Origin of the sequence: Ewingella sp. AOP9-I1-14 (assembly GCF_052375995.1) — a bacterium.
Classification (GTDB): domain Bacteria; phylum Pseudomonadota; class Gammaproteobacteria; order Enterobacterales; family Enterobacteriaceae; genus Ewingella; species Ewingella allii.
In genome coordinates this window covers 397104-512446 of sequence record NZ_JBQSVA010000002.1, presented here as the reverse complement: position 1 = coordinate 512446, position 115343 = coordinate 397104, and the positions used below count along the sequence as shown (strand labels likewise).

The 115343-nt window shown below is 53.4% G+C and carries 89 protein-coding genes and 1 pseudogene (1 of these 90 only partly in view); 48 read left to right on the top strand and 42 right to left on the bottom strand.

What is annotated here, in order from left to right:
* Positions 1-56: 56 nt before the first annotated feature.
* The 5 genes from artM to ACT3RT_RS07485 all read right to left on the bottom strand — a co-directional run bounded on the left by artM (position 57) and on the right by ACT3RT_RS07485 (position 3772).
* Positions 57-725: an arginine ABC transporter permease ArtM gene (artM, locus tag ACT3RT_RS07505; RefSeq protein WP_353501518.1), complete on the bottom strand. Its 669-nt coding sequence runs from the start codon at positions 723-725 to the stop codon at positions 57-59.
* Positions 725-1441 carry an arginine ABC transporter permease ArtQ gene (artQ, locus tag ACT3RT_RS07500; RefSeq protein WP_496202758.1) on the bottom strand — a complete coding sequence of 239 codons (717 nt, stop codon included), beginning with the start codon at positions 1439-1441 and terminating at the stop codon, positions 725-727. The genes artM and artQ overlap by 1 nt, the downstream gene beginning before the upstream one ends.
* Positions 1442-1453: 12 nt before the next feature.
* Positions 1454-2185 carry an arginine ABC transporter substrate-binding protein gene (gene artJ, locus ACT3RT_RS07495; RefSeq protein ID WP_353501520.1) on the bottom strand — a complete coding sequence of 244 codons (732 nt, stop codon included), beginning with the start codon at positions 2183-2185 and terminating at the stop codon, positions 1454-1456.
* 20 nt (positions 2186-2205) lie between these two features.
* Positions 2206-2934, bottom strand: a complete 729-nt coding sequence (gene artP / locus ACT3RT_RS07490) for an arginine ABC transporter ATP-binding protein ArtP (RefSeq protein ID WP_396132075.1) — start codon at positions 2932-2934, stop codon at positions 2206-2208.
* Positions 2935-3196: 262 nt separating this feature from the next.
* Positions 3197-3772 (bottom strand): lipoprotein, encoded by a 576-nt coding sequence (locus ACT3RT_RS07485; protein ID WP_353501521.1) that lies wholly within the window; start codon positions 3770-3772, stop codon positions 3197-3199.
* A gap of 214 nt (positions 3773-3986) precedes the next feature.
* Between ACT3RT_RS07485 and ACT3RT_RS07480 the strand changes: the two genes are divergently transcribed.
* Positions 3987-4832, top strand: a complete 846-nt coding sequence (locus ACT3RT_RS07480; RefSeq protein WP_485902720.1) for an N-acetylmuramoyl-L-alanine amidase — start codon at positions 3987-3989, stop codon at positions 4830-4832.
* A gap of 11 nt (positions 4833-4843) precedes the next feature.
* On the opposite strand, the gene ACT3RT_RS07475 is transcribed toward ACT3RT_RS07480, so the two are convergent.
* From ACT3RT_RS07475 to ACT3RT_RS07445, 7 genes are all read right to left on the bottom strand, one after another.
* On the bottom strand, positions 4844-5878 hold the full coding sequence (locus ACT3RT_RS07475; RefSeq protein ID WP_353501523.1) for an NAD-dependent epimerase/dehydratase family protein: 1035 nt from the start codon (positions 5876-5878) through the stop codon (positions 4844-4846).
* A gap of 157 nt (positions 5879-6035) precedes the next feature.
* Positions 6036-7478 (bottom strand): DUF2867 domain-containing protein, encoded by a 1443-nt coding sequence (locus ACT3RT_RS07470; protein WP_496199821.1) that lies wholly within the window; start codon positions 7476-7478, stop codon positions 6036-6038.
* 90 nt (positions 7479-7568) lie between these two features.
* A complete protein-coding gene (gene ltaE / locus ACT3RT_RS07465; protein WP_353501524.1) occupies positions 7569-8585 on the bottom strand; it encodes a low-specificity L-threonine aldolase in 1017 nt (338 codons plus the stop codon).
* Positions 8586-8684: 99 nt separating this feature from the next.
* Positions 8685-10406, bottom strand: coding sequence for a ubiquinone-dependent pyruvate dehydrogenase (gene poxB, locus ACT3RT_RS07460; protein WP_496202757.1), 1722 nt, complete (start codon positions 10404-10406; stop codon positions 8685-8687).
* A gap of 238 nt (positions 10407-10644) precedes the next feature.
* A complete protein-coding gene (hcr, locus tag ACT3RT_RS07455; protein ID WP_496202756.1) occupies positions 10645-11658 on the bottom strand; it encodes an NADH oxidoreductase in 1014 nt (337 codons plus the stop codon).
* Between the two features lie 45 nt (positions 11659-11703).
* Positions 11704-13356 (bottom strand): hydroxylamine reductase, encoded by a 1653-nt coding sequence (gene hcp / locus ACT3RT_RS07450; RefSeq protein ID WP_496202755.1) that lies wholly within the window; start codon positions 13354-13356, stop codon positions 11704-11706.
* A gap of 171 nt (positions 13357-13527) precedes the next feature.
* The gene (locus ACT3RT_RS07445; protein WP_485902713.1) at positions 13528-14427 is read right to left on the bottom strand and encodes a LysO family transporter; all 900 of its coding nucleotides are present in this window, start codon (positions 14425-14427) and stop codon (positions 13528-13530) included.
* Between the two features lie 164 nt (positions 14428-14591).
* Between ACT3RT_RS07445 and ACT3RT_RS07440 the strand changes: the two genes are divergently transcribed.
* Positions 14592-16325: a DUF2813 domain-containing protein gene (locus tag ACT3RT_RS07440; protein ID WP_496202754.1), complete on the top strand. Its 1734-nt coding sequence runs from the start codon at positions 14592-14594 to the stop codon at positions 16323-16325.
* Here ACT3RT_RS07440 and ACT3RT_RS07435 read toward each other — a convergent pair.
* Positions 16322-17299 carry a VirK/YbjX family protein gene (locus tag ACT3RT_RS07435; protein ID WP_496202753.1) on the bottom strand — a complete coding sequence of 326 codons (978 nt, stop codon included), beginning with the start codon at positions 17297-17299 and terminating at the stop codon, positions 16322-16324. The two genes, ACT3RT_RS07440 and ACT3RT_RS07435, sit on opposite strands and share 4 nt — an antisense overlap.
* Positions 17300-17626: 327 nt before the next feature.
* Complete coding sequence (cspD, locus tag ACT3RT_RS07430; RefSeq protein ID WP_034789106.1) at positions 17627-17848, bottom strand: cold shock-like protein CspD; 222 nt, start codon at positions 17846-17848, stop codon at positions 17627-17629.
* Between the two features lie 388 nt (positions 17849-18236).
* Here cspD and clpS point away from each other — a divergent pair, with 388 nt between their 5' ends.
* Both clpS and clpA read left to right on the top strand, forming a co-directional pair.
* Entirely contained in the window at positions 18237-18557 is a 321-nt protein-coding gene (gene clpS / locus ACT3RT_RS07425) for an ATP-dependent Clp protease adapter ClpS (RefSeq protein ID WP_034789108.1), read from the top strand.
* Positions 18558-18584: 27 nt separating this feature from the next.
* Positions 18585-20867 (top strand): ATP-dependent Clp protease ATP-binding subunit ClpA, encoded by a 2283-nt coding sequence (gene clpA / locus ACT3RT_RS07420; protein ID WP_353501531.1) that lies wholly within the window; start codon positions 18585-18587, stop codon positions 20865-20867.
* Between the two features lie 231 nt (positions 20868-21098).
* On the opposite strand, the gene infA is transcribed toward clpA, so the two are convergent.
* The 5 genes from infA to trxB form a co-directional block, all read right to left on the bottom strand.
* Positions 21099-21317, bottom strand: a complete 219-nt coding sequence (infA, locus tag ACT3RT_RS07415; RefSeq protein WP_002211347.1) for a translation initiation factor IF-1 — start codon at positions 21315-21317, stop codon at positions 21099-21101.
* Positions 21318-21410: 93 nt separating this feature from the next.
* Complete coding sequence (gene aat, locus ACT3RT_RS07410; protein WP_496202752.1) at positions 21411-22145, bottom strand: leucyl/phenylalanyl-tRNA--protein transferase; 735 nt, start codon at positions 22143-22145, stop codon at positions 21411-21413.
* 31 nt (positions 22146-22176) lie between these two features.
* Positions 22177-23898 (bottom strand): heme ABC transporter ATP-binding protein/permease CydC, encoded by a 1722-nt coding sequence (gene cydC / locus ACT3RT_RS07405; protein ID WP_496202751.1) that lies wholly within the window; start codon positions 23896-23898, stop codon positions 22177-22179.
* A 2-nt stretch (positions 23899-23900) separates the two neighbouring features.
* Positions 23901-25673: a heme ABC transporter permease/ATP-binding protein CydD gene (gene cydD, locus ACT3RT_RS07400; protein WP_496202750.1), complete on the bottom strand. Its 1773-nt coding sequence runs from the start codon at positions 25671-25673 to the stop codon at positions 23901-23903.
* A 313-nt stretch (positions 25674-25986) separates the two neighbouring features.
* Complete coding sequence (gene trxB, locus ACT3RT_RS07395) at positions 25987-26952, bottom strand: thioredoxin-disulfide reductase (RefSeq protein WP_353501535.1); 966 nt, start codon at positions 26950-26952, stop codon at positions 25987-25989.
* A 736-nt stretch (positions 26953-27688) separates the two neighbouring features.
* Here trxB and lrp point away from each other — a divergent pair.
* The 12 genes from lrp (at position 27689) to ACT3RT_RS07335 (ending at position 44596) form a co-directional block, all read left to right on the top strand.
* Positions 27689-28183: a leucine-responsive transcriptional regulator Lrp gene (gene lrp / locus ACT3RT_RS07390; RefSeq protein ID WP_013574775.1), complete on the top strand. Its 495-nt coding sequence runs from the start codon at positions 27689-27691 to the stop codon at positions 28181-28183.
* Positions 28184-28304: 121 nt separating this feature from the next.
* Positions 28305-31778, top strand: coding sequence for a DNA translocase FtsK 4TM domain-containing protein (locus ACT3RT_RS07385; protein WP_496202749.1), 3474 nt, complete (start codon positions 28305-28307; stop codon positions 31776-31778).
* A gap of 180 nt (positions 31779-31958) precedes the next feature.
* A complete protein-coding gene (gene lolA, locus ACT3RT_RS07380; protein ID WP_034789137.1) occupies positions 31959-32570 on the top strand; it encodes an outer membrane lipoprotein periplasmic chaperone LolA in 612 nt (203 codons plus the stop codon).
* Positions 32571-32577: 7 nt separating this feature from the next.
* Positions 32578-33921, top strand: a complete 1344-nt coding sequence (locus ACT3RT_RS07375) for a replication-associated recombination protein A (RefSeq protein WP_485902695.1) — start codon at positions 32578-32580, stop codon at positions 33919-33921.
* Positions 33922-34027: 106 nt separating this feature from the next.
* Positions 34028-35320 (top strand): serine--tRNA ligase, encoded by a 1293-nt coding sequence (serS, locus tag ACT3RT_RS07370; RefSeq protein WP_353501538.1) that lies wholly within the window; start codon positions 34028-34030, stop codon positions 35318-35320.
* A 286-nt stretch (positions 35321-35606) separates the two neighbouring features.
* Positions 35607-38060 carry a selenate/tellurate reductase subunit YnfE gene (gene ynfE / locus ACT3RT_RS07365; RefSeq protein ID WP_496202917.1) on the top strand — a complete coding sequence of 818 codons (2454 nt, stop codon included), beginning with the start codon at positions 35607-35609 and terminating at the stop codon, positions 38058-38060.
* A gap of 92 nt (positions 38061-38152) precedes the next feature.
* On the top strand, positions 38153-40600 hold the full coding sequence (dmsA, locus tag ACT3RT_RS07360; RefSeq protein ID WP_496202748.1) for a dimethylsulfoxide reductase subunit A: 2448 nt from the start codon (positions 38153-38155) through the stop codon (positions 40598-40600).
* An 11-nt stretch (positions 40601-40611) separates the two neighbouring features.
* The gene (locus ACT3RT_RS07355) at positions 40612-41229 is read left to right on the top strand and encodes a DMSO/selenate family reductase complex B subunit (RefSeq protein WP_100937623.1); all 618 of its coding nucleotides are present in this window, start codon (positions 40612-40614) and stop codon (positions 41227-41229) included.
* A 1-nt stretch (position 41230) separates the two neighbouring features.
* Positions 41231-42088 (top strand): dimethyl sulfoxide reductase anchor subunit family protein, encoded by an 858-nt coding sequence (locus ACT3RT_RS07350; RefSeq protein ID WP_353501540.1) that lies wholly within the window; start codon positions 41231-41233, stop codon positions 42086-42088.
* Positions 42089-42142: 54 nt separating this feature from the next.
* Positions 42143-42751 (top strand): Tat proofreading chaperone DmsD, encoded by a 609-nt coding sequence (gene dmsD / locus ACT3RT_RS07345; RefSeq protein WP_496202747.1) that lies wholly within the window; start codon positions 42143-42145, stop codon positions 42749-42751.
* Positions 42751-43311 carry a ferredoxin-type protein NapF gene (napF, locus tag ACT3RT_RS07340; RefSeq protein ID WP_496202746.1) on the top strand — a complete coding sequence of 187 codons (561 nt, stop codon included), beginning with the start codon at positions 42751-42753 and terminating at the stop codon, positions 43309-43311. Before dmsD ends, napF begins: the two co-directional genes overlap by 1 nt.
* 139 nt (positions 43312-43450) lie before the next feature.
* On the top strand, positions 43451-44596 hold the full coding sequence (locus ACT3RT_RS07335) for an MFS transporter (protein ID WP_485902683.1): 1146 nt from the start codon (positions 43451-43453) through the stop codon (positions 44594-44596).
* Between the two features lie 73 nt (positions 44597-44669).
* Here the strand turns inward: ACT3RT_RS07335 and pflA are convergent, their stop codons facing one another.
* The 4 genes from pflA to ycaO form a co-directional block, all read right to left on the bottom strand.
* Complete coding sequence (pflA, locus tag ACT3RT_RS07330; protein ID WP_034789169.1) at positions 44670-45410, bottom strand: pyruvate formate lyase 1-activating protein; 741 nt, start codon at positions 45408-45410, stop codon at positions 44670-44672.
* 312 nt (positions 45411-45722) lie between these two features.
* Positions 45723-48005: a formate C-acetyltransferase gene (gene pflB / locus ACT3RT_RS07325; RefSeq protein ID WP_353501544.1), complete on the bottom strand. Its 2283-nt coding sequence runs from the start codon at positions 48003-48005 to the stop codon at positions 45723-45725.
* A 75-nt stretch (positions 48006-48080) separates the two neighbouring features.
* Positions 48081-48938 (bottom strand): formate transporter FocA, encoded by an 858-nt coding sequence (focA, locus tag ACT3RT_RS07320; RefSeq protein WP_396132005.1) that lies wholly within the window; start codon positions 48936-48938, stop codon positions 48081-48083.
* A 493-nt stretch (positions 48939-49431) separates the two neighbouring features.
* Positions 49432-51195, bottom strand: coding sequence for a 30S ribosomal protein S12 methylthiotransferase accessory factor YcaO (gene ycaO, locus ACT3RT_RS07315; protein ID WP_353501546.1), 1764 nt, complete (start codon positions 51193-51195; stop codon positions 49432-49434).
* A gap of 283 nt (positions 51196-51478) precedes the next feature.
* Between ycaO and serC the strand changes: the two genes are divergently transcribed.
* The 13 genes from serC to ACT3RT_RS07250 all read left to right on the top strand — a co-directional run bounded on the left by serC (position 51479) and on the right by ACT3RT_RS07250 (position 66689).
* Positions 51479-52564 carry a 3-phosphoserine/phosphohydroxythreonine transaminase gene (gene serC / locus ACT3RT_RS07310; protein ID WP_353501547.1) on the top strand — a complete coding sequence of 362 codons (1086 nt, stop codon included), beginning with the start codon at positions 51479-51481 and terminating at the stop codon, positions 52562-52564.
* Between the two features lie 94 nt (positions 52565-52658).
* Positions 52659-53942 carry a 3-phosphoshikimate 1-carboxyvinyltransferase gene (aroA, locus tag ACT3RT_RS07305; RefSeq protein WP_485902680.1) on the top strand — a complete coding sequence of 428 codons (1284 nt, stop codon included), beginning with the start codon at positions 52659-52661 and terminating at the stop codon, positions 53940-53942.
* A gap of 214 nt (positions 53943-54156) precedes the next feature.
* The gene (cmk, locus tag ACT3RT_RS07300) at positions 54157-54855 is read left to right on the top strand and encodes a (d)CMP kinase (protein ID WP_485902678.1); all 699 of its coding nucleotides are present in this window, start codon (positions 54157-54159) and stop codon (positions 54853-54855) included.
* Between the two features lie 158 nt (positions 54856-55013).
* Complete coding sequence (gene rpsA, locus ACT3RT_RS07295; RefSeq protein ID WP_100935605.1) at positions 55014-56687, top strand: 30S ribosomal protein S1; 1674 nt, start codon at positions 55014-55016, stop codon at positions 56685-56687.
* A gap of 63 nt (positions 56688-56750) precedes the next feature.
* On the top strand, positions 56751-57035 hold the full coding sequence (gene ihfB, locus ACT3RT_RS07290) for an integration host factor subunit beta (RefSeq protein ID WP_034789191.1): 285 nt from the start codon (positions 56751-56753) through the stop codon (positions 57033-57035).
* A 279-nt stretch (positions 57036-57314) separates the two neighbouring features.
* On the top strand, positions 57315-59246 hold the full coding sequence (locus ACT3RT_RS07285; protein ID WP_496202745.1) for a DNA internalization-related competence protein ComEC/Rec2: 1932 nt from the start codon (positions 57315-57317) through the stop codon (positions 59244-59246).
* Positions 59247-59581: 335 nt separating this feature from the next.
* On the top strand, positions 59582-61330 hold the full coding sequence (msbA, locus tag ACT3RT_RS07280) for a lipid A ABC transporter ATP-binding protein/permease MsbA (protein ID WP_353503933.1): 1749 nt from the start codon (positions 59582-59584) through the stop codon (positions 61328-61330).
* On the top strand, positions 61327-62310 hold the full coding sequence (gene lpxK / locus ACT3RT_RS07275; RefSeq protein ID WP_353501551.1) for a tetraacyldisaccharide 4'-kinase: 984 nt from the start codon (positions 61327-61329) through the stop codon (positions 62308-62310). Before msbA ends, lpxK begins: the two co-directional genes overlap by 4 nt.
* Positions 62311-62813: 503 nt before the next feature.
* Complete coding sequence (locus ACT3RT_RS07270) at positions 62814-63026, top strand: cold-shock protein (RefSeq protein WP_441656179.1); 213 nt, start codon at positions 62814-62816, stop codon at positions 63024-63026.
* A 94-nt stretch (positions 63027-63120) separates the two neighbouring features.
* On the top strand, positions 63121-64350 hold the full coding sequence (locus ACT3RT_RS07265; RefSeq protein ID WP_485902672.1) for a winged helix-turn-helix domain-containing protein: 1230 nt from the start codon (positions 63121-63123) through the stop codon (positions 64348-64350).
* Between the two features lie 357 nt (positions 64351-64707).
* Positions 64708-64890, top strand: coding sequence for a Trm112 family protein (locus ACT3RT_RS07260; protein WP_034789208.1), 183 nt, complete (start codon positions 64708-64710; stop codon positions 64888-64890).
* Positions 64887-65636, top strand: coding sequence for a 3-deoxy-manno-octulosonate cytidylyltransferase (gene kdsB / locus ACT3RT_RS07255; protein ID WP_353501553.1), 750 nt, complete (start codon positions 64887-64889; stop codon positions 65634-65636). Before ACT3RT_RS07260 ends, kdsB begins: the two co-directional genes overlap by 4 nt.
* Before the next feature lie 159 nt (positions 65637-65795).
* Complete coding sequence (locus ACT3RT_RS07250) at positions 65796-66689, top strand: YcbJ family phosphotransferase (RefSeq protein ID WP_396132012.1); 894 nt, start codon at positions 65796-65798, stop codon at positions 66687-66689.
* 2 nt (positions 66690-66691) lie between these two features.
* Here the strand turns inward: ACT3RT_RS07250 and elyC are convergent, their stop codons facing one another.
* A complete protein-coding gene (elyC, locus tag ACT3RT_RS07245) occupies positions 66692-67462 on the bottom strand; it encodes an envelope biogenesis factor ElyC (RefSeq protein ID WP_496202744.1) in 771 nt (256 codons plus the stop codon).
* A gap of 173 nt (positions 67463-67635) precedes the next feature.
* Between elyC and cmoM the strand changes: the two genes are divergently transcribed.
* The 4 genes from cmoM to mukB are packed head-to-tail and all read left to right on the top strand — an operon-like array spanning position 67636 to position 74894.
* On the top strand, positions 67636-68421 hold the full coding sequence (gene cmoM, locus ACT3RT_RS07240) for a tRNA uridine 5-oxyacetic acid(34) methyltransferase CmoM (RefSeq protein ID WP_353501556.1): 786 nt from the start codon (positions 67636-67638) through the stop codon (positions 68419-68421).
* On the top strand, positions 68418-69740 hold the full coding sequence (mukF, locus tag ACT3RT_RS07235; RefSeq protein WP_034789221.1) for a chromosome partition protein MukF: 1323 nt from the start codon (positions 68418-68420) through the stop codon (positions 69738-69740). Before cmoM ends, mukF begins: the two co-directional genes overlap by 4 nt.
* A complete protein-coding gene (gene mukE / locus ACT3RT_RS07230) occupies positions 69721-70449 on the top strand; it encodes a chromosome partition protein MukE (RefSeq protein WP_034789231.1) in 729 nt (242 codons plus the stop codon). Before mukF ends, mukE begins: the two co-directional genes overlap by 20 nt.
* On the top strand, positions 70446-74894 hold the full coding sequence (gene mukB / locus ACT3RT_RS07225; protein WP_353501557.1) for a chromosome partition protein MukB: 4449 nt from the start codon (positions 70446-70448) through the stop codon (positions 74892-74894). The genes mukE and mukB overlap by 4 nt, the downstream gene beginning before the upstream one ends.
* Before the next feature lie 89 nt (positions 74895-74983).
* On the opposite strand, the gene ACT3RT_RS07220 is transcribed toward mukB, so the two are convergent.
* The gene (locus tag ACT3RT_RS07220) at positions 74984-75994 is read right to left on the bottom strand and encodes a glycosyltransferase family 9 protein (RefSeq protein ID WP_353501558.1); all 1011 of its coding nucleotides are present in this window, start codon (positions 75992-75994) and stop codon (positions 74984-74986) included.
* 413 nt (positions 75995-76407) lie between these two features.
* Between ACT3RT_RS07220 and ldtD the strand changes: the two genes are divergently transcribed.
* From ldtD to ACT3RT_RS07205, 3 genes are all read left to right on the top strand, one after another.
* A complete protein-coding gene (gene ldtD / locus ACT3RT_RS07215) occupies positions 76408-78258 on the top strand; it encodes a L,D-transpeptidase (protein WP_496199681.1) in 1851 nt (616 codons plus the stop codon).
* A 178-nt stretch (positions 78259-78436) separates the two neighbouring features.
* Positions 78437-78985, top strand: coding sequence for a peptidoglycan L,D-endopeptidase MepK (locus ACT3RT_RS07210; RefSeq protein ID WP_353501560.1), 549 nt, complete (start codon positions 78437-78439; stop codon positions 78983-78985).
* Positions 78986-79069: 84 nt separating this feature from the next.
* Entirely contained in the window at positions 79070-79717 is a 648-nt protein-coding gene (locus ACT3RT_RS07205) for an MBL fold metallo-hydrolase (protein WP_353501561.1), read from the top strand.
* A 91-nt stretch (positions 79718-79808) separates the two neighbouring features.
* Here ACT3RT_RS07205 and ACT3RT_RS07200 read toward each other — a convergent pair whose 3' ends face one another.
* The 5 genes from ACT3RT_RS07200 to ACT3RT_RS07180 all read right to left on the bottom strand — a co-directional run bounded on the left by ACT3RT_RS07200 (position 79809) and on the right by ACT3RT_RS07180 (position 87309).
* Complete coding sequence (locus ACT3RT_RS07200) at positions 79809-80999, bottom strand: amino acid aminotransferase (RefSeq protein WP_496202743.1); 1191 nt, start codon at positions 80997-80999, stop codon at positions 79809-79811.
* Positions 81000-81233: 234 nt separating this feature from the next.
* Positions 81234-82379: a porin OmpC gene (ompC, locus tag ACT3RT_RS07195; protein WP_353501563.1), complete on the bottom strand. Its 1146-nt coding sequence runs from the start codon at positions 82377-82379 to the stop codon at positions 81234-81236.
* A gap of 302 nt (positions 82380-82681) precedes the next feature.
* Positions 82682-84082 (bottom strand): asparagine--tRNA ligase, encoded by a 1401-nt coding sequence (gene asnS, locus ACT3RT_RS07190; protein ID WP_496202742.1) that lies wholly within the window; start codon positions 84080-84082, stop codon positions 82682-82684.
* A 290-nt stretch (positions 84083-84372) separates the two neighbouring features.
* Complete coding sequence (pncB, locus tag ACT3RT_RS07185; protein WP_353501564.1) at positions 84373-85578, bottom strand: nicotinate phosphoribosyltransferase; 1206 nt, start codon at positions 85576-85578, stop codon at positions 84373-84375.
* Between the two features lie 318 nt (positions 85579-85896).
* Positions 85897-87309, bottom strand: a complete 1413-nt coding sequence (locus ACT3RT_RS07180; RefSeq protein WP_353501565.1) for an MFS transporter — start codon at positions 87307-87309, stop codon at positions 85897-85899.
* Positions 87310-87655: 346 nt separating this feature from the next.
* On the opposite strand from ACT3RT_RS07180, the gene pepN reads away from it, so the two are divergent.
* Positions 87656-90271 carry an aminopeptidase N gene (gene pepN, locus ACT3RT_RS07175; protein ID WP_496202741.1) on the top strand — a complete coding sequence of 872 codons (2616 nt, stop codon included), beginning with the start codon at positions 87656-87658 and terminating at the stop codon, positions 90269-90271.
* A gap of 95 nt (positions 90272-90366) precedes the next feature.
* On the opposite strand, the gene ssuB is transcribed toward pepN, so the two are convergent.
* The 5 genes from ssuB to ssuE all read right to left on the bottom strand — a co-directional run bounded on the left by ssuB (position 90367) and on the right by ssuE (position 94741).
* A complete protein-coding gene (gene ssuB / locus ACT3RT_RS07170; RefSeq protein ID WP_353501567.1) occupies positions 90367-91140 on the bottom strand; it encodes an aliphatic sulfonates ABC transporter ATP-binding protein in 774 nt (257 codons plus the stop codon).
* Complete coding sequence (gene ssuC / locus ACT3RT_RS07165; protein WP_353501568.1) at positions 91137-91934, bottom strand: aliphatic sulfonate ABC transporter permease SsuC; 798 nt, start codon at positions 91932-91934, stop codon at positions 91137-91139. Before ssuC ends, ssuB begins: the two co-directional genes overlap by 4 nt.
* Before the next feature lie 11 nt (positions 91935-91945).
* Positions 91946-93100, bottom strand: a complete 1155-nt coding sequence (gene ssuD / locus ACT3RT_RS07160) for an FMNH2-dependent alkanesulfonate monooxygenase (RefSeq protein WP_353501569.1) — start codon at positions 93098-93100, stop codon at positions 91946-91948.
* A 62-nt stretch (positions 93101-93162) separates the two neighbouring features.
* Positions 93163-94137 (bottom strand): sulfonate ABC transporter substrate-binding protein, encoded by a 975-nt coding sequence (locus ACT3RT_RS07155; RefSeq protein WP_485902648.1) that lies wholly within the window; start codon positions 94135-94137, stop codon positions 93163-93165.
* 22 nt (positions 94138-94159) lie between these two features.
* A complete protein-coding gene (gene ssuE, locus ACT3RT_RS07150; protein ID WP_353501570.1) occupies positions 94160-94741 on the bottom strand; it encodes an NADPH-dependent FMN reductase in 582 nt (193 codons plus the stop codon).
* A gap of 280 nt (positions 94742-95021) precedes the next feature.
* On the opposite strand from ssuE, the gene pyrD reads away from it, so the two are divergent.
* Positions 95022-96032 carry a quinone-dependent dihydroorotate dehydrogenase gene (gene pyrD / locus ACT3RT_RS07145; RefSeq protein WP_034789270.1) on the top strand — a complete coding sequence of 337 codons (1011 nt, stop codon included), beginning with the start codon at positions 95022-95024 and terminating at the stop codon, positions 96030-96032.
* A gap of 200 nt (positions 96033-96232) precedes the next feature.
* Positions 96233-96781, top strand: a complete 549-nt coding sequence (locus ACT3RT_RS07140) for a cell division protein ZapC (protein ID WP_353501571.1) — start codon at positions 96233-96235, stop codon at positions 96779-96781.
* A gap of 30 nt (positions 96782-96811) precedes the next feature.
* On the opposite strand, the gene ACT3RT_RS07135 is transcribed toward ACT3RT_RS07140, so the two are convergent.
* Positions 96812-97915 carry a YcbX family protein gene (locus ACT3RT_RS07135; protein ID WP_485902645.1) on the bottom strand — a complete coding sequence of 368 codons (1104 nt, stop codon included), beginning with the start codon at positions 97913-97915 and terminating at the stop codon, positions 96812-96814.
* A gap of 115 nt (positions 97916-98030) precedes the next feature.
* On the opposite strand from ACT3RT_RS07135, the gene rlmKL reads away from it, so the two are divergent.
* The 6 genes and pseudogenes from rlmKL (at position 98031) to rmf (ending at position 106064) form a co-directional block, all read left to right on the top strand.
* A complete protein-coding gene (gene rlmKL, locus ACT3RT_RS07130; protein WP_496202740.1) occupies positions 98031-100151 on the top strand; it encodes a bifunctional 23S rRNA (guanine(2069)-N(7))-methyltransferase RlmK/23S rRNA (guanine(2445)-N(2))-methyltransferase RlmL in 2121 nt (706 codons plus the stop codon).
* Positions 100152-100156: 5 nt separating this feature from the next.
* Positions 100157-102061, top strand: coding sequence for an ABC transporter ATP-binding protein (locus ACT3RT_RS07125; RefSeq protein ID WP_496202739.1), 1905 nt, complete (start codon positions 100157-100159; stop codon positions 102059-102061).
* 80 nt (positions 102062-102141) lie between these two features.
* Positions 102142-103407 (top strand): membrane integrity-associated transporter subunit PqiA, encoded by a 1266-nt coding sequence (pqiA, locus tag ACT3RT_RS07120; RefSeq protein ID WP_496202738.1) that lies wholly within the window; start codon positions 102142-102144, stop codon positions 103405-103407.
* Positions 103394-105049 (top strand): intermembrane transport protein PqiB, encoded by a 1656-nt coding sequence (pqiB, locus tag ACT3RT_RS07115; protein WP_396132027.1) that lies wholly within the window; start codon positions 103394-103396, stop codon positions 105047-105049. The genes pqiA and pqiB overlap by 14 nt, the downstream gene beginning before the upstream one ends.
* Positions 105049-105620 (top strand): annotated as a pseudogene (pqiC, locus tag ACT3RT_RS07110) (membrane integrity-associated transporter subunit PqiC). The gene pqiB and the pseudogene pqiC overlap by 1 nt, the downstream one beginning before the upstream one ends.
* A gap of 276 nt (positions 105621-105896) precedes the next feature.
* Entirely contained in the window at positions 105897-106064 is a 168-nt protein-coding gene (gene rmf / locus ACT3RT_RS07105; RefSeq protein ID WP_072009867.1) for a ribosome modulation factor, read from the top strand.
* A gap of 156 nt (positions 106065-106220) precedes the next feature.
* On the opposite strand, the gene fabA is transcribed toward rmf, so the two are convergent.
* Together fabA and ACT3RT_RS07095 are read right to left on the bottom strand one after the other, a co-directional pair.
* The gene (gene fabA, locus ACT3RT_RS07100; RefSeq protein ID WP_353501577.1) at positions 106221-106739 is read right to left on the bottom strand and encodes a bifunctional 3-hydroxydecanoyl-ACP dehydratase/trans-2-decenoyl-ACP isomerase; all 519 of its coding nucleotides are present in this window, start codon (positions 106737-106739) and stop codon (positions 106221-106223) included.
* 68 nt (positions 106740-106807) lie between these two features.
* Positions 106808-108574, bottom strand: coding sequence for an AAA family ATPase (locus ACT3RT_RS07095; protein WP_496202737.1), 1767 nt, complete (start codon positions 108572-108574; stop codon positions 106808-106810).
* A gap of 210 nt (positions 108575-108784) precedes the next feature.
* Between ACT3RT_RS07095 and matP the strand changes: the two genes are divergently transcribed.
* Positions 108785-109240, top strand: coding sequence for a macrodomain Ter protein MatP (gene matP, locus ACT3RT_RS07090; protein ID WP_353501579.1), 456 nt, complete (start codon positions 108785-108787; stop codon positions 109238-109240).
* Positions 109241-109402: 162 nt separating this feature from the next.
* Here matP and ompA read toward each other — a convergent pair whose 3' ends face one another.
* A complete protein-coding gene (gene ompA, locus ACT3RT_RS07085; RefSeq protein ID WP_353501580.1) occupies positions 109403-110482 on the bottom strand; it encodes a porin OmpA in 1080 nt (359 codons plus the stop codon).
* 360 nt (positions 110483-110842) lie between these two features.
* On the bottom strand, positions 110843-111355 hold the full coding sequence (sulA, locus tag ACT3RT_RS07080; RefSeq protein ID WP_185688126.1) for an SOS-induced cell division inhibitor SulA: 513 nt from the start codon (positions 111353-111355) through the stop codon (positions 110843-110845).
* 218 nt (positions 111356-111573) lie between these two features.
* Here sulA and ACT3RT_RS07075 point away from each other — a divergent pair, with 218 nt between their 5' ends.
* Positions 111574-112200: a TfoX/Sxy family DNA transformation protein gene (locus tag ACT3RT_RS07075; RefSeq protein WP_353501582.1), complete on the top strand. Its 627-nt coding sequence runs from the start codon at positions 111574-111576 to the stop codon at positions 112198-112200.
* Positions 112201-112248: 48 nt separating this feature from the next.
* Here the strand turns inward: ACT3RT_RS07075 and yccS are convergent, their stop codons facing one another.
* Entirely contained in the window at positions 112249-114390 is a 2142-nt protein-coding gene (gene yccS, locus ACT3RT_RS07070) for a YccS family putative transporter (protein ID WP_496202736.1), read from the bottom strand.
* 88 nt (positions 114391-114478) lie between these two features.
* Positions 114479-114940, bottom strand: coding sequence for a YccF domain-containing protein (locus ACT3RT_RS07065; protein WP_353501584.1), 462 nt, complete (start codon positions 114938-114940; stop codon positions 114479-114481).
* A gap of 191 nt (positions 114941-115131) precedes the next feature.
* On the opposite strand from ACT3RT_RS07065, the gene helD reads away from it, so the two are divergent.
* Positions 115132-115343 carry the beginning of a DNA helicase IV gene (gene helD, locus ACT3RT_RS07060; protein WP_485902628.1) on the top strand. The gene runs 1843 nt beyond the window's last position, so only the first 212 of its 2055 coding nucleotides appear in the window; its start codon is at positions 115132-115134; the stop codon falls past the right edge of the window.

The window sequence follows — 115343 nt, the reverse complement described above, 5'->3', positions numbered from 1 at the left end:
GACCCGCAGGTCGCTTTTTAATCAAGGCGGAGCTTGCCGTGCAGTTTAGCTGCGGCTTAGTTGCGGCGTTCAAACGCCAGCGCGCGGCGCTCGATCAGGCGCATCATCAGCGTCAGCAGGCCGTTAACACACAGATAAACCAGACCCGCCGCGCCAAACACCATCACATCATAGGTTCGGCCATACATTAATTGGCTGTGGCCCATCACGTCCATCAAGGTAATGGTGTACGCCAGCGACGTACTTTTAAACACCAACACCACTTCGTTCGAATAGGACGACAGGGCGCGTTTAAAAGCAAACGGCAGCAGAATGCGCAGCGACTGTTTCTTCGACATGCCCAGTGCTTCGCAAGATTGCCACTGACCCGACGGAATAGCGCGCATGGCACCGGCAAACAGCTGGGTAGTGTAAGCCGCGCTGTTCAGCGCCAGCGCAAACATCGCACAAAGCCAAGGCTGTGACAGCAAGTCCCACAACCAAGGGATTTCGCGAATCGAGGGGAACTGGCCCGGCCCGTAATAGATAAGGAAGATCTGCACCAGCAGCGGCGTGCCGGTGAACAGCGTGATGTAACCTTTCACTATTTGGCTGAGTACCGGCACTTTGAGTGTCAGCACCACGGTAAAAATCAGCGCCAGCAGCAGCGCGACGATCAGCGCCGCAATGGTCAGCGTCAGGCTGGTGTGCAGCCCTTTGACAACTTCGGGTAAGTAATCCCACATCAGGAAGCACTCCGTTCAAAGCGGGTGGTACGGAGTTCGATGCGTTTGATGACAAACTGGCTGAACAGGGTAACTAACAGATAAATCGCGGCGGCAATCATGTACCAAGTGAAAGGTTCTTGAGTGCGGGTCGCGATGCTCTTGGTTTGCAGCATCAGGTCGTTGACGCTAATCAGCGACACCAGCGCGGTATCTTTCAACAGCACCAGCCACTGGTTGCTCAAGCCCGGCAGGGCGTGACGCCACATTTGCGGCATGATTAAGCGGAAGAAAATTGCTGTTTTCTTCATGCCCAGCACTTGTCCTGATTCCCACTGGCCTTGCGGCACGGCTTTCAGCGCGCCGCGCAGGGTCTGCGAAGCATAGGCCGAATAGAGCAGGGAGAGGGCAATTACGCCACAAACAAAGGGGCTGACTTCAAAGTTATCATTAGGCAGCTTCACCGGGATTTGGAACAGGCCCAAGTTGATGTTGAAGCCGTCGGCCAGCACCACTAATAGCTGCGAAGAGCCGAAATAGATAAACAGCACCACCAGAATTTCCGGCAGGCCGCGCAGAATCGTCACCCACGCCGTACCCAGCCAGCTGACGGGTTTCCACGGTGCAGATTCCCACACCGCAAAAATCATCGCCAAAAACAGGCCGAGGACCAGCGCACAAACGGCAAGGCCGACGGTCATCCCGGCGGCGCTTGCGAGAGGTAGAAGTTCAGTCATTGATGGCAAAACTTACTGTTGGAACCATTTTGAATACAGAGTCTGGTAAGTGCCGTCAGCCTTCACTTTTGCCAGTCCGTCATTCAGTTTTTTCAGCAACTCGGTGTTGTTCTGGCGAACAGCAATGCCCAGACCCACGCCGAAGTAGTCTTTATCGGTGATTTTGTCGCCGACGGATGAGAGGTTAGGATTCTGTTTCAGCCACTCGTTCACCACGGCGGTGTCACCGAATACGGCGTCAAGACGACCATTTTTCAGATCCAGCACGGCGTTCTGATAGCTGTCGTAAGGCACGGCGGTGATCTCAGGGTGTTTTTCCATCAGGTATTTCTGGTGGGTACTGCCGTTTTGCATCCCAACGCGTTTGCCTTTCAGCGCGGCGAGGTCAGCGAACTTACCTTTCTCAGCGATGAACAGCGCGGAGTTTTCATAGTAAGGCGTGGAGAAGGCAACCTGCTTTTCGCGGTCAGGCGTGATGTCCATGCCGGAGATTACCGCGTCAAAACGGCGGAACTTCAGGCTTGGGATCAGGCTGTCGAACGCCTGATTGGTGAAGGTACAGTTAGCCTGAATCTCTTTACAGACGGCATTCGCCAGGTCAACGTCAAAGCCCTGAATCTTGTTGCCGGAGTCCACAAATTCAAACGGAGGATAAGAGGCTTCCATCGCGAAACGAATGTTTTCAGCTGCGCTGGCAGACAGAGTGACGCTCGCCAAAACAGCAGCAATTAATAATTTTTTCATCGCAAACTCCGTAGTAAACATCAATGAGACAGATAGCTGGCAAACTCTTTGGTTTGCGGCTGGGTAAAGCAGGTGGCATCGCCTTGTTCAACGACGCGACCGTTTTCCATGTAAACCACGCGGCTGGCGGTTTTACGCGCAACTTCCACTTCGTGGGTCACGATAACCTGAGTAATGCCGGTACCGGCCAGTTCGCGAATAATGCTGACGATTTGCGCGGTGATTTCTGGATCCAGCGCGGCGGTCGGCTCATCAAACAGCAGCACCTGCGGCTCCATCATCAGGGCGCGGGCAATGGCAACGCGCTGCTGTTGGCCACCGGAAAGATGCAGTGGGAAGCGCGACGCGTAGTCAGTCAGGCGCAGGCGGGTCAGCAGCTTTTCTGCCCGCTTCATGGCGACATCTTTGCTTAAACCCAATACGCGGATTGGCGCTTCAAGCAGGTTGTCGAGCACCGTGCGGTGCGGCCATAAGTTATATTGTTGGAAAACCATCCCGACGTTTTGGCGTAGTTCACGCACCGCCTTTTCGTCAGGTTTTTTGGTGAAATCGAAGGTGTTCCCGGCTATCTGCAACGTGCCTGAACGCGGCATTTCTAGCAGGTTTAACACGCGCAGAAGAGAACTTTTCCCGGCACCGCTTGGCCCGAGCAACACGAGGGTTTCTCCGGCTGGGCAGTCGAGCTGAATGTCGAACAACGCCTGATGTGCGCCGTAGAAGCAGTTGATGTTATTTAGTTGAATACTCATGCGCAAATAGTGAATAGCCATTGATGCCGCGGATGTTAACTTCTGTAGCATAGTTATGCAACGATCGCGGCTTAAAATTTATGAGTGAGGTGCTTTAGTAGTAAACCATAGCACATCATATTGTCTCCCCTTCATCCTTCAAGCCGTTTCTGCGTTGGCTGCCTTCACTCACCCCGGTCACTTACTGGAGTAAGCTCCCGGGGATTCGCTCAGTTGCCGCCTTGATCCAACTCGAATGATTTAGGGGAGCTACTCATCGCGATTATTGATTTTCCAGAACCTGACGCAGGGTACCGCTGGAGGCGAAGTCGAGGTCGGCCATGTAGCGCACGTCGTCGACAGTCCAGCATTGGCCTTCGCGCACCATCAACACTTCATCTTTCCAGGTTGAATTCGCGCCGTTGTCTTTGGCGTGGGTCATGGTCACGCGCAGCGGGATGTTGCGGGCGTCGGTATTCGGAATAGTGGAGGCATCATCAACCCAGGCCGAAGTCGGGCCGTCGAACAGGCTGGAGAACACGTCGCCGTCGCTAGCACCCTGTTTTTCATTCGGCGTGGCGGCGATATCTACTTTACGTTCAGACTGTGCCTTGAGCAGCGCGTTATACAGGCCGGTGCTCAGGTAAGGGCGGTATTGCGCCAGCTGGCTGCTATTCGGCAGGCCAGAACCGCCATTTTTAATGCGTAAATCATAGAATTTCTGCGCGACGGTGTCCGGGCCTCCATCAACGCAGGGCGCAGTGCGGCTGCCAATATCCTTAAAAGCCGGTTCAACCGTAGTACATGCGCTGAGGGTCAGCACCAGGGGGATCGCGGCGGCAAGTGTTTTATATTTCATCGTATTCCTTACTGAAAGATTGAACGTTTTCACCATGACTTTCTTTAGCATACAGTATAAAACCGATTTGGATTGATGCACGGTGCGGTGCGAAATCAACCTCAGCTCATAAGCTATACTCAAGGCTTTGGCCGATGACTGGCTGGCAAACGGACGAAAACTAATAAGGAATACTTATGCAACATTTCCTCACTGCTTCCTTTGAATTCTGCTTATGAAGGCGTTATGGCGCAACGGCGGAGCGATGATTGCCGCCATAATGCTGCTGACGGGCTGCCAAACCTCGCCGTCTTCCGAGCAGAATTTACCCTATCGGCTAGAAAGCCAGCGCCAGGCGCAGGGCGCTGACCAGCGCGTGCGTTTTCTGGTGATCCATTACACCGCCGAAGATTTCCACAACGCATTAAATACGCTTACTGATGAGCACGTCAGCGCACATTATTTAATTCCGGCGCACCCGCCGGTGGAAAACGGCAAACCCGTGGCGTGGCAGCTGGTGCCAGAGTCGCAGCGCGCCTGGCACGCCGGGGCCAGCGGCTGGCGCGGGCGCACCAATCTCAATGACACCTCTATTGGCATTGAGCTGGAAAATAAAGGCTACAGCCGCCATCTGCTGGGCAAGCATTTTTACCCATTCCCGCCCGCGCAAATTGACCTGCTTGCCGATCTCAGCCAGCAAATTATCCAGCGCTACCAGATTGAGCCGCGCAACGTGGTCGGCCATAGCGATATCGCGCCGCTGCGCAAAGACGATCCGGGGCCGCTGTTCCCATGGCGTGAACTGGCGAAGCGCGGCATAGGCGCGTGGCCCAACGCCCAGCGAGTCAGGGATAATCTGGCGGGGCGCGATCCGCATCAGTCAGTGGATAAAGCCGACCTGCTAGCGAAGCTTCAGCAATACGGCTATCCGGTGACGCCAGACATGAACCAAGCCCAGCAGCGGCGGGTGATTGCCGCTTTCCAGATGCATTTTCGCCCGGCGGATTATCGCGGCGAGGCCGATGCTGAATCTGACGCCATTATCAGCGCGCTGTTACAACAGTATCCGGCAGGGAATTAAGAAGGGTGGGGTTAGTCGCGCTTATTACCGACGCCCTGCAAACCTTGCAGACGGCCGTGGTCGCGCAGCCAGTTGGCGGTGCGGATAATGCCCTGATCGAGTGAGATCACCGGGCGATAGCCCAATTCATCCTGCGCGCGCTGCGTGTCGAGGGTGAGATCGAAATTGAGCTTGGCGACGCTGTAGTGGGTCAACACCGGCTCTTTGTGCGAGTTCTTGCTGATCTTCTCCATGCCGCGCGCCATCATGTCCAGCAGCGGATAGGGCACCGAGCGAATGCGGTAATTCATCTCCAGCGCGTCCATCAAATGCTCCACCATGGTTCGCAGCGGTCGCGGCTGCTGGTTGGTGATGTTGAAGGCGCGGCCGGATTCGGTCTTTTGGGTCTGCGTCGCCAGCCACATGGCGTGCACGGCGTTTTCCACATAAGTCATGTCGACCAGCGCTTCACCACCGCGCGGCAGCATCAGCGTCCCGCCGTATTTCAACATTTGCAGCAGGCGCGGCAGCAGCACATTGTCGTGCGGCCCAAACACCCCCTGCGGGCGTAAAATCGTGAAGTGAGTCTGTGGATTGGACAGCGCCAGCGTGGTGATCACCTGTTCGGCCGCTGCCTTGCTGCGAGCAAAGGAGTTAGCAAAACGGTTGGGGCGAAAATCTTCTTTTATATTGCGATGATGGTGGAAGTCGAAGTAGATCGCGGGCGAAGAGAGGTGGACGAAGTTTTCGACACCGTAGGCGGTGGCCCATTCGCCAAGGCGGCGCGTGGCGCGCACGTTGGCCAGTTCGAACTCCTGCTCGCTGCCCCATGGGGAAATCATCCCCGAGCAGTGCCACAGGGTGTCCACATCCGCCAGCAGTACTTTGGCCTGCGATGACACCAGGCTGGTGAGGTCCGCGTGGACGAACTCCGCGCCCATTTTTTGCAACAGCGAGCCCATTGCAGCGTTACGCCCCGTCGCCCTGACGCTAATGCCTTTGTTACGCAGAAATTCTACGGCATTGCGGCCAAGACCGCTGCTGGCGCCTGTCACGAGTACTTTCATAAATAGGTCAATTCCAACGCTTTTTTACGGGGCTGAGGTTCAATCCAATACCCATGAGCAATAAGGGTGCCATTCTTTCGTGAAATTGTGCTACTTGCAATCGGAAAGGCGGAAAGCGTGACGCCAGCCGGTGCGACTGCGCGGGAAATAATCCGCGTCACAGGCCGCAGCGATCTTTTTGCCGGGCGAGGCTGGCAATGCGCTTCGCCATGCCACGAAAAATAAACTGATGAGCGGGCATCATGCTGAACCAGTAGAGCAAACCGCTAAAGCCCGCCGGGTGCCACCATGCCCGGACGTCGATGCTGCGGCTGTCGCCGTGATCGGTAATGGTGAAGGTGAGCCGCCCCAGCCCCGGCGCTTTCATGCCAAACAGCAGCGACAGTTCGCGCTGGGGCTGCAGCCCAATCACTTTCCAGCCGTCAATCTTGTCACCCAGCCGCAGCTGCGGGCGATCCGGTCGGCCATACTTCACGCGCCCACCGAGCAAATCATCGATTCTGGCGCGCAGCCGCCACAGTTTGTTGGCGTAGAAATAACCCTCTTTGCCGCCTAATTGCTGAATGACCTGCCACAGCGCAGCTTTAGATGCCGTGGTTTCCAGCTTAAATCCGGCCTGCTTCGGGTAGTAGCCGTAACCCGGACGCCAGCGGGCGCGGGCGTCAGCGTCGTAATGCCAGTCTGAGGAGTCGAGCACCTGCTGCTCTTCCTGCGCCAGCGTAGCGCGAATCGACTCGTTTACCGTGATGAGTTTCTGCGGAATAAGCTGGCGCAGCGCCGCGCTGTCGGCGGGTAAATCATGTTTCAGCCCCTGGATCAGCGCCTTCGCCAGCGGCGTCGGCACCGAGGTAATAAGACTCAGGAAGTAGACTGAAATCAGCGATGTCGGCAGAGGTAACGGCAGCAGCCAGCGGCGTTTACCACTGATGGCGATAAAGCGTTCAAACAGCGTCTGGTAACTCATATATTCCGGGCCGCCCGCGTCGAAATGGCGATGTGACTGCGGGGGAAGGGCAATCAGCCCGCTGAGATAATTCAGCAAGTTTTCCAGTGCCAGCGGGGATGATTTCGAGCGCACCCAGCGCGGCGGCGTGAGGATTGGCAAGTTGTAGACCATGTCGCGCATTACTTCGAAGGCAGCAGATCCTGCGCCGATCACAATGCCCGCGCGCAGTTCCGTCACCGGAATATCGCCACGTCGCAGCAGGTCGCCGGTGAGTTTTCGCGCTTGCAGATGGGCGGAGTGGCTGGCTTGCGGCTGCATCGAGCCGAGATAGACAATGTGTTTGATGGAGGACTCTTTCAGCGCCAGCAGGGTGTTTTGCGCCGCCTGTCGCTCTTTCTCCAGCAGGTCGTCATCCTCGCTCATGGAGTGAACCAGATAGACCAGCACGTCGGCACCTGCGAACGCTTCTTTCAAACTTTTGCTGTTATACACATCCGCGAAGCAGCAGCGCACATTGGGCCATTTCTGCTGCTGTAGCCACTCGACGCGCCTTGCTGCCGCAGTGACCTGATAGCCCTGCTGGCTGAGATGTGAAGTCAGATGCTGGCCGATGTAACCGCTGGCCCCAAGCACCACGACCCTTGTGGTTGGTATTGACACTGGCATCATCCATTTCGCTCATTGAGGAAAAAATCGATGATAAAAAAGCGGCGCTTAAGCCGCTTTGTTTATTCATCGCAAAGCTTACTTGGCGTGATGTTGCAGGAAGTCTTGCCACAGAGACACGACTTTTTGCAGATCAGCCCGACTAATGTCGATATGTGTGATCAGACGAGTCAGCGGACCGGCGCTGAGGATCACCCCACGCTCGCGCATCCACGGGCCAAGTTTGGCGGCCAACTCGGCAGATTGCTTGATGTACAGAATGTTGGTCTGCGCGCCCGGCGCGGCGATTTCCACGCCAATCGCCCGCAACTGCTGCTCAAGCCAGACCGCGTTGTCGTGGTCTTCTTTTAGGCGTTCAACGTTGTTTTCTAACGCATAAATCCCCGCTGCTGCCAGAATGCCCGCCTGACGCCAGCCACCGCCGGTCATCTTGCGCCAGCGATTGGCGCGGGTAATGTACTCGCGGCTGCCGCACAGCACCGAGCCAACCGGCGTCCCCAGACCTTTCGACAGGCAGATGGTCAGGGTGTCGCAATATTGGGTTATCTCGATCAACGGCACGTTCAGCGCGACGCTGGCATTCATGATGCGTGCGCCGTCAATGTGCAGCGCCAGCCCTTTTTCGCGGGTAAATTCAAAGGCTTTTTGCAGGTAATCCAGTGGCAGTACCTTGCCGCTGTGGGTATTTTCCAGACTCAACAGACGAGTCCGCGCGAAGTGAATGTCGTCCGGCTTGATGGCGGCAGCCACTTTGTCGAGAGGAATGGAGCCATCGGCGTCCATCTCCAGCGGCTGGGGCTGGATACTGCCGAGCACGGCGGCACCACCGGCTTCATACATATAGTTGTGGGCTTTTTGGCCGACAATGTACTCGTCGCCACGCTGACAATGGGTCAGCAGAGCCACCAAATTGGCCTGAGTGCCGGTCGGCATAAACAGCGCGGCTTCTTTGCCGGTAAGCCTGGCGGCCAGTTCTTGCAATGCATTAACCGTCGGGTCATCCCCGTACACATCGTCGCCCACTTCTGCATGAGCCATAGCCTGACGCATTGCTTCGCTCGGGCGAGTCACTGTATCACTGCGTAAATCGATCAACGTCGGAGTCCTTTTAGAAAAGTGGAGAAGGGGCGGAAGCTGCGCGGGCCGTTTTGCAACAACCCGCGCAGTACTCACAGCACTATATCCCCGACGGGGTTATCGCAGCCAGTTGGTTTTCGCCAGTTCTACCACTTCGTCGCCACGGCCGTTGATCACCGCGCGCAGCATATACAGGCTGAAGCCCTTGGCCTGCTCAAGTTTGATTTGCGGCGGCATCGCCAGCTCGTCGGTGGCGGTCACCACGTCAACCAGCACCGGGCCTTCGTAGGCAAAGGCGTCTTGCAGCGCGGCATCGACGTCGGAAGCTTTCTCCACGCGAATGCCTTTGATGCCCGCGGCTTCAGCCATGGCGGCGAAGTTCGGATTTTTCAGCTCGGTGCCGTCGGTCAGATAGCCCCCGGCCTTCATCTCCATCGCCACAAAGCCCAGCACGCTGTTGTTGAAGATGATGATTTTCACCGGCAGCTTCTGCTGCGCCAGCGTCAGGAAATCCCCCATCAGCATGGTGAAGCCGCCGTCGCCGCACATGGCGACCACTTGACGGTTACGGTCAATGGCCTGTGCGCCCAGTGCCTGTGGCATGGCGTTAGCCATCGAACCGTGGTTAAAGGAGCCAATCAGGCGGCGCTGGCCGTTCATCTGCAAGTAGCGGCAGGCCCAGACGGTCGGGGTACCCACGTCACAGGTGAACACCGCGTCGGCATCGGCAAAGCGGCTAATCTGTTGCGCCAAATACTGCGGGTGGATCGCCTGTTTGTCATTCATCGTGGCGAGGCCATCGAGGTCTTTGCGCGCCTCTTGATAGTGTTTCAGCGCCTTGTCGAGGAATTTACGGTCGCTTTTCTCCTGCAACTTCGGCAGCAGCGCGGTCAGCGTGGTTTTAATATCACCCACCAGCGCCATGTCCACCTGACAGTGCGCCCCAATGCTGCCCGGATTGATATCAATCTGGATGATAGTGGCGTCTGTTGGGTAGAAGGCGCGGTAAGGGAACTGGGTGCCGAGCAGGATCAGCGTGTCGGCATTGATCATGGCGTGGTAGCCGGATGAGAAGCCAATCAGGCCGGTCATCCCGACGCTATAAGGGTTGTCCCACTCAATATGCTCTTTGCCACGCAGGGCGTGAACCACCGGCGCTTTGAGGGTTTCTGCCAGTTTCACCACTTCATCATGGGCACCGGCACAGCCACTGCCGCACATCAGGGTGATGTTTTTCGCACCCTTGAGCACTTCCACCAGCTTTTCCATTTCGGACAGATTTGGCAGCACCAGCGGCAGCTGCGGCGGATACCATTTGGCCGTCGCGTCTTCCGGTGCAGGCTTTAGCGCCACGTCGCCCGGCAGCACTATCACCGACACGCCGCGATTGAGAATGGCTTTGCGCATGGCGATGCCCAGCACCTGCGGCAACTGGTCGGGATGGGTGATCATCTCACAATAGTGGCTGCACTCGCGGAACAGCTCGGTAGGGTGAGTTTCCTGGAAATAGCCGGTACCGATTTCGCTCGAAGGGATGTGGGCGGCAATCGCCACCACCGGCACGTGGTTGCGGTGGCAGTCAAACAGACCGTTGATTAAGTGCAGGTTGCCGGGCCCGCAGGAGCCGGCGCATACCGCCAGTTCGCCCGTCAGCTGGGCTTCCGCGCCGGCGGCAAAGGCGGCCACTTCTTCATGTCGGGTGCCCATCCATTCGATGGTTCCCATGCGGTTTAAACTATCGCTAAGCCCATTAAGGGAATCGCCGGTGACGCCCCAAATCCGTTTAACGCCAGCTTCTTCAAGTGTTTTTGCCAGCAGCGAAGCCACGGTGTGTTTCATAGATCCCTCCAGATAGACTGTTTAATCGATCGCATCGATAAGTTAAAAGCTCCGCTAATCATAGTTCATGATGCAAATGTGATTTGTTTCGAGAATGCTTTTAAGATTTCGATAGATTTCCGTATTGGTCTTCAACCTTACAGAAAAGGTCAGGGAGTGGGTTGTAGTTTTGTAAATCTATCCGGCCTAACTGTAAATCTAGATGTCTACAGGCAGGCCGGGAGTCGGGGAAAGGGAATTAGGCTAAGGTCACGTCGCCATGCAGCTGGCAGCTACAGGCCAAGACGTAGCCTTCGGCTATCTCGGCGTCGGTCAGGGTCATTTGGCTAGTGGTCGTGAAATCGCCGCCGATCACGCGGGTTTTACAACTGCCGCAGACACCGGCGCGGCAGGCGGCATTGACCGGCATTTGGTGCTGCTCCATCGCCGCCAGCAGGGTAGAACCGACGGGCACCTTGTAGTGGGCAAGCGGCGTCAGGCGAGTCATCGTCAGCAGCTTATTGCTTTGTGGCTCGGCAATCGGCTGGTGGAACTGCTCGGTGATGACGCTATTGTCCGCCGCGCCAAGGGCTTTAACCCACTGTTCAGCTAGCCGCATATAAGGCGCCGGGCCGCAAATCATCACCCGTCGCGCCGCCATGTCCTTCACACCAGTCTCCAACAGGTCTTGGCTCAGTCGCCCGGCGACAAAGCCCTCTGTTGCATTGTTCTCGGATAATAACGTTAAGTTTAACTGTGGGTGGCGTGCGGCCAACTTCCGCCACTGATCGGCGAAAATCACATCCTGTGGGCTGCGCACGCTGTAAAACACCGTCACGGGTCTGGCGGGCGTTTGCTGTAGAACCGCGCGGCAAATCGACATAATTGGCGTCACGCCGCAGCCCGCCGCCAGTAGCAGCAGGGGCTGGTCGCCGTCGCAGACAAAGCTGCCCTGAGCATCTGAAAGCCAGAGATAGTCGCCCACTTTCACCTGTTGAGTCAGCCAATTCGAGCCTTGGCCGTCGGCAATTTGGCGAACCGTCAGGGTGATAAACGGACTGACGCCGGGCGTGGAGGAGAGGGTATATGCCCGCTGCACCTGGCCGCTAGTGCCAATATTCACCAGCGCAAACTGGCCGGGCTGGTAGTCATAAGGCACATGGCTGAACAGAGATAAAGTCCAGACATCGGCGGTTTCTTGTTGAATGTCATGCACCTGCAGGCGATTGGGGCACAGCAGCGTGGGTTGGTCGGCAAACAGAGGGAAAGTCATGGCGCGTTCCTCGAGGGGCCGGTGTCGCGCACCGGCCGGGTGAAATTATTGTGGCAACATCTGGCGCAGGTCGTCCTCAACCGAGGTGATGGCGCGCAGGCCGAATTTTTCCTTCAGCACGTTCAACAGGTTTTCTGTCAGGAAGGCCGGAGCCGTCGGGCCGGTGGCAATATTCTTCACCCCGAGCGAAAGCAGAGTCAGCAAAATAACAATCGCTTTCTGCTCAAACCATGACAGCACCAGGCTCAGCGGCAGGTCGTTGACGCTGCAGCCCAGCTTGTCGGCCAGATGCACCGCCAGCATGATGGCCGAGTAGGCATCGTTGCACTGGCCGACGTCCAGCAGGCGGGGCAGCGGGCCGAGGGTGCCGAAGTCCAGCTTGTTGAAGCGATATTTGCCGCAGGCCAGCGTCATGATCAGGCAGTCGTCGGGCACGGCGCGGGCTAAGTCGGTGAAGTAGCTGCGTTCGCCACGACTGCCGTCACAGCCGCCAATCAGGAAAATGTGGCGCAGCTGTTTGCTGGCCACCAAGTCAATTACCGTGTCGGCCGCGCCGAGCAGGGTTTCGCGGCCAAAGCCGACGGTGATCTCCTGCTCGATTTCACTGTATTTGAATCCCGGCTCGGCCAAGGCTTGAGCAATCACCGGCGCAAAATCTTCCCCTTCCAGATGCTTCACGCCCGGCCAGCCGACAATGCTGCGGGTCCAGATCCGGTCACCGTAGTTGCCGACATTCGGGTCAATAATGCAGTTGGAGGTCATCACCACCGTCCCCGGGAATTTGGCGAATTCAATTTGCTGGTTCTGCCAGCCGCTGCCGTAGTTGCCCGCCAGATGCGGATACTTCTTCAACTCCGGGTAGCCGTGGGCGGGAAGCATTTCACCATGGGTATAGATGTTAATGCCAGTGCCGGCGGTCTGTTCGAGCAGCATCTGCAAATCTTTCAGGTCATGGCCGGAGATCAGAATGGCTTTCCCGGCGCGAGGCTTGACGTTCACCGCCGTCGGCTGCGGGTGCCCGTAGGCGTCCGTTTCGCCTTTATCGAGGATCTCCATCACGCGGAAATTCATCTTGCCGATGCCCATGGCATTTTCCAGCAGGGTGGCCATGTCGGCAGGCCGGGTGCCGAGCCACGCCATGAGGCGGTGATAATCGGCATAGATATGGGTGTCGGACTGGCCCAGCACGTGGGCGTGTTCCATATAGGCGGCGGCCCCTTTCAGGCCATACAGGCAGAGCAGGCGCAGGCCGTGGATATCGTCACCGACTTCGGCTTTATCGCTGTTTAAGGCAAACTGCTGGGCCTGAATCTGTAGCTGGTCGATGGCGTCGCTGGTCAAAGTCAGATTTGCCAAAGGGTGCGGGTTGCTGATGGCCGGATCCATCAGGCGGCAGCGGCTGGCAAGGGATTCGCGATAGCTAATGGCTTCGCGGGCATAAGCCACGATGCGCGCCGAGTCAAAGTTAACGTTGGTTAAGGTTGAGAAGAAGGCGCGGGGCGCAAAGGCATCAATTTCGGCATCAATGATGTCATAGCCCCGGGCGATGAGCGCCCACGAGGATAGGCCCTGTAGCACCGCCACCAGCAGGTCTTGCAGGTCAGAGGTTTCAGCCGTTTTGCCACACATCCCCTGCGCATAGGCGCAGCCGCTGGTGGTCGGGGTTCTCACCGTTTGTTCACATTGCACACAAAACATTATCCACTCCTTTTATAAGTTGCATTTATAATGCATGTTCTAAGTTAAGCCTAAGACGCAACAGGAAAGAATTGAAGTGCTTTGTGGAATAAGTGCAGATGGGTTGATTTAGCGCAATTTCTGAAGAAAGGCCGTCGCGCTGGCGCAGAGGCCAGCGCGAGGTAAAACAGGTCAGGCGGAGAAGAAGGCCATCAGGATTGGCGCGATCAGGCTCAGCAAGAAGCCGTGCACCACCGCCGGTGGCACCATGTCCAATCCACCGCTGCGTTGCAGCACCGGCAGGGTGAAGTCCATGGAGGTTGCGCCACACAGGCCCAGCGCCGAGGAGCGGCTGGAGCGCACCAAGGTTGGGATCAGCATAATGGCGCACAGCTCGCGGGCTAAATCGTTAAAGAACGCCGCGCTGCCGACCACCGGGCCGAAAGCGTCCGTCAACACAATGCCGGAGAGGGAGTACCAGCCGTAGCCGGAGGCCATCGCCAATCCGGTATTCAGCGGCAAGCCGAGCAGCAGCGCGGCCAGCGCGCCGCCGACCAGTGAGCTGACGGCCACCACCGACGCCACTAATATGCCACGGCGGTTAAGGATGATTTGGCGCAGCGTCATGCTGCTATTGCGCAGCTGCATCCCCACTAGCGCCAGCAGGAAAATCAGCGCCACTTCGCTGGCTTCTGAGGCGTAAGTCAGCCAGTGCCACTGGGTCAGGCCGAGCATGAAACCGGCGATCACCACGCCGCACAGCTTGAGTGAATCAATCGCCATATTCAGGCGAGAAGGCAGGGACTCTTGCTGATGATTGGATTTCCAGGGTTTACGCTTTTCCAACAGCCAAAGTGCGACAAAATTGAAAATGAAAATGCACAAGAAACAGACCGCCGCGTATTTGAAAATCAGCAGCAGATTCGTACTCAGATTATCGAGAAAGGCTAAGCTGACGCCCATGATGAATAGGATCACATACACCATCCAACTCAGCAGGCGGTTAATGGCATAAAGCAAAGCCGATTTTTTTAATGGAATGAGATAGCCGATGATCAGCGGCAAAAGAATGATCAGTAAACCTGAATACATGAAGCTTTCCGTGTAGTTGCGAGTCCTGAAGGGGCGGTCAACACGCTAACCAAAAGCCGTGTCGCTGTAAAGTCGCTTTAACCAGCAAATGGCGCGGCAATATCTTGACCAAACAGCATTTTTAACGCCATGCTGAACACAGGTGAAGCAGAAGGGAGCGCCCGATGTATCTGGAACATATCGATATTGCAGGATTTCGTGGTCTAAATCGGTTATCGCTAACCTTGACCCAACCCACGCAGCGCGGCGCCTCCATCAGCGGCCCGCTGGGCGAGGAGGGCGTCTCTTCCGTCACCACCAATACCGTGCTGGTGGGGGAAAATGCTTGGGGTAAGTCCAGCTTGCTGGATGCCCTGACGCTGCTGCTTTCGCCTGAACCCAAACTCTACTGCTTCAAAGAGGAAGATTTCTATTTCCCCGCCGGGGAACAGCAGTCCAAATCGAAATATCTGCACGTGGTTTTCACCTTCTGCGAGAATCAGGCCGGGCACCACACCTCGCCGCGATTCAACCCGCTTTCTCCTTTATGGGTGAAGTGCGCGGACAAGCTCACGCGCATCTATTATCGGCTCGAAGGGGAGCTGGACGATGACGGCAGCGTGCTGACGCTGCGCAGCTTCCTTTCTGCCAACGGCCAGCCGCTGAACTTGCAAACTATTGATCCGCTTGCGCAGGCGTTAATCACTTTAAATCCGGTGCTGCGGCTGCGCGATGCGCGGTTTATTCGCCGTTTACGTAGTGAAACGCTGGCCCCGCGCCTTGCTAAAAATAATGAAGAGATGGCTAAGCAGCTCGACGACCTGACGCGCGGGCTGATCCACAACCCGCAGAACCTGACCAACAGTGAGTTGCGCAGCGGGCTGGCGGCGATGCAGCAGCTGTTAGAACACTATTTTGCCGAGCAGGGCACCAGCAGCAGCGCGCCGTGGCAGCAAAAGCGCCACGGCCGGGCCGAGAGCCGCCGCGCATGGCGCTCCCTCGACAATATCAACCGAATGATTGCCGAGCCGAACAGCCGCAGTATGCGCGTTATGCTGCTGGGGATGTTTTCCACATTATTGCAGGCTAAGGGTTCGGTGGTGCTGCATCCCGATGCTCGCCCGCTGCTATTAATAGAAGACCCGGAAACCCGTCTGCACCCGATTATGCTGTCGGTGGCGTGGGGGCTGCTCGACCAGCTTCCCTTGCAGCGCATTACCACCACCAACTCCGGCGAGCTGCTGTCGCTGGTACCGGTAGAGCAGATATGCCGATTGGTGCGCGAGTCGGGGCGAGTGGCGGCCTACAGCATTGGCCCGGAAGGGCTAAGCTCGGAGGACAGCCGCCGCATCGCGTTTCATATTCGTTTCAACCGCCCGTCGTCGCTGTTTGCCCGCTGCTGGCTGCTGGTCGAAGGGGAAACGGAAGTGTGGCTGCTCAACCAGTTGGCGCGCCAGTGTGGTTACCACTTCGAGTCAGAAGGTATCAAGGTGATTGAGTTCGCCCAGTGCGGCCTCAAGCCATTAATGCGCTTTGCTCGTCAGATGGGAATTGAGTGGCACGTGCTGGTGGATGGCGACGAGGCTGGGAAGAAGTATGCCGCAACGGTGATCAGCAACGTTGAGAAATACGACGACACATTGCGCTATCGGCTGACGGCGCTGCCTTCGCAGGATATAGAGCATTTCCTCTATCGCGGCGGCTTCGAAGATGTCTATCGGCGCAACGCGGCACTGCCAGACACGCTACCCATGTCACCACGGCGTATCATCGACAAAGCGATTCACCGCACGTCGAAACCCGACTTGGCCATCGACGTTGCGCTGGCGGCGTCTCAACGCGGCGTGGGGTCTATTCCACCATTGCTGCGGCAAATGTTTTCCCGCGTCGCGTGGCTGGCGCGGGGCAGGGCTGACTAATCGTCGGTTTTACGAGGTGCGGCAAAACCCTGCGAGAAGGTTTGGCGAATTTGCGCTTCCAGTGAATCCAGCAGCTGGTAACGACGGCGGTACTCAGAGCGGCGCTTGCTGGCGATCTCTTCCAGCGGACGGTGTGGGATCTGACGAGGCAAATGGTAATAATCGTCTTCCTCTAGCTCGCCCTGCAGCGTTTCCCAGAAGCTGTCGTAATCAGCGAAGATCATGCCCCTGCGTTTCTTATAGCGGGCATTTTCATAGATGTGGGTTTTATTGGCGACGGCAACAATTTGCGTCATTTGAGTCAGCTCGGCCAGTAGCAGGGTGGCCTCCATCACCAGTTTCTTCGGGAACAGGCCGTGACAGGCTTTGGTCGCTGATTGAATCTGCGAGTGCTCAACGTGGGCGCGCGGGCCTTGGATTGCTCCAATAAACAGCGTCGGCTGATCTCGGTAGTTAATCAACGCGAAGGTGACGGTAGCCAGCGGCTCGCCGTTTTCCAGCGTGAACATCAGCGTGGCTTCGCCTTCTTTATCCAGACGCCCGGCGGCGTTGAACTGAATAAAGTAGCGCTGGCCTTCTTTACCTTCTAACGTGGCAATGTGCAGCGGCTGGTCGGAGAAATGCGCATGCCCCAGCGCGGGCGGCACCTGCGCCGCGAAGTGGTCGTAGTGGGCAATAATATTTTTCAAGGCTATCTCGCGGTTCACCTTCACTGACTGATAAACGCGGTGCAGCTTGCAAGGCAGAGACGGCGCTGCGCGCAGCATCTCGTCGCGCATCGGGTGGCTTGCCAGATAATCCAGCAGCGACAGCGTGGATTTCGGCGCCAACAGCGTGCGCAGTAAAAACTTCAAGCGATAGCTGGTCCGGTTCCAGGCAGGGCCAGGCACCATGCGGCGGGAAACCAATGCGGATAACATCTGCATACCAGAGTGTATTTTTCTATTTTCGATTGGGTAGCTGATTGCACTCATCGTTATGTACCTGCTCTTCACAAGCCTCCAAGGCTGAATGACGTTATTTGAGCAGTTGGTGAATAAACCAAATATCAACGGTGATTTTGATCACAGCGGAATACTTACAATTGTTTGGGTTCTGTTTAGCTGAAGTTACAAAGTGTAAATCGTTAGCCTGCGAGGGATAAACGGCGGGTCAAAACTGACAATAATGTGCTTTTTTATTTTTCGGGGCTTGAAGGCCAATCGTTTCTCCCCCATAAATAAAAATGCCAGTCAAGATGAGACTGGCATTTGGCAAAGAGTACGCAACATGATGGTGCGGCAAAAAGGCAATGAGTACGGTCAGGCGACCGCTTCACTTTCCACCGGAATAATGAGGCTTGCATGATTTCCTTTTGGCCCTTCATGGACATCGAAGCTGACTAGCTGCCCGGCTTTGAGGGTGCGATAACCCTCCATCTGGATAGTGGAATAATGAGCAAAGATGTCTTCACCGCCGTTTTGCGGACAGATGAAACCAAAGCCCTTAGCATTATTGAACCATTTAACAGTACCCGTCTCCATGCTTCTACTTCCCTCTCAAGACTATTTGGTGAGTTGAAGAGATTGAGCTAATAAGTGAGCACGAATGCCCGTACGTCGCTGAATACAGGCACTTATCGCCGGTATTTTGCACACGAAATTACACTCTAGTGGAATTGATTTGGACGTCAAGGGAAGGGCATTTGTCATGCCTGAGCAGATAGCCAAACTTTGAAGCAGGTAACGATCCTGAAATAATGTGGTCATTATTTCAACGATTTTACCGATAGCAAAGAGTGGAAGATGCGCGGGGGCATGATGCTTTAAGAGATGGTAAAATGAATGTTAAACGTCATGACGAAAGCTAAGGCGCAAGGGTGCCAGACAATGCTGACGTCATAACAGACCTTCAGAAGGTGATGGACAGGCAATGGGTAACAATCAAGACTGGCTAAATTTCGAACACTTGGCGGCGGATAAGCTAAAGGATGAGGTAAAACCGCCATCTATGTATAAAGTTATATTAAACAACGACGATTACACTCCGATGGAATTTGTGATTGACGTTCTGCAAAAGTTCTTTTCTTATGATATTGAACGTGCAACGCAACTGATGCTCCAGGTGCACTATAAAGGCAAAGCTATTTGCGGAGTCTATACCGCTGAAGTAGCCGAAACCAAAGTCGCACATGTGAATAAGTACGCCAAGGAGAACGAGCATCCGTTGCTGTGTACGCTGGAAAAAGCCTGATTAAGGCAATCTATTTGGGAGGTGCCTATGCTCAATCAAGAACTTGAACTCAGTCTCAACATGGCTTTCGCAAGAGCCCGTGAGCACCGGCATGAGTTTATGACCGTGGAGCACCTGCTGTTGGCGTTGCTAAGCAACCCTGCAGCCCGTGAAGCGCTTGAAGCTTGTACCGTTGACCTGGTGGCGTTACGCCAGGAACTGGAAGCGTTCATCGAACAAACCACGCCCACCTTACCTGCCAGTGAAGAAGAGCGCGACACCCAGCCTACGCTGAGTTTCCAGCGCGTTCTGCAACGTGCGGTATTCCACGTGCAATCTTCCGGTCGTAGTGAAGTGTCTGGCGCAAACGTTCTGGTCGCGATCTTCAGCGAACAGGAATCCCAGGCCGCATATCTGCTGCGCAAACATGACGTTAGCCGTCTCGACGTGGTCAACTTCATCTCTCACGGTACCCGTAAAGATGAGCCAGGTCAGGCGCCAAATAACAACGCAGAGAACCCAGTTAACGAAGAGCAGTCGGCGGGGGAAGATCGTATGGAGAACTTCACCACAAACCTTAACCAGTTGGCGCGCGTGGGTGGTATTGACCCGCTGATTGGCCGTGACAAAGAGCTTGAGCGTGCGATTCAGGTTCTCTGCCGTCGTCGCAAAAATAACCCACTGCTGGTGGGCGAGTCAGGCGTCGGTAAAACCGCTATCGCCGAAGGCCTTGCTTGGAGAATCGAGCAGGGCGACGTTCCTGAAGTGATGGCCGACTGCACGCTGTACTCACTCGACATCGGCTCACTGCTGGCGGGCACCAAATACCGCGGTGACTTCGAAAAACGTTTTAAATCACTGCTCAAGCAGCTTGAGCAAGACAAAAACAGCATCCTGTTTATCGATGAAATCCATACCATCATCGGGGCGGGCGCGGCGTCTGGCGGCCAAGTTGATGCAGCCAACCTGATTAAGCCACTGCTTTCTAGCGGCAAAATTCGGGTTATCGGCTCAACGACCTATCAGGAGTTCAGCAACATCTTTGAAAAAGACCGTGCCTTGGCGCGTCGCTTCCAGAAGATTGATATTACTGAGCCAACCGTCGAAGAGACCGTGCAGATCATTAATGGTCTGAAAACTAAATACGAAGCTCACCACGACGTGCGTTATACCGCGAAAGCCGTGCGCGCCGCGGTTGAGCTGTCAGTGAAATACATTAATGACCGTCATCTGCCGGACAAGGCGATTGACGTGATTGACGAAGCGGGCGCGCGCAGCCGGTTGATGCCGGTCAGCAAGCGTAAGAAAACCGTTAACGTCAGCGACATCGAAAGCGTGGTGGCGCGCATCGCGCGTATTCCAGAGAAAACAGTATCGGCCACCGACCGTGACGTGCTGAAGAATCTGGGCGATCGCCTGAAAATGTTGGTATTCGGGCAAGATCCGGCGATTGAAGCACTGACCGAGGCGATCAAAATGAGTCGCGCCGGTCTGGGTCAGGATCACAAGCCTGTCGGTTCCTTCCTGTTCGCAGGTCCGACCGGGGTCGGTAAAACCGAAGTGACCGTACAGCTGGCGAAAGCGTTAGACATTGAGCTGCTGCGTTTCGATATGTCCGAATACATGGAGCGTCACACCGTCAGCCGTTTGATTGGTGCACCTCCGGGCTATGTCGGCTTCGACCAAGGCGGTTTGCTGACCGACGCCGTGCTGAAGCACCCGCACGCGGTTGTGCTGCTGGATGAAATCGAGAAAGCGCACCCGGACGTCTTCAACCTGCTGTTGCAGGTAATGGACAACGGTACGCTGACCGATAATAACGGCCGTAAAGCGGATTTCCGTAACGTCATTCTGGTCATGACCACCAACGCCGGCGTGCGTGAAACTGAGCGCAGATCTATTGGTCTGGTGCATCAGGATAACAGCCCGGACGCAATGGAAGAGATTAAGAAAGTCTTTACGCCAGAGTTCCGTAACCGTCTGGACAACGTGATCTGGTTCAACCACCTGTCTACTGAAGTTATTCAGCAGGTTGTCGACAAATTCATCGTTGAACTGCAGGCGCAGCTGGATGCGAAAGGCGTGTCTCTGGAAGTCAGCGACGAAGCGCGCGACTGGTTGACAGTCAAAGGCTACGACCGCGCCATGGGCGCACGTCCAATGACCCGTGCCGTTCAGGAAAACCTGAAGAAACCGTTGGCTAATGAACTGCTGTTTGGTTCGCTGGTTGATGGCGGTTCAGTCTCCGTGGGCCTCGATAAGAGTGCCGATAAACTGACGTACCATTTCATGAGTGCGCAGAAGAAAAAAGCGGAAGGCGCGGTGCACTAAGCATCAGCAGCAGTAGCTGAAAAGTAAAAAGGCGATGGAGATATCGCCTTTTTTTATGCCTGTTTTCCGCCGAGTATCAGTGGGATGGGGTAGATAACCTGAAGCTGATACCAGAGGGAAATAGCAGAAATTGCCGAATTGCGGATACCACAAAACGCCCTTGCAAAAGCAGGAAGGGCGAAGAGGGTATCCTCGGGTATCGCTGGAAATCAGCGATGAGTGAGCCGCCTGTTAGCGGCTACGGAAGACAATGCGGCCTTTGCTCAGGTCGTAAGGAGTCAATTCTACAGTGACTTTGTCACCCGTCAGGATGCGGATGTAGTTCTTACGCATTTTACCGGAGATGTGTGCGGTGACTACGTGCCCGTTTTCCAACTCAACGCGGAACATAGTGTTTGGCAGCGTATCAAGTACGGTGCCCTGCATTTCAATATTGTCTTCTTTGGCCATCGAATCCTCTAGGTCTAACTACCATAGTTTTTAACCGGCGTGATAATGCCGAAAAACCCACATTATGTAAAGAAGTATGGTTGACGATCGCATCTATTCCCTATCCATCGGGACTGTCGGCAGGTCTTCATAACGTGGGGATAAGTCTTGGGGCAGCCAGCATTCCGGCGGTAATTGTTGCTGTGAAAGCCGGGAAAGCGACTGCAAAAATTGGCGGCGTGGGATCTCTCTCGCACCCAGCGACGCAGTGTGAGGGTTGAGCACCTGACAGTCAATCAGTTCTCCACCATAGCGGGTAAAATGTTGGCAAAAAATCATTACGGCGCACTTTGAGGCGTTGTCTCGGCGGCTGAACATTGATTCTCCACAGAATAATCCGCCGACGTTTACGCCGTACATGCCGCCTACCAGCTCGTCGCCATCCCACACTTCAATCGAATGCGCATGGCCCGCTTCGTGCAGCTCCTGATAACCGCGCTTCACCAGCGGGCCAATCCAGGTGCCTTCATCACGCTGCTGAGAGCACGCGTGAATCACCTCAGCGAACGCTTTGTTAAGCGTGAAGCGATAGGGTTCCCGACGCATAAAACGGCGCAGGCTGCGGCTGATATGACGTTCTTCGGGGTAGAGCACGGCCCGTGGGTCAGGGGACCACCAGAGAATGACTTCCCCCGGCTCGAACCAGGGGAAGATACCGCTGCGATAAGCCGAAAGCAGGCGAGGGGGGGTTAAATCCCCGCCCAGCGCCAGCAGGCCGTTAGGTTCATGCAGCGCCGTCTCCGGGTTAGGGAAGACGACGGAATTCGCTTCAAGCTTGACTAACCGCATAGGGTCCTTGTTCATTGGTCAAAAGAGTTTGTCAGCCGCGCGCACGAAAACGTGCATAGCGACCCGCCATGCCGATCAGCGCTTGGTGAGTGCCTTCCTCAACTATTTGACCCTCTTCCATCACGCAGATCTTATCCATATTTTCCAAGCCGTAGAGGCGATGGGTAATTAAGATTAGCGTCTTTTTTTCACAATGTTGGCGCAGCAGCGCCAGAATATGACGTTCGGTTTCTGCGTCGAGACCCTCTGTCGGCTCATCCAGCAGCCACAGCGGGGCGTCGTGCAAGATGGCGCGCGCCAAGCCAAGGCGACGCTGTTCGCCGCCTGAGAGCTGCCTGCCGCCTTCTCCCAGCCAGCTGTTTAAGCCATCACCGGCCAGCAAAGCTTGAAGATCAACGGCTTCCAGCGCCTTGACCAGCTGCTCGTCGCTGCTGGCCGGGGCTACCATACGCAGGTTTTCCCGCAGCGTGGTGTTGAAGATATGCACCCGCTGGCTGACCACGGTCATCATCTGGCGCAGCGTGGCTTCATCGTAATCCGCAATGGCCGCGCCGTTAATGTTCAGGATGCCCTGGTTGCTGTCCCACGCGCGGGTGATGAGCTGTAACAGCGTCGACTTACCGCAGCCGGTTTGGCCGAGCAGCGCCACGTGTTCACCAGAGTTAACCCGCAGATTGATGCCTTTGAGCACTGGCAGTGGCTGATCGGGATAGGTGAAGCTGAGATTTTCAATTTCCAACGCGACCTGCTGTTCAGCCTGTGGGCCGTGGGCCGGGAAGGTGACGGCGGGTTGCTGCTCAATGATCTGCGTTACTCGCTGGGCGGAGGCAATCACTTGCCCCAAATGTTGGAAAGCCGCCGCGACTGGGCCGAGTGCCTCAAAGGCGGCCAGCGGGGTGAAGACAAACAGGGCAATCAGCGCGCCGGGCTGGGCGATATCACCAATGCCACCGGCAGCCAGCCACAGCATCAGCGTAACGGTCAATCCGGCGCTGGCAATGATCATCGCCTGCGACAGACCTGAAAGCTTGGCTTGCTGCTGTTGGCGGCTCACCCAGCGGCTCTCCGTCTCATTCATACTCTGGCGAAAACGCGCCTGTGCGCCAAATACGGCTAATTCCGACTGGCCCTGCAACCATGAGTTGAGCTGAGTGCGGTACGCGCCGCGCAGCTCGGTTAATTCACGGCCAATCGGCTGGCCCGCGCGGTAAAACACCAAGGGAAGCAACAGCATCAGTAACAGCATGATGCCGCCGAGTGTTAAGGCCAGATGCAGGTCGAGGAAGCTCAGGCCGAAGGTGACGACCAGAATAATCACCAGCGCGCTGACCAGCGGCGAGATAACCCGCAGGTAGAGGTGGTCGAGGGTGTCGACGTCGGCCACCAGCCTGTTAAGCAAATCTGCCTGACGGAAGCGCGCCATGCCACCCGGAGAGAGCGGCATAATTTTGGTGAAGGTAAACACGCGCAGGTGCGCCAGCACGCGGAAGGTGGCGTCGTGGCTCACCAGACGCTCCGCGTAGCGCCCGGCGGTGCGGAAAATCGCCGCGCCGCGCACGCCCGCAGCGGGCAGCATGTAGTTGAAAGTATAAAGCCCCGCGAGGCCCGCCAGCGCCGACGCCGCGAGGAACCAGCCCGAAAGAGTCAGCAGGCCAATACTCGCCAGCAGGGTGATGATCGCCAGCACGATGCCGAGCGATAAACGCAGCCAATGGCGGCGATAAAGCGCCAGATAAGGCAGTAGAATTTTCATGTTTATAGCTCCTGACTGCGCTGAGCTAACAAACGGGAAAATGCGCCATTCCCGCTCGCCAATTGTTGATAGCCGCCTTGCTCGATCAGCTGGCCTTTATCCATCACCCATACTTCATCGTAATGTCGGGTGTCTTCTAGCTGATGGGTCACCAGCAGCGTGGTTTGTGCTTGAGAGGCGTCGCTCAGCGCCTGCATTACCCGTTTTTCGCTGTGGGCGTCAAGGCTGGCTGTCGGTTCATCTAACAGCAGCAGGTGGCAAGGCGAGAGCAGAGCCCGAGCCACGGCCACGCGCTGAGCCTGCCCGACGGAAAGGCGCGCCGCGCTGTCGCCAAGCTCGGTGTCCAAGCCTTCAGGCAGCAGAGGGAGAAACTCGCTGACATAGGCGCGCTCGATAGCCGATTGCAGCTGCGCTTCGCTGGCATCCGGCCAGCCCAGCAAGATATTGGCCCGCAGGCTCTGCTCCGGAAGGTGCGGGTTTTGTCCCACCCAGCTGAGCTGCTGGCGCCAGTCCACGCGGGCTATCTCCTGCAACTCTATGCCATTGGCTTTCAGCGAGCCTTGATAAGGCAGGAAGCCGAGCAGGGCGTTGAGCAGCGAACTTTTCCCCGCGCCGCTCAGGCCAACCAGCGCCACGCGCTTGCCCGCAGGCAGGGTGAAATTAAGTGGGCCAGCCAGCGTTTTGCCGTCCGGCGAGCGGATAATCAGGTCGACGGCTTCCAGTGAAATGGCGCTCTCGACTGCCATCGGCCAAGGCTGGGTGCCTTCTCCCTGACTTTCCGCTTCAGCACTCAGGAAGGTCAGCAGGCTCTCTGCCGCGCCCACCGCCTGTGCTTTAGCATGATAGAAGGTGCCTAAATCGCGCAGCGGCTGGAAAAACTCGGGAGCCAGTATCAGCACCAGAAAACCGGCAAACAGCGTGACAGGCGTGCCGTAGCTGCCGAAATTCAGTTCACCAAGATAGGAGAAGCCAAAGTAGACCGCGACCACGGCAATGGAGATTGAGGCGAAGAACTCGAGCACGGCGGAAGACAAGAACGCCAGTCGCAGCACGTCCATGGTGCGGGCGCGGAAACTTTCGGTAGAGCGTTGGATCTGCGCGGTTTCGGCCTGAGCGCGGTGGAACAGGCGCAGCGTATCCAAGCCGCGCAGGCTGTCTAAGAAATTGCCGCTCAGGCGCGCGAGGGCGGTGAAGTTGCGGCGATTGGCATCGGCCGCGCCCATGCCGACCAAGGCCATAAAAATAGGGATTAATGGCGCGGTGACCAGCAGAATCATGCCCGCGGCCCAGTTGATTGGGAAAATACTCACCAGAATCAGCAGGGGAATAATCCCCGCCAGCGCAATCTGCGGCAGATAGCGGGAGTAGTACTCCTGCATCTCTTCAATTTGCTCGAGAATGATGGTGGCCCAGCTTCCGGCTGGCTTGCCTTGGATCCACGCCGGGCCAAGCTTCTCCAGCCTGTCCAGCACGAGCTTGCGCATTCCGCGACGAATAATCTTGCCGCAAATAAAGCCCACCTGTTCACGCAGCCAGGTCACTACGGCGCGAAGAATGAAGGTCAGCGCCAAGAGCAGGAAGCTTTGCACCAGCTGGTCGCGCGGCGTGTTTTGAATAATTAAGCTGTGGAGCAGGCCCGCCATTAACCAGGCTTGGGCAAGAATTAATAAACCAGAGAGTAAACCCAGCATCATCGACAGGCGTATCCAGCCTTTGGCGCGTGAGCTTTGTTGCTTTAACCAGCGGGTGAGTTCTTGTTGTCGTGTTTTATTCATCAGGCAATCAGTCTGCGCAGCAATACAGAAATCACAGGGGTATTTCCGTATAGAGTGACATGCGATTGAACGGAGAGTCAGGATGACGCTGAAGAAGCCCGCTCGCAGGTCGCATGATCCAAAAAAGCGCCGCCACGGCGGTGCTATTACCCGTTGCATTCCGAGCTGAGTCGAAAGCTCGCTCATGTTACATGTTCGGACTTACGCTGAAAAATCTATTTCTATAAAAACGGTTATTTCCATAAAAAACAAAACAATGAGGCGGCCAATTGGCCGCCTCATGAGGAGTTAATAATTGTCTGGCATTCAGCGATTAGACAGCAGGTTTCGCCAAGCCGTCCAGATAGCGTTCTGCATCCAGCGCGGCCATACAGCCGGTGCCCGCAGAGGTGATCGCCTGACGATAGATATGGTCCATCACGTCGCCAGCGGCAAACACGCCAGGAATGCTGGTCTGAGTGGCATTACCCTGGATGCCGGATTGCACCTTGATGTAGCCATTTTCCAGCTCCAACTGACCGTCGAAAATGGCAGTGTTAGGGCTGTGGCCGATGGCGATGAACACGCCCGCGACGTCCAGCTTGCTCAGCTCGTCGGTGCGCGCATCACGCAGGTTAGCGCCGGTTACGCCCATCTGGTCGCCCAGAACTTCGTCCAAGGTCTTGTTGGTGTGCAGCACCACGTTGCCCTTGGTGGCTTTCTCGTTTAGACGGTCGATAAGAATTTTTTCAGCGCGGAAGCTGTCGCGACGGTGAATCAAATGCACTTCTTCGGCAATGTTCGCCAGATAAAGTGCTTCCTCAACCGCGGTGTTACCACCACCGACTACCGCGACTTTCTGGTTGCGATAGAAGAAACCGTCACAGGTCGCACAGGCAGAAACGCCTTTGCCTTTGAACGCCTCTTCAGAAGGCAGGCCGATATAACGTGCAGACGCCCCGGTGGCGATGATTAACGCGTCACAGGTGTACTCTTCGCTGTCACCGAACAGGCGGAACGGGCGGTTCTGCAAATCAACTTTGTTAATGTGGTCGAAGATGATCTCGGTATTAAATTTCGCAGCATGTTCGTGCATGCGCTCCATCAGCCCCGGACCTGTCAGCCCCTCTGGGTCGCCCGGCCAGTTTTCCACTTCTGTGGTGGTAGTCAATTGACCGCCTTTTTCCATACCGGTGATCAATACCGGATTCAGGTTGGCGCGCGCGGCATAAACCGCTGCCGTGTAACCTGCTGGACCTGAACCTAAAATCAATAGTTTACTGTGTTTAACCGTACTCATGAGCAATTCATCTCCGTGATGGCGACTAGCAATGAACCGATTGTAGGGAAAACCGCGCAGTAAAAAAAGCAAACTCAGATGTTGTTAACGATTTGTCTGATAGTTTTTAATTTCAAACCCACGTACAACTACACCCCGGTTAGCTCTCATTTGAGGTAACCGATTGAAGATTGGACAAATAACCGGCAATGAATATGTTGTGAGCTTGTTATTTTTCCATCAAACGCTGGCCTTTTCGCGGCAAATCCCGACTTTATGTAGGCTTTAGCACGAAAAAGTAGGTTAATTGTTTTGTTATTATTGGTCGTTGAAAGATAGGTAAAAACGAGGCCGTGAGATTTCAATCTGGCACGTTCTTCTGATTTTGCTTCTTTTACTTTGACAATCCGCTGTGCATTTGCGAAAACATCTAGGGACGAAGAAATTAATCGCCTGCCTGTGACTTGAAATTCTACGATCAGCTGCTACCTGACTTGTTCAAGGTGTTGTTTCGCTGGTTTTTTCTTGTGCAGGATTTAGTGAAAACAGCGAGCATTGCGCAAGCTATTCATTTCACAGCGATATTTCTTCTCGGTATAACGTCATTGAAAGCGTTTTCTTTCGACAGGGGACTCACGCAATCAAACGGCATACTCAAACCTAAAACTATCGGGTCTTCGCTTGGGACAAACCCTGACACATTGAAGTTGGCTAGGGTATGGCAGGTGCAGGGAAGGACAGCAGAGAGACAATAATAATGGTAGACAACAAAAAGCGTCCGGGAAAAGATCTCGACCGTATTGACCGTAACATCCTCAACGAACTGCAAAAGGATGGCCGGATCTCAAACGTCGAGCTTTCCAAAAGAGTGGGATTATCTCCAACACCGTGTCTGGAGCGTGTTCGTCGTTTAGAACGTCAAGGCTTCATTAACGGATATACCGCGTTGCTCAATCCACACTATCTGGATGCATCGCTGCTGGTGTTTGTTGAGATAACACTCAACCGTGGTGCACCGGACGTGTTTGAGCAATTCAATGCAGCAGTACAAAAACTTGAAGATATTCAGGAGTGTCATTTGGTTTCTGGGGATTTCGACTACCTGTTGAAAACCCGCGTACCTGACATGTCAGCCTATCGTAAGTTGTTAGGCGAGACATTACTTCGACTGCCGGGCGTTAACGACACCCGCACCTACGTGGTGATGGAAGAAGTAAAACAAACCAACCGTCTGGTTATTAAGACCCGGTAAAGGTTCAGGTGCAAAACCTTATAAATTTAGCTACACTCCTGTGTATCTATACAGCCCCGGCGCCGAGGCCCGTTCTCGGCGCTGTTGCTTTTTCAGCCCACAGGAACCTGGAGAGCCTTTCTTGAGCCAGGAATATACAGAAGATAAAGACGTTACCCTGAAAAAACTGAGCAGTAGCCGCCGCGTGTTGGAAGCTGTTCTGGTAGTGGTAGCCGTTTTCGCCGTTTACCTTATGGCGGCGCTGGTGAGTTTTAACCCCTCAGATCCAAGCTGGTCGCAGACCGCATGGCATGGACCTATTCATAACTGGGGTGGTGGTGTAGGTGCGTGGATGGCCGACACCTTGTTCTTCATTTTTGGCGTATTAGCTTACGCTATTCCCCCTATCATGCTTTGCCTGTGTTGGGCGGCGTTTCGTCAGCGTGATAATCAGGATTACATCGACTATTTCTCTTTGTCGCTGCGACTTATTGGTACGCTGGCGTTAATTCTCACGTCTTGTGGACTGGCAGCCTTCAATATTGATGACCTTTATTACTTTGCCTCAGGCGGCGTGATCGGCAGTTTGCTGACCACGGCGATGACCCCGTGGTTTAATAATGTCGGCGCGACCATGGTTCTGCTCTGTATTTGGGCGGCGGGTCTGACACTGTTTACCGGCTGGTCATGGCTGACGATTGCAGAGAAAATTGGCGGCGTGGTGCTGGGTGTTACTACCTTCATGACCAACCGTTCGCGTCGTGACGATGATTATGACTATGAAGATGATCACCATGAAAATGTTGCTCATGATAGCCATGATGATCCGTTACTCGACTCTGACTGCGTGCCTTCTGCCGCAGCGAAAGCTGCCGCGGCTGCGACCGCCAGTGCCAAAGTCGCACCGGCCAATGCCGCCGTGGATGATGAAGATGACGTACTGTTCTCCGCGCCGTCGCTGCATGACAATGCCGAGGCTAAAACTCAGCCAGAAACTGCGCCAGTTCAAACACCTGCTCCAGCGCCAGAGGTGACTCAGCATGCTGCGAGTGAGGTGAGGGCGCCAGCACCTGAAGTTGAGATGCCTGCTGCGCCGGAGCCAACTATTGCTCCCGCACCGCCGCTCTATAGCTTTGAAATTCCGCAAGAAACACCAGCTCCGCAGCAGCCAACCAAATCGCCATCTTATGATGACGATGAGCCACGCTTAGGCAATTGGCAGGCCAGCGCGCCTTCCGAGCCGGAACGTTCACCTTTTGACTTCAGCACCGCCCAGCGCGACAGCAGCGAAGTCAACAGTCTGGCGGCCACTGCGGCATTGGCGACAGGTTTGGCACAGGCCGGGCAGTCAGCCAGCTCTGCCAGCAATACCTTTATGCCTGCCTTCAGCGCGGTCAGTGACGGCAATTCGCAGGTCAAAAAAGGCGTGGGTCCCGAGCTGCCAAGGCCGAATCCGGTGCGTATTCCAACGCGACGTGAGCTGGCTTCTTATGGCATCAAGTTACCTTCACAACGCATTGCCGAGCAGCAGGAGCAGCTTGCTGCCCAGCAACAGCCCGTTATAGATGAAGCGGATAGCGAGCAGGGCGATGATCAAGCCGCATTACAAGAAGCGGCGTTGCGCCAGCAGTTTGCTGAGCAGCAGAGTCAGCGCTATGGCGATGAACACGTTGCTTCAGAAGAAGATGAAGAGGCGGCCTTGCAAGAAGCCGAGCTTCGTCAGGCTTTCGCTGCCCGTGAGCAGAACCGTTATCAGCAGGATGAGCAGCAGGACACTCAGCCTGCTTACTCTCAGCACAGCGCGCCACAGCAGAACCCAGTCTCTTCTGCGGCGGCGGATGCACTCGCGGCTGCCGCGATGAACATCAGCACGCATGATGCTTTCACCTTCTCGCCGATGGCGGATTTGGTGGATGACACGCCAACCGAACCTCTGTTTACGCTGTCACCGCACAAAGAAGAAGATGAGCCAGAAGTGCCGACCTTCGGCCAAAGCTATCGACAGACAGCGCCGAAGCACCAGCCAATCGAACAATATGAGGCGCCGGAGCAATCTCAACCTGCTCAGCCGAATATGGATAGCCTGATCCATCCATTCCTGATGCGTCACGAGCAGCCGTTGGTGAAACCGACCACGCCGCTGCCGTCGCTCGATTTGTTGACCTCCCCGCCAGCCGAATCTGAGCCGGTGGATGAGTTTGCACTGGAACAGATGGGCAACCTGATTGAAGCGCGTCTGAACGATTACCGCATCAAAGCCGACGTTGTCGATAAGCTGCCAGGGCCGGTGATCACCCGTTTCGAATTGGATCTGGCGCCGGGCGTGAAAGCCGCGCGTATTTCGAATCTCTCGCGCGACTTGGCGCGTTCGCTCTCGGCGGTTGCGGTGCGCGTGGTTGAAGTTATTCCGGGCAAACCTTACGTCGGGCTGGAGTTGCCAAATAAGAAACGCCAGACCGTTTACCTGCGCGAAGTGCTGGACTGTGACAAATTCAAAGACAGTCCGTCGCCGCTGACCATCGTGCTGGGCAAGGATATCTCTGGTGAGCCAGTCGTGGCTGACTTAGCGAAAATGCCACACTTGCTGGTGGCCGGTACGACCGGTTCCGGTAAGTCGGTCGGCGTCAACGCCATGATCCTCAGCATGCTCTACAAGGCAACGCCGGAAGAAGTTCGCTTCATCATGATTGACCCGAAAATGCTCGAGCTTTCGGTCTATGAGGGCATTCCACACCTGTTAACCGAGGTGGTAACTGACATGAAAGACGCCGCCAATGCGCTGCGTTGGTGTGTCGGCGAAATGGAACGTCGTTATAAGCTGATGTCGGCATTGGGTGTGCGTAATCTGGCGGGTTATAACGAGCGAGTTGAGCAAGCCGAAGCCATGGGCCGTCCGATCCCCGACCCATTCTGGAAACCGGGTGATGGCATGGCCGCTGAGCCGCCTTATCTGGAAAAAGAGCCATTTATCGTTGTGTTGGTCGATGAGTTTGCTGACCTGATGATGACGGTAGGTAAAAAAGTTGAAGAACTGATTGCGCGTCTGGCTCAGAAAGCCCGTGCGGCCGGTATTCACTTGGTTCTGGCGACTCAGCGCCCATCGGTAGACGTTATTACCGGCTTGATTAAGGCCAACATTCCGACCCGTATCGCCTTTACCGTGTCGAGTAAAATTGACTCCCGTACCATTTTGGACCAAGGCGGCGCCGAGTCCCTGCTGGGCATGGGTGACATGCTCTACATGGCTCCAAACTCGTCGATTCCGGTTCGTGTTCACGGCGCATTCGTCCGTGACCAGGAAGTCCACGCCGTGGTTCAGGACTGGAAAGCGCGCGGGCGTCCTAAGTACATCGACAGCATCCTTGCGGGTGGTGAAGATGGCGAAGGGGGCGGCGGTGGTTTGGACAGCGATGAAGAGCTGGATGCGCTGTTTGATCAGGCCGTAGCCTTTGTGGTCGACAAGCGTCGTGCTTCTATTTCCGGCGTTCAGCGCCAGTTCCGCATCGGCTATAACCGCGCGGCGCGTATCGTTGAGCAAATGGAAGCACAGGGCATTGTGAGTACGCCGGGCCACAACGGTAACCGTGAAGTCTTAGCCCCACCTTCTCACGAATAATACCGTCGAATGCACAAAGGTCGCCATGGCGGCCTTTGTGCAAAGAAGCGTAAACCCCTAGTTTTTCAGACGAATGAGCTACCTTTGTGCCAGCGCCTCGGCTAGAGTTCGCAACATGGGCCTGTGTATTAACATAAGGCAACGTCTGAATCAAAAATGGTTTCTGAGGTAGAGATAAGAATGAAAAAATTGTTAGTTGTTGGTTGTTTATTGACAGCATTTACTTCCGCCTCGGTTTTAGCCGATGCCAGCAGTGACCTGAAAAGTCGCTTGGGCAAGCTGAATACTTTCCATGCCAGTTTCACGCAAACCGTTACCAGTGATGACGGCGCCGCCGTGCAGCAAGGTGAAGGTGAACTGTGGGTTAAACGTCCTAACTTGTTTAACTGGCACATGACCTCACCGGATGAAAGCATTCTGGTTTCCGATGGTAAAACCCTGTGGTTCTACAACCCATTTGTTGAGCAAGTCACGGCAACTTGGCTGAAAAACGCCACCGGTAACACGCCGTTTATGCTGATCACGCGTAACGACAGCAGTGACTGGGCCAAGTACAACGTTAAACAAAAAGGCGATGATTTCGAATTAACGCCAAAAACGGCAGCCGGTAATCTGAAGCAGTTTGCGATCACCGTGACACCAACCGGCACCATCAAAAGCTTTACCGCGGTGGAGCAAGATGGTCAGAAAAGCGCGTATAGCCTGAAAGGCGAGCAGAACGCGTCGGTTGATGATGCCAAATTCAAATTTACACCGCCGAAAGGCGTGACGGTGGACGACCAGCGTCAGTGAGGTCCCTTTGAGTAATCTGTCACTCGATTTTTCCCATAATGAGTTCCAGCCACTGGCCGCAAGAATGCGGCCAGTTTCACTTGCAGAATACATCGGCCAGCAGCACCTTTTAGCCGCTGGCAAGCCGCTACCGCGCGCGATAGAAGCGGGGCAGCTGCATTCGATGATTTTGTGGGGGCCGCCGGGCACCGGGAAAACGACGCTGGCGGAGCTGATAGGGCGCTACGCCAACGCCGACGTCGAGCGTATCTCGGCGGTGACTTCAGGCATCAAAGAGATCCGCGAAGCCATTGAACGTGCGCGGCAGAATCGCGACGCGGGCCGTCGCACCATCCTCTTTGTGGACGAGGTGCACCGTTTCAACAAAAGCCAGCAAGATGCTTTCTTGCCGCACATTGAAGATGGCACCATCACCTTTATTGGCGCGACCACCGAAAACCCCTCTTTTGAACTGAATTCGGCACTGCTGTCCCGCGCCCGTGTCTATCTGCTCAAATCGCTCACTGCCGAGGATATTGAAAAAGTTATCGAGCAGGCGCTGACCAACAAAGAGCGCGGCTACGCCGATCAGAAAATTGTGGTTCCCGCTGAAACTCGCCGCATGCTGGCCGAGCTGGTCAACGGCGATGCGCGGCGTGCGCTAAATAGTATCGAGATGATGGCCGACATGGCCGAAATCGACAAAAAAGGCGTGAGAACCCTGACGCCTGAATTGTTGAAGGAGATCTCCGGTGAGCGCAGCGCGCGTTTCGACAATAAAGGTGACCGGTATTACGATTTGATCTCCGCGCTGCATAAATCGGTGCGCGGCTCATCCCCCGACGCCGCGCTGTACTGGTATGCGCGTATTATCACCGCCGGTGGTGACCCGCTCTATGTGGCGCGCCGCCTGTTGGCTATTGCCTCAGAAGATGTTGGCAATGCCGACCCGCGCGGCATGCAGGTAGCAATTGCCGCCTGGGACTGTTTCACCCGCGTCGGCCCGGCCGAGGGCGAACGGGCGATTGCCCAGGCCATCGTCTATCTTGCCTGTGCGCCAAAAAGTAATGCTGTTTACACTGCGTTTAAAGCCGCGATGCGCGATGCCCGCGAACAGTCTGACTACGACGTCCCAGAGCATTTACGCAATGCGCCGACCAAGCTGATGAAAGAAATGGGGCTGGGCGCAGAGTACCGTTATGCCCATGATGAACCCAATGCTTACGCTGCCGGTGAGAACTATTTCCCGCCACAAATGGCTAACACCCAGTACTATTATCCTTCTTCTCGCGGTCTGGAGGGTAAGATTGGTGAAAAGCTGGCATGGTTGACTGAACAAGATCAAAATAGCCCGACAAAACGCTACCGCTAATATTGCTGTTGCGGTAAGGTTACTTCTGATAACTCTTTGACATGCTGCCTATTCAGGCGGCGTGCTTCATCTAATTCACATTCAAAACAACACGTACAGGATTAGCATGCTCGATCCCAATCTGCTGCGTAATGAGCTAGACGCAGTTGCAGAAAAACTGGCTCGCAGAGGTTTTAAACTCGATGTGGAAACGCTGCGTTCTCAAGAAGAACGTCGCAAAGTCTTGCAAGTAGAAACGGAAACTCTGCAGGCAGAACGTAATGCACGATCGAAATCGATCGGTGCAGCGAAAGCCCGTGGCGAAGACATCGAGCCCCTGCGTCAGGAAGTTAATGAGCTGGGTGAGAGATTGGATGCGGCGAAAGCAGAACTTGATGCTTTGCAGACGGCTATTCGCGACATCGCTTCTGCGATCCCGAACCTGCCAGATGACTCTGTTCCAGCCGGCAAAGATGAAAACGATAATCAGGAAATCAGTCGCTGGGGCACTCCGCGCCAGTATGGCTTTGAAGTTCGCGATCACGTTTCACTGGGCGAACTGGCCGGTGGGCTTGATTTCGCTTCCGCCGTTAAGCTGACGGGTTCGCGCTTTGTAGTGATGAAGGGGCAGATCGCTCGCATGCACCGTGCACTGGCCCAGTTTATGCTGGACCTGCATACTGAGCAGCATGGCTACAGCGAAACTTACGTACCTTACTTGGTAAACCAAGACACGCTGTTCGGCACAGGTCAATTACCGAAGTTTGGTGAAGACCTGTTCCACACCAAGCCTTTGGGCGAAGAAGCGGGGAGCAGCAACTACGCGCTGATCCCAACGGCTGAAGTTCCACTGACCAACCTGCTGCGCGACGAGATTGTTGAAGAAGAGTCACTGCCAATCAAACTGACTGCGCATACTCCGTGCTTCCGCTCCGAGGCTGGCTCTTACGGTCGTGACACCCGTGGTCTGATCCGTATGCACCAGTTCGACAAAGTTGAGATGGTGCAGATTGTTCGCCCGGAAGACTCGATGCAAGCTCTGGAAGAGCTGACTAGCCACGCTGAAAAAGTGTTGCAGCTGCTCAACCTGCCATACCGCAAAGTGCTGCTGTGTACTGGCGATATGGGCTTCGGCTCAACCAAAACGTATGACTTAGAAGTCTGGTTGCCAGCGCAGGACACTTACCGCGAAATCTCTTCCTGCTCCAACATGGGTGATTTCCAGGCTCGTCGCATGCAGGCTCGCTGCCGCAGCAAAACTGAGAAAAAGCCGCGTCTGGTTCATACCCTGAACGGTTCTGGCTTAGCGGTTGGCCGTACTCTGGTTGCCGTGCTGGAAAACTATCAGTTGGAAGATGGCCGCATTGAAGTGCCAGAAGTTCTGCGTCCGTACATGCGTGGACTGGAAGTGATCGGCTAATAGCGCTATATATTTAATAATATAGCGAAAGGGCGCCTTCGGGCGCCTTTTTTACGTTTTAAAGTGTGCGCCACTCGAAACAATTCACTGCTCTGCTTAAGTAAAGCCCTCCTTTCTTGATAGCAAACAAAGTTTGCTAACCACTAATGAGTAATATCCCCTGCGTAAGAGTGGGTATAAATCATCTGATCATAACGTCTTAGCCCGCTCTCCCTGACCTGATAACTGATCTTCAATGCCCGTGTCGACATGGACTCGCTATCAGGAAAATCACATGGAGCAGAGCATGCGGGATAAAAAGCCAACACAACCTGTCGAAAAAGGCGGTATCAGCCGCCGTACCCTGATGAAATCATCAACTCTTGCCGGGCTAGCGCTGGCTTCGGGGAGTGTCTGTTTACCATTCAGCCGCAAAGCCGTCGCCGATGCCATCCAACCCGCTGCCCATCAGGCAGCAGAGAAAGTGGTCTGGGGCGCGTGCTCGGTCAACTGCGGCAGCCGCTGCGCTCTGCGGCTGCACGTGCGCGACGAAGAAGTTTATTGGGTTGAAACCGACAACACCGGCAATGACCAGTATGGCGATCATCAGGTGCGAGCCTGCCTGCGCGGGCGCTCTATTCGCCGCCGCATGAATCACCCCGAGCGACTCAACTACCCGATGAAACGGGTAGGGAAGCGCGGTGAAGGCAAGTTCAAACGCATCAGCTGGGATGAAGCTTTCGATGAAATTGCCAATAATTTAAAGCGAATCGTCGCCAAGTACGGCAATGAAGCGGTTTACATCAACTATACGTCCGGTATCGTCGGCGGCAATATTACGCGCTCCTCGCCTTATGCCTCTTTAGTGGCCCGTCTGATGAACTGCTACGGCGGCTTCCTCAGCCATTACGGCACCTACAGTACCGCGCAGATCAGTTGCGCCATGCCTTACACCTATGGCAGCAACGACGGCAATAGCACCTCAGATATTGAAAACAGCAAGCTGGTAGTACTTTTCGGCAATAACCCGGCGGAAACGCGCATGAGCGGCGGCGGGATCACTTACTACCTCGAACAGGCCCGCGAGCGATCTAATGCGCGCATGATTGTCATCGATCCGCGCTATACCGACACCGCCGCCGGGCGCGAAGATGAGTGGATCCCCATTCGTCCGGGCACCGACGCCGCCTTGGTCGCCGGCCTGGCGCACGTGTTAATCACAGAAAATCTGGTCGATCAAGCCTTTCTCGACAGCTATTGCATCGGTTATGACGAGAAAACGTTGCCAGCAGGGGCACCAGAAAATAGTCATTACAAAGCCTATATTTTAGGGACAGGTGCAGACGCCACGGCGAAAACCCCGGAGTGGGCATCACATATCACCGGTATTCCGGCCGAGCGTATTATCAAGCTGGCGCGTGAGATGGGTCAGACGAAACCGGCCTATATTTCTCAGGGCTGGGGGCCGCAGCGCCAAGCCAACGGCGAGCTGACTTCGCGGGCTATCGCTATGTTGCCAATCCTGACCGGCAATGTGGGCATCAACGGCGGCAACAGCGGAGCGCGTGAGTCCACTTACACCATTACCATTGAGCGTATGCCGGTATTAACCAATCCGGTGAAGACGCAGATCTCCTGCTTTAGCTGGACCGACGCTATCTTCCGCGGTCCGGAAATGACGGCCGAAAAAGATGGCGTTCGCGGCAAAGCCAAGCTGGACGTGCCGATCAAGTTCATCTGGAACTATGCCGGTAACACCATCACCAATCAGCATTCGGACATAAATAAAACCCACGACATTCTGCAAGACGACAGCCAGTGCGAAATGATTGTCGTGCTGGAAAACTTCATGACCTCCTCGGCGAAATATGCCGACATCCTGCTTCCAGATCTGATGACCACCGAGCAGGAGGACATCATCCCGAATGATTACGCTGGCAACATGGGGTATCTGATCTTCATTCAGCCCGCCACCAAACCCAAGTTTGAGCGCAAAGGCATTTATGAGGTGATGAGTGAAGTGGCCCGTCGCCTTGGTCCAGAGGTACACAGCAAGTTTACGGAAAACCGTACCCAGCGCGAATGGCTTCAGTATCTGTACGCCAAAATGCTCGCCAAAGATCCGACATTACCGGCCTATGAAGAGCTGCGCCAGATGGGTATCTATAAGCGCAAAGACCCGAATGGCCACTTTGTCGCGTATAAAAAATTCCGCGAAGACCCGCAGGCTAACCCGCTGAAAACCCCTTCCGGCAAGATTGAAATCTACTCCTCGGCGTTGGCGGATATCGCCTCGCGCTGGGAGTTGGAGAAGGACGAAACCATCAGCCCGTTGCCGGTTTATGCCTCGACCTTTGAAGGCTGGGATGACCCAATGCGCAGCCAATATCCGCTGCAGATGTTCGGATTCCACTACAAGGCGCGTACCCACTCGACCTACGGCAATATCGATATTTTGCAAGCCGCCTGCCGTCAGGAGGTATGGATCAACCCACTGGATGCACAGGGCCGTGGCATTAAAAACGGCGACGCGGTGCGCGTATTTAACGGGCGAGGAGAGGTGCGAGTGGCCGCCAAGGTGACGCCAAGGATCATGCCGGGCGTGGTGGCGATGGGGCAGGGAGCCTGGCATCAGGCCAACATGGCCGGAGATCGCGTCGATCACGGCGCCTGTATGAACACCCTGACCACGCATCGCGCCTCGCCATTAGCCAAGGGCAATCCGCAACATACCAATCTGATTCAAATAGAAAAAGTGTAAACCGAGGCAATGGACCAAGAGATCCATTGCCCATCTAGCCATACCAAGTTTCGCCTCTGGGCAACACCCGTGAGGATATTTAGGAGCAAGTAATGTCGATAAACAAACAAGGGAAAGCGTCGCAGGGCGCGGGGTTAAGCCGCCGCACCTTGATGAAAAGTTCCGCTCTGGTTGGCCTGGCCGCCGCTGCCGGTGGCATCTCGTTGCCATTCCGACAGGCACGCGCCGACCAATCGCCAGCCACGGCTACCGCTCAGAATGAAAAAGTAGTCTGGAGCGCCTGTACCGTGAACTGCGGTAGCCGCTGTCCGTTGCGGATGCACGTGGTCGATGGCGAAATTCGCTATGTGGAAACCGATAACACCGGCAATGACGATTATGAAGGGCTGCATCAAGTTCGTGCCTGCCTGCGCGGTCGCTCCATGCGCCGCCGCGTGTATAACCCGGACCGCCTGAAATATCCGATGAAACGAGTCGGCGCGCGCGGCGAAGGCAAATTCGTGCGCATCAGCTGGGAGGAGGCTTTCGACACCCTCGCCGGCAGCATGAAGAAGATCATCAGCCAGTACGGCAACGAAGCGATTTATCTCAACTACGGCACCGGCACGCTGGGCGGCACCATGACCCGTTCATGGCCACCGGGCGCGACGCTGATTGCCCGTCTGATGAACTGCTGCGGCGGCTACCTCAACCATTACGGCGACTACAGCTCGGCGCAGATCGCCGAAGGGCTGAACTACACCTACGGCGGCTGGGCGGATGGCAACAGCCCGTCGGATATTGAAAACAGCAAACTGGTAGTGCTGTTCGGCAACAACCCTGGCGAAACGCGCATGAGCGGCGGCGGGGTGACTTACTACATTGAACAAGCGAGGCAAAAATCCAAGGCGCGGATGATTATCATCGATCCGCGTTACACCGATACTGGTGCAGGCCGCGAAGATGAGTGGCTGCCGATCCGTCCAGGCACCGACGCCGCACTGGCCGCCGCGCTGGCCCACGTGATGATCAGCGAAAATCTGGTAGATCAGCCCTTCCTCGACAAATACTGCGTCGGCTACGACGAGACAACGCTACCCGAGGGTGCGCCGAAGAATGGCCACTATAAGGCCTATATTCTCGGGCAGGGCGCCGACGGTATCGCCAAAACCCCAAGCTGGGCGGCCAAAATTACCGGCATTTCGGCTGATAAAATCATCAAGCTAGGCCGCGAAATTGGGCAGGCCAAACCGGCATTTATCACCCAAGGCTGGGGGCCACAGCGTCACTCGAATGGCGAAACCGCCACTCGCGCAATAGCCATGCTCGCCATACTGACCGGCAACGTGGGCATTAACGGCGGTAACTCAGGGGCGCGTGAAGGCTCTTACAGCCTGCCTTTTGTGCGCATGCCGACCTTCGAAAACCCGGTTCAGACCAGCATTTCCATGTTTATGTGGACCGACGCGATTTTCCGCGCCAAGGAAATGACTGCCACCCGCGACGGCGTGCGCGGCAAAGAGAAGCTGGATGTGCCGATTAAGTTCATCTGGAACTATGCCGGTAACTGCCTGATAAACCAGCACTCCGACATCAACCGCACTCACGATATTCTTCAGGATGATAAAAAGTGCGAGATGATTGTGGTGATTGATAACCACATGACTTCCTCGGCCAAATACGCCGATATCGTGCTACCGGACTGTACCGCCTCTGAGCAGATGGATTTCTGCCTTGATGCCTCGGCGGGCAACATGTCCTACGTGATTTTTGCCGATCAGGCCATCAAGCCGCGTTTTGAATGCAAAAACATTTATGAAATGACCAGTGAACTGGCCAAGCGCATGGGCGTGGAGCAGAAGTTCACCGAAGGGCGGACGCAGGAAGAGTGGCTGCGCCATCTCTACCTTCAATCCATGCAGGCTATTCCGGCGCTGCCGGATTTCGACACTTTCCGCCAGCAAGGCATGTTCAAACAGCGCGACCCCCAGGGCCATCACGTGGCTTATAAAGCCTTCCGCGAAGACCCAGTGGCAAACCCGCTGGCTACGGCGTCGGGCAAAATCGAAATCTATTCTGCCCAACTGGCAGACATCGCCGCTACGTGGCAGTTGGAAAAGGATGATGTAATCGATCCTCTGCCTGTCTACGCCGCCGGTTTTGAAAACTATGACGACCCGCTCGCCAGCACCTATCCGTTGCAATTAACCGGCTTCCACTACAAGGCCCGCGTGCACTCCACCTACGGCAACGTCGACCTGCTCAAAGCGGCCTGCCGTCAAGAGATGTGGATCAACCCATTAGACGCCGCGGCGCGGGGTATCAGCAATGGCGATATGATCCGCATTTTCAACGCGCGTGGTGAAGTGCAAATTGCCGCCAAAGTGACGCCGCGCATGATGCCGGGCGTGGTGGCTCTCGGGGAAGGGGCCTGGTACTCGCCGGACAGCAAGCGCATCGACCGCGCCGGCAGCATCAACGTTCTGACTTCACAACGGCCTTCCCCTCTGGCGAAAGGTAATCCTTCTCATACCAACCTTGTGCAAGTGGCGAAGGTTTAAAGGACTAAATTATGACAACCCAATACGGTTTTTATATAGATTCAAGCCGCTGCACCGGGTGCAAAACCTGCGAGCTGGCCTGTAAAGATTTCAAAAACTTAACGCCGGACGTCAATTTCCGCCGCATTTATGAATATGCCGGCGGCGACTGGCAGCAGGACGGCGACGGCTGGCATCAAAACGTCTATGCCTACTACCTCTCTATCTCCTGCAACCACTGCGAAGACCCGGCGTGCACCAAAGTCTGCCCGAGCGGCGCGATGCATAAACGCGAAGATGGCTTCGTGGTGGTCAATGAAGAGGTGTGCATCGGCTGTCGCTATTGCCACATGGCCTGTCCTTACGGCGCGCCGCAGTACAACGCGGCTAAGGGGCACATGACTAAGTGTGATGGCTGCTACGAGCGCATTGCCGAAGGCAAAAAGCCGATTTGTGTCGAATCTTGCCCGCTGCGCGCGCTGGATATGGCACCGATTGAAGAGCTTCGCGAGAAATACGGCACGCTGGCGCAGGTCGCTCCACTGCCGGGCGCGCACTTTACCAAGCCGAATATTGTGATTAAGCCGAACGCGAACAGCCGTCCGGTCGGCGACACCACGGGTTACTTAGCTAACCCGAAGGAGGTTTAAGATGGGAAACGGATGGCATGAATGGCCTTTGATGGTCTTTACGGTGTTAGGCCAGTGCGTGGTCGGCGGTTTTATTGTGCTGGCGATCGCGCTGTTGGGGAATAGAACGCGGGAAGAGACGCGCCGCATTCACCTTTCTATGTTCTTTCTCTGGGTGCTGATGGCGGTGGCGTTTATTGCTTCAGTGCTGCACTTAGGGTCGCCGCTGCGCGCCTTCAACTCGCTAAATCGCCTTGGCGCATCGCCGCTGAGTAATGAGATTGGCAGCGGCTCGCTGTTCTTCGCTTTGGGCGGCATTTACTGGCTGCTGGCGGTATTGAATAAGATGCCGCAGGCGCTGGGCAAGGTTTGGCTGGTGGTCACCATGCTGGCGGGCGTTGGCTTTGTTTACGCCATGTGCCGGGTGTATGAAATCGACACCGTGCCGACCTGGGACAATGCTTTCACGGCACTCAACTTTGCTCTTACCGTGCTGATTGGCGGCCCGCTGCTGGGCTATTTGCTGCTGCGCGGCGCGAACATCCAAGGGTGCGGACTCAGGCTGCTGCCGATGATTAGCGTGGTGGCTCTGGTGGCGAGTATCGCGGTGATGATGATGCAAAGCGCCAGTCTGGCAGGCATTAACAGCTCGGTACAGGCCGCTTCGGCACTTATCCCGCAATACGGCGCGCTGTCGGTATGGCGCGTGGTGTTGGTGGTACTCGGGCTGGGCTGCTGGATTTGCCCACTGGTGATGCGTAAACGCCCGGCGGTGGCCTCGCTGGTTCTGGCCTTCGTGCTGGTATTTGCCGGTGAGCTGATCGGACGCGCCATTTTCTATGGTCTGCATATGACCGTGGGTGTTGCCATCGGCAGCTAAGCTTCACAGGGCCCGCGCCGTCTTGAGGCCGCGCGGGCTAAATATGAGTTAACTATGTCTACTGAAACCATCGCCGTTACCGGCAAAGTGCTGGGCGCACTGCTTTACTTCCCGCCCGATTCACCGCAGGTTTTCCCGCTGGTTCAATGGCTGCAAGAGGGGGCGTGGAAAAGCGAATGGCCCTATTTAACGGCTAACGCTGCAGCTGATATCGAGGCTTTATTGCAGCAAAGTTTGCGTGAGGAAGAGTCCTGCGAAGAGGCGTTTCAGCGGCTGTTTGTCGGGCCATATGCCTTACCGGCTCCGCCTTGGGGTTCAGTCTATCTGGATAAAGAGAGCGTCCTGTTTGGCGATTCAACCCTCAAACTGCGCGAGTGGATGCGCCAGCGCGGCATTGAATCTCAGCTTGTTCAGGCCGAACCCGAAGATCACATTGGCTTAATGCTGATGATGGCCAGCTGGCTGGCGGAAAACGATCCCCAGCATCTTGACGCGTTTTTGGCCGAGCACCTGCTGCCTTGGTCTTCGCGCTATTTGTCCTTGCTCGAGCATGGCGCGGTGCATCCGTTTTATCAAGCCGTAGCGCGTCTGGCGCAAGTCACGCTGGATGGCTGGCAGCAGTTCTGCCCATTGGCGGTGGTTGAGCAGGAGCTTTACCGTTAATGAGCGATTCGCGTGATGCCAATTACTATCGGGCGTGGATGAGTTCGCGGAAAGTTAGCCGTCGCGGGCTGTTTCGCGGCTTCTTCGCCTCCGGCCAGCGCGCCGTTGAAGACAATCGCGATGCCGGCGTGTTAGTTCGCCAGTGCGCTCGCCCGCCACAGGCCATCGCCGAGCCGCTTTTTTTACAAGCGTGCGACGGCTGCGGGGAGTGCCGCGATGCCTGCCCGATGGGCATCATCGCCGTGGAACAGGGCAAGGCAACGCTGCAAATTGAGTACGCCGAGTGCGACTTTTGCGGTGCTTGCACTCACGCCTGTCAGCGCGGCGCATTAGAGGCGACGGTGGTGATGGATACCGGGCTGCGTCCGGTTATTTCTCAGCAGTGTCTGGGACGCCTCGATAACTTGTGCAGAATGTGTGAAATAGCCTGTCCGCGGACGGCAATATTTTTTAATCAACATAATCAACCGGTGATAAATAACGATAACTGTAACGGCTGCGGTAAATGCAAACTCGTTTGTTATCATGGTGATATTAGTTTGTCATTACAACCTTCATGAGTTCTTAGCGTTGGATTGATTAGCGTTTTAAATCATCGACTCACAGTTTGTGCTGATACCGATTTTCAGCCAATTGACTTTTAAATCGCCAGTGGCATGATGCGCGCAATTTCTTCGCTTCTTGGTCGCCAACTTCCCTATGTCCGCCTACTCTCGCCCGGTAATTTTATTATTATGTGGGCTACTTTTGCTGACGGTTTCTATCGCTGTACTCAGTACACTAGTGCCGCTTTGGCTCAGCCATGAAATGCTGCCTACCTGGCAGGTCGGACTGGTGAGTTCATCCTATTATTCGGGCAACCTGGTTGGCACGCTGATCGCCGGGGTGGTGATTAAAAAGCTCGGCTTCAACCGCAGTTATTACCTCTCCTGCATGGTGTTTGCCGCCGCGACCGCCGGACTGGCACTGTCAATGAGCTTCTGGAGTTGGATCAGCTGGCGCTTTATGGCCGGTGTGGGCTGTGCGCTGATTTGGGTCATTGTGGAAAGTGCTCTGCTGCGCAGCGGGACAGTGCGTAACCGAGGTCAACTGCTGGCGGCCTACATGATCATCTATTATATCGGTACCGTGGTCGGACAGCTGATGCTCGGCATAGTCTCGACCGAGCTGTTCAGCGTGCTGCCGTGGGTGACATCGCTTATCGCCATTTCCATCCTGCCGCTGCTGTTCACCCAGATAACCAATCAGGACAGCGAGCTGCCGCGCACCTCTATTTGGCCGATGCTAAAACGTCGCAGCGCGCGCTTGGGTATCAACGGCTGCGTGATTTCAGGCATTATTCTCGGCTCGCTGTACGGCTTAATGCCGCTGTTCCTTAACCATCAGGGCATGAGCGATGCTGACGTGGGATATTGGATGGCGTTGCTGGTCAGTTCGGGGATCATCGGGCAGTGGCCGGTAGGGCGTTTGGCCGACCGTTATGGTCGCCTGATTGTGCTGCGTGTGCAGGTGTTTGTGGTGATCCTTGGCAGTATTGCGATGCTCAGTGGCTATGCGATGGCGCCAACCCTGTTTATCCTCGGCTGCGCGGGCTTTACTCTCTATCCGGTGGCGATGTCATGGGCCTGTGAGAAGGTCAATCCGGAAGAGCTGGTGGCGATGAATCAGGCGCTGTTGATGAGCTACACCATCGGCAGCCTTGCCGGGCCAACCATGACCGCGATGCTGATGCAAAACTATTCCGACCGTCTACTTTTTGTGATGATTGCCGCCGTGGCTCTGGTTTATCTGGTAGTTCTGCTGCGTAAAGCTGACAAACATCAGACTCCGGTGGCAACCGCCTAAAGCCAACTCACGGTAAACAGACATAAAAAAGCCCGAACCTTCGGGCTTTTTTGTTTGTGCAGATACGGAAGGGTTAGTACATCACTTTGTGGCCGTAGCCTTCAAGAATGCCTTTCACTCTGTCCATGATCTCTTTAGTTGGCGGGTTTACGCCGTCCAGACCATAGGTCTCGCCCATGGCGGTCCATTTGTGTTTACCCAGCTCATGGTAGGGCAGCAGCTCAATCTTCTCGATGTTGGTCATGTCTTTGGTGAACTCACCGAGCAGATGCGCCGATTTGTCATCATCCGACCAACCCGGAACCACTACATAACGGATCCAGGTACGCTGATTGCGTTTTGCCAGATAACGGGCGAATTCCAGCGTGCGGTGGTTCGACACGCCAACCAGATTCTGGTGAATATCGTCATTCATCTGTTTGAGGTCGAGCATGACTAAGTCAGTCACGTCGAGCAGCTCATCAATTACCGGGTCATAGCGACGAACAAACCCGTTGGTGTCGAGACAGGTATTGATGCCTTCTTTCTGGCACGCGCGGAACCAGTCGCGCACGAATTCAGCTTGCAGGATCGCTTCACCGCCCGAAGCCGTAACCCCGCCGCCCGAGGCGTTCATGAAGTGGCGATAGGTGACCACTTCACTCATTAAATCTTCAACATTGATCTCTTTGCCTCCATGGGTGTCCCACGTATCGCGGTTGTGGCAATACATGCAACGCATCAGGCAACCCTGGAAGAACACAATAAAACGTATGCCTGGGCCATCTACCGTGCCACAGGATTCATAAGAGTGGATGCGACCTTGAACTGACATTGCGGGTTTTTCTCCAATATTGACCAATAAGTTGCAGTCTAAATGCGCGGATGCTGGCCTGGCAGAGATAAACTGAAAGTAACCCCATATCCTTGAGGATTCTCTGGTTGCTACTTGTTAATAATAACAGACAATTAGTAAGGTTGATTGCTATAGCATCGCGGATTTGCTTTGCCAGAAGCCTCTGTCACTAAGACTCTGGCAAAGCAGACTTATTCTATAAAGTCTTCATCAAAGAGCAGGGCTTGATGTTAAAAAGGCTCCACGGTTGTGGAGCCTTTATGTTTTGCGGCTAACTTACCGCCGTATTACTTACAGCGTTTTGGTGAAGGTACGGGTGATCACGTCTTGCTGTTGTTCTTTGGTCAGCGAGTTGAAACGTACTGCGTAACCAGATACACGGATGGTCAATTGCGGATATTTTTCCGGATTTTCCATCGCATCTAACAGCATTTCACGGTTCATCACGTTGACGTTCAGGTGCTGACCGCCTTCGATGTTTGATTCGTGGTGGAAGTAACCATCCATCAAGCCAGCAAGGTTGGCTTTACGGACATCATCATCTTTACCCAGCGCATTTGGCACGATGGAGAAGGTGTATGAAATACCGTCTTTCGCGTAAGCAAACGGCAGTTTAGCGACGGAGGTCAGAGAGGCAACGGCACCTTTCTGGTCACGACCGTGCATTGGGTTAGCACCCGGACCGAATGGAGCACCGGCGCGGCGACCATCTGGCGTGTTACCGGTTTTCTTACCGTAAACCACGTTAGAGGTGATGGTAAGAACAGACTGAGTTGCCACAGCGCCGCGGTAGGTACGCAGTTTCTGAATTTTCTTCATGAAACGTTCTACCAGGTCACAAGCGATGTCATCTACACGAGAATCGTTGTTACCGAACTGCGGATATTCACCTTCGATTTTGAAGTCAGTCGCCAGACCGTCTTCGTCACGAATTGTCGTCACTTTGGCGTATTTGATTGCAGACAAGGAGTCAGCAGCCACGGACAGGCCTGCGATACCACATGCCATTGTGCGATAAACATCACGGTCGTGCAGCGCCATCAATGCAGCTTCGTAGCTGTATTTGTCGTGCATGTAGTGAATGATGTTCAGGGCAGTCACGTACTGTTTAGCCAACCAGTCCATGAAGTGGTCCATGCGGTCCATAACTTTGTCATAGTCCAGCACTTCATCCATCATTGGCGCTTCTTTCGGGCCAACCTGGATTTTCATTTTTTCATCCACGCCGCCATTGATGGCGTACAACATGGTTTTCGCCAGGTTGGCACGTGCGCCGAAGAACTGCATTTGTTTACCAACAACCATTGGGCTTACGCAGCAAGCAATTGCGTAGTCATCGTTGTTGAAGTCAGGACGCATCAGGTCATCGTTTTCATACTGTACGGATGAAGTATCGATTGAGACTTTTGCTGCGTATTTTTTGAAGTTCAGTGGCAGTTTTTCTGACCACAAGATGGTCATGTTTGGTTCCGGTGAAGGACCCATGGTGTACAGGGTGTTCAGGAAGCGGAAGCTGTTTTTAGTCACCAGAGTACGGCCGTCAACGCCCATACCTGCCAGAGATTCCGTTGCCCAGATTGGGTCACCGGAGAACAGTTCATCGTATTCAGGAGTACGCAGGAAGCGAACCATACGCAGTTTCATAACCAAGTGGTCAATCAGCTCTTGCGCAGCTTCTTCAGTCAGGGTGCCAGCTTTGATATCACGCTCGATGAACACGTCAAGGAAGGTAGATACGCGGCCGAAGGACATTGCTGCACCGTTCTGAGATTTAACCGCGGCCAGGTAGCCGAAGTAAGTCCACTGAACAGCTTCTTGTGCGTTAGTTGCAGGACCTGAAATGTCGTAGCCATATTTCGCTGCCATTTCTTTAATCTGGCCCAGTGCGCGGTGTTGCTCAGAAATCTCTTCGCGCAGTTGGATGGTCATTTCCAGATTTACGCCATTTTCCAGGTCATTTTGCAGAGACTGGAACTGTGCGTATTTGTCAGCCATCAGGTAATCAATACCGTACAGCGCAACGCGACGGTAGTCACCGATGATACGGCCACGGCCGTAGGCATCTGGCAGACCGGTCAGAACGCCGGATTTACGGCAGTTCAGGATGTCTTTAGTGTAAACATCGAAAACGCCTTGGTTGTGGGTTTTGCGGTATTCGGTGAAGACTTTTTTCAGCGCTGGATCCAGTTCACGACCATAAACTTTACATGAACCTTCAACCATCTTAATGCCGCCGAATGGGATCAGGGCACGTTTCAGAGGAGCATCAGTCTGCAGACCGACGATGGTCTCAAGAGATTTGTTGATGTAGCCCGCATCGTGAGAGGTGATAGTTGCCGCGACATCGGTATCAAAATCAACTGGAGCGTGGGTGCTGTTCTCCAGTTTGATGCCTTCCATCACTTTTTCCCACAGGGTAGAAGTCGCTTCAGTTGCGCCAGCTAAGAAAGACTCATCACCTTCATATGGGGTGTAGTTTTTCTGAATGAAGTCACGGACATTAACTTCATTCTGCCATTCGCCAGCACTAAAACCTTGCCATGCGTTGGTCAATTTTTCATTGAGCTTGGACATTATGCACCTACCTTCTAATTTGGCTTTCTTTATAAATCGGTTTGTAAACTTGTTGTGACCAGCAATTCACAGAACTTAGTGTTTTTGCTCATCACGGAGATAAATTACCCAGTACGTCAATCCGACCATTAAACCGCCACCAATGATGTTGCCGATGGTGACTGGGATCAGGTTGTCGATGATAAAGTTACTGATATTCAACTCTGCAAACTGTGCAGGTGTGGTACCAATCGCCTGCCAGAACTCAGGGGAAGCGAAGTTTTTAATCACGATACCGAGAGGGATCATAAACATGTTGGCGATGCTGTGTTCGAAGCCGCTGGCAACGAACATGCCGACAGGGAGGATCATGGCGAACATTTTGTCCATCAGGCTGCGGCCTGAGTAACTCATCCACACCGCCAGACAGACCATCAGGTTAGCTAGAATGCCGAGGCATACGGCTTCGATGAATGTGTGATGCATTTTATGGTCGGCGGTTTGTAGGACATTAAGCCCCCACAGGCCGTTATCAACCATATATTCACCAGAGAACCAGATAAGGGCGACAAAGAACAATGCGCCAATCAAGTTACCAATATAGACATTGACCCAGTTACATGCCAATTGGCCCCATGTGATTCGGCCGCTGGCCTTGGCTATCACGATCAGTACCGTAGAAGTGAAAAGGTCAGCTCCGCACACCACGACCAACATCAGGCCGAGAGAGAAGCAGATACCGCCGACTAATTTAGCCAGACCGTAAGGGACGGCTGCAGTGCCTGTGGTAGAGGTGATATAGAAAACAAATGCAATTGAGATAAAGACACCAGCGGTTATCGCTAAATAGAATGTTTTCAGCGGTTGTTTAGTGGCTTTATAAACGCCAGCATCTTCGGCGACTTTCGCTGTAGCTGCGGGTAACAATAAATTGAAGGGGTTGTCAGCTTTCACAGTAACTCTCTCTGTAAGGGTTATCTACTGCACAACGAGATACTAGCAAAGCAGTATAACGTAAAAATTGACTTGGATCATAAGGGGGGGTTATATCCGAGCTGGGAGCTTATACCAAAGGAGTAAATGATGCCTTATCTTTTTGAAAAATAAAGAATAAAAACATTTTAAATCTTACAAAAAAAGTTGAATTGCATTTTTGAGGGTGAGAATGAAATGTTAAAGTTTGAGGGGCAATGCAATGAAATCATTTCTTATTGTGCATATTATCTGCGATATTTTTTAATGGTTAGCAGAAGTGAAATAAAAAATAAGCGGGGAAATTAAAAATAGTTAAGGCATAAAATTAAGCAGCAAATTGAATGAGTAGTCAAATAATCATATCGATGGTTTTTAATGCAAAAAAACGGTTCCAGATTTTTGGTATTTAGGATTAAAAAAACCGGCAGACAGGGCTACCGGTTTGGATTTGCTCAAGAAAGAGTGAAGCGAATTACTTCTTCAGCCAGTAACGGCGTTTAGCCGCCTGCAGCTTCTCATAGGCCGCCAGCAGTCCTTGATGGGACGGCAGGGCTTTCAGGTCAGCATCTACGGCAAACAGCCCATAGAAACGCTCTTCACCGCTGATGGCAGCCGAGGCGTGATCGACAGCATCCTGACCGTACATTTTGACGAAGGCGCCATAATACTGGGCCGGGTCGCGATCTTCTTCCAATGAGAGTTGCAGCAGGGTTTGCAAGCAACGGTAATAGTTGTTGCGCTCATCGCTGTACACGGACGAGTTAAACTCGTGCGCCCACTCGGCCCAGGTCAGTGCCTGATCCAAGTCGCCGCCGGCCAAGGCCAGCATGGATTTCAGCTCACCCACGCGCAGGGTGTACCAGCCGTTATCTTTGCCGCTGGCAATGCCCAGCAACTCGCGAACGCGGGTGAAGTCGTCCAGACCTTCGTCGTCCATCTGGGTGATCATTTCCAGATAGGTTTCCTGTGAGAAATCACTGTCTGGCAGAGCCAACAGCTGCTCGCGCAGATGGGCGCCCATGCTGTTGTTGGCTAACAGCAAGTCTTCCGCCGGGTAGATGTCTGACATGCCAGGCACGATGATGCGGCACGCGTAAACGTCTAAGTGCTCGTAATCAGCGATATACACTTCAGCATCTTCTTTGTCGAAGATGGCCATCAGGGTGGCGAACTCTTCTTCGGTGGTGCCGCTGAAGCTCCAGTCTGCAAACGGGTAGTCCGCATCTTGCTTGAACATGTCCCATGAGATCAGGCCGCTTGAATCGATGAAGTGAGTTTCCAAGTTGGCGTGTTCCGCCACTTCTTCATCATCGAAGGTTGGCGCAGTGAAGACGTCGAGGTCCTTCAGGCTGCGGCCTTGCAGCAGTTCGGTCACGGTACGTTCCAGCGCCACGCCAAAGTCCGGGTGCGCGCCGAAAGAGGCGAAACAGGTACCATTGGATGGGTTGAACAGCACCACGCAGATAACCGGATAGTTGCCGCCCAGAGAGGCGTCATAAGAAAGAATGGGGAAACCTTCTTCTTCCAGCTTGGCAATGGCTTCCACCACGCCCGGATAGCGCGCCAGCACGTCAGCAGGGATTTCCGGCAGGCTGATTGACTCAGCAATAATGCGGTTTTTAACGTAACGCTCGAAAACTTCGGACAGCCCCTGAACGCGCGCTTCGTTAGCGGTGTTACCCGCAGACATGCCGTTGGAAACGTATAAGTTGCCGATGATGTTCATTGGGATATAGACGGTTTGCAGGTCAGATTGGCGAGTGAACGGCAGGGCGCAGATCCCGCGCTCCGGGTTGCCGGACTGCAGATCTACCAAATCGCTGCCGGTAAGCTCTTTATCGGCATCATAGAAATCATGCAGACGCTCATCCAGAATCCCCGCTGGCAGGCTGTTGTCCGCCGGGATTGGGAACCATTTTTCATTGGGATAATGTACGAAATCGCCGTTGGCAATCTCTTTACCCAGATAGAAATCGGCGAAGAAATAGTTGGTCGACAGACGCTCGAAATATTCACCTAAAGCAGAAGCCAATGCCGCTTTTTTACTGGCGCCTTTACCATTGGTAAAGCAGAGCGGGCAGTCGCGATCGCGAATATGTACCGACCAAACGTGGGGTACAGGATTCAGCCATGAAGCTTCTTCAATATTGAAACCGAGGTCGGCGAGTTTTTGTTGGAAGCGGGAAATGGAGTCTTCCAGCGCGGCGTCTTTACCAGGAATAAAAGTTTGCGTCATTGAGTTCACTTTTGAGCGTTCTAAAAACGCGCAATGATACGGGGTTTTGGCCTATAGCTCCACGTATTCATACAGCTATTGCGTGCACGGGATAAAGCATCAGCAACATAGTCTTTATTTTTCATTTTTTAACGATTTAAACGCGGTGAATGGGGCGATATTCGGGTGACAGCAATGTGATCCTGCTCTCAGGAACAATAAGCGTTGCAGACTGCTTGTTTCGAATGATAAAACCGTTAAATTGATTGTATCGATGGTTAGCTCAGTGGAGTGGTGAGGGGAAATGACTCAGGTTTATAATTTCAGTGCAGGTCCGGCAATGATCCCGGCAGAAGTGTTACGTCGTGCGCAACAAGAATTATGTAATTGGCATGGTTTGGGCACGTCGGTGATGGAAATCAGTCACCGTAGTAAAGAGTTTATTCAGGTTGCCGAAGAGTCGGAACGTGATATCCGCGAGCTGATGAATATCCCCTCGAACTATAAAGTCCTGTTCTGCCACGGCGGCGCGCGCGCGCAGTTCGCTGCGATCCCACTGAACTTACTGGGTGATAAAACCACTGCTGACTATATTGACGGCGGCTACTGGGCACACAGCGCGGTCAACGAAGCACAGAAATACTGCACGCCAAACGTTATTGATGTGACAACCACCGTCGACGGCAAGCGCGGCATTTTGCCGATGAGCCAATGGGCGTTGAACAAAGATGCCGCCTATGTTCACTACTGCCCGAATGAAACCATTGATGGCGTCGCTATTGATGAAGTGCCTGACTTTGGCGACAAACTGGTCATTGCTGACTACTCGTCATCTATTTTATCTCGTCCGGTAGACGTGAACCGTTTTGGCGTGATTTATGCCGGCGCGCAGAAAAACATCGGGCCGGCTGGCCTGACACTGGTGATCGTGCGCGAAGATTTGCTGGGCCGTGCTCGCAAAGAATTGCCTTCGATTCTTGATTACACCGTGCTGGCTGAAAATGACTCCATGTTTAACACGCCGCCGACCTTCGCCTGGTATCTGTCTGGCATGGTCTTCAAATGGCTGAAAGAGCAGGGTGGCCTGCGCGAAATGGAGAAGCGTAATCGGGCGAAAGCTGAATTACTCTATGGCACTATCGACCGTTCTGATTTTTATCGTAACGACGTGGCTCAGGCCAACCGTTCGTGGATGAACGTTCCTTTCCAAATGGCGGATGCGTCTCTGGACAAACTGTTCTTAGAGCAGTCGCAGAAAGCGGGCCTGCATGCTCTGAAAGGGCACCGCGTTGTTGGCGGAATGCGCGCATCGATTTATAACGCGATGCCGATTGAAGGTGTTAAAGCATTGACCGACTTTATGGCTGATTTCGAGAAAAGCCACGGTTAATCATCTGTAATCATCGCCGTGCGCAGCATGGCTTGAAAATGACCCCGGCCTGAAATCCGGGGTCATTTTATGAATAAAGAATAATGGAGAAAGCGTGGAATCCCTGACATTACAACCCGTTGCATTGGTTAACGGCACTATCAATTTACCGGGCTCAAAAAGTGTTTCCAACCGTGCACTTTTGCTGGCGGCCTTTGCCCAGGGTACAACCCGCTTAAATAACTTACTCGACAGTGACGATGTGCGTCACATGCTCAACGCGCTCACCAAACTGGGCGTGACTCACCGCCTGTCAGCAGATCGCACGCATTGTGATATTGACGGCTTAGGGGGGGCTTTCCAGCCTTCTGAAGCTTTAGAGCTGTTTTTAGGTAATGCGGGCACCGCGATGCGTCCTCTGGCCGCAGCGCTGTGCCTCGGCGCGCATGACGTGGTGCTGACCGGCGAGCCGCGCATGAAAGAACGCCCAATTGGCCATCTGGTTGATGCTTTGCGTCAGGGCGGAGCGGAGATTGAGTACCTCGAACAAGAAGATTACCCACCCGTGCGTCTGCGCGGTGGATTCAAAGGCGGCGAAGTTACGGTCGATGGCAGCGTTTCCAGCCAGTTCTTGACCGCGTTACTGATGACCGCGCCTCTGGCGGCGGCAGATACCACTATTCGCATCAAAGGTGATTTGGTTTCCAAGCCTTACATCGATATCACTCTGAATCTGATGAAGACTTTCGGCGTGACGGTACAGAACCAGAACTACCAAGAGTTCCGCATCAAAGGCCAGCAGACCTATGTCTCTCCAGGCACCTATTTAGTCGAGGGTGACGCTTCTTCAGCTTCTTACTTCCTGGCTGCGGCAGCCATCAAAGGCGGCACCGTTCGCGTGACCGGCATTGGTAAGAACAGCATGCAAGGCGATATTCGCTTTGCCGACGTGCTGGAGAGAATGGGGGCGAAAATCACCTGGGCAGAAGATTATATTGAATGCTCTCGTGGCTCTCTGACCGGGATTGATATGGATATGAACCATATTCCTGACGCCGCCATGACGATTGCCACCACCGCGCTATTCGCACAAGGCCCGACCACGTTGCGCAACATCTACAACTGGCGCGTAAAAGAGACTGACCGTCTGGCGGCAATGGCTACTGAGCTGCGCAAAGTGGGGGCAACCGTTGAGGAAGGCGAGGATTACATCCGCGTTGAGCCGCCGCAATCACTGACTTTCGCCGAGATTGGCACCTATAACGACCACCGCATGGCGATGTGCTTCTCGCTGGTGGCGCTGTCGGATACGCCAGTGACCATTCTGGACCCGAAATGCACCGCGAAAACTTTCCCTGACTATTTCGACAGACTAGCTGGCATTAGCACTCTGGCGTAACTCCCAAGCTGTATCTGGGTTTCAGCCATAACGGGCATCAGTCGATGCCCGTTTTTTTATGAGTAATGAACTATTCTTCTTCAGACATAGTCTGCTTTTTCGCCAACTGGATGATGTGGGGTAACAGTTGACGCAAAGGCAGCGTATAATGCCGCTCCTGAATTAGCCTTATCGGGTTAATGATGAGGGTTTACCCCACCCAAAGGAGACAGAAATGACGGCTTTAGCCCCGGTAATTACCGTTGATGGGCCAAGTGGCGCAGGTAAAGGCACCTTGTGCAAGGCGCTGGCAGAGGCTCTGGAATGGCGTTTGCTGGACTCTGGTGCCATTTATCGCGTTTTAGCACTGGCTGCTTTACATCATCAGGTTGATATTGTCTCTGAAGATGCTTTGGTGCCGCTTGCCGCACATCTTGATGTGCGTTTTGTGGCCCAGGATGGGCAATTAAAAGTGATTTTAGAAGGTGAGGATGTCAGTAATGAAATCCGCACCGAAACGGTAGGAAACACCGCGTCACAGGCTGCCGCTTTCCCTCGGGTTCGCGAAGCGTTATTGCGCCGTCAGCGCGCATTTCGCGAGGCCCCAGGGCTGATTGCCGATGGCCGAGATATGGGCACCGTGGTGTTCCCCGACGCGCCGGTAAAGATATTCTTAGACGCCAGTGCGGAAGAACGTGCAAACAGAAGGATGCTACAGTTGCAGGAAAAAGGCTTTAGTGTTAACTTTGAACGTCTTTTAGCCGAGATAAAGGAACGGGATGACCGTGACCGTAATCGTGCTATAGCGCCTTTGGTCGCTGCTTCTGACGCGCTTTTGCTGGATTCAACCAGCATGTCGATCGACGAAGTTATCCAACGTGCGCTGGCTTATGCCACTGAAATTCTAGGATCGCCGCAAAAACAAACCCGGTGATCGAGCTTGTTAACTGGTGCTGAATAAAGGTTCAGCGCCAGTTTTAGCTATAGTTTTTTTTAACCTCGCCGCAAGGATCTGTAGCGGGGCATTTGAAACAACCCCATCCAGCAGGATGCCAGATGGACGTTAAACTTAAGAACCTAAAGATTATCAACATGACTGAATCTTTTGCTCAACTCTTTGAAGAATCCTTAAAAACAATCGAAACCCGTCCGGGTTCCATCGTTCGTGGCGTTGTTGTGTCTATCGACAAAGACGTAGTACTGGTTGACGCCGGTCTGAAATCTGAGTCCGCTATTCCAGCAGAGCAGTTCAAAAACGCACAGGGCGAACTGGAAATCCAGGTTGGCGACGAAGTTGATGTTGCGCTGGACGCTGTTGAAGACGGCTTCGGTGAAACTCTGCTGTCCCGTGAAAAAGCTAAACGTCATGAAGCATGGCTGATGCTGGAAAAAGCTTACGAAGAAGCTGCAACTGTTACCGGTGTTATCAACGGTAAAGTTAAGGGCGGTTTCACTGTTGAGCTGAACGGTATTCGTGCGTTCCTGCCAGGTTCACTGGTAGACGTTCGTCCGGTACGCGACACGCTGCATCTCGAAGGCAAAGATCTTGAGTTCAAAGTCATCAAACTGGACCAGAAACGCAACAACGTTGTTGTTTCTCGCCGTGCAGTAATTGAGTCTGAGAACAGCGCAGAGCGCGATCAACTGCTGGAAAACCTGCAGGAAGGCATGGAAGTTAAAGGTATCGTTAAGAACCTCACTGACTACGGTGCATTCGTTGATCTGGGCGGCGTTGATGGCCTGTTGCACATCACTGATATGGCTTGGAAACGTGTTAAACACCCAAGCGAAATCGTCAACGTTGGCGACGAAATCACTGTTAAAGTTCTGAAATTTGACCGTGAGCGTACTCGTGTATCCCTTGGCCTGAAACAGCTGGGCGAAGATCCATGGGTTGCTATCGCTAAACGTTACCCAGAAGGTACTAAACTGACTGGTCGCGTTACTAACCTGACTGATTACGGCTGCTTCGTAGAAATCGAAGAAGGCGTTGAAGGTCTGGTTCACGTTTCTGAAATGGACTGGACTAACAAAAACATTCACCCATCTAAAGTTGTTAACGTGGGCGATGTAGTTGAAGTTATGGTTCTGGATATCGACGAAGAACGTCGTCGTATCTCCCTGGGTCTGAAGCAATGTAAAGCTAACCCATGGCAGCAATTCGCAGAAACTCACAACAAAAACGACCGTGTTGAAGGTAAAATCAAGTCAATCACTGACTTCGGTATCTTCATTGGTCTGGACGGCGGCATCGACGGCCTGGTTCACCTGTCTGACATCTCCTGGAACGTTGCAGGCGAAGAAGCAGTTCGTGAATACAAAAAAGGCGACGAAATCGCAGCTGTTGTTCTGCAAGTTGACGCAGAGCGCGAGCGTATCTCCCTGGGCGTGAAGCAACTGGCTGAAGATCCATTCAATAACTACCTGTCTGTTAACAAGAAAGGTACTATTGTTACTGGTAAAGTCACAGCAGTTGACGCCAAAGGTGCTACAGTTGAATTGGCAGGCGGCGTAGAAGGTTACCTGCGTGCTTCTGAAGCTTCTCGCGACCGTATTGAAGACGCAACTCTGGTTCTGAGCGTTGGTGATGAAGTTGAAGCTAAATTCACCGGTGTTGATCGTAAGAACCGCGTAGTAAGCCTGTCCGTCCGTGCTAAGGATGAGTCAGACGAGAAAGAAGCAATCGCCGTGGTTAACAACAAACCAGACGAAAGCAACTTCTCTAATGCTATGGCTGAAGCGTTCAAAGCGGCAAAAGGCGAGTAATGACGGGGGGCGGTATTTATATCGCCCCGAAACGGTAGTTTAGCTGCAAAGCTTGGAGGTAATATGACCAAGTCTGAACTTATTGAAAGACTTGCTGGCCAGCACTCTCATGTCCCGGCGAAAGCCATTGAGGATGCAGTGAAAGAGATGCTTGAACATATGGCTGCAACTTTAGCTGATGGCGAACGCATTGAGATCCGTGGGTTTGGCAGTTTTTCTCTTCACTACCGTGCTCCGCGTGTTGGTCGTAACCCAAAAACTGGCGACAAAGTGGAGTTGGACGGTAAGTACGTTCCGCATTTCAAGCCGGGCAAAGAGTTGCGCGATCGCGCGAATATTTATGGTTAAGACTTCGGTCTGACATAAATTATGCCTATAGCGAACCAAAAACGGTGTCTTTTTAAGACACCGTTTTTTTTTATTTTTGCTCATCTCGCTCCACAATTGCGTGACGTCTCGCATCCTTCCTCTCTGCCTCTTGTTCTCCCCATCCCGCAAAACCATACTTCCGCCAACCTATTTTGCTGGAAAAAACAGCAACGAGTTTTTATCTCTCGCCAACTAATGCAGTAAGGACGCCACATCAAAATCTCAATGGATGAGATAGCGCTGGCTGCGATCGCCGGAATGCTGCCACTGATTTTTCTTCCCCAACTGCCGGGCTTCTATGCCTGTCTTTTCATGGCCCTTGGCGTGATAGGCGGTGGGAGGATTAACCGTAGATTGTCGCTACTTGTCGCCATTATTTTGCTGAGCCTGCTGTGGGGGACGCACAATGGACACTATTTACTTAAGCAAACCGAGAGCCTGAGTCTGGGCAAGAAAGAGGTGATTGCCGAGCTAAAAACGATAAATTTGCATCAATCAGGTAGTCAGTTAGTCATCTTTAAAATCGAAAGAGTCGACGGGGAGTTACTCTTTCCTCCGATTTATTTTCGCAGTCGTTGGGAGGGGGAGGGTAACTTCTGCGCTGGCCAAAAGTGGCAGCTAAGCGTCAATTTACGCCCAGTCCACGCCCTGCTAAATGAGGGTGGGTTCGATAGCCAGCGCTGGGCATTAGCCAACCGCTGGCCTTTAACTGGCAGGATCAGCAGCAGAACGCTCATCAGCCCCGAATGCAGTCTGCGCCAGCGTCTAATTTCCCACGTGCAACAGGTTATCACTCCCTTGGGGAACAGCGCGGTGCTAATGGCTTTAGCCTTTGGCGAGAAGGGGCTGATAAAAGCCGAAGACAAAATGCTGATGCAGCGAACAGGCATTGCTCATCTGATTGCTATCTCAGGGCTGCACATCGGCATAGCGGCCTGGTTTGGCTATGTGTTGGCGCGAGCGCTGCAATTCTTATTACCGATTAAATATATCGATTATCGCTTCCCACTCATCGCCAGCGAGTTATTCCTGCTGACCTACACCTGGTTGGCAGGAGGTAACGCCCCCGCCGTGAGGGCCGCCGTGGCGCTTTCACTATGGCTGCTATTGCGATTCATGCGAGTTAAATGCCATCCGTGGCAAATATGGCTGTGGTGCGTCGCGCTAATAGTGATTAGCGACCCGATGAGTATTCTTTCGGATAGCTTCTGGCTCTCCTGTTTCGCGGTGGCGGCCCTGATCTTCTGGTTTCAGTGGGCGCCTTTACCGCAGCGAGTAGGGCACTCATGGCGCTGGGCTGCGGTGCGCTGGGCCCATTTGCAGCTGGGAATGACGATTTTGCTGCTACCTCTCCAAGTCGGCCTGTTCCACGGCGTCAATCTCTCTTCTTTCGCCGCGAATATGTGGGCCGTGCCTATCGTTTCGCTATTTACCGTGCCCTTGGTACTGCTAGGCGTAATTTGCTCAGGTGCACTGCCAGCCCTTGTTACAGAGAAAATGTGGTTAATGGCAGACCAGAGCTTGTCGCTGGTATTTTGGGGCGTGCAGAGATTCTCAGGTGGCTGGTTCTATTTAAGTGAGCCAGCCGTCGCACTCACTTTGGCAGGGTGGGGGAGTGTGATTGTCTGGCGCCTGGGGTGGCTTAGGATTTTCCCCGCCACCGTAATAGGCCTGGCCTCGGTGCTAATGGTCTGGTTCTACAGGACGGATGGAGAGAATTGGCGTGTGGACATGGTGGATGTCGGCCATGGCCTTGCCATGTTGATCAGCAAAAACGGCAAGGGGGTGTTATATGATACTGGGAACCGCTGGGAGACGGGTTCGGCGGCCGAGATGAATATTCTACCCTTGATCAGATGGCGCAATATTCAGCTTGAACAGATCATTATTAGCCATGCTCACGCCGACCATCGCGGTGGTTTAGACGCCATAATGCGGGCATTTCCTTCGGCGACTCTAAGGGAAAGCGTGATAGGTTCACCACTGCCTTGCCATGCTGGTATTACTTGGGAGTGGCAAGGGCTGTCCTTTGCTGCGCTTTGGCCGGAAAGGGCGGGAATCATGTCCGGCAATGATGACAGCTGCGTCGTGAGGGTCAGTGATGGGAATTTCAGTGTTTTACTGACCGGAGATATCGAATCAGGCGCTGAACGCAAAATTGTTTCAAGATATCGCGGGGCCTTAGGCTAGACGGTGTTGCAGGTTCCTCATCATGGCAGCAATACGTCATCAACACCGCCGTTTTTGCGCGCTGTCGCACCGGAACTGGCGATTTCTTCCTCATCTCGCTTCAATAAGTGGCATCTCCCCGCGCAAAAAGTGATGGCAAGGTATCGAAATGCCAGACTAGCCTGGCGCGATACCTCACGCTCAGGCCAGTTATCTGTTCATTTTTATGACAAATATTGGCGCGTGGAAGGATTCAGAGAGCAAATATTTCCTCGTTGGTATCATCGTCGGTTTGGCGTATCAGGTGATAATGAGTAGAATGGGCCGCTGTTTCTTTCGCTGCTGGTTAATAATGCATTATGAATGATAAAGATCTCTCCACCTGGCAGACATTCCGCCGCCTTTGGCCGATGATTACCCCTTTCAAAGCAGGGCTTATCGCGGCGGCTGTTGCGCTGGTGGCGAACGCCGCCAGTGACACCTTCATGCTGTCTCTGTTGAAACCTCTGCTGGATGATGGTTTTGGCAAAGCCGATCGCTCTATCTTGCTTTGGATGCCGCTGGCGGTAATCGCATTAATGATTGTGCGAGGGATCAGTGGCTATGTTTCTAGCTACTGCATTTCATGGGTATCGGGCAAAGTGGTGATGCAGATGCGTCGCCGTCTGTTTGGCCACATGATGGGCATGCCGGTCGCCTTCTTTGACCAACAATCGACGGGCACATTGCTGTCACGTATTACTTATGATTCCGAGCAGGTTGCCTCTTCTTCTTCAAGCGCGCTGGTAACAGTAGTGCGCGAAGGGGCATCGATTATTGGCCTGTTCATCATGATGTTCTACTACAGCTGGCAGCTTTCGATCATTTTGGTGGTGATTGCGCCGGTTGTCTCGATTGTTATCCGTCTGGTTTCAAAGCGTTTTCGCGATATCAGCAAAAACATGCAGAACACCATGGGTCATGTTACAACCAGCGCCGAGCAGATGCTCAAAGGTCATAAAGAAGTGCTGATCTTTGGCGGGCAGAAAGTGGAAACTGAGCGTTTCGATTCTGTCAGCAACCGCATGCGTCAGCAGGGTATGCGTTTGGTGTCGGCATCATCGATTTCTGACCCGATTATTCAGCTTATCGCCTCTCTGGCGCTGGCATTTGTTCTTTATGCAGCCAGCTTCCCGTCTGTGATGGAAACACTGAGCGCCGGTACTATCACTGTCGTGTTCTCTTCCATGATCGCTTTAATGCGCCCGTTGAAATCACTGACCAACGTTAATGCCCAATTCCAGCGCGGTATGGCAGCTTGCCAGACGCTGTTCTCTATCCTCGATATGGAGCAGGAAAAGGATGAAGGTAAACGCGTCGTTGAGCGCGCCAAAGGCGATATTGAATTCAAAAACGTCACCTTTACCTATCCTGGGCGCGATGCGCCAGCGCTGCGCGATGTGGCTTTCACCATCCCTGCGGGCCGTACTGTTGCTCTGGTAGGGCGTTCTGGCTCGGGTAAATCGACCATTGCCAGCCTGATGACGCGTTTCTATGACATTCAGGAAGGCCAAATCCTGATGGATGGCCATGATTTGCGTGAATACACGCTGTCATCGCTGCGTAATCAGGTGGCTTTGGTATCGCAAAATGTCCACCTCTTTAACGATACCATTGCTAATAACATTGCCTATGCGCGCACCGACGTCTTCAGCCGCGAAGAGATTGAGAAAGCCGCCAAAATGGCCTATGCCATGGACTTCATTAATAAAATGGATAACGGTCTCGATACGGTAATTGGCGAGAACGGCGTGCTGCTGTCTGGCGGCCAGCGCCAGCGTATTGCTATTGCCCGTGCTCTGCTGCGGGACTCGCCGGTGCTGATCCTCGATGAAGCAACCTCGGCGCTGGATACGGAGTCAGAGCGTGCGATTCAAGCCGCGCTTGACGAGCTGCAAAAGAACCGTACTTCGCTGGTGATTGCGCACCGTCTCTCAACCATTGAAAAAGCCGATGAAATTCTGGTAATTGAAGATGGCCGAGTGGTTGAACGCGGTTCCCACGCCGAGCTGCTTGAGATGCGCGGCGCTTATGCCCAGTTGCACCGGATGCAGTTTGGCCAATGATAGAGCGAATCTGGTCAGGTAAGTCGCCACTTTATCTACTATTACTGCCTCTTTCATGGCTGTACGGGTTGATAACCTGCGGGTTACGGCTCTGCTATAGAAAGGGGTGGAAAAAGAGTTGGCGCTCGCCTGTCCCGATTATCGTGGTCGGTAATCTCACTGCCGGTGGCAATGGGAAAACGCCGGTGGTGATTTGGTTGATTGAACTGTTACAGCGTCAGGGTTTACACGCAGGCGTAGTTTCTCGCGGCTACGGCGGTAAGTCAGAGACTTATCCGTTGGTGCTTGATGCAAATACCCAAACGGCCGAAGCGGGCGATGAGCCTGTGCTGATTTATCAGCGCACCGGCGCCCCGGTGGCGGTATCCCCAGTTCGATCCGATGCGGTAAAAGCGCTGCTCAAGAATCATCAGCTCGACGTGATTGTCACCGACGACGGCCTGCAGCATTACGCTTTGCAGCGTGATTTAGAAATTGTGGTGGTTGATGGCATACGTCGTTTCGGCAACGGCTGGTGGTTACCCGCCGGGCCAATGCGCGAAAGAGCATCGCGCCTGCGTTCTGTTGACGCCGTTATCACCAATGGCGGACAGAGCGAGCCGGGCGAAATCGCCATGCACTTGCAGCCGGGAATGGCCGTCAACTTGCTAACGGGTGAACAGCGCGATGCCACCTCTTTGCCACAGGTTGTTGCCATGGCGGGTATTGGGCACCCTCCGCGCTTCTTCGCCACGCTGAAAAACCTTCAAGTAACCACCCAAGCCGAGTTCGCCTTTGCCGATCATCAAGATTACCAATCCGAGCAACTGAGTGCTCTGCTCGGTGCTGAACAAACTCTATTGATGACGGAAAAAGACGCTGTCAAATGCAGAAGTTTTGCCCAGCCAAATTGGTGGTATTTGCCAGTTAATGCCCACGTTTCCGAGGCTGATACAGCCCGCCTGTTGGCAAAAATCGACCAAGTTATTGCGAAAAAATAGCCTATTGCTTCTCAGGGCAGGCCTTGTTTACATTTCTTCAAATTAAAAAAATAGTAAAATTCCCAGCTAATGAGCTGATTTATATGGAATATAATTCAATGTTGGCGTTTTAAATATTTATTTAATTTATAGGTGTTGCTATTACATTTGAGTTGTGAGTAAATGCAGTCCGGCCTGTGATGCAGAGCTATTTATGTCCGAGTTTACAATCTAGCAGTTCCTCCCAAGACGTTATCTTTGATAAAACGATTCCTCTTCAAGTCGAACCTTCTAAGTACCTCCCCATAAGTAATCAATCTACTCGATTGGCCCTAAACGTTTTATGGCAGAAAATCTTAATCAAAGAATTAAGATGCTGAACCCTAAGGCGAAAAAAACTAATAAATTATTTCACAATCGCTCATTAGAGGTTTTTATAAAAAAATAACTTTAGAGTGGGCAAGCGCATCCGAACAATAATAAAAAGCGTGTTCATGGATGCCCAAAATAAAGGATCTACAATTATGATGTTAAAAATGGGTTTAGTTAAATGGTACAACCAAGCTAAAGGCTATGGTTTTATTTGCCCTCTCGACGGTACGTCTGAAATTTATGTTCAGCGCGCCTCTATTGCTAATACAGGCAATAAATCTTTGAATGCTGGGCAGCGCGTAGAGTTCACCACCTACCGCAGCGTGGCTCACGGTCCGTCAGCAGCCGATGTGATCGCGTTCTAAGTTTGACCTGTCCCCCAGACCTTGGCGCGTAAATTTACGCTCAGGTCAAAATGTGTTATCGGTATCTGTAATGCTTTCATCAACGGATACCGATATGTCTCACCCGGTTATATCTCTCTCTGCCGCCCGCACTTTGCACCTCGCTGCTCAACAACTTCAACACCCACTCAAGCGCAAGCCCCAACGGGACGATCTCCTCACAGCCATTACTCAGATGGGTTTGCTGCAAATTGATACCATTAGCGTGGTCGCCCGCAGCCCATATTTAGTGCTTTTTAGCCGCCTCGGGCACTATCCGCAGGAGTGGCTGGAAGACGCACTGGCGTCGGGTAAACTGTTTGAGTATTGGGCTCACGAAGCCTGTTTTATCCCCATCGAAGATTACGCTTTGCTACGCCACCGCATGCTTCAGCCTGAGAAAATGGGGTGGAAATACTCAACCGAGTGGGTCGAAAAGCATCAGGAAGACATTGACGGCATCCTCAGCCATATTGCGGAAAATGGCCCGGTGCGTTCGGCGGATTTCGCCGGAGAGAAGCGTTCAGCTACCGGCTGGTGGGACTGGAAGCCGCACAAGCGGCATCTGGAGACGCTGTTTACCTCAGGCAAGCTGATGGTGGTGGAGCGTCGCAGTTTTCATCGCGTTTACGACCTCGCAGAGCGCGTGATGCCCGGCTGGAATGATGCCACCCAGGCTCTGTCACAGCAGGATGCCGAAGAGATCATGCTGCGCCGGTCGGCGCAAAGTCTGGGCTTATTCAAACCTGAGTGGCTGGCAGATTATTATCGCCTAAAACGCATTAAAGCGCAGGAGGTGATATCCCGCTGGTTAGAAAGTGGTGAGGTCAGGCCGGTCAATGTAAAAGGGCTGGATGGCCTGTTCTATGTGCATCAGAGTCAGTTTTCCCTGCTGGAACAAGCCATTAACGGCAAAATTAGCTCGACGGTTACCGCGCTGCTTTCGCCATTCGACCCCGTGGTATGGGATAGAAAACGGGCGCTGGCGCTATTTAATTTTGATTACCGACTGGAATGTTACACGCCGGAGCCGAAGCGGCAATATGGCTATTTCACGTTGCCTATTTTGAATCGCGGAGAGCTGATCGGGCGCGTGGACGCCAAGATGCATCGCAAAGAGAAAACCTTTGAAGTGAAAACCTTGCACCTTGAGAGTGGTACTAAACTGAGCCCAAGACGCATCAAAGATATCACTGATGCCGTCAGTCGTTTTGCCTTATGGCACGAGGCTGATCGGGTGCTGATAGGGAAGGTACCAGAAGCGTTGCGGCTGCACTGGGAAGCGGGCTGGTCATTGCTCAAATAAACAATCGGCTGCCATTGGCAGCCGTTTTTCGCTGGGTGAGAATGTCAAAACAGCCTTAGTTGCTGTAGTTGGCAAACATCGCGATGATTTTGTGGATCAGTTTCATTTCAGTGCTCGTCAGTAGAAATTTAATGTGACTTGTGTCACAAAAAAATACTACGCCGACCTCCGGCTTTTATCAATCTCTGTTTCGGCCTCTTGGCGATTTATCCCACTAGGCAGCCTATATTGCCGATGTCAGATTAACCTTGGCGGAAGGGTTATGGTATTCTTTGCCACCGTAGAGGTTTGTCAAAACACGCATTATTGCAGCTGCTTGGCCTTCAAGCGTGCAATTCACATGCCCCGGGAGAATGTATGGATCATCGTTTACTCGAAATTGTTGCTTGCCCTGTCTGTACCGGTAAGCTTTATTTCAATAAAGAGTCGCAAGAATTAATTTGTAAAGTGGACGGACTGGCTTATCCGGTGCGCGACGGCATTCCGGTGTTGTTAGAAACTGAAGCCCGTGCGCTTTCTGCTGACGAGACGCATCCATGAGTTTTATTGCCATCATTCCTGCCCGCTTTGCTTCCAGCCGCCTGCCGGGGAAACCTCTGGCGGATATCGGCGGCAAGCCAATGGTCGTTCATGTGATGGAACGCGCGAAAGAGTCCGGTGCCGATCGCGTTATCGTCGCCACCGACCATCCTGACGTTTTTGCTGCAGTAGAAGCAGCTGGCGGCGAAGTTTGCATGACCCGCGCTGACCACCAGTCAGGCACTGAGCGTCTGGCCGAAGTCATCGAACTGTACGGCTTTTCCGACGAGGACATTATCGTCAATGTGCAGGGCGACGAGCCTCTGGTGCCGCCGGTGATTATCAAGCAGGTCGCTGATAATCTGGCCTCCTGTGAAGCCGGCATGGCGACTTTAGCGGTGCCTATTGAAACGGCAGAAGAGGCGTTCAACCCTAACGCGGTAAAAGTGGTGATGGACGTCAACGGCTACGCGCTCTATTTCTCGCGGGCAACCATTCCGTGGGAGCGCGAGCGTTTTGCTAAATCCAGAGAGACTGTCGGTGATACGTTCCTGCGCCACATTGGCATTTATGCCTATCGCGCCGGTTTCATTCGCCGCTATGTCAACTGGGCGCCAAGCCCGCTTGAGAATATCGAGCTTCTGGAGCAGCTGCGCGTGCTGTGGTACGGCGAAAAAATCCACGTGGCCGTAGCGAAAGAAGTGCCGTCGGTGGGTGTCGATACGCCAGAAGATTTGCAGCGCGTGCGCGAGTTTCTGGCCCACTAATTAGCCTTTCCCCGCTTTGCGCCTTGCAACGCTATACTGATACGGAATGTCATTGGGCATTCCGTTTTTTATTCTGCGACTTTCATTGATCTGCCACCGAGAAATCGTCGGGCAATGCTTTCATCATAAACCTCATCACTTCTTCACTGTGTAACCGTCATGGAACAGCTGAAAGCCGAATTAAGTATTGTGCTGGGCGAACGCCTGTCTCGCCTTGAATGCGTTAGCGAGCAACCTTATGCCCATCTCTATGCGATTTATGATGAGCAGGGGCACGCCGTGCCGCTAATGGCCAAAAGTTACGTCTGCTCGGGCATTGCCAGCCAGGAGGCGTATAAATTGTCGATGCTGGCGCGCGAGGGCGTGGTGCGCGTGCCGACGGTATTTGGTTTAGTTACCACCAGCCAATCGCCTTTTAAGGAAGTCTTGCTGATCGAGCGCCTTCGAGGCGTTTCTGCCGAAGCTCCGACCCGCACGCCGCAGCGCGGCGAGATGCTGATAGAGCAGATTATCGAAGGGCTGCTGGCGTGGCACCGCATTGACAGCCATGGCCACGTGGGCACGGTGGATAGCACGCAGGACAATAAGTGGTCGCTGTGGTATCAGCAGCGCGTTGAGGCACTTTGGGCTTCCATCAGCCATTTGCAGTCAGCGCAGCTGACGCAGGAAGATCGCACTTTGCTGTTCCGTTCTCGCGCCAGCCTGCCCAGCCTGTTTGCTGACTTTAATGATAATTCCGTACTGCTTCACGGCAACCTCTCACTGCGCAGTCTGTTAAAAGACCCGCGCAGCGACCAGCTCTTAGCCATGATCAACCCCGGCACGCTGCTGTGGGGGCCAAGGGAGTTTGAGCTGTTCCGACTGTGGGAGAAAGGGATGAGCGAGCAGCTGCTATTTCGCTATTTACAGCGTGCGCCGGTCTCAGAAAGCTTCCTCGCCCGGCGCGGTTTATATCTTCTGTGGGAATCTGTCTCCCACTTGCTACACACCGGCAAGCTGGACCGCCCGGCGTTTGAACACGCTAAACAGCAGCTGCTTCCATGGCTTAACTGAGGTCAGTCGCCACTGCCGCCAATTCGTTGCCAGATTCGCCCCAGAGTTTCATACCAAATTCGTTCGCTGTGTCCTAAGAACAGCGAGCTTGGCAATATTTTTTCCCAAGGATTGAGCGGCGAGTCGATGGCCAGCTGATTGGCCGGAGCAGGCGTAGGGTGCAGACCCTGCTGCTCGAAGAAAATCATGGCGCGCGGCAGGTGATTGGCAGAGGTCACCAGCGCCATAGGCTGTTGCCCAATGTGTATTTTCACCTGCTCGGCCTCTTCGTGGGTATCTCGCGGAGTATCAAGCATAATGATATCGCTCTGCGGCACGCCGAGGCTGATGGCGACTTTCGCCGCCACTTCGGCCGCGCTGGTGGAGTTACCTATCGCTCTTCCGCCGGTAAAGATGATCTTCGAGCCCGGATTCTCCCGATAAACCCGAATGCCTTCTGCTACTCGTGACAGGCTGTTATTGATCAAATTGGAACTGGGTGCCCAGTCTGGGTTATAAGTGTACCCGCCGCCTAACACCACCACATATTTTAACGGCTGCGCGCTATGGGCGCGGTAAGTGGGATAGGTTGATTCTAGCGGCCGCAGCAAAGCATCAGCCACAGGTTGCAGGCTTAAAAGGGCCAGAGCGAGCCAACTCAGTAAAAAGCAGACTTTTCCTGCTTTCTGCCAGCGAGTAAACCACAGTAAAACCAGCGCTACCGCCATGATCGTTAATAAAAAGGGTAGCGGGAGCAGCAGCCCTCCAACGGCTTTTTTGAGAATAAATGGCATCGAAAATAGGTCCTTTTGAGCGAAAAAACGACATCCAGGCACGAATCCACATTGGGATGATTTATTCTACGTCAGCCTGTGCCAAAATAGCAGGCGCGGCCGTCCCGCAATGCTCAGTATTTCGGTTATGATTTCATTCAACAAAATGCGCTATCAGGAACAGGTATCATTTCATGCAGGATCGTAATTTCGACGATATCGCCGAAAAGTTCTCACGCAATATTTACGGTACGACCAAAGGTCGTATTCGTCAGGCCGTGCTGGGACAAGATCTTCGCGAACTGATCGCCACGCTCCCCCAGAGGCCGCTGCGCATTCTGGATGCCGGGGGCGGCGAAGGGCAGATGGCGTGCGAACTCGCCGCTTTGGGACATCAGGTCTTGTTGTGCGATCTCTCTGGTGAGATGATCCGCCGCGCCAAAGCGGCCGCCGAGGAAAAAGGTGTGAGCGACAACATGCAATTTGTACAATGTCCTGCTCAGAACGTCGCTCAGCATTTGGAACAGCCTGTTGATCTGATATTGTTTCACGCGGTGATTGAATGGCTGGCAGAACCTCAACAGGCGCTGCAGGCATTAACCGATTGTTTGGCGCCGGGTGGTGCCTTGTCGCTAATGTTTTACAATATCCATGGTCTGGTGATGCGTCACATGATCTTGGGTAACTTCGGTCACGTCGAAGCAGGCGTGCCAAAAATTAAAAAAAGCTCGCTGTTGCCGGATCATCCTCTGGAACCTCAACAAGTTTATGCATGGCTTGATGCGTTGGGGATGGTGATCACGGGCAAAACCGGTGTTCGCGTTTTCCATGATTACTTGCGTAACCGGCAACAACATAAACAGGATTTCGACGAGCTTCTGGCGCTGGAACAGCGTTATTGCCGACAGGAACCTTTTGTTAGTTTGGGACGTTACATCCACGTGATGGCGCACAAACCCAATCTGAAGGACGAATCATGAGTGAATTTTCCCAGACTGTACCCGAACTGGTCGCCTGGGCGCGCAAAAATGACTTCTCCATTTCTCTGCCTACCGAACGTCTGGCCTTTCTGCTGGCAATCGCCACACTGAACGGTGAGCGTCTGGACGGTGAAATGAGTGAGGGTGAGCTGGTCGATGCTTTTCGCCACGTAAGCAAAGGCTTCGAGCAAACTCACGAAACGGTCACCGTGCGCGCCAACAACGCCATTAATGACATGGTGCGTCAGCGTTTACTCAATCGTTTTGTCAGTGAACTGGCTGACGGCAATGCCATTTATCGCTTAACGCCGCTGGGCATTGGCATCACCGACTACTATATTCGCCAACGTGAATTCTCGACGCTGCGCCTCTCCATGCAGCTGTCCATCGTGGCCCAAGAGCTTAAGCGCGCCGCGGATGCCGCCGAAGAGGGCGGTGATGAGTTCCATTGGCATCGCAATGTTTTCGCGCCATTGAAATACTCCGTGGCGGAGATTTTTGACAGTATCGACATGACGCAGCGCATCATGGACGAGCAGCAGCAGGGCGTGAAAGACGATATCGCCGCGCTGTTAAACAAAGATTGGCGCGCGGCCATTTCCAGCTGTGAAATGCTGCTGTCCGAAACCTCAGGTACGCTGCGTGAATTACAGGATACGCTAGAGGCCGCGGGCGACCTGCTGCAAGCGCACTTACTGCGGATTCAGGACTCGACCATGGGCGAAAGCGAACTGAGCTTCGTCGATAAGTTAGTCTTTGATTTGCAAAGCAAGCTTGACCGCATTACCAGCTGGGGCCAGCAAGCGATTGACCTGTGGATCGGTTATGACCGTCATGTTCACAAATTTATTCGTACCGCGATCGATATGGATAAAAACCGCGTCTTTGCTCAGCGTCTTCGCCAGTCCGTCCAAAATTACTTCGACAATCCGTGGACGTTAACCTTTGCGAATGCAGAGCGTTTACTGGACATGCGTGATGAAGAGCTGGCGCTGCGCAGTGAAGAGGTGACCGGTGAACTTCCGCCGGACCTGGAATATGAAGAATTTAGTGAAATACGTGAGCAGCTTGCCGCAATGATTGAGCAAGCGCTGCAAGTGTATCAACAACAGAAGACGCCGCTTAATCTGGGGACCGTGATGCGCGATTACCTTGAACAGTACCCGCGCGCGCGGCATTTTGACGTAGCGCGAATTGTGGTCGACCAGGCTGTACGCCTTGGTGTGGCTGAAGCAGATTTTTCAGGGTTGCCAGCCGAATGGCAGGCAATCAATGATTTCGGAGCCAAGGTGCAGGCCCATGTCATCGACAAATATTGAACACATAATGCCAGCTAAGCTGGCGCAAGCGTTGGCAAATTCCGTATTTCCTGCTCTGGACAGTCAGCTGCGTTCTGGCCGTCACATTGGCATTGACGAATTGGATAACCACGCTTTCCTGATGGACTATCAGGAAGAACTCGAGCTGTTTTATAGCCGCTACAGCGTTGAATTGATCCGCGCGCCGGAAGGTTTCTTCTACCTGCGCCCGCGTTCCACCACGCTTATCCCGCGTTCGGTGCTTTCCGAGCTGGACATGATGGTAGGGAAAATTCTCTGCTATCTGTACCTCAGCCCGGAGCGTCTGGCGCATGAAGGCATTTTCACCCAGCAGGAACTTTATGATGAGCTGCTCAGCCTTGCCGATGAAAGCAAGCTGCTGAAATACGTCAATCAGCGTTCTACCGGCTCTGACCTTGATCGCCAGAAGCTGCAAGAGAAAGTCAGAACCTCGCTGAACCGCCTGCGCCGCTTGGGCATGGTGTGGTTTATGGGTGCCGACAGCAGTAAATTCCGCATTACCGAAGCCGTGTTCCGCTTCGGGGCAGATGTACGCAGTGGCGATGACGCCCGCGAAGCGCAGTTGCGAATGATCCGCGACGGTGAAGCAATGCCAATTGAAAGCGCGTTATCGCTGAATGACGAAAACGAAGACAGCGAATCGCCAACCGAACAAGGGCATGACAGCGCAGAGGACGAACAGGAATGATTGAACGCGGTAAATTTCGCTCACTAACGCTGGTTAACTGGAACGGCTTCTTTGCGCGTACTTTTGACCTTGATGCTTTGGTTACCACGCTATCGGGCGGCAACGGGGCGGGGAAATCGACCACCATGGCGGCCTTCGTTACGGCGCTGATCCCTGACTTAACCTTGCTGCACTTCCGTAACACCACCGAAGCGGGTGCGACCTCCGGCTCTCGTGATAAAGGTCTGCACGGCAAGCTGCGCGCCGGTGTCTGCTATTCCACCCTCGACGTGGTGAACTCGCGCCATCAGCGGGTGATCGTCGGCGTACGTTTGCAGCAGGTTGCCGGCCGTGACCGTAAAGTGGATATCAAACCTTTCACCATTCAAGGTCTCCCTACTGCGATTCAGCCTACAGAGATTTTGACCCAGACCGTGGGCGACCGTCAGGCGCGCGTGCTGTCGCTGCAAGAGCTAAAAGACAGCGTCGAAGCGATGGAAGGGGTGCAGTTCAAGCAGTTCAACTCGATCACTGACTATCACTCGCTGATGTTCGATCTGGGCGTGATCCCGCGCCGTCTGCGCACCGCGTCCGATCGCAGCAAGTTCTATCGCCTGATTGAAGCCTCGCTGTACGGCGGGATTTCCAGCGCCATCACCCGCTCTCTGCGCGACTACCTGTTGCCAGAAAACAGCGGCGTGCGCAAAGCCTTCCAAGACATGGAAGCGGCCCTGCGCGAGAACCGCATGACGCTGGAAGCTATCCGCGTTACCCAGTCCGACCGCGACCTGTTCAAACACCTGATCTCCGAGGCCACCTCTTACGTTGCCGCCGACTATATGCGCCATGCCAACGAGCGACGCATTCATCTCGACGGTGCCTTGGTGCTGCGCAACGACTTGCTGACCAGCCGCAAACAGCTCTCCAGCGAGCAGTATCGCCATGTTGAAATGGCCCGCGAGTTGGCCGAGCAGAGCGGCTCGCAAAGTGATTTAGAAACTGACTATCAGGCGGCCAGTGACCACCTGAGTCTGGTGCAGACGGCGATGCGTCAGCAGGAAAAAATCGAGCGCTATGAGAGCGACCTCGAAGAGCTGACTTATCGTCTCGAAGAACAAAATGAAGTGGTGGCCGAAGCCAGCGAGCTGCACGCCGAGCACGAAGCCCGCGCCGAAGCCGCTGAGATTGAAGTGGATGAGCTGAAGAGCCAGCTGGCGGATTACCAGCAAGCGCTCGACGTGCAGCAAACCCGCGCCATTCAGTACCAGCAGGCGCTGCACGCCCTTGAGCGCGCGCGCGAGCTGTGCCAAATCCCTGACCTGTCGAGCCAGAACAGCGAAGAGTGGCTGGAAACCTTCCAAAGCAAAGAGCAGGAAGCCACAGATATCCTGCTGATGCTCGAGCAGAAGATGAGCGTGGCCGACGCGGCGCACAGCCAGTTCGAAAACGCCTATCAGCTGGTGGTGAAAATCGCCGGTGAAGTGAGCCGCAGCGAAGCCTGGCAAACCGCGCGTGAACTGTTGCGCGACTGGTCTTCTCAACAGCACCAGGCCGAGCGCGTAGAGCCACTGCGCATGCGCCTGTCCGAGCTTGAAGGCCGCCTGCGCGAGCAGCAAGACGCCGAGCGCCAATTGCAGGAGTTCTGCAAACGTTCGGGTCAGGATGTTCATCCTGAAGATTTAGACGAGCTTCAGCGCGAGCTGGAAGTACAGATTGAAGAGCTGTCTGGTGTGGTTTCCCAAGCCGGCGAGCGCCGCATGGAGATGCGCCAAGAGCTTGAGCGCGTTCAGGCCCGTATTCGTGAGCTGACCGCCCGTGCACCGGTGTGGTTGGCGGCGCAAGAGGCGCTGAGCCAGCTGAGCGAGCAGAGCAAAGAGCCGCTGGAAAGTAGCCAGCAGGTTACTGAGTACATGCAGCAGATGCTGGAAAGCGAGCGCGAAACCACGGTTGAGCGCGACGAAGTGGCTTCGCGCAAAAAACGCATTGAAGGGCAAATAACGCGCCTTAGCCAGCCAAGCGGTGCGGAAGATTCGCGCATGATTGCCCTGGCTGAGCGTTTTGGCGGCGTGTTGCTTTCTGAGATTTATGACGACGTTACCATTGATGACGCGCCTTATTTCTCCGCGCTTTACGGGCCTTCCCGCCATGCCATCGTGGTGCCAGATCTCTCTCTGATCCGCGACCAGCTTGACGGCTTGGACGACTGCCCAGAAGACCTTTATCTGATTGAAGGGGACCCGCAGTCCTTCGATGACAGCGTGTTTGCCGTCGAAGAGATGCAGGGCGCGGTGCTGGTCAAAACCGGCGACCGCCAGTGGCGTTATTCCCACTTCCCGCAGGTGCCTCTGTTCGGCCGCGCGGCACGTGAGAATCGCCTCGAGACTTTACATAAAGAGCGCGAAACTCTGTCTGAGCGTTATGCGACCTTGTCGTTTGACGTACAGAAGATTCAGCGTGTGCATCAGGCCTTCAGTCGCTTCATCGGCAGTCACTTGGCGGTGGCGTTTGATGCCGACCCGGAAGCCGAGATCCGCACTCTCAGCGGGCGTCGCGGTGAGCTGGAGCGCGCCCTGAACTCTCATGAAGGGGCCAACCAGCAGCAGCGCCAGCAGTATGAACAGGCAAAAGAATCCGTTGCCATGCTCAACAAGCTGCTACCGCGCGTGGGCCTGCTGTGTGATGAAACCCTGATCGACCGGGTTGAAGAGATCCGTGAAGAGCTGGAAGAAGCGCAGGATTCTGCCCGCTTTATTCAGCAACACGGCGCGTCTCTCACCAAGCTGGAGCCGCTGGTTTCTGTGCTGCAAAGTGACCCTGAGCAGCACGACCAGTTAAAAGAGGATTACGCGCAGGCCCAGCACGCGCAGCGATTGGCTAAGCAGCAGGCCTTCTCGCTGACCGAAGTGGTTCAGCGTCGTGCGCACTTCGGCTATACCGATTCAGCGGGCATGCTGACTGAAAACTCTGATTTGAATGACAAGCTGCGTCAGCGCCTTGAACATGCCGAGGCTGAGCGTACCCGTGCCCGTGAGCAGATGCGTCAACATCAGGCACAGTACGCCCAGTACAACCAAGTGTTGGCGTCGCTGAAAAGCTCATTCGATGCTAAGCGCGATATGCTCAAAGAGCTGGGGCAAGAGCTGCAGGATATCGGCGTGCAGGCTGACGCTAACGCCGAAGCCCGCGCCAAGACCCGTCGTGACGAGCTGCATGCCGCGCTGAGCACCAACCGCGCTCGCTGTAACCAGCTGGAAAAACAGATCACCTTCTGCGAAGCCGAAATGGATAACTTGCAGAAGAAACTGCGCAAGCTTGAGCGTGATTATCACCAGAGCCGCGAGCACGTGGTCACCGCGAAGGCGGGTTGGTGTGCGGTGATGCGTTTGGTGAAAGACAATGGCGTCGAGCGTCGTCTGCACCGCCGCGAGCTGGCCTATATGGACGGCGACGAGCTGCGTTCCATGTCGGATAAATCACTGGGCGCGCTGCGCCTGGCGGTGGCTGACAACGAGCATTTGCGCGACGTTCTGCGTCTTTCCGAAGATCCAAAACGCCCTGAGCGCAAAATTCAGTTCTACATCGCGGTCTATCAGCATCTGCGCGAGCGCATTCGTCAGGATATTATTCGCACCGACGACCCGGTTGAAGCTATCGAACAGATGGAAATCGAGCTGGGGCGTCTGACGGAAGAGCTGACCGCGCGTGAGCAGCAGCTGGCGATCAGCTCGAAGAGCGTGGCGAACATTATTCGCAAAACCATTCAGCGTGAGCAGAACCGTATTCGCATGCTCAACCAAGGGCTACAGGCCGTGGCCTTCGGTCAGGTTAAGAGTGTGCGTCTTAACGTTAACGTTCGCGAAGCACATGCGGGCCTGCTGGACGTGCTCTCCGAGCAGCAAGATCAGCATCAGGACCTGTTTAGCAGCAACCGTCTAACCTTCTCTGAAGCACTGGCGAAACTCTATCAGCGCCTGAATCCGCAGATCGACATGGGCCAGCGTACGCCACAAACCATCGGCGAGGAGTTACTGGATTATCGTAACTATCTCGAAATGGAAGTGGAGGTTAACCGTGGTTCTGACGGCTGGTTGCGTGCGGAGAGCGGGGCGCTGTCCACCGGTGAGGCTATCGGTACCGGTATGTCGATTCTGGTGATGGTGGTGCAGAGCTGGGAAGAAGAGTCGAGCCGCATGCGCGGTAAAGACATTTCGCCTTGCCGCCTGCTGTTCCTCGATGAAGCGGCGCGTCTAGATGCGAAATCTATCGCCACCTTGTTTGAACTCTGCGACCGTCTTGAGATGCAGCTGATTATCGCCGCACCTGAAAACATCAGTCCAGAGAAGGGCACAACCTATAAGCTGGTGCGTAAAGTGTTCAACAACCATGAACACGTGCACGTGGTGGGTCTACGCGGCTTCGCCGCCGAGCTACCAGCCACTGTAGATGCTGAAGTGGAAAACGGCTGATAACTGCTGGATTCTGCGCATAAAAAAAGCCCCGTTTATGGGGCTTTTTTACGTTTAGGCGATAGCCTAATTTAATGACCCATGGATTATCAGGCCATAGACAACACTTTTTCACGCAATTGAGTGAATTGGCTAAACACATTGTCCACATCAACCAGCCCGACATCTTCTGACGGAGCCTTGATGATGGCGCAAGGGACTTGCCATGGAGCCCAGTATTTGGTGTCACTATTACCGTACAACGCAACAACGGGTTTATGTACGCCCGCGGCAATGTGCAGTGCGCCACCATCACTGGTAATAATTTGATCGCAAAGTGACATTGCTGCCATCAGCTCGCGGATGTTGGTGGTCGGCAACGCTACTAAAGGAATATCGGCGCAGGCCTCAATCACCTGTTTGGCTTTGTTGTCATCACCAGGGTGTTCAGGATTATCTTCTGCGCCAGGAGACCAGAAAAGCACCAATTTACAATCTTCACGTGCCGCCAAACGATGGGCCAATTCAATGAATTTCTCTGCCTGCCATCGCTGTTTAGGTTTTCGAGAGCTAATTTGTAAACCGTAAATAGGTTTATCTCTGATAATTTTGAATTTTTCAGCACACTGATTAACTTCATTCTCAGAGACGTATAATTCGAGAGGCCCTGGAACTTCATTAATACCCAGAGGTGTTAATAATGTATTGAGTAATTCAACAATATGTAAGCCTTCTGTATGCGGCAGGCAATCGGTAACCACTTTCTTAGGGGTATTTCCTATAGCGATTATTCTTTTTGCGCCGGAAAGCTTTGCCCATTTGAGAGAGTGTTTGTCAGTGCTAGCAATCAAGACAACATCGTAGCGCGATGAGCGCACGGCGAAAATGGTTTTAATTCTTTGAAAGTAAACGCTTAGTAGGCTTTGCCCGGCTTTTCTATGGTGAGACTTACAATATAGATGAACGTTACTGATGTGAGGGTTGCCTACCAATACATCCTTATTGTAAGTATTTACCAGTAAATCGAGAGTATTTGCCTTGTGTTTAGTAAGGTTCGCAATGAGAGGTGTCGTTAGAATCAGGTCACCAATATTATCGCGTCTAATGAGTAAAATTTTCATATAAATAATTTAGTTAAAATATCAGTGGCTATCCTAGTTTTTGGCCTTTAAATAATCAAGCTTAATTATGAACGTTTTATTGAGCCAAGATAACTAATATTTACTTTGAGTTTATGGGGTTAAGAAAGTTCACACTTGCAATTTTATGGGGAGCCATCGCAAGGGAAAGTTGCCGTTTTCGGTAAGTTGTGGATTTTTCACCCATAAAGACATCTTTTGTAGCAGTTAGCTTAAAGATTATCCTTGGGCGGCACTTTATTTCATCCTCGTGCTAGCTTAGAGTCTTCACTGCACGCGAGGTGCTATTGTGTTGAGATCTCGCGCAAAAAAAGAATTATGTTTATATACTTAAACCATGGGTTTTTTGCTTGAATTTATCGGGTTTGATTTGGGCATATTAAGGGAGGCAAGGGATGATGTTTACGAGTCAAGGGTCTCTCAGATTTCTGGCAGCCAGCTGTCTTATCGCATTGGGATTAGCGCCGCTACAGGCTGCATTCGCGGCAGTGCCGACACTTTCGGTGCGTTCGGCGACGCTTTCTAGCGTCCAAAGCCTTAGCCAACTGCAGGCTGAGTTGCCAAAAGGGGTTAAGCCGCTTTATCTATCCTCTCTTTCATCTCTTTACGCCGCTAATCATATGCAGCCAATGTGGGAAGACAGGGACACCGTCCATCAATTCCAGCAGCAATTAGCAGAGCTGGCCCTCTCGGGCATTCAACCGCAGTTCACTCAGTGGGTAAAGTGGCTAACTGATCCGCAGGTTACCGGAATGGCGCGAGATATTGTGCTGTCTGATGCGATGCTGGGGTATTTGCAATTTGTGAGCGGCGTCGAGGCGAACGGTGATAATTGGCTGTATAGCGCCACGCCTTACAAAATGACCACGCCGCCGCTGACAGTGATCAATCAATGGCAGTTGGCGCTGCGCAAGGGCACCACGGCAGGTTATATGGCGACCTTAACGCCACAGCATCCACTGTATGCCAAAATGCACGCCGCGCTGAGAACCATGCTGGCAGATAACCACCCATGGCCACAGGTCACTAACGCCGCCAGTTTACGGCCAGGGCAAATCAGTGATGATATCCCGGCATTGCGCGAGATCCTCAGTCGCACCGGCATGATGACCGCCAGCCCGGCTGAGGCCAAATCGCCAAAGCCTACGGATGAAACCATCGCCAAAGATGGTCCGGGCGCCGCGGCGAATGATGACCTGTCGGTTGATGAAACTGCCGATAAATCAGTTCAGCAATCCCCGGTAGTCAGTCCGGCAGCAACCTCGGTGACGGATGTATTGCCATCGGTGACGCCAGCGGGGCAGTCCGCAGCGCCGACGCCGGTTGCCGTAGCCGATAACCAGTACTCACCAGAACTGGTCGAGGCGGTAAAACGCTTCCAGAAATGGCAGGGGCTTGAGGCCGATGGCATTATCGGTACCCGAACTCGCGAATGGCTGAACGCCTCGCCACGCCTGCGTGCGACGCTGCTGGCGCTGAATATCCAGCGGCTGCGTATTTTGCCGGGTAATGTGAATACCGGCATTATGGTGAATATTCCTAACTATCAGCTGACTTATTACCTCAACGGCAGCGAGGTTTTGTCTTCACGTGTGATTGTTGGCCGACCAAGTCGCAAAACGCCGTTAATGAGCAGTGCGTTGAACAATGTGGTGGTTAACCCGCCGTGGAACGTGCCGACAACGCTGGTGCGGGAAGATATTGTGCCTAAGGCGATGCGCGATAGCGGCTATTTCCAGAAACATGGCTATACCGTGCTGTCTGGCTGGAATAATGATGCGGAAGTGATCGACCCGACGATGATTGACTGGAGCGTCGTGTCGCCGAATCATTTCCCGTATCGAATTCGTCAGGCACCCGGGGCGACCAACTCGCTGGGACGTTACAAATTTAATATGCCGAGCTCGGATGCCATCTATTTGCATGACACGCCTAACCACGGGTTATTCCAGAAGGATATTCGTGCTCTGAGTTCAGGTTGTGTCCGTGTGAATAAAGCGTCTGAGCTGGCGAATATGCTCTTGCAGGATGCTGGTTGGAATGACACGCGTATCTCGTCCACGCTGCAGGGCGGGAATACGACCTTTGTGCCTATTCGTCACCGTATACCAGTAAAACTGTTTTACTTGACGGCATGGGTTGCAGAGGACGGTAAGCCGCAATTCCGCACAGATATTTACAATTATGATTCCCCAGTGAGATCTGGCGCGCAAATTTTGCCACAGGCAGAAATTTTGTTGCAATAAATGCAGTAAAACTAAAATGATAGCGGTCAGAGTAATTGGCCTGATAGCGGGAATAGTGGCCACACTATTCCCGCTATGCTTTATACAACGAGTTGACTCACTGAAATAAGGCGGTTAAGGTTCGGAAGGGCTCAATTTTGCGCCTACTTTGACTCTCTTATCGGGTAATAAACTGTTCATGGACCAAATCGACAAACATCGCCGTAAATGGCTGGCACTTGGCGGTGCCGCTGTGGGCATAGCACTTCTTCCTGGACGCGCTTTTGCCACTCTTTCCACTCCTCGTCCGCGTATTTTAGTGGTTAACAACATAAATACCGGTGAGACCCTCAAAACCGAGTTTTTTGATGGAAAGCGTTACAACAAGGATGAGTTGGCAAGATTGAACCACTTGTTCAGAGATTACCGTGCCGAGCAAGTTAAGAGTATTGACCCCGCCTTATTTGACCATCTCTATCGTTTACAAGTGATGTTGGGCACCAATAAACCGGTCCAGCTCATTTCTGGTTATCGCACCTTGGCCACTAATAACAGCATGCGTAAACCCGGCAGCGGCGTGGCGAAACATAGCTATCACACGCTGGGGCAGGCGATGGACTTCCATATTGCCGGCATAGACTTGAGTAATATTCGCAAAGCCGCGTTAAAAATGAAGATGGGTGGTGTAGGATATTATCCACGTAGCAACTTTGTGCATATCGATACGGGTCCGGCGAGAACCTGGTGATATGTGTAATATGCGGCTTATTGGTTCATGACTTCTTATTTCTTATGAATGAAAAGATGAACAAATAAGCCGCCGTGGAGCCTTATGAAATACCATCTCATTCCTGTCACGGCGTTCAGCCAAAACTGTTCGGTTATTTGGTGTACTGAAACCAATCAGGCAGCCATTGTCGACCCCGGTGGGGAAGCCGAAAAAATCATTGCGGAAGTTTCATCTCTTGGCGTCGATGTTAAGCAAATCTTGCTGACTCATGGTCACCTTGACCATGTGGGGGCCGCGGCGGAACTGGCGCAGCACTATTCGGTACCCATCGTTGGACCACAGAAAGAAGACCTATTCCTGCTGGAATCTCTGCCAACCCAAAGCAGAATGTTTGGGTTAGCCGATTGCGCGCCTCTGGAAACCGATCAATGGTTGGAAGAGGGCGATAAGGTCGCCGTCGGCGAAGAACAACTCTCCGTTTTACACTGTCCGGGCCATACGCCGGGGCATATCGTTTTCATCAATGAGAAAAGCCGTTTAGCCGTGTCTGGCGATGTGATTTTCCGTGGTGGCGTGGGGCGCAGTGACTTCCCGCGTGGCGATCATCAGGCATTGATTCACTCAATTAAAACCAAATTGCTGCCACTGGGTGATGATATAAAATTCATTCCGGGGCACGGCCCAATGTCAGATTTAGGGTTCGAGCGCAAAACGAATCCGTTTTTACAGGATGAATTACCGGTCTGGTAAAGGTGGGGTGAAACCACTCAGGCAGTAATAAGAGTTATAAAAAAAGCCCGCCAGTTGCCTGACGGGCTTTTTAGTTTGCCGAATTCAGTGATTATAAAACGGCAACAATGGCTTCACACAGAGGGGACATATTGTCCAGTGTGATACCTGCGACGTTGATACGGCCAGAGTTCACCGCATATACGCCAAACTCTTCGCGCAGGCGCAGAACCTGATCTTTGGTCAGGCCGCTGAAGGAGAACATACCGTTCTGATTAATAATGAAGCTGAAGTCCTGCTGCGCGCCTTTTTCCTGCAAGGTGGTCACGAACAGCTGACGCATACGGTGAATGCGCTGACGCATATCACTCAGCTCTTGTTCCCAGATAGCACGCAGCGCTTCATTACCAAGAATGGTCGCTACCACTGCCGCACCGTGTGATGGTGGGTTGGAGTAGTTGGCGCGGATCACGGATTTAACCTGACTGAAAGAGCGATCTGCTGTTTCTGCATCGGCGGCGACGAGTGTACATGCACCTACGCGCTCGTTGTACAGGCCGAAGTTTTTAGAGTAGGAGCTGGCAACCAGCAGTTCCGTATGTTTAGCGGCGAAAATACGCAGACCCTGAGCATCTTCTTCCAGACCCTTGGCGAAACCTTGGTAAGCGAAGTCAAACAGCGGCAGCCAGCCGTTAGCCACGGACAGGTCTGCGAGCTGAGTCCACTGGGCCTCTGTTGGGTCGATACCGGTAGGGTTATGGCAGCAGCCGTGGAACAGCACCACGTCGCCCGCTTTAGCTTCGCTCAGGCTTTTCAGCATGCCGTCAAAATCAAGCGCATGGTTTGCTGCGTCATAATAGTTGTATTCCACCACTTCCAGACCAGAAGCGTTGAACACGCCTTTATGATTTGGCCAGCTTGGATTACTGACCCAAACGCGTTTAGCCGAAGTCTGCGTGGCGATAAACTCAGCGGCAATGCGCAGGCCGCCGGTGCCGCCTGGCGTTTGTGCCGTGCGCGCGCGTCTAGCCGCAATGATGGCGCTGTCTTTGCCAAACAACAGCTCTTGGGTGCAGCGTGCGAAGTCTGGCAGGCCGTCGATGCTCAGATAGGTTTTGGTGGTTTCGTTTTCCAGCAGATATTGTTCGGCTTTCTTTACGCTGGTGAGAACCGGAGTTTTACCCGTTTCATCTTTATAGACACCAATCCCCAGATTAATTTTATCTTGGCGATCGTCAGCACGGAAAAGATCGGTAAGACCCAGAATAGGATCGGCAGGAGCAGCAATGATTTTTTCAAACATGTGAAAGACTTCCATGACCTGATATTTAGCAGAAAGAGGGCTCAGGTTACCGCCTCAAAATCAGTTTGCCAACCGTTTGCGGTAAAAAGAAAGCAGAGTTGTGAGGCGGCTGTCGAGATTAATAATTTTGATGATGGAAAAGGCAGGAGATAAGCTGAAAAGCAAAAGGCAGAGCCGAAGCTCTGCCTTTACATTCGCTGGTGAAGCACCCGAAAGTGCTTCGATTAAGCAAGATTAGAACTGGTATTGCAAGCCAACGCCAACAACGTTGTCGGTAGAGATACCGGCAGTTTTGGTGTAGTCGTTGTCGTCCAGCAGGTTGATTTTGTAGTCAACGTAGGTAGACATGTTTTTGTTGAAGTAGTAGTAGGTACCCACTTCAATGTATTTAACCAGGTCAGCATCGCCGCCGCCGAAACCAGTACCCAGAGCGTTCAGGTCCTTACCTTTAGATTGCAGGTAAGCGATGGATGGGCGCAGGCCGAAGTCGAATTGGTACTGTGCAACCACTTCGAAGTTCTGAGTTTTGTTTGCGATGTTGTTGAAGTCACCGCCGTATGGCGTGGTGTTTGTAGATTCGCCGTAGAATGCAGCCAGGTATACGTTGTTAGCATCGTATTTAGTACCCAACGCGTACGCAGAAGCTTTATCACCGTTACCATCACGTTTTTGAGTGTCAGTACGGTTAGAAGAGAAGTAAGCGCCAGTTACGCTAACACCGGAGTTACCGATAGCATAAGCTGTAGATGCGCCCCAGCCGTCGCCGTTCTGGTTTTTAGCAGTGCCTTTATCAACAACGGTGTTGCCGAATGCATCAGTGCTTTCTGCATTACGGTCGTTCTGGTTTTTACCTTGGTACTGAACTGCGAAGCTCAGGCCGTCAACCAGACCGAAGAAGTTGTTGTTACGGTAAGTAGCCAGACCGTTAGCACGACCAATCATGAAGTTGTCGTTGTTCTGGTACATGGTGTCATCACCGAACACTGGCAATTGGTCAGTGTAAGACATTACGTCGTAGATCACGCCGTAGTTACGACCGTAGTCGAATGAACCCCAGTCGCCGAATTTCAGACCCGCGAAGCCCAGACGAGTTTTGTTGCCTTCGTCGCCAGCGCTTTCAGCGTGGTTAGCTTGAACGTTGTATTCCCACTGGCCGTAACCGGTCAGTTGGTCAGTAATTTGAGTTTCGCCTTTGAAGCCGAAACGAACGTAAGTCTGGTCACCATCATCACCGTTGTTCTTAGAGAACTGGTGACGCGCGTCAACTTTACCGTACAGGTCCAGTTTGTTGCCGTCTTTGTTATAAACTTCAGCTGCGTTTGCTGCACCAGCAGCTAACAAAGCTGGGATCACCACTGCAAGAATATTGCGCTTCATCATTTATTATTACCCTCATTGGTTTTATTTGGACACCTGCCACTGCCGTAAATAATTCTTTAGGGAACTATTCTTGAGAGTTTGGTGTCTCCTGTGTCTGAACGCAGTGTTCCATCCGAAGGGGGGTTAATCCACATCGAAAATGCTACCAAACCCCCAAATATGTTTCAGCAGGAAAAAATGTATTACAAAATGTAATTTTTACGGAACTTTGTGACAGGGATCTATCTTTAAAAATGACTAAGGCCAGCGAAGCTGGCCTTATTTGTGTAACTAAAATGTTAATTGGAAAATATTTTAGTTAATTAGAAGGTTGCATTACGTGGTGTACGTGGGAACGGGATCACATCACGAACGTTTTGCACGCCAGTGACATAAGCTACCAGACGTTCGAAGCCTAAGCCGAAACCTGAATGTGGCACGGTGCCGTAGCGACGAAGGTCGCGATACCACCAATAATCTTCTTTATTCAGGCCCATCTCTTCCAAACGAGCATCCAGCATATCTAAACGTTCTTCACGCTGAGAACCGCCGATAATTTCGCCGATGCCTGGTGCTAGCACATCCATAGCTGCAACTGTTTTTCCGTCTTCATTCATTCGCATATAGAATGCTTTGATATCTTTCGGATAGTTTTTAACCACTACAGGCGCTTTAAAGTGTTGCTCTGCAAGATAGCGTTCATGCTCAGAAGAGAGATCGACGCCCCAAGAAACCGGATTTTCGAATTTCTGACCACAATTGATAAGAATTTCTACAGCATCGGTGTAATCCACTTGGGCGAAATCTGATGTTACAAAACGCTGCAGGCGAGAAACAGCATCTTTGTCTACGCGTTCAGCAAAAAACACCATATCGTCCGCTCTTTCGTCCAGAACGGCCTGGAAAACATATTTAAGCATGCTTTCAGCCAGTGCGGCGATGTCATCCAGAGTCGCGAAGGCTACTTCTGGCTCCACCATCCAGAACTCGGCGAGGTGACGGCTGGTATTGGAGTTTTCTGCCCGGAAGGTCGGTCCGAAGGTGTAAACCTTGGACAGGGCGCTGGCGTAGGTTTCGCCGTTCAACTGGCCAGAAACCGTAAGGAACGCTTCTTTACCAAAGAAGTCTTCGCTGAAATCTACTTCGCCTTTATCAGTGCGCGGCAGGTTTTGGAAGTCCAGCGTGGACACGCGGAACATCTCGCCAGCACCTTCGGTATCGGACGCGGTGATCAGTGGAGTCGACACCCAGAAATAACCATTTTCGTGATAGAAACGGTGAATCGCTTGGGACAGGGTATTACGCACGCGAGCCACGGCGCCAATCAGGTTGGTGCGCGGGCGCAGGTGAGCCACTTCACGCAGATATTCAATGCTGTGGCGTTTAGCCGCCATCGGGTAAGTGTCCGGGTCATCGACCCAGCCAACCACCTTAATGGCCGTTGCTTGCAGCTCAAAACTCTGGCCTTCGCCAGGAGAGGCAACAACGGTGCCGGTCACTTCAACTGAACAACCGGTGGTCAGGCGCAGAACCTCATCCTGATAATTTGGAAGAGAATTATTCACAACGGCCTGTAACGGATTAAAGCAGGAACCGTCATAAACGGCGACGAAGGAGATGCCAGCTTTAGAATCTCTCCGGGTACGTACCCAACCGCGTACGGTGACTTCACTGTCAACCGCAGCACGGCCTTGCAGTACGTCGACTACAGGCACAACGCTCATAGGTTTCTCTCTTTCTTATAAATTCAGATGGTGATTCAGAAATAATGGACACCCTTTAAAAAGGGATTTTGCTATGTTACTTAGCCTTTCTCAGGACACAAGCAGAAATCACCTTCGCCAGACAACATTTGTCCGCCAAACCGGTGGCGGGATCAGTTGCATCAAGCTGATGAGTGGCAAGTAAGCAAAAGCAAATAATAGCTATATAAAGGAAGAAAAAGTCTAAAGGGGGCGGAAGGGCAGAACTGGGGGAGGAAATTACGCCGCCGGTATGGCCGACGGCGTTTTGATCAGGAAGCTTTTTTCACCAGCGGCAAATCAAAAGCTTTGCGTAAGGCTTTAACGAAGGCTTTGTCCTGACAGATGGTTTTGCCCGGACTATCTGAAAGCTTAGCCACCGGCTTACCGTTACACTGCACCAGCTTGATGACTATGTTCAGCGGCTTCACCTCAGGAATATTACAGGTGAGGCGCGTACCGATACCAAACACCAAATTCACCCGAGTGTGGAAGTGGCGGTAGAGGTCCAACGCTTTATCCAAGTCGAGATTGTCTGAGAACACCAGCGTCTTGGTCATCGGGTCGATACCCAGCTTTTGATAATGGGCGATCGCTTTCTCACCCCATTCAACCGGGTCCCCTGAATCATGGCGCAAACCTTCATAGGCATTGGCGAACTTCGGACCGAAATCGCGCAAGAAGGCGTCCATAGTGATGCAGTCGGTTAAGGCGATACCCAGCTGATTTGGATACTCATCCAGCCAGGCCTGCAACGCGGCGCGTTGGCTATTAGCCAGCACCGGACTAATTTGCTGATGCGCCTGGAACCACTCGTGGGCTTGGGTGCCGACCGGAGATAATTTCAGCTGGTGCGCCAAATCATAGTTGCTGGTGCCGACTAAGTACGGGAATTCCTCTTTCAGCGTGCTGACAATGGCGCGCTGCACTTCGCCGGTAAAACGACGGCGGGTGCCGAAGTCCATCAGGCGGAAGCGAGAAATATCGACGTCGGCGGCTTCTTCTTTGAAGCGTGCCAGATTCTTACGTAGCTGGTCGATGGCCATTTGGGCCGTGACCTGCGGCGAACGCTGGCGATGTACCACTTCGCTTATCACGGCGAGCAGCGGCACTTCCCACATGATCACTTCGCGCCATGGACCGGCGATGCGCACGTGCAAATGCCCGTCGCGGTCGGAAACCGTGACATGCTCTGGGTTATAGCGGAAAGTTTTCAGCCAGTTAAGGTAATCGTTGCTGAAGAACGGCAGGCCGGACAGATAAGTAAATTCCTCATCGGTCAGGGCCAGTTGGCTCATCATCTCGATTTGTTGACGGATTTCGCTGGCGTATTCGCCCAGCAGCTCATCACCACGGCAGCGGAATTCTGCGACCACGCTAATATTGTGGTAGCGATGGTAGACCGCTTGCTGCATATGAAGCTTGTAGGCATCGGTATCTAGCAGCGAAGTCAAAATCGGGGAGGCGTATGGAGTCATAGCGCGTTTACAGCATCCTCGTCAGAAAGGGTCGTCGGCAATCACCGTTACATTACATAGGTAGGCAGTTTGCCTGTACACAACCATTCCAGATAAAAAAGCGTTCTGGATAAAACAGCAAAGTCTGTGAAGTATACCGTAATATCCTGCGAAAGAACCCACATCACATCATAATTGTCCGCGATGGGTCGAGGATTAAATGTGCGCTTCCGCCCACAAAGGCTCTTTCTGTTAACTATTTTGCAAGGCGAAATGCCAGGTCTGATCACATTTAAATAACAAAAATGCCGGGCAGCGGGCGTCACCCGGCGTGTTTGGCTAAATGTTTTCCAAATTAATGCCGCGAGTTTTCGGCCCGAACAGGCCAATCACGAGCATGACAATTAACATGCTGATCACGATAAACGCGATCACCCCGCCGGTTCCTGCGTATTGCAAAATCAAACCGATCATAATGCTGCTGAAGGCGGTAGAAAGCCGACTAAAGGAGTAGCAGAAGCCCACCGCGCGGGCGCGAATGTGGGTCGGAAACACCTCGGTCTGATAAGCGTGATAGCTGTAGGTTAGCCACGCATTGGAATAGGTGATGAGGAAGCCGCAAATAATTAGCATCAGGGCATTACTCTGGAAAGCGAATAGCGTGCCGAAAATCACCGTCATTAATGAAGAGAGAACAATCTGCCATTTGTTTTCAATTTTATCGGCGTAGCGGCTGCAAATCAGCGAACCCAGCGGATAGGCCAGAGTAATAAAGAAGGCGTACAGCAGGCTATGGGTCAGCGTCGTGCCCTGGCCGGAGAGCAGGGCGGGCAGCCAGTTACCAAAGCCAAAGAAGCCGATGGCCTGAAAGAAGTTCATCACCATCAGCATAAGCGTGCGCGAACGATACTCAGGTGCCCAAATCTCTTTAAAGGTGCTTTTTCGTGGCGGTTCTGCGCGCGCCGCCGTCGGCACATAGGCCGGGCTGTGGCTGACGCCGCAACGCTTTTCCATCTCCGTGACGACTTTATGAGCCTCTTCGTGCCGCCCCTGCTGCGCCAGCCAGCGGGCCGACTCCGGCAGATTCTTCCTCACCAGCCAGATGACAATCGAGCACACCGCTCCCGCAATCACCACGAAACGCCAGCCGCTGAGGCCAAAGAAGGTCTGCGGCACCAGCCACCATGACATTAATGCCACCGCCGGAACCGAGAGGAACTGAATGAAGAAGGCGAAGGCGAAGGCCCGGCTGCGCAGGCGCGTCGGCACCCATTCGCTCAGATAGGTATCAATGGTTACTAGCTCCAGACCCAGCCCAATGCCCACTAAGAAGCGGCAAAGAATTACTCCTTCGGCGCTGTGTTGAAAAGCCATTAATAAGGAGAAAAAGCCGTACCAGACCAGCGCGAACATAAAGGTCATGCGGCGGCCAAAACGGTCGGCGTTGGGCGCCAGCAGGCTGGCGCCGACAAACAGTCCTAAAAAGGTGCTGGAGGCAAACGCCGCCTGATCGGCAATGCCGAAAATCCCGGCCGCGCCGACGTGGAAGATATTCTCAGCCACCAGGCCCGAGCTGATATAGCCCGTCTGGAACAGGTCATACAGTTCGAAAAAACCGCCAAGCGAGAGCAAAACGATAAAGCGCCATAGTCCGGCCGTAGGTGGGAGTGCGTCGATGCGAGCCGACAGCGTAGGGTTATGATTATTTTTAGAGTAAGTCGAATCCACTCCGGGCGCAGCTATACCGCTCATTTTTTATTAACCTCTTGGATACATGGTATTAACAACCATGCTAATGATTAGCGTGCGGTTTTAAATTTTGAATTCATGGGTTAAACACGATAATTAAGCATAAAAGACTGGCTTGTTAATTAATCAACCCGCCATCGGAGGCCGGAGAGGGCAGAGCCAGATTGCCCGTGCTGAACAAAACGTGTCCTAACAGACTCACAAGCCTGTAACAATCTGGGAATTTCAGGTGCCTGTGGTAAAGTTTAGGAAAGCTTTTCAAGCTATAGGATCGCCGTTAAGGGATGCTCTGGTGTCTAACCCAACAACAAACGTCGTCAAGATTGACGAAAACGTTAAAAGGTTTTTTATGACTCAACTGCCACAAGCCAAATATCGCCACGACTACCGTGCGCCGGATTACACCATCACCGACATCGATCTCAACTTTGAACTTGATGCAGAAACCACGGTAGTGACCGCGGTCAGCCAGATTAAACGCCAGGGTGCGGAAGGCGCTTCGCTGGTGCTGGATGGTGAAGGACTGACGCTGATTAGCCTGAAAGTGAATGGTCAGGATTGGCCAAGCTACCAGTTGACTGAAAACACGCTGACGATCGACCGTCTGCCGGATGCCTTTGAACTGAGCATCGTCAACGAAATTCACCCGTCCAAAAACACCGCGCTGCAAGGGCTTTACCTGTCTGGCGTGGCGCTCTGTACTCAGTGTGAAGCCGAAGGCTTCCGCAACATCACCTATTATCTGGACCGCCCGGACGTTCTGGCGCGCTTCACCACCCGCATCGTGGCTGACAAAGCGCGCTATCCGTACCTGTTGTCCAACGGCAACCGTATTGATCAGGGCGAGCTGGAAGGCGGCAAACACTGGATTAAATGGGAAGACCCGTTCCCAAAACCTTGCTACCTGTTTGCGCTGGTGGCGGGGGATTTCGACGTGCTGCGCGACACCTTTAAGACCCGTTCAGGCCGCGACGTGGCGCTGGAGCTGTTCGTTGACCGTGGCAATCTGGACCGCGCCGACTGGGCTATGGAGTCTCTGAAGCAGTCCATGAAGTGGGATGAAACCCGTTTCAACCTCGAATATGACCTCGACATCTTCATGATCGTTGCCGTTGATTTCTTCAACATGGGCGCGATGGAGAACAAAGGTCTGAACGTCTTCAACTCCAAATACGTGCTGGCGAAAGCAGAAACCGCCACCGACAAAGACTACTTGGGCATTGAAGCGGTGATCGGCCACGAATACTTCCACAACTGGACCGGCAACCGCGTGACCTGCCGCGACTGGTTCCAACTGAGCCTGAAAGAGGGCCTGACCGTCTTCCGTGACCAAGAGTTCAGCTCTGATCTGGGTTCACGCTCTGTTAACCGTATCGACAACGTGCGCGTGATGCGCGCCGCGCAGTTTGCAGAAGACGCCAGCCCAATGGCGCACCCAATTCGCCCGGAAAAAGTCATCGAAATGAACAACTTCTATACGCTGACCGTGTATGAGAAGGGTTCAGAAGTCATCCGTATGCTGCACACCTTGCTGGGCGAAGAGAAGTTCCAGGCCGGTATTCAGCTCTATTTCGAACGCCATGACGGCAGCGCGGCCACCTGCGACGACTTCGTACAGGCGATGGAAGATGCGTCCAACGTTGATCTCTCCCTGTTCCGCCGCTGGTACAGCCAGTCGGGTACGCCGGTGCTGACCGTGCGCGACGACTATGACGTGGAAAAACAGCAGTACACCTTGACCGTCAGCCAGAGAACCCCAGCGACGCCGGACCAGTCTGAGAAGCTGCCTCTGCACATTCCTTTGGATATCGAACTCTATGATCCACAAGGCAATGTGATTGCGCTGAAACAGAACGGCGGCGTGGTCAGCAATGTGCTGAACGTGACCGAAGCTGAGCAGACTTTCATCTTTGAAGATGTGGAATACCAGCCGGTGCCGTCGCTGCTGCGCGAGTTCTCCGCGCCGGTGAAACTGGATTACAAATATGGCGATCACCAGCTGACCTTCCTGATGAAACACGCGCGTAACGACTTCTCGCGTTGGGATTCAGCCCAGAGCCTGCTGGCGATTTACATCAAACTGAACGTGGCGCGCCATCAGCAGAAACAGCCGTTGTCTCTGCCGCTGCACGTGGCCGACGCTTTCCGCGCGGTGCTGTTGGATGAGAATATCGATCCGGGCCTGGCGGCGCAGATCCTGACTCTGCCGTCGGAAAACGAAATCGCGGAACTGTTCGACGTTATCGATCCAGAAGCCATCAGCGCGGTTCATGAAGCCATTACTCGCTGCCTGGCGACGGAAATGAGCGACGAATTCCTCGCCGTTTACCATGCCAATAGCCTGCCGGCTTACCGCGTGACCCATGCCGATATCAGCAAACGCGCACTGCGCAACATTTGCCTGCACTTTCTGGCCTTTGGCGACGTGGCTCAGGCTGACAAGATTGTGAAAGCCCAGTACGAACAAGCTGACAACATGACTGACTCACTGGCGGCGCTGTCTGCGGCGGTTTCTGCCCAGCTGCCTTGCCGTGAAGCCTTGCTGGCGGCTTACGACGAGCGCTGGCATCAGGATGGTCTGGTGATGGACAAATGGTTCATTCAGCAGGCCACCAGCCCGGCGGCGGATGTCTTGCAGAAAGTGCGTTCGCTGCTGACTCACCGCTCCTTCACCATGAGCAACCCGAACCGCGTTCGCTCGCTGGTGGGGGCCTTTGCTTCAGCTAACCCTTCTGCGTTCCACGCGGTCGATGGCAGTGGCTATCAGTTCCTGGTGGAGATGCTAACCGACCTGAACAGCCGTAACCCGCAGGTTGCCGCGCGCATGGTTGAGCCGCTGATCCGCCTGAAACGCTATGACAGCCAGCGTCAGGCGCTGATGCGTAACGCACTGGAGCAGTTGAAAGGGCTGGAAAACCTCTCCGGCGACCTGTTCGAGAAGGTATCTAAAGCGCTGGATGCTTAATTGCTGCATCAGGTGAATTAAGTATCAATAGGCATAAAAAAGGGCGATGGAAACATCGCCCTTTCTCTTTGGTGAACTGAAGTAAAGTGAAAAGCTTAAACCTGAGCGCGACGCGCCTCGCTCGCTGGCGCAGAAGGCGTTAATACTCTCTCCAGCACTTCGGCTTCCAGCTCTGCCAGCCGTACCGAGCCTTTGCGGCGCGGGCGCGGCAGGTCTACTTGCAAATCTAAGCCTATCTCGCCTTGCTCAATCAAAATCACTCTATCGGCGACGGTCACCGCCTCGCTGACGTCATGGGTTACCAGCAAAACGGTGAAGTCGTGCTGTTGCCACAGGCGTTCGATCAGTCCCTGCATCTCAATACGCGTCAGGGCGTCGAGTGCACCCAAAGGCTCGTCGAGCAGTAGCAAGCGAGGGCGGTGGATCAGCGCCCGGGCCAAGGCCACCCGCTGTTTTTGCCCGCCAGACAGTGCCGAAGGCCAGTCGTTAGCGCGATCGGCTAAACCGACCTCTTCCAGCGCAGCCTGAGCCGCTTCTCGCCATGCGCCTTTCAGCCCCAGACCGACATTATCGATAACCTTCTTCCACGGCAGCAGGCGATCATCTTGGAACATCAGTCGAGTGTCATCGCGCACGTGGCTTAGGGGCGCACTGCCGCTGAGTAGCTCGCCCTGAGTGGTTTTCTCCAGACCGGCCAGCAGGCGCAGCAGGGTGCTTTTACCACAGCCGCTGCGGCCGACCACGGCGACAAACTGCCCGGGCGCAATGCGCAGGTTAATGTCTTTGAGCACCGTGCGGTTGCCATACTTTTTGCTGATGCCGGACAAGGTCACCGGCGTGCCCTGAGGAATACGAGTGGTGTTGCTCATACGGCATCTCCTTGTTTTTTCTGATAAGCGGGGTGCCAGCGCAGCCAAACGCTCTCAAGCGAACGGGCCAGAATATCCGCCAGCTTGCCGAGAATGGCGTAGAGCACGATAGCCACCACCACCACGTCAGTTTGCAGGAATTCGCGGGCGTTCATCGCCAGATAACCAATCCCTGAATTGGCAGAAATGGTTTCGGCGACAATTAGCGTCAGCCACATAAAGCCCAGCGCAAAGCGCACGCCGACCATGATTGACGGCAGCGCGCCCGGCAGGACTACCTGCATAAACAGCGGCAAACCGGACAGGCCGTAGCTGCGCGCCATCTCCAGCAAACCGCGATCGATATTGCGGATGCCGTGGTAGGTGTTGAGGTAAATAGGGAACAGGGTGCCGAGCGCCACCAGGAAAATCTTGGCGGTTTCGTCGATGCCGAACCATAAGATCACCAGTGGGATCAGCGCCAGATGCGGAATGTTACGCAGCATCTGCAAGGAGCTGTCGAGCAGGCGTTCACCCCAGCGCGACAGGCCGGTGATAAAGCCCAGCAGCAGCCCCAGACTGCCACCAATCACAAAGCCAATCAGGGCGCGATAAGTACTGATTTTCAGGTTTTGCCACAGGTCGCCGCTTTTGGCTAATGTCCAGAATGCTTCGATAACCGCGCTCGGGGCAGGCAAAATGCGGTCTGACAGCCATCCGGCTTCAACCGCCAGTTGCCACCCGCCAATCAGCGCTACCGGAACAATCCACGGCAAAATCCGGTCCAGCCAGCGATGTGAGGTTTTGCTATGCATGCTGATCTTCCTTACTGCTCGGCTGAAGCGTGTTTTGGCGCGAAGTCATGGGCCACCAGTTCGCCGCGGGCCTCAATGGCGCGTTTTACCGTGCTGTCCTGATCCTGTTTCGCCAGATCCAGATGCGGGAACAGCAACTCGCTGACGCGATAGGCTTCTTCGAGATGCGGGTAGCCGGAGAAGATAAAGGTGTCGATGCCTAAATCGGCGTACTCCTGCATGCGGGCGGCGACGGTTGGGCCATCGCCCACCAGCGCCGTGCCCGCGCCGGAGCGTACCAGCCCCACGCCGGCCCACAGATTCGGGCTGATTTCCAGTTTGTTGCGGTCACCGCCGTGCAGCGCCGCCATGCGATGCTGGCCCACGGAGTCAGTGCGCGCGAAGGCGGCCTGCGCTTTCTTGATGGTTTCATCGTCAAGATTGGCAATCAGGCGATCCGCCGCCTGCCACGCCTCTTCGGTGGTTTCGCGCACGATGACGTGCAGGCGAATGCCGAAGCGAATGGTACGCCCTTGAGCGGCGGCCTTGGCGCGTACTTGCTCGATTTTCTCTTTCACTAAGTGCGGGGGTTCGCCCCAGGTGAGGTACAGCTCAACCTGCTCGGCGGCCAGGTCCTGCGCTTCATCCGAAGAGCCACCGAAATAGAGCGGCGGGCGCGGGAACTGCACCGGCGGCTGCATCAGGCTGGCCCCTTTAACGTGAATGTGCTTGCCTTGGTAATCGACGGTTTCACCTTCCAGCACGCGTCGCCAGATGCGAGTGAACTCGGCCGCTGATTCATAACGCTCTTTATGGCTGAGGTGTAAACCTTCGGCTGCCAACTCGGCCGGGTCGCCACCGGTAACCAGATTAAACAGCGCGCGGCCGCCGGACAGCCTGTCGAGCGTCGCCGCCTGACGCGCCGCAAGGGTCGGGGAGATAATCCCCGGGCGCAGCGCCACCAGAAACTTTAGCTTTTGCGTCACGGTGATAAGCGAGGCGGCTACCAGCCAGGAGTCTTCACACGAACGGCCGGTTGGCAGCAACACGCCGCCGAAGCCCAGACGGTCAGCCGCCTGCGCCACTTGTTGCAGATAGCCGTGGTCAACGGTGCGGGCATCTTTGTCGGTGCCCAAATAACGACCGTCTCCGTGGGTCGGTAAAAACCAGAAAACGTTCAGACTCATGTGATTTACTCCTCTCTGATCGCCGCCCTTGCTTGGGAGGGCGGCTGTTTTATTCTGCTAATTTAGTGAGTGGCGGCGTCGCGCCAGATTCGGTCTTTGATCTCGACGTGCTTAGGTAAAATCTTGTTTTGATAGAACAGGTCAGCCGTGGCTTGCTGGGCTTTCTCGGTACGCGCATCCACCGGGGTGATGGGGGAATCAGGTAAGTGATCCAGATAGCTGGCAATCACGTTTTCCGGTAATCCCATGGCCTTGGAAAGCAGCTGAATGCTCTGCGCCCTGTCGGTTTTCACCAGCGCGTTGGCCTGCGTTAACACGGCTAACACTTGATGAATAAACTGCGGGTTAGCCTCGGTATATTGCTTCGGTGCCAGATAGAAGGAGCCGGTTTGGTTGAGCGTACTGCCGTCGATCAGCACGCGAACGTTGCCTTGCAGCTTGGCCGCGGAGTAGTACGGATCCCAAATCGCCCAGGCATCGACGTCGTGTTGCTGGAAGGCGGCGCGGGCATCGGCCGGCGTGAGATACACCGGTTTGATGTCAGTGAACTTCAGCCCCGCCTGTTGCAGCGCGCGCAGCAGCAGATTGTGCGAGCTGGAACCTTTTTGGAAGGCGACTTTGCGTCCTTTCAGCTCGGCAACGCTTTTAATCGGGCTGTTGCTGTCGACCAGAATCACCTCAGCCTGCGGCTTTGGCGGCTCTTGCCCGACATACAGCAAATCGGCCCCGGCGGCTTGAGCAAACAGCGGCGGCAGGTCGCCGGTTCCACCCAAATCAATGCTGCCGACGTTCAGTGCTTCCAGAATTTGCGGACCTGCGGGGAATTCAATCCAGCTGATTTTGGTATGCGGAAAACGCTTCTCTAATAACTGATGCGATTTCGCCAGAACCAGCCCGACAGAGCCTTTTTGGTAGGCGATGCGGAAGGTCGCCGGATCTTTCTCTGGCGAGTTGGCGGCCTGCGCGCCGAAGGCCATGGCGGCCATTAGCCCGGCAATCAACGGCAGGCGTCGCAATAAAGAATAGGGGGATGGCATCAGCAAACTCCTGTTAGTGCAGTCAGACGCCAATACTCGCCGCAGAGGTCTGAGTGGCAGAGTGCGGGATTGGGCGGCGGCGACTGAGCGCCAGATAGAAGTTTTCCAGCGACTCTTCGAGGCGCTCATTCAGCGCGGGTTGCAGCGTAGCCGGGAAGGTCTGGTAGTCAGTGATCAGGCTGTCGTCGGCGAACACGCCTTGCAGCACTTCCTGCGCTTTTAGCGAAGCCAAAACCGGTTTCAGGGCGTAATCCACCGCCAGCATGTGGCCGATCGAGCCTGCCGTGGCCAGAGGCAGCACCACTTTATGGTCCAGCGCGCGCTCCGGCAGCAGGTCCAGCAGGGTTTTCAAGGCCCCGGAGAAAGAGGCTTTATAGACCGGCGTGGCGACAATCAGGCCATCCGCGTCGGCGAGTTGTGCGATGAGCTTTTTCAACTGCGGGCTGCCGAAGTTGGCGAACAGCAGATCGTCTGCATTGAAGTCCTGCAAACTGTAGGAAATCACTTCAACGCCGCGAGAGGCCAACCAGCGGTGGCTCAGGGCCAGTAACGCCGATGAACGTGAAGGTTGTCTCGGGCTGCCTGCAAGGGATATAACGCGCATCACTACTCCTTATAACCAAAAATTATAGATTCATCATTTTCTTTAACTTAGTGGTTTAAAGCTAACAGGCGCGGGCGGGGGACTGGAAATCTAAATTTTGACTATATATAGCCAAAAACCGGTTTAAGAGATGCTGCAAAGGTGACGTGAAGGTAACGAAGAGGTAAATAAAAGGGTATCGATTGCGCGGATAGGGAATTTTAGTAGTGAATCGTTTCCCTTTGCTCGGATGTTAGTCGATAATACCGCCCCGTCTAGCCACGGGACCCCAGGAGTCTGCATGTATTACCCACTTGTCAGGAAAGCACTGTTTAAGCTCGACCCAGAGCACGCGCATGAATTAACTTTCCGCCAACTGAGCCGCCTTTCAGGTTCACCTTTTGAATTCCTTATTCGCCAATCTGTGCCAACCAAACCGGTTAGCTGCATGGGGCTTTCATTTAAAAACCCGTTAGGCCTTGCCGCCGGGCTGGATAAAAACGGCGAATGCATTGATGCCTTCGGCGCGATGGGCTTTGGTTTTGTCGAAGTGGGGACGGTGACGCCACGTGCGCAGGCAGGTAATGACAAGCCGCGCTTATTCCGCGTCGTTGAAGCCGAGGGGCTTATCAACCGCATGGGCTTTAATAATCTGGGCGTGGATAATCTGGTCAATAATGTAAAGCGTTCACACTTTGGTGGAATTCTCGGCATCAATATTGGCAAGAATAAAGACACGCCGGTGGAAAATGGTAAAGACGATTATCTGACCTGTATGGAGAAGGTGTATCCATATGCGGGCTATATCGCGGTCAATATTTCCTCGCCAAATACCCCCGGATTGCGTTCACTTCAGTATGGCGAAGCGTTGGATGATTTACTGGCAGCGATTAAAAATAAGCAGCTGGAACTTCAGCAGCGCCATCAAAAATATGTTCCCGTGGCGGTTAAGATCGCGCCGGATCTTTCAGAAGAAGAATTGATCCAAATAGCCGACAGTTTGGTTCGCCATAATATGGATGGGGTGATCGCCACAAATACCACCCTCGACCGTAAATTGATCCAGGGGCTTAATTATTGCGAGCAGGCGGGTGGATTAAGTGGCCGCCCGGTGCAGTTCCGCAGCACCGAAATCATCCGTATGCTGTCCAATGAACTTAAAGGACAGATGCCTATTATTGGCGTGGGTGGAATAGACTCCTTAACCTCAGCGCGTGAAAAAATGGCGGCGGGTGCTTCATTAATACAAATATATTCCGGGTTTATCTATCACGGACCACGTTTGATTAAAGATATTGTTACCCATATCTAATATTTTTTCATATCTCAGGCAGCCGGGGGTTTATTTATTAACCCGGCTCGTCTATATTTTGTCCACTGGCCTGAATTAAGGTCAGCGATAGCTCAAGATTTGTCTGATTTAACCTCTCTACTAAAAAGCCTAATCTGCTTAACTGTCTTTCTTAATAGCGAGTGATCGGATTGTGGGTTCGGAGCAAACAGGATAACGAAATGAAAATCAAACCAGATGATAATTGGCGTTGGTATTTTGATGCTGAGCATGACCGGCTCATGTTGGATTTAGCTAATGGCATGATTTTCCGTTCGCGCTTTCCGGCAAAAATGTTAACGCCAGATGCATTTGGTGACGCCTCATTTTGTGTCGATGATGCCGCCTTATATTTCGATTATGAAGAGCACTGCAAGGCGATTAAATTAGCCAATGAGCAGCGCGCTGAATTAGTGTTAAACGCACTAGTAGCCTTCCGCTTCCTCAAACCTTTAATGCCGAAAAGCTGGCACTTCACCCAACAGTCCCGTCCTTTCCAGCCCGATAACGGCCAGATAGCGCAAGTGCAGGTGATGGAGAGCGGCGAGCAGGCAACGCTGCTGGTGGTGGAGTCTGGAGATAACGCCAGCCTGTGCCTGTTGGCGCAAGAGCGTTTAACCTTGGCAGGGCGCGGCATGGTGCTCGGCGACGCGATTAAGATTATGCATGACCGCCTGATGCCCGCGCCGGTGCGCGCTGATAATCGCCAGCTTTACGATCAGGCGGTGTGATTTCCGCCTGATTGTTTGTTATTGCCGACGTTAGCCCAAAACCACATCCGAACTCGGAATACAGCTGCACGCCAATACCGTCCCATCTTTGCCAATCGCACTGGCTTTCAACGGTGACACTTCGCCCGACTCCAGCGTCAATCTGCAAGCGCCACAAATCCCCGCACGGCATGAATAGGGAATGCGCAACCCCTGCATCTCTAATTGCTCGAGCAAAATCTGCTGGTTGTTGCCAGTAAACGTCGTGCCCTGATAGTTAATTTCCAACGTTTTACTTTCATTCTTAGGCGCAGCCACGCTTTCAATCACTTCACCCGCAGAATAGGGGCGCGGCGGCTTAGTCGCCAGAACCTGAATGCTGTCGCCCACGCGGATCATGCCGGTGTTACGGGCGATCATGTTTTGGCCGAAGTCGACGTCGCCGTTCTCTGCCGTGCGATAGCCCTGCAAGGTCTTCAGCGGCTCGCCGCGCGGATGCTTACGCCCGCGCTCGGTGCTCACTGTGGTTAAAACGCAGCGACTGCATGGCTTCACCAAGTCAAAGATCACTTCGCCTATGCGAATAGTCTGCCAGGTGTCTTCGGCATAGGCCTCAGCGCCGCTGACCACTAAGTTGGGGCGGAACTGCTCTAGCTTGACGCCGCTCGGACAGCGATTTTGCAGATCGCGCATCGAGGCTTCATTCATTAATAGATAAGGGAAGCCGTCGGCGAAGGAGAGGGGGACTTCGGCGTGTTTTTTCACCCGGCGGGTCAGTTCTTCGCCCACCCAGCGCAGCTGCACGTCGCGTTTTAAATAGCCGCTCAGCCACTGATTGACAGCTTCGGGGGCAATAACGGCGGTGAAATGGTTGCCCCACACCTCGGTGGGGTGGCCCTGGCCGCTGAAATCACGAAAACGTACGCAGAGGGTATCGCCATCCGGGCTGGTGATCATCAGACCGTCGGGTAATAAAGAAGGGGTGAACTGAACCAGCTGAGGATATTGTCGGGCAGTAATAAAAGTGCCTTGTGGGTCAGTCAACATGAAAAGCCGGTCAAATGCCAGACCACTGGCCGTCACCTGCGCGTGCGACAGCTGTAACCCACGCATTGATTTAACAGGGTGTATAAAAAGGCGAGAAAGGGTAGCCACGGGATCGTGCCTCCTTTGATTTCGGTTATATTTTTTATGATGACCAGAGACTTTATGACAAGCTGGCTGGATTAGCTATAATGCGCAACTATTTTCTTTTTGGTGATATGTCGATATGAACTCTTTGTTTGCCAGCACGGCGCGTGGACTGGAAGAACTTTTAAAAAGCGAACTGGAAACGCTGGGTGCGCAAGCCTGCAAAGTTGTGCAGGGAGGGGTGCATTTTGAAGGTGACGATCGCCTGCTGTACCAAAGTTTGCTTTGGAGCCGTCTGGCTTCGCGTATTCTTTTGCCTCTGAATGAATTTAAAGTCCACAGTGACTTAGACCTTTATCTAGGTGTGATGGCAATCGACTGGCCGGAAATTTTCGGCGTCGATAAAACCTTCGCAGTGCATTTTAGCGGGCTGAACGATGAGATCCGTAACAGCCAATACGGCGCGTTGAAAGTGAAAGACGCCATCGTTGACAGCTTCACCCGCAAAATTGACCAACGTCCAAACGTGGCGAAGCAGCAGCCAGACATCCGCGTTAACGTATTTTTGCAGCGTGATACCGCCAGTGTGGCTCTGGATTTGAGCGGCGAAGGCTTGCACCAGCGCGGCTACCGCGATCTGGCGGGACAGGCTCCGCTGAAAGAGAGCCTGGCGGCGGCCATTGTGATGCGTTCTGGCTGGCAAGCCGGCACGCCGATGGTCGATCCAATGTGTGGTTCAGGCACTTTGCTGATTGAAGCGGCGATGATCGCCGCCGATCGCGCGCCGGGCCTGCATCGCCAACACTGGGGCTTTACCGCCTGGAACAAGTTTGATGCCGAGCTGTGGCGTGAACTGATCGCCGAGGCGCAGGTGCGTACGCGCCGCGCGGTGCAGGAAACCACTTCTCGCTTCTTCGGCTCTGATATTGACCGTCGTGTGATTGAAATGGCCCGTGCCAACGCCCGTCGTGCCGGGGTTTCTGAGCTGATTAGCTTTGATGCCAAAGAAGTGGGCAAGTTGACTAACCCACTGCCAGAAGGCCCGGTCGGCACGGTTATCAGCAACCCGCCTTACGGCGAGCGTCTGGAAAGCGAACCCGCGCTGATTGCCTTGCACAACCTGCTGGGCCGCATCATGAAGACGCAGTTTGGCGGCTGGCAGTTGTCGCTGTTCAGCGCCTCGCCGGAGCTTCTGAGCTGCCTGCAACTGCGCGCCGATCGCCAATTTAAGGCGAAAAACGGCCCGTTGGAATGCGTGCAGAAAAACTACCAGCTGGCTGATAATCCGGCCGGGGCTGCTGGCGCGCAAATTGCGGAAGACTTCGCCAACCGCCTGCGCAAAAACGTGAAAAAACTGGAGAAGTGGGCCAAGCAGCAGGGTATCGAATGCTACCGCCTGTATGACGCTGACCTGCCAGACTACAACGTGGCGGTTGACCGCTACGGCAGCAAAATCGTGGTGCAGGAGTATGCGCCGCCGAAAACCGTGGATGCGCAAAAGGCCCGCCAGCGTCTGTTCGACGTGATTAACGCCACGCTCTCCGTGCTGGATATCTCTTCCAGTCAGCTGATCCTGAAAACGCGCGAGCGCCAGAAGGGCAAAAATCAGTATGAGAAACTGGCACAAAAAGGCGAATTCCTGCTGGTGGAAGAGTATAACGCCAAGCTGTGGGTGAACCTGACCGACTATCTGGACACCGGCCTGTTCCTTGATCACCGCATTGCGCGTAAAATGCTGGGCGAAATGAGCAACGGTAAAGACTTCCTAAACCTGTTTGCTTATACCGGCACGGCGAGCGTGCACGCGGGTCTTGGCGGCGCGCGCAGTACCACCACGGTAGATATGTCGCGTACTTATCTCGAATGGGCAGAGAAGAACCTGCGGGCGAACGGCTTGACCGGGCGCCAGCATCGCCTGATTCAGGCTGACTGCCTCTCTTATTTGGGCATGTGTGATGAGCAGTTCGACGTGATCTTCATTGATCCGCCGACTTTCTCAAACTCCAAACGCATGGCCGACAGTTTCGACGTTCAACGCGATCATCTGGCATTAATGAAAGATTTGAAGCGTATTTTACGTCGCAACGGTACCATCATGTTCTCCAACAACAAGCGCGGTTTCCAGATGGATCTCGACGGGCTGAGCAAACTTGGCCTGAGCGCAAAAGAGATCACCAGCCAAACCCTGTCACAGGATTTCGCCCGTAATCGTCAAATTCATAACTGCTGGCTGCTGTCCCACGCCGGCGAGGAAAAATAAAGTTTATGTCGTTAATTAGTATGTCAGGTGCCTGGCTGTCATTCAGTGACTCGCCGCTGTTGGATAACACCGAATTACACATCGAGCCAAACGAGCGCGTGTGTCTGGTAGGCCGTAACGGTGCCGGTAAATCGACGCTGATGAAAATCATCAACCGCGAAGTGCCGCTGGACGACGGCCGCATTGTTTACGAGCAAGATTTGATCGTGGCGCGTCTGCAACAGGACCCGCCGCGTAACGTGGAAGGTACGGTTTTCGACTTCGTATCAGAAGGCGTTTCCGAGCAGGCTGAACACCTGAAAGCCTACCACGCGATTTCTCATCTGGTGGAGTCCGACCCGAGCGAGAAAAACATGAACAAACTGTCCCAGGTGATGGAAATTCTTGACCATCAGGGCCTGTGGCAGCTCGATAGCCGTATCAACGAAGTGCTGTTGCAACTGGGTTTAGACGCCGACACCGAGCTAAAATCGCTCTCCGGCGGCTGGCTGCGTAAAGCCGCTTTGGGCCGCGCGCTGGTGAGTTCTCCGCAGGTTTTACTGCTCGACGAACCGACCAACCACTTGGATATTGAAAGTATTGGCTGGCTGGAAGATTTCCTGAAGGAGTTCCAGGGCAGCATTATCTTCATCTCCCACGACCGTTCATTTATCCGCAATATGGCTACCCGTATTGTCGATTTGGACCGTGGCAAGCTGGTTTCTTACCCGGGCAATTACGAAGCTTATCTGCTGGCGAAAGAAGAAGCGCTGCGCGTGGAAGAGCTGCAAAACGCCGAGTTCGACAAAAAACTGGCGCAGGAAGAAGTGTGGATCCGCCAAGGTATCAAGGCGCGCCGCACCCGTAACGAAGGCCGCGTTCGCGCACTGAAAGCCTTGCGTCGCGAGCGCTCCGAGCGCCGCGAAGTGATGGGCACGGCGAAAATGCAGGTGGAAGAGGCGGCTCGCTCCGGCAAAATCGTCTTCGAAATGGAAGATGTCAGCTACGCCATCTCCGGCAAACAGCTGGTCAGCCATTTCTCCGCGCAGGTGCAGCGTGGCGACAAAATCGCGCTGGTTGGCCCGAACGGCTGTGGTAAAACCACCTTGCTGAAACTGATGTTGAGCCAGCTGCAGGCCGACAGCGGCCGCGTTCACTGCGGCACCAAGCTGGAAGTGGCTTACTTCGACCAGCACCGCGCCGAGTTAGATCCAGAGCGCACCGTGATGGACAACCTTGCTGAAGGTAAGCAAGAGGTAATGGTCAATGGCCGTTCTCGTCACGTGTTGGGTTATTTGCAGGACTTCCTGTTCCACCCGAAACGCGCGATGACGCCAGTCAAAGCCCTGTCCGGTGGTGAGCGTAACCGCCTACTGTTGGCGAAACTGTTCCTGCGTCCAAGCAACCTGTTGATTCTCGATGAACCGACCAACGACCTGGATGTGGAAACCCTCGAGCTACTGGAAGAGATGATCGACAACTATCAGGGCACCGTGATGCTGGTAAGCCACGACCGTGAATTTGTTGATAACTCAGCCACTGAATGCTGGATTTATGAAGGCGACGGCGTGATCAACAGCTATGTTGGCGGCTACCATGACGCACAGCATCAGCGCCGCAACCAGAAGCCTATTCGTCAGGTTGCAGCCACTGAAACGAAAGCTGCACCGCAGCCGAAGACAGAACCTGCTAAACGCACGGCGAATAAGCTCAGCTATAATCAGCAGCGCGAGCTAGAACTTTTGCCGCAACAAATCAGCGACTTTGAAGTTCGCATTGCTGGTTTACAAGAGCAGATGAGTGATGCCAACTTCTTCACTCGTCCGCATGACGAAACGCAGCAGGTGCTGAACGCACTGGCTGCGGCAGAACAGGAATTAGAGCAGGCTTTTGAACGTTGGGAAGCGCTGGAAGCGCAGAAAAACGGCTAAGTTTGCCCTCAGCTGTGCAGACGAGCAGGGAGCGCGTCGTCTGCACAGTTTTTGCCCTTAGCGCACTTGAGGAGTTAACTGTGTGTTCTCATGTCCATGACCCGCACATTTTGTGTCCACAATGCGACTTGTTGGTGGAGATCCCGGTTATCGCCATCGGGCAGAAGGCGAAGTGTCCGCGTTGCCACACCACGCTGACCTCCCGCTGGAAAGAACCTCGTAAACGTCCTATCGGCTTCGCCATCAGCGCGCTGTTTATGCTGCTGCTCGCCAACCTGTTCCCCTTTGTTAATATGAATGTCGCCGGACTGAGCAGCGAAGTCACGCTGGTGCAGATCCCACGGGTATTAGTGTCTGATAACTATGCCAGTATGGCGTCGCTGTTCATGATAGTCGTCCAGCTGCTGCCGGCGATTTGCATGCTGTCCATCATTATTCTCTGCCTCAAGACGCGGCTCTCCACCCAGTGGAAAGTCAGCATTGCGCGCACACTTTTCCGCCTCAAAACTTGGTGTATGGTGGAGATCTTCCTTGCCGGGGTGCTCGTCAGTTTCGTTAAGCTGATGGCCTATGGCGACGTCGGCGTTGGCACCAGCTTCCTGCCTTATGTGCTTTTCTGTCTTCTGCAACTGCGCGCTTTCCAATGCACCGACCGTTATTGGCTGTGGCAGCAGGTCGAACCCGCGCCGCGCCTGACACAGCCGCTGAAAATTGGCGAAAGTGGTTTGAGTCAGGGGCTGCGTTCTTGCCACTGCTGCATGGCGATTTTGCCCGTCGATCAGTCGGTGTGTAGCCGCTGTGAAACTAAGGGCCACGCGCGCCGCAAAAACAGCCTACAGTGGACCATGGCGCTACTGGTCACCTCGCTGCTGCTCTATATTCCGGCCAATTTATTGCCAATCATGATAACTCAGGCCCTCGGCACCAAAATCACTTCGACCATTATGGCCGGCGTGGTGCTGCTGTGGAGTGAAGGCTCTTATCCGGTGGCGATGGTGATTTTCATCGCCAGTATTATGGTGCCGTCGCTGAAAATGCTGGCGATTGGCTGGTTGTGCTGGGATGCCAACAGTAATAAACAAATCGACAGGGAAAGGTTGCACGTGATTTATGAAGTGGTGGAGTTTGTTGGGCGCTGGTCAATGATTGACGTGTTCGTCATAGCCGTGCTCTCTGCACTGGTCAGAATGGGGCAGCTTATGAGTATTTATCCGGACATTGGCGCACTGCTATTTGCTGGGGTCGTTATTCTTACTATGTTCGCCGCGATGACTTTCGACCCAAGATTAATTTGGGATCGGGCCGGAGTTCAGTCTTTGAAGGAGCAACAAGATGGCGGAAAATAATATCAATGAGAATCACAACGGCACTGCGAAGGTCGAAAAGATCAAACGCTGGTCACCAGTCTGGATCATTCCGATCGTCACGGCATTAATTGGTGCCTGGATCCTGTTTTACCACTACAGCCATCAGGGGCCAGAAGTGACGCTGATCACCAGCTCCGCTGAAGGCATTGAAGGGGGTAAAACGACCATTAAAAGCCGCAACGTTGATGTCGGCAAAGTCGAAAGCGTCACCCTGAGTGAAAACTTGCAGCAGGTCATCATCAAGGCGCGCCTGAACTCCGGCATGGAGAAGATGCTGCGCGACGACTCTATTTTCTGGGTGGTGAAACCTCAGGTGGGCCGTGAGGGTATCTCGGGGCTGGGTACTTTGCTCTCTGGTGCTTACATCCAGCTCCAGCCGGGCAATAAAGGGGAGGAGAAGGCGCAATATGCCCTGAATGACTCGCCGCCTCTGGCCTCGCCGGACGCCCAAGGCATCCGCGTTATTCTGGAAAGCGAGCGCTCCGGCCAGCTCAGTCCGGGCGATCCGGTGCTGTTCCGCGGCTTCCAAGTGGGTACTGTGGAAACCAGCCACTTCGACCCGAAAGCCCGCAATATCAAATATCAGCTATTTATCCGTGCGCCTTATGATGGGCTGGTGACGGATAACGTGCGCTTCTGGAAAGACAGCGGCGTTAACTTCGACATGTCGGCACAGGGTATGCGCGTTGAGATGGGTTCACTCACCACCCTGTTCAGCGGCGGCGTGAGCTTTGACGTGCCGAACGGCTGGGAGCAAGGCTCGGCGGCCAAAAATGGCGATAACTATCAGCTCTTTGACGACCAGCGCAGTATTCAAGAGTCGCTGTATACCAAGCATATCGATTACGTGATGTTCTTCTCCGATTCTATTCGCGGCCTGCAACCGGGTGCGCCAGTTGAGTTCCGTGGCATTCGTCTGGGGACCGTGGCACAGGTGCCTTATCCAATGAACGTGCTGAAACAGCAGATGGATAATGATTACCGTATTCCGGTGCTGATTCGCATTGAGCCAGACCGTTTTGCTCAGCTGATTGGTAATGATTTCAACATCACTGACCATATCCGCGACGGCATTGCTCGGGGTCTGCGTGGCTCGATGAAGTCTGCTAACTTGCTGACTGGCTCGATGTATGTCGATCTCGACTTCTATCCCAATGAGAAGCCGTGGAAAGGGCCATACCAGATTGACGGGCAGAAACTGTTGCCGACCGTCAGCGCCGGTTTCGCGCAAATTCAGCAGAAGCTGATGACCACGCTCGACAAGATCAACAACTTGCCGATCGAACCTATGCTGCGCGAGGCGACCACCACGCTGGCGGAAAGCCAGAAGACGATGAAAGCCACGCAGAAAACCCTCGATTCGCTTAATGCCATTGTGGGCAGCAAAGAGATGAAAAATCTGCCACAGGATATGCAGCAGACGCTCATCCAGCTTAATCGCAGCCTGAAGGGATTCCAGCCTGGTTCTCCGGCTTACAGCAATCTGGTGGGAGATATGCAGAGTCTGGATAAAACCCTGCGAGAATTGCAGCCGGTGCTGAAGACCTTAAATGGTAAGAGTAATGCACTGATTTTCGCCGCCCCTGGGCAAGATGATCCTCAGCCGAAGAAGGCCAAATAATGATGAAATGGATACCTGTCGTCTTAGCATTGTTGCTGACTGCCTGTAGCAGTAGCGATCAGAAAACTTATTACCAACTGCCTATTCTGGGCAGCACGCCGGTAGCCACCAGCAGCGGCAGTATGATCCCACAAGGCAGCCACGGCAATTATGGGTGGAGCATGTCAGCGTGGCGGATTATCTGGCGGGCAACGGTCTGGTATTCCAGACCAATGACGTGCAGTACGTTCTGACGCAAAATAACCTGTGGGCCAGCCCGCTCGACCAGCAGCTTCAACAGTCGCTGGTGACTTATCTCGGGCGTGATCTGCCGGGCCGCGTGGTGTCCGCGCAGCCTGCTAACAACGCCGAGCAGGATGTGTTGAACGTCAATGTGACCGGCTTCCACGGCCGCTATGACGGCTCTGCGCTGATTAGCGGCAGCTGGGTGTTAACCCGCGATGGGCAGACCATTCAGCGCAGCTTCAACCTGACCCTTAAGCAAAATGAAGATGGTTACGACGCGCTGGTGCGAACGCTGGCCGCAGGTTGGCAGCAAGAAGCAAGCCAGATTGCTAGCCAGCTAAGATGAACATTTTTTAAGCTTAATTTAATTTAAGATAAAGACGCAAAATCCCGAATTCTGAGTTTTCAGACTTCGGGATTTTTTATTGGCGATCAGCCAGATGGGGATTTTCCGGCGCGATTAGCTTGCGCGCAATCCGATAAGATAGCGCATGAATATGACAGTTGTGTGCAATTTGTGCATTGACCTGACCAAAAATTGCGGCTATTTGTTAAGTGTGGACGCGCAAGCGGGCCACTGTTTTCTTTCCACCTGAACCTGAATAAATGAGGGAAACAAGGCATGAAGAGACAAAAACGCGATCGCCTGGAACGGGCACAATCACGTGGATACCAAGCAGGTATTGTCGGACGCTCAAAAGAGGTTTGTCCGCATCAAGCAGTTGATGCCCGCGCACATTGGCTCGGGGGTTGGCGACAAGCCATGGAGGACAGGGCAGTAACCGCTTAAGCGGCACCCTGTCAGAAAAAGGAACAACCTCCGCCGCGGGCGGAGGTTTTTGTTTCGATTTCCCTCAGATGCAAAAAAGCGAATATGCAGAACATATTCGCTTTTTTTTAGCTTTCAACCTGTGGGATAGAGCTTGGCGGGCAAGCTCTGACAGATTTAGAAGGCGCTGGCGTCTTTGAACAGACCCACTTTCAGGTCACTCGCGGTATAGATCACTTCGCCATCTACCAGCACTTCGCCGTCTGCTACCCCCATGATCAGTTTACGGTTGATCACGCGTTTGAAGTTCAGGCGGTAGGTTACCACTTTCGCAGTCGGTAAAACCTGACCGGTGAATTTCACTTCGCCAACACCCAGTGCGCGGCCTTTGCCTTCGCCACCGAGCCAGCCAAGATAGAAACCAACCAGCTGCCACATGGCGTCAAGACCAAGACAACCGGGCATTACCGGGTCGCCGATGAAGTGACAACCGAAGAACCACAAATCAGGATTGATATCTAATTCTGCTTCAACGTAACCCTTGCCATGGCTGCCGCCATCTTCTTGCATCTTCACGATGCGGTCCATCATCAGCATGTTGCCTGATGGCAATGGTGGGCCACCGGCACCGAAGAGTTCACTACGGCCAGAGGCTTCTAGATCTTCTTTAGTATAGGAATCGCGTTTATCTACCATGTTCTATGTAAGCCTTATTTTATTGAAGGACGGAGTTTAGCTAACAGGTGTAAGCCGAACAACTCCGATCAGCTGTGGCTGAACCAACTCAACCAGCGAAGTGGCCAGGGGTAACTGCGGCGTTCCTGAGGTAATGCCTGCGCGATACGTTCCTGAATCAAGCCCAGTAAACTTGGGCGAGCTTCTTCAGCTTGCTCTTCGTGAGAGTAAATTAATCCGGTCAGGATAGGCAGTGCTTCACCTGCGTTATCGACTGCCCATAAATGGAATTGGCCTTCACGCACGGCGTCAATCACCTGTGGGTGTAAACACAGGTTACGCACGTTGCTGGTGGGGATAATCACTCCTTGATTGCCCGTGAGACCGCGGCGTTGGCAAACTTCAAAGAACCCTTCGATCTTCTCATTCACGCCACCAATTGGCTGCACGTTGCCGAACTGGTCGACAGAGCCGGTAACCGCGATTTGCTGGTTAATCGGCTGCATCGATAAGGCGCTGACTAACGCACAAAGCTCGGCCAGAGACGCGCTGTCTCCATCGACTTCGCCATAGGACTGTTCGAAAACAATTGAGGCGGAGAAAGGCAGAGGCTGATCCAGTTCCAGTTCGGAAATCAGGAACGCCTGCATAATCATCATGCCCTTAGCATGCAGATTACCACCCAACTCGGCTTTACGCTCAACGTCGGTGAATTCACCGTCGCCCGTGTGTACGACACAGCTAATGCGCGAAGGTTCACCAAAGGCGCGCGGATGTCCCGGATATTCCAGCACGGACAGGCCGTTAATCTGGCCAATCACTTCGCCTTCGGTTTCAATACGAATTTGACCCAGTTCAATCTCATCCTGCATGCGTTCCTGCAAGTAGCTTTCACGCCATGCGCGCCCGTTAATTGCGGCTTCGAACGAGGTCAGGGTCAGTAACTCATCCTGATTATACAGTGCCGCCTCGGTGAGTTGCGCGCTGAGCCACGCAGGGCAAAGCGTCAGGCTACCTTGGTCGGTGCTATAGCGAATCGCCAGACGCAGCATCGCAGGCCAAGCGTCAGCAGCCAGACGTGGAATGTCCAGCTCGTCCGCCAGCGTGTTGACATAGCCACACCAGGTCGCCATATCGTCGGCATCGGTTAACGGCAGGTCAGATTCGAACTCGCCATACACCGCAGACTCAAGCAGCTCCGGCTCCATTTCATTGAATTCGCCCAATGAAATGCGATCCCCAACCAGCACCAAGCGAATGTCGATGGGCATTGAAGGAATAGCGACGGGCAGCGGGCGGCTCTCATCAGGTGAGATCCAGTGATAAATACCCTGAGTGATCATCTGCTTCAGGCGGAGCCACATCAGTGGCTGAGCCAGCAGGGCGCGGATGGATAGCACCAGCACGCCGCCGTTAACTTGATGAATTAGGCCCGGCTCAAGCTGAATCTGGTCTTTATAGATGCGCACACAGCCGAAAAGCTGCTCTGGCTCAATCCACTCTTGGTAGTGGCTGGCGAGTTTGGCGGCAAAATTATCTTCAACCGTGCTGGCATCCGCCACCGAGATTTTTCCACCCTCAATAAGATAGCGGCTGCCAAATACAGGCCGTTCTTCAGGGAGGATCTGGGTGATGGCGTCATTAATGCGAGAGAGATATTCACGGCTCTCCAGTGCTTTGATGGTCATAAAGCGGGGGCGGGAGAGCGGGTGACAGAACAGCGTTAAACCATTTTCCAGTCGTGGCTGAATAGCAGCGAAATCCACTGGGGCCAACTCAGCAGCCGTTGCGAAAATAGCCTCATAGGGCGTGGTATCGGGCAGTAAGAGCTGCCAATCAAGTCGGTTATTGGTCAATGTGTTAGCTGTGTTCTGTAAAATGGGAAAGGGCGATTATACAAGAATAAACAGTGATGAACACAGGGAGTGTCGTGGTTAAGACGCAGGTCACGGCAGCTAAGGTTTGTTCGTGTAAAAATTGAACAGTTTTGCATGTGCTTTTTGCAGTGAAAATTCGAATAAAGCTGTTATGCTTATCAAAGTTACGGGGTCACAGAAGAGCTCACAATGAAATATCAGCAACTGGAAAATCTTGAGAGCGGTTGGAAGTGGAAGTATCTGGTAAAAAAACACCGTGAAGGTGAACGAATTACCCGCCATTTAGAAAATAGCGCCGCCGAAGATGCTGTTGATGAACTTCTCAAATTAGAAAACGAGCCGGTCAAAGTTCTGGATTGGATCGCTAATAATATGAATCCTGCTTTGGAAAATCGCCTAAAGCAAACTATCCGTGCCCGCAGAAAAAGACATTTTAATTCTGAGCATCAGCACACCCGCAAGAAATCCATCGATCTGGAGTTTCTGGTCTGGCAACGTCTTGCTGGCTTGGCGCAGCGTCGTGGTTCAACCCTTTCGGATACCATCATCCAACTGTTAGAAGACGCGGAACGCAAAGAGAAGTATGCGAGCCAGATGTCATCGCTCAAAGAAGATTTGCAGCAGATCCTGGGTAATAAAGAGTAGGGGGGAAGGCTTTATGAGTAGGCCTGCGCAGTCATCATCTCAGTAATTCTATAACCTCGCCATTCTACAAAGCTCGTTATTCTAAAAATCTACATCCATAAAAAAACCCCGCCTAGGCGGGGTTTTTAGTATCTGTCGTTAAACAGTAGAAAGCGGTATGACTTAAGCCTGTGGCTGAGTCACAACGTCTTTGATACCCTTAACTTCGATCTCTACGCGACGATCTGGAGCCAAGCAAGCGATCTGTGCTTTAGTAGCACGGCCAGCTTTGTAGCCACAGGTGTTGCCAGTGATTGAGTTAGTTTCACCCATACCACGTGCAGAGATTTTGTCTTTAGGAATGCCTTTAGATACCAGGTAGTCAACCACGGTTTGAGCGCGTTGCTCAGACAGTTTCTGGTTAGACTGCTCAGAACCTACTGCATCAGTGTAGCCCAGAACAACTACTGAACCGTCTTTCGGATCCAGTGAGCTCAGTTGGGTGTACAGCTGATCCAGAGCCTGCTGGCCTTCTGGTTTCAGGCTAGATTTACCGAAGGTGAACAGAACGTCAGACTTCAGGGTAAATTTCTTGGTTTCTACAACTGGAGCTGGAGCTGGTGCTGGAGCTGGTGCCGGAGCAGCTGCTTCATCTTGACCGAAACGGTAAGAAACACCCACAGACAGCATAGCGTTGTCAGGACGTGCGCCAACGGTAGCAGCATCACCGATGTTGTTAACCCATTGGTAATCCAGACGAGTAGCCCAGTTTTTGGTTACAGCGTATTCGAAACCAACGGCTGCCAGTGGAGAAACACCGGTGTCGTGATCGCTTACGCGAGCGCCAGTATCGCCAAAGTTACCTTTGGAGTCTGCACGCCAAACCATACCACCCAGACGAGTGTAGATGTCCAGATCGTCAGTCAGTGGGTAGCTCAGTTTAGCAGCAAGTTGAACGCCCTGTGCTTTGAAAGCACCGTTGTTCGTGTCGCCTTTGTAAGGCATGCGGCCAAGCCAGTCATATCCCATTTCAAAGCCCAGGTATTGGTTTGCTTGGTAACCCAAGAACGCACCTGCACCCAGTTGGCTTTCGTGGGTAGGGCCGTTGCCGATACCGTTGTAAGCGTTAGCGAAACCAGTGTCATGGTACTGGGACCAGCCCAGCTTACCACCGGTGTACCAGGTGTTATCTTTAGGGGCGGCTTGCGCTACGGTAGCGAAACCTGCCAGTGCCACTGCTAATGCGATAGCTGTCTTTTTCATTTTTGCGCCTCGTTATCATCCAAATAGGCAATTGAGCTTTAAGCTTTTAAGCCCTTGGTTATAAAATCCTTACGCCAAAGTTATTGCTTCCGTTAAGAACTTTGCCACTTTACGTTGGCATTATAGAGCAACCTTGGCGTTGTAAAGTCTACAACGTGGCGAGAAACTTACAAGCTTGATGTGTTAACAGCGTGGAAAAAAAAGGAAAAATGTACACATTTCTTAACATCAAAGGCCATTTGTTGACGAAACTTTGGAGTTAGTTGCACCGTGAAGGCGCAAATTTACCGATAAAAACCCACTTTTCAGCACAAATCACTAAAAAAGGGGGTTATTTCATCAGAACATTCCTAATTTGAACTAATGGTACACAGAGGACTGAATTTTTACTGTTGATTGCTGTCCATGAGCTGAGATTTGAGCATTTGTCGGTCTCATGATGAATCCGTAAGACCCTCCCTGAAGTGCTGCCAAGCGCAATCTTTCACGTTCTGCATCGTTTAAATCAGGTAGCCACCCCAAAACAACGCTGTAGTTCCCTGTCAAAAGTGCTTTTTCCATCGCATCTACCGGCGACATGGAATTCATTTGGCTCACCTGAACGATTTTGCTCACCGGCAATCCAGACTGAGACAACCAATTACGGCTCAGTTTCTGTTGCGGGGTTAACCACAGCAACCAACGTGACTGCAAACCTAAATGTTGCAGCACAGGTAATAATAGTTCCGACAATGCCGGCTGGCTTTCACAGTATACGAACTCTGTGAGCAGGCCACTATTTCTCGATATCGGTGTCGATTGTTTGACGTGCGGTGGAGTTACAGAAACCGCTTGATGCCGTAAATGATGATTTGTCAGAGCTTGAGTTCGCATGATGTATCCTGCCAGTGAGTAACTGTATGGATGTACAGTACTCGTTGACTGGACAAAGATCAACCCAATTTTTTCCAAGAAATCTCGCAAAAATGGAAGGCAACGGAATGTAATCGCATTTTATGTTTGGTGCTGTGAGGGACTTTGCGTATTTTGCAAATAGCTTTACGAGTAACAACAAAGGGTACGTCTGGATTTATTCATGAAAGGATATCGCAATGATTAATCGTACAAAAATAAGAGTTTCTGAATCTCAAAAGTTATTTACCTGCCTGGGAAATATCCGTTCTCGCTCACAGTTTGGAGGCTATAGCCTGTCGGCTAACGGCGTAATGTTTGCCTTAGTTTCTGACGGGGATCTCTATCTGCGAGCAACGCCAGAAAATGAAATACATTTTCGCCGTATGGGGATGGAATCGCTGATTTATCGCAAACGGGGTATCGCGATAACCCTTCGCTATTTCAAAGTTGATCAGCAGCTTTGGCAAGACACTGCCCAGTTGATCACCCTTGCAAAGTGCTCTTTGCAAGGCATGTTAGACGATATGAAAACTAAAAAAGAGGGTGAGGCCAGACTGAAGGACCTGCCGAATATTTCGCTCAATCTGGAGCGTCTACTGTGGCAAGTCGGTATCTCTACCTCTTCACAACTGCGTGCGCAGGGTGCTTGTGTTACTTATCTGAAATTGAAATCAGTAAAGAAAAATCTGGGACTAAATGTATTGATTGCACTTGAAGCAGCGATACAGGGGTTCCATGAGGCTGCTTTACCTATGGCTTCCCGCGAAGTGTTAATGCAGTGGTTTAAATCTCATCAGCCGATGATCGATAAGACCGCTCGTTAAAAATAGCGCCAGCAAAGTGAGCGACTTTGCTGGCTTATCATTTCAACCCTAGAGGCTTTGGGCAGGTACGATTTTGCTATTTAAATTGGTGAATTCCGGCATATGGGCCAGCAACAGGCCAATCTGTTGTAAGACCAGCTGTTCTTTGCTGTCGGATTCTGTGGTTCTTTGTTCAATACGGGCCATCAGTTGCTCAATGGCACGATGAACTTTCTCGGCATCTGCAGGTTCATGATGCAGCGCGTCATCAATGCAGCAGGCCGCGTCGTCGAGCAGTTTCAGGGTTTCTGCATCATGCAGCTTTTCCCGGTGTGCCCCCAGCGCCGAGATGTAACTCAGCATCGTGTGGTTTAAACACAGTAGGCGGAAAGCGGCTTCAAGGGTTTGCTGATCGTTATTCTTCTCCGACGTCATATTGGAAACGACAGAGGCCAGTTCCGCGTCACAGTTATGTGCGTCGCGACGAGCCAGCCGATAATCAAGACTATTATCTTTGCCCTGATGGTATTGAACCAGAATGGCATCCAGATAGCGGCAGTTGGCGGTAAACGTCTTATCCACCACTACAGGCAATTGCCTGAATCGCCAATCTGGCCAGATAAAACTCACTGCCGCCCAGGCGATAGCACATCCAATTAGCGTATCGATGACGCGCGGAATGGCAATTTCGAAGCCTTCACCCAACAGGTTAAAGCACAGCAAAACCAGCAGCGTAATGAACATCGTGGCATGGGCATACTGCACATTGCGGAAGGCAAAGAACAGCAAGCCGCTGATAACAATGAGCACCATCTGGCCTTCAATGGAGGGCACGAAATAGAGAATTGGGATGCCTATGGCGATACCGGCCAGCGTGCCGATAATCCTCAATGCCAGACGACGACGGGTCGCGCTGTAGTTGGGCTGGCAGACAAAAAGGCTGGTCAGCAAAATCCAATATCCGTGATCTAAGCCGCTAATTTGGATAAAGGCATAGCCCATCGCTAAGACAATCGACATGCGAATGGCATGGCGGAAGAGGGCTGATTTCGGCGTGAGGTGGCGAGATATTCGCAGCCAAATGTCATCGATTCCCGTCAGCTTGTCTTCGGCAAAGGTCTTGGTATTTTCCTGATTCTCCGGCAGCGCCTGCTCGGATTCGATGCTAGCAAGTTGTGCGTCGATAGCCCGTAAGTTGATTAACAGGTGGCGCAGCGCTTGCAGCATTTCGCGGTGCTGGGTCTGGGTATCGAGCCTTTTTAGGGCTTCATCCAGGCGCAAGAAAGCTCGCTCAAACTGAGTGTTATGCTGGTATTTCTGGTGATAAAGAATGCACTGCGAAAGTTGGGCACAGGCTCGCGCCTGCATGCTCATTAAACGTTGGAAGCGGAATAGAATATCGCTGTGGTGGAACTGCTCGCTGAGCTTTTTGTATTGCACATGGGAAGAGCTGGCGCGCTCGTGAATATCCTGCACAACAAAGTAGTAATGCAACGTTCGGCGCGTCCCTTTCTGCCCGCGATCGCCTTTCAGCCGGGTCTGGAGAGTGGTTTTAGTTTGGTTCAGGGTGGCTACTAACTGGCTATTAGCCATCGCCAGCGCCACCAACTCATTTTTATTGTCGCCTTCCTGATCTGGGTCGAACAACGTCGCTTTGGCTTCAAGATAGTGCGCTAACTGAGAATAGCAGCGGGAAATCAAGTCCTGCAGAGGGCGTATCGGGTAGAGAATGTGCCCCGCCAGCGTGAGCAGGTTGTACCACACTGCGCCGCATATCAGCAGCACTGGTTGCTGGTACCAGATGTGATACATGCTGGTGCCGAGCATGGTGTAGATGGCAATAAGCAGTGCGCCGAAGGCGATAGTGGCATATCTCTGACCGAGCGCGCCGAGCAGGATAAACCCACAGGTAGAGATCATCAGCCCCATGGCAAACAGCCATGGATAAGGAAAAAGCAGTTCAATAGAGGCTGATGCGATAAAGAAACAGACTAAGGTGATCAGCAGGTTACGCAGCCGCCCCGAGAGGCGGTCATCTAAGTCAGCCAGCGCCGCTGCCACCACGCCCAAAGTCAGTGGGATAGTCAGCGTGGGCAGCCCGAGCCACCAAGGCACGGCGGCCGCCCCGGTGAGCGCAATAAAAATGCGGATATTGTAAAGGACGTTGCTGTTATAGGCATAACGTCTTAAACCCGGGGCGAAAGAGAACAAGGGAACTCCACTTAGCAAAAGGCTAATTAAAAGGCTGAAAACCTCAGCAATGATATAAAAGGTCTATAAATTAATGACTAACTTTATATTAACGAATGCGGCCATTGGACAAGTTGCGAGCCGCTTTGGCTTCCCGTACCTGTTTTGCCATTTCTACTGATACCACGCGCCGGCCGACCGGCCAAAGCGCTATCACGGCAATTTTAAAATTGGCTATACCCACTGGAATACCAATAATAGTCAGGCATTGCACGATACCGGCCGTGATGTGGGACAAGCACAGCCACCAGCCGAAAAAGATAAACCAGAAGATGTTTAGCAGCGTGCCGGTGCCGGTTAAGATGGCATTGCTTTTCTCTGGATACAGATCGTTAACGTGCACGGCTTCATTGCCGAACGGAATCAACGACAGGCGGGTGATTTCCCAGCAAGAACGGGTCAGTGGCAGGGTAAAAATCAGCACGATGCTGATCAATGTGGCAAACAGCCAGGCCAGCGTGGTAAAAAAGCCACCCAGCACAAAGTTCAAAATGTTCAATATTGCGCGCATGTTATCACTCAGTCATGTCAGAAAAGAGGGTAACGCCAGTGCGTTAACGGAAATCCTACGCTTTTTATTCTACCCTGATGTTGGGGGTAGAGCGCCAGTGCTTATCGCAGGTAAACTGAAGCAAATAATTCCTTAATTAATAACCAGCTACCCGTTAGCGGCTCCTAATACTAAGAAAATGGCGTGATGATATGGAACTGAAATCGACTTCATTTGGAAAACATCTGGCGCAGCACCCCTATAATCGGGTGCGGCTACTCAACGCAGGCGTCGAAGTCAGTGGCGATAAGCATCATTATCTCATCCCTTTCAACCAGTTAATTTCTATTCGCTGTAAACGTGGCATCGTCTGGGGCGAGCTGGAGTTTGAGCTACCGGAAGAAAAGGTCGTGCGCCTGCACGG

Coding starts and splice junctions, on each gene's coding strand:
- ACT3RT_RS07350 (WP_353501540.1), top strand. CDS start 41,231: ATGGGAAACGGATGGCATGAATGGCCTTTGATGGTCTTTACGGTGTTA.
- ssuE (WP_353501570.1), bottom strand. CDS start 94,741: ATGCGCGTTATATCCCTTGCAGGCAGCCCGAGACAACCTTCACGTTCA.
- ACT3RT_RS07355 (WP_100937623.1), top strand. CDS start 40,612: ATGACAACCCAATACGGTTTTTATATAGATTCAAGCCGCTGCACCGGG.
- ACT3RT_RS07065 (WP_353501584.1), bottom strand. CDS start 114,940: ATGCGCGCAATATTGAACATTTTGAACTTTGTGCTGGGTGGCTTTTTT.
- clpS (WP_034789108.1), top strand. CDS start 18,237: ATGGGTAACAATCAAGACTGGCTAAATTTCGAACACTTGGCGGCGGAT.
- pqiB (WP_396132027.1), top strand. CDS start 103,394: ATGGCGGAAAATAATATCAATGAGAATCACAACGGCACTGCGAAGGTC.
- ACT3RT_RS07435 (WP_496202753.1), bottom strand. CDS start 17,299: ATGAGTGCAATCAGCTACCCAATCGAAAATAGAAAAATACACTCTGGT.
- hcp (WP_496202755.1), bottom strand. CDS start 13,356: ATGTTTTGTGTGCAATGTGAACAAACGGTGAGAACCCCGACCACCAGC.
- ACT3RT_RS07205 (WP_353501561.1), top strand. CDS start 79,070: ATGAAATACCATCTCATTCCTGTCACGGCGTTCAGCCAAAACTGTTCG.
- ACT3RT_RS07445 (WP_485902713.1), bottom strand. CDS start 14,427: ATGTATTCAGGTTTACTGATCATTCTTTTGCCGCTGATCATCGGCTAT.
- cydC (WP_496202751.1), bottom strand. CDS start 23,898: ATGAAAATTCTACTGCCTTATCTGGCGCTTTATCGCCGCCATTGGCTG.
- ACT3RT_RS07250 (WP_396132012.1), top strand. CDS start 65,796: ATGGAACAGCTGAAAGCCGAATTAAGTATTGTGCTGGGCGAACGCCTG.
- sulA (WP_185688126.1), bottom strand. CDS start 111,355: ATGCGAACTCAAGCTCTGACAAATCATCATTTACGGCATCAAGCGGTT.
- serS (WP_353501538.1), top strand. CDS start 34,028: ATGCTCGATCCCAATCTGCTGCGTAATGAGCTAGACGCAGTTGCAGAA.
- lrp (WP_013574775.1), top strand. CDS start 27,689: ATGGTAGACAACAAAAAGCGTCCGGGAAAAGATCTCGACCGTATTGAC.
- kdsB (WP_353501553.1), top strand. CDS start 64,887: ATGAGTTTTATTGCCATCATTCCTGCCCGCTTTGCTTCCAGCCGCCTG.
- rmf (WP_072009867.1), top strand. CDS start 105,897: ATGAAGAGACAAAAACGCGATCGCCTGGAACGGGCACAATCACGTGGA.
- ACT3RT_RS07265 (WP_485902672.1), top strand. CDS start 63,121: ATGTCTCACCCGGTTATATCTCTCTCTGCCGCCCGCACTTTGCACCTC.
- ihfB (WP_034789191.1), top strand. CDS start 56,751: ATGACCAAGTCTGAACTTATTGAAAGACTTGCTGGCCAGCACTCTCAT.
- pflA (WP_034789169.1), bottom strand. CDS start 45,410: ATGTCAGTTCAAGGTCGCATCCACTCTTATGAATCCTGTGGCACGGTA.
- lpxK (WP_353501551.1), top strand. CDS start 61,327: ATGATAGAGCGAATCTGGTCAGGTAAGTCGCCACTTTATCTACTATTA.
- clpA (WP_353501531.1), top strand. CDS start 18,585: ATGCTCAATCAAGAACTTGAACTCAGTCTCAACATGGCTTTCGCAAGA.
- ACT3RT_RS07220 (WP_353501558.1), bottom strand. CDS start 75,994: ATGAAAATTTTACTCATTAGACGCGATAATATTGGTGACCTGATTCTA.
- mukF (WP_034789221.1), top strand. CDS start 68,418: ATGAGTGAATTTTCCCAGACTGTACCCGAACTGGTCGCCTGGGCGCGC.
- pncB (WP_353501564.1), bottom strand. CDS start 85,578: ATGACTCCATACGCCTCCCCGATTTTGACTTCGCTGCTAGATACCGAT.
- napF (WP_496202746.1), top strand. CDS start 42,751: ATGAGCGATTCGCGTGATGCCAATTACTATCGGGCGTGGATGAGTTCG.
- ompC (WP_353501563.1), bottom strand. CDS start 82,379: ATGATGAAGCGCAATATTCTTGCAGTGGTGATCCCAGCTTTGTTAGCT.
- ycaO (WP_353501546.1), bottom strand. CDS start 51,195: ATGACGCAAACTTTTATTCCTGGTAAAGACGCCGCGCTGGAAGACTCC.
- ldtD (WP_496199681.1), top strand. CDS start 76,408: ATGATGTTTACGAGTCAAGGGTCTCTCAGATTTCTGGCAGCCAGCTGT.
- ACT3RT_RS07260 (WP_034789208.1), top strand. CDS start 64,708: ATGGATCATCGTTTACTCGAAATTGTTGCTTGCCCTGTCTGTACCGGT.
- trxB (WP_353501535.1), bottom strand. CDS start 26,952: ATGAGTACGGTTAAACACAGTAAACTATTGATTTTAGGTTCAGGTCCA.
- cmoM (WP_353501556.1), top strand. CDS start 67,636: ATGCAGGATCGTAATTTCGACGATATCGCCGAAAAGTTCTCACGCAAT.
- ACT3RT_RS07210 (WP_353501560.1), top strand. CDS start 78,437: ATGGACCAAATCGACAAACATCGCCGTAAATGGCTGGCACTTGGCGGT.
- pepN (WP_496202741.1), top strand. CDS start 87,656: ATGACTCAACTGCCACAAGCCAAATATCGCCACGACTACCGTGCGCCG.
- lolA (WP_034789137.1), top strand. CDS start 31,959: ATGAAAAAATTGTTAGTTGTTGGTTGTTTATTGACAGCATTTACTTCC.
- ACT3RT_RS07475 (WP_353501523.1), bottom strand. CDS start 5,878: ATGAAAGTACTCGTGACAGGCGCCAGCAGCGGTCTTGGCCGCAATGCC.
- ACT3RT_RS07155 (WP_485902648.1), bottom strand. CDS start 94,137: ATGCCATCCCCCTATTCTTTATTGCGACGCCTGCCGTTGATTGCCGGG.
- ACT3RT_RS07335 (WP_485902683.1), top strand. CDS start 43,451: ATGTCCGCCTACTCTCGCCCGGTAATTTTATTATTATGTGGGCTACTT.
- ACT3RT_RS07140 (WP_353501571.1), top strand. CDS start 96,233: ATGAAAATCAAACCAGATGATAATTGGCGTTGGTATTTTGATGCTGAG.
- serC (WP_353501547.1), top strand. CDS start 51,479: ATGACTCAGGTTTATAATTTCAGTGCAGGTCCGGCAATGATCCCGGCA.
- ACT3RT_RS07440 (WP_496202754.1), top strand. CDS start 14,592: ATGTATCTGGAACATATCGATATTGCAGGATTTCGTGGTCTAAATCGG.
- artJ (WP_353501520.1), bottom strand. CDS start 2,185: ATGAAAAAATTATTAATTGCTGCTGTTTTGGCGAGCGTCACTCTGTCT.
- cydD (WP_496202750.1), bottom strand. CDS start 25,673: ATGAATAAAACACGACAACAAGAACTCACCCGCTGGTTAAAGCAACAA.
- pflB (WP_353501544.1), bottom strand. CDS start 48,005: ATGTCCAAGCTCAATGAAAAATTGACCAACGCATGGCAAGGTTTTAGT.
- ssuC (WP_353501568.1), bottom strand. CDS start 91,934: ATGCATAGCAAAACCTCACATCGCTGGCTGGACCGGATTTTGCCGTGG.
- cspD (WP_034789106.1), bottom strand. CDS start 17,848: ATGGAGACGGGTACTGTTAAATGGTTCAATAATGCTAAGGGCTTTGGT.
- fabA (WP_353501577.1), bottom strand. CDS start 106,739: ATGGTAGATAAACGCGATTCCTATACTAAAGAAGATCTAGAAGCCTCT.
- pyrD (WP_034789270.1), top strand. CDS start 95,022: ATGTATTACCCACTTGTCAGGAAAGCACTGTTTAAGCTCGACCCAGAG.
- hcr (WP_496202756.1), bottom strand. CDS start 11,658: ATGACTTTCCCTCTGTTTGCCGACCAACCCACGCTGCTGTGCCCCAAT.
- artP (WP_396132075.1), bottom strand. CDS start 2,934: ATGAGTATTCAACTAAATAACATCAACTGCTTCTACGGCGCACATCAG.
- ACT3RT_RS07075 (WP_353501582.1), top strand. CDS start 111,574: ATGATTAATCGTACAAAAATAAGAGTTTCTGAATCTCAAAAGTTATTT.
- ACT3RT_RS07125 (WP_496202739.1), top strand. CDS start 100,157: ATGTCGTTAATTAGTATGTCAGGTGCCTGGCTGTCATTCAGTGACTCG.
- elyC (WP_496202744.1), bottom strand. CDS start 67,462: ATGCCATTTATTCTCAAAAAAGCCGTTGGAGGGCTGCTGCTCCCGCTA.
- ssuD (WP_353501569.1), bottom strand. CDS start 93,100: ATGAGTCTGAACGTTTTCTGGTTTTTACCGACCCACGGAGACGGTCGT.
- artQ (WP_496202758.1), bottom strand. CDS start 1,441: ATGACTGAACTTCTACCTCTCGCAAGCGCCGCCGGGATGACCGTCGGC.
- aat (WP_496202752.1), bottom strand. CDS start 22,145: ATGCGGTTAGTCAAGCTTGAAGCGAATTCCGTCGTCTTCCCTAACCCG.
- ACT3RT_RS07200 (WP_496202743.1), bottom strand. CDS start 80,999: ATGTTTGAAAAAATCATTGCTGCTCCTGCCGATCCTATTCTGGGTCTT.
- ompA (WP_353501580.1), bottom strand. CDS start 110,482: ATGAAAAAGACAGCTATCGCATTAGCAGTGGCACTGGCAGGTTTCGCT.
- asnS (WP_496202742.1), bottom strand. CDS start 84,082: ATGAGCGTTGTGCCTGTAGTCGACGTACTGCAAGGCCGTGCTGCGGTT.
- ACT3RT_RS07285 (WP_496202745.1), top strand. CDS start 57,315: ATGCTGCCACTGATTTTTCTTCCCCAACTGCCGGGCTTCTATGCCTGT.
- ACT3RT_RS07480 (WP_485902720.1), top strand. CDS start 3,987: ATGAAGGCGTTATGGCGCAACGGCGGAGCGATGATTGCCGCCATAATG.
- ynfE (WP_496202917.1), top strand. CDS start 35,607: ATGCGGGATAAAAAGCCAACACAACCTGTCGAAAAAGGCGGTATCAGC.
- matP (WP_353501579.1), top strand. CDS start 108,785: ATGAAATATCAGCAACTGGAAAATCTTGAGAGCGGTTGGAAGTGGAAG.
- artM (WP_353501518.1), bottom strand. CDS start 725: ATGTGGGATTACTTACCCGAAGTTGTCAAAGGGCTGCACACCAGCCTG.
- mukB (WP_353501557.1), top strand. CDS start 70,446: ATGATTGAACGCGGTAAATTTCGCTCACTAACGCTGGTTAACTGGAAC.
- ACT3RT_RS07180 (WP_353501565.1), bottom strand. CDS start 87,309: ATGAGCGGTATAGCTGCGCCCGGAGTGGATTCGACTTACTCTAAAAAT.
- cmk (WP_485902678.1), top strand. CDS start 54,157: ATGACGGCTTTAGCCCCGGTAATTACCGTTGATGGGCCAAGTGGCGCA.
- ACT3RT_RS07270 (WP_441656179.1), top strand. CDS start 62,814: ATGATGTTAAAAATGGGTTTAGTTAAATGGTACAACCAAGCTAAAGGC.
- ACT3RT_RS07485 (WP_353501521.1), bottom strand. CDS start 3,772: ATGAAATATAAAACACTTGCCGCCGCGATCCCCCTGGTGCTGACCCTC.
- dmsD (WP_496202747.1), top strand. CDS start 42,143: ATGTCTACTGAAACCATCGCCGTTACCGGCAAAGTGCTGGGCGCACTG.
- rlmKL (WP_496202740.1), top strand. CDS start 98,031: ATGAACTCTTTGTTTGCCAGCACGGCGCGTGGACTGGAAGAACTTTTA.
- ssuB (WP_353501567.1), bottom strand. CDS start 91,140: ATGAGCAACACCACTCGTATTCCTCAGGGCACGCCGGTGACCTTGTCC.
- dmsA (WP_496202748.1), top strand. CDS start 38,153: ATGTCGATAAACAAACAAGGGAAAGCGTCGCAGGGCGCGGGGTTAAGC.
- poxB (WP_496202757.1), bottom strand. CDS start 10,406: ATGAAACACACCGTGGCTTCGCTGCTGGCAAAAACACTTGAAGAAGCT.
- rpsA (WP_100935605.1), top strand. CDS start 55,014: ATGACTGAATCTTTTGCTCAACTCTTTGAAGAATCCTTAAAAACAATC.
- mukE (WP_034789231.1), top strand. CDS start 69,721: ATGTCATCGACAAATATTGAACACATAATGCCAGCTAAGCTGGCGCAA.
- infA (WP_002211347.1), bottom strand. CDS start 21,317: ATGGCCAAAGAAGACAATATTGAAATGCAGGGCACCGTACTTGATACG.